The 115343-nt window shown below is 75.3% G+C and carries 106 protein-coding genes (1 of these 106 running past the window's edge); 39 read left to right on the forward strand and 67 right to left on the reverse strand.

Features of this window, described 5'->3' with window-relative positions:
• Positions 1–163: 163 nt before the first annotated feature.
• The 7 genes from U5M74_RS04560 to U5M74_RS04590 all read right to left on the reverse strand — a co-directional run bounded on the left by U5M74_RS04560 (position 164) and on the right by U5M74_RS04590 (position 4949).
• A complete protein-coding gene (locus U5M74_RS04560) occupies positions 164–628 on the reverse strand; it encodes a hypothetical protein (protein WP_410906559.1) in 465 nt (154 codons plus the stop codon).
• Positions 625–1203, reverse strand: coding sequence for a pilus assembly protein (locus U5M74_RS04565; protein ID WP_410906561.1), 579 nt, complete (start codon positions 1201–1203; stop codon positions 625–627). Before U5M74_RS04565 ends, U5M74_RS04560 begins: the two co-directional genes overlap by 4 nt.
• Entirely contained in the window at positions 1203–1598 is a 396-nt protein-coding gene (locus U5M74_RS04570; RefSeq protein WP_290438889.1) for a TadE family protein, read from the reverse strand. The genes U5M74_RS04565 and U5M74_RS04570 overlap by 1 nt, the downstream gene beginning before the upstream one ends.
• Entirely contained in the window at positions 1595–1816 is a 222-nt protein-coding gene (locus tag U5M74_RS04575) for a hypothetical protein (RefSeq protein WP_410906563.1), read from the reverse strand. Before U5M74_RS04575 ends, U5M74_RS04570 begins: the two co-directional genes overlap by 4 nt.
• 76 nt (positions 1817–1892) lie before the next feature.
• Entirely contained in the window at positions 1893–2831 is a 939-nt protein-coding gene (locus U5M74_RS04580; protein WP_410906565.1) for a type II secretion system F family protein, read from the reverse strand.
• Positions 2828–3685: a type II secretion system F family protein gene (locus U5M74_RS04585; RefSeq protein WP_410906567.1), complete on the reverse strand. Its 858-nt coding sequence runs from the start codon at positions 3683–3685 to the stop codon at positions 2828–2830. Before U5M74_RS04585 ends, U5M74_RS04580 begins: the two co-directional genes overlap by 4 nt.
• A 1-nt stretch (position 3686) precedes the next feature.
• Positions 3687–4949 (reverse strand): CpaF family protein, encoded by a 1263-nt coding sequence (locus U5M74_RS04590; RefSeq protein WP_410906569.1) that lies wholly within the window; start codon positions 4947–4949, stop codon positions 3687–3689.
• Positions 4950–5177: 228 nt separating this feature from the next.
• Between U5M74_RS04590 and U5M74_RS04595 the strand changes: the two genes are divergently transcribed.
• Together U5M74_RS04595 and U5M74_RS04600 are read left to right on the forward strand one after the other, a co-directional pair.
• Positions 5178–6443 (forward strand): class I SAM-dependent methyltransferase, encoded by a 1266-nt coding sequence (locus tag U5M74_RS04595; protein ID WP_410906571.1) that lies wholly within the window; start codon positions 5178–5180, stop codon positions 6441–6443.
• 64 nt (positions 6444–6507) lie between these two features.
• Positions 6508–7758 carry a pyridoxal phosphate-dependent aminotransferase gene (locus tag U5M74_RS04600; RefSeq protein ID WP_410906573.1) on the forward strand — a complete coding sequence of 417 codons (1251 nt, stop codon included), beginning with the start codon at positions 6508–6510 and terminating at the stop codon, positions 7756–7758.
• Between the two features lie 49 nt (positions 7759–7807).
• On the opposite strand, the gene U5M74_RS04605 is transcribed toward U5M74_RS04600, so the two are convergent.
• The 3 genes from U5M74_RS04605 to U5M74_RS04615 are packed head-to-tail and all read right to left on the reverse strand — an operon-like array spanning position 7808 to position 11710.
• Entirely contained in the window at positions 7808–9112 is a 1305-nt protein-coding gene (locus U5M74_RS04605) for an LCP family protein (protein ID WP_410906575.1), read from the reverse strand.
• Between the two features lie 53 nt (positions 9113–9165).
• Positions 9166–10434 (reverse strand): glycerophosphodiester phosphodiesterase, encoded by a 1269-nt coding sequence (locus U5M74_RS04610; protein WP_410906577.1) that lies wholly within the window; start codon positions 10432–10434, stop codon positions 9166–9168.
• A gap of 43 nt (positions 10435–10477) precedes the next feature.
• Positions 10478–11710: a multidrug effflux MFS transporter gene (locus U5M74_RS04615; protein WP_410906579.1), complete on the reverse strand. Its 1233-nt coding sequence runs from the start codon at positions 11708–11710 to the stop codon at positions 10478–10480.
• A 184-nt stretch (positions 11711–11894) separates the two neighbouring features.
• Here U5M74_RS04615 and U5M74_RS04620 point away from each other — a divergent pair, with 184 nt between their 5' ends.
• Positions 11895–12686: an SOS response-associated peptidase gene (locus U5M74_RS04620; RefSeq protein ID WP_410906581.1), complete on the forward strand. Its 792-nt coding sequence runs from the start codon at positions 11895–11897 to the stop codon at positions 12684–12686.
• 35 nt (positions 12687–12721) lie between these two features.
• Here U5M74_RS04620 and U5M74_RS04625 read toward each other — a convergent pair whose 3' ends face one another.
• Entirely contained in the window at positions 12722–13774 is a 1053-nt protein-coding gene (locus U5M74_RS04625; RefSeq protein ID WP_410906583.1) for an adenylate/guanylate cyclase domain-containing protein, read from the reverse strand.
• Positions 13775–13883: 109 nt separating this feature from the next.
• On the reverse strand, positions 13884–14903 hold the full coding sequence (locus U5M74_RS04630) for a biotin--[acetyl-CoA-carboxylase] ligase (protein ID WP_410906585.1): 1020 nt from the start codon (positions 14901–14903) through the stop codon (positions 13884–13886).
• A gap of 158 nt (positions 14904–15061) precedes the next feature.
• Here U5M74_RS04630 and U5M74_RS04635 point away from each other — a divergent pair, with 158 nt between their 5' ends.
• From U5M74_RS04635 to U5M74_RS04665, 7 genes are all read left to right on the forward strand, one after another.
• Positions 15062–16678 carry an acyl-CoA carboxylase subunit beta gene (locus tag U5M74_RS04635; RefSeq protein WP_410906587.1) on the forward strand — a complete coding sequence of 539 codons (1617 nt, stop codon included), beginning with the start codon at positions 15062–15064 and terminating at the stop codon, positions 16676–16678.
• Positions 16679–16712: 34 nt separating this feature from the next.
• Entirely contained in the window at positions 16713–17246 is a 534-nt protein-coding gene (locus tag U5M74_RS04640) for a hypothetical protein (protein WP_410906589.1), read from the forward strand.
• Positions 17243–17521, forward strand: coding sequence for an acyl-CoA carboxylase subunit epsilon (locus U5M74_RS04645; RefSeq protein WP_410906591.1), 279 nt, complete (start codon positions 17243–17245; stop codon positions 17519–17521). Before U5M74_RS04640 ends, U5M74_RS04645 begins: the two co-directional genes overlap by 4 nt.
• A 64-nt stretch (positions 17522–17585) precedes the next feature.
• Positions 17586–19316, forward strand: coding sequence for a DUF885 domain-containing protein (locus tag U5M74_RS04650; protein WP_410906592.1), 1731 nt, complete (start codon positions 17586–17588; stop codon positions 19314–19316).
• Between the two features lie 15 nt (positions 19317–19331).
• Positions 19332–20252, forward strand: a complete 921-nt coding sequence (locus tag U5M74_RS04655) for an AEC family transporter (protein WP_410906594.1) — start codon at positions 19332–19334, stop codon at positions 20250–20252.
• Between the two features lie 29 nt (positions 20253–20281).
• Positions 20282–20965 (forward strand): Maf family protein, encoded by a 684-nt coding sequence (locus U5M74_RS04660; protein WP_410906596.1) that lies wholly within the window; start codon positions 20282–20284, stop codon positions 20963–20965.
• A gap of 204 nt (positions 20966–21169) precedes the next feature.
• Positions 21170–22966, forward strand: a complete 1797-nt coding sequence (locus U5M74_RS04665; protein WP_410906598.1) for an acetyl/propionyl/methylcrotonyl-CoA carboxylase subunit alpha — start codon at positions 21170–21172, stop codon at positions 22964–22966.
• A 75-nt stretch (positions 22967–23041) separates the two neighbouring features.
• On the opposite strand, the gene U5M74_RS04670 is transcribed toward U5M74_RS04665, so the two are convergent.
• Complete coding sequence (locus U5M74_RS04670; protein ID WP_410906864.1) at positions 23042–24355, reverse strand: MFS transporter; 1314 nt, start codon at positions 24353–24355, stop codon at positions 23042–23044.
• A 291-nt stretch (positions 24356–24646) separates the two neighbouring features.
• On the opposite strand from U5M74_RS04670, the gene U5M74_RS04675 reads away from it, so the two are divergent.
• Positions 24647–25231, forward strand: a complete 585-nt coding sequence (locus U5M74_RS04675; RefSeq protein WP_410906600.1) for an NUDIX domain-containing protein — start codon at positions 24647–24649, stop codon at positions 25229–25231.
• Here U5M74_RS04675 and U5M74_RS04680 read toward each other — a convergent pair.
• Positions 25228–25695: a hypothetical protein gene (locus U5M74_RS04680; RefSeq protein WP_410906602.1), complete on the reverse strand. Its 468-nt coding sequence runs from the start codon at positions 25693–25695 to the stop codon at positions 25228–25230. The genes U5M74_RS04675 and U5M74_RS04680 overlap by 4 nt on opposite strands.
• Positions 25696–25762: 67 nt before the next feature.
• Positions 25763–27148 carry an NAD(P)H-quinone dehydrogenase gene (locus tag U5M74_RS04685; protein WP_410906866.1) on the reverse strand — a complete coding sequence of 462 codons (1386 nt, stop codon included), beginning with the start codon at positions 27146–27148 and terminating at the stop codon, positions 25763–25765.
• Between the two features lie 178 nt (positions 27149–27326).
• Between U5M74_RS04685 and U5M74_RS04690 the strand changes: the two genes are divergently transcribed.
• The gene (locus tag U5M74_RS04690; RefSeq protein ID WP_410906604.1) at positions 27327–28187 is read left to right on the forward strand and encodes a purine-nucleoside phosphorylase; all 861 of its coding nucleotides are present in this window, start codon (positions 27327–27329) and stop codon (positions 28185–28187) included.
• A gap of 55 nt (positions 28188–28242) precedes the next feature.
• Positions 28243–30024: a phospho-sugar mutase gene (locus tag U5M74_RS04695; protein ID WP_410906868.1), complete on the forward strand. Its 1782-nt coding sequence runs from the start codon at positions 28243–28245 to the stop codon at positions 30022–30024.
• Positions 30025–30029: 5 nt separating this feature from the next.
• On the opposite strand, the gene U5M74_RS04700 is transcribed toward U5M74_RS04695, so the two are convergent.
• From U5M74_RS04700 to U5M74_RS04770, 15 genes are all read right to left on the reverse strand, one after another.
• Positions 30030–30881 carry a siderophore-interacting protein gene (locus U5M74_RS04700; protein ID WP_410906606.1) on the reverse strand — a complete coding sequence of 284 codons (852 nt, stop codon included), beginning with the start codon at positions 30879–30881 and terminating at the stop codon, positions 30030–30032.
• Between the two features lie 50 nt (positions 30882–30931).
• A complete protein-coding gene (locus U5M74_RS04705) occupies positions 30932–32515 on the reverse strand; it encodes a hypothetical protein (RefSeq protein WP_410906608.1) in 1584 nt (527 codons plus the stop codon).
• A gap of 5 nt (positions 32516–32520) precedes the next feature.
• A complete protein-coding gene (locus U5M74_RS04710) occupies positions 32521–33234 on the reverse strand; it encodes an ATP-binding cassette domain-containing protein (RefSeq protein ID WP_410906610.1) in 714 nt (237 codons plus the stop codon).
• A 60-nt stretch (positions 33235–33294) separates the two neighbouring features.
• Positions 33295–34050 carry a deoxyribose-phosphate aldolase gene (deoC, locus tag U5M74_RS04715; protein WP_410906870.1) on the reverse strand — a complete coding sequence of 252 codons (756 nt, stop codon included), beginning with the start codon at positions 34048–34050 and terminating at the stop codon, positions 33295–33297.
• Positions 34051–34055: 5 nt separating this feature from the next.
• Complete coding sequence (locus tag U5M74_RS04720) at positions 34056–35216, reverse strand: adenosine deaminase (RefSeq protein WP_410906612.1); 1161 nt, start codon at positions 35214–35216, stop codon at positions 34056–34058.
• Between the two features lie 94 nt (positions 35217–35310).
• Positions 35311–35658 (reverse strand): hypothetical protein, encoded by a 348-nt coding sequence (locus tag U5M74_RS04725; RefSeq protein WP_410906614.1) that lies wholly within the window; start codon positions 35656–35658, stop codon positions 35311–35313.
• A gap of 254 nt (positions 35659–35912) precedes the next feature.
• Positions 35913–36881: a hypothetical protein gene (locus U5M74_RS04730; protein ID WP_410906615.1), complete on the reverse strand. Its 969-nt coding sequence runs from the start codon at positions 36879–36881 to the stop codon at positions 35913–35915.
• A gap of 23 nt (positions 36882–36904) precedes the next feature.
• Complete coding sequence (locus tag U5M74_RS04735; protein ID WP_410906617.1) at positions 36905–38248, reverse strand: thymidine phosphorylase; 1344 nt, start codon at positions 38246–38248, stop codon at positions 36905–36907.
• Positions 38245–38757 (reverse strand): cytidine deaminase, encoded by a 513-nt coding sequence (locus U5M74_RS04740; RefSeq protein ID WP_410906619.1) that lies wholly within the window; start codon positions 38755–38757, stop codon positions 38245–38247. The genes U5M74_RS04735 and U5M74_RS04740 overlap by 4 nt, the downstream gene beginning before the upstream one ends.
• Before the next feature lie 2 nt (positions 38758–38759).
• Complete coding sequence (locus U5M74_RS04745) at positions 38760–40058, reverse strand: ABC transporter permease (protein ID WP_410906621.1); 1299 nt, start codon at positions 40056–40058, stop codon at positions 38760–38762.
• A complete protein-coding gene (locus tag U5M74_RS04750; protein ID WP_410906623.1) occupies positions 40055–41416 on the reverse strand; it encodes an ABC transporter permease in 1362 nt (453 codons plus the stop codon). The genes U5M74_RS04745 and U5M74_RS04750 overlap by 4 nt, the downstream gene beginning before the upstream one ends.
• Entirely contained in the window at positions 41413–42936 is a 1524-nt protein-coding gene (locus U5M74_RS04755) for an ABC transporter ATP-binding protein (RefSeq protein WP_410906625.1), read from the reverse strand. Before U5M74_RS04755 ends, U5M74_RS04750 begins: the two co-directional genes overlap by 4 nt.
• 120 nt (positions 42937–43056) lie before the next feature.
• Positions 43057–44154 carry a BMP family lipoprotein gene (locus U5M74_RS04760; RefSeq protein WP_410906627.1) on the reverse strand — a complete coding sequence of 366 codons (1098 nt, stop codon included), beginning with the start codon at positions 44152–44154 and terminating at the stop codon, positions 43057–43059.
• A 141-nt stretch (positions 44155–44295) separates the two neighbouring features.
• Positions 44296–45552, reverse strand: a complete 1257-nt coding sequence (locus U5M74_RS04765) for an amidohydrolase (protein WP_410906629.1) — start codon at positions 45550–45552, stop codon at positions 44296–44298.
• The gene (locus U5M74_RS04770) at positions 45549–46712 is read right to left on the reverse strand and encodes a mannose-1-phosphate guanylyltransferase (protein ID WP_410906631.1); all 1164 of its coding nucleotides are present in this window, start codon (positions 46710–46712) and stop codon (positions 45549–45551) included. The genes U5M74_RS04765 and U5M74_RS04770 overlap by 4 nt, the downstream gene beginning before the upstream one ends.
• Before the next feature lie 311 nt (positions 46713–47023).
• Here U5M74_RS04770 and sdhC point away from each other — a divergent pair, with 311 nt between their 5' ends.
• The 4 genes from sdhC to U5M74_RS04790 are packed head-to-tail and all read left to right on the forward strand — an operon-like array spanning position 47024 to position 50473.
• Positions 47024–47407 carry a succinate dehydrogenase, cytochrome b556 subunit gene (gene sdhC / locus U5M74_RS04775; RefSeq protein WP_084817969.1) on the forward strand — a complete coding sequence of 128 codons (384 nt, stop codon included), beginning with the start codon at positions 47024–47026 and terminating at the stop codon, positions 47405–47407.
• A complete protein-coding gene (locus tag U5M74_RS04780) occupies positions 47407–47853 on the forward strand; it encodes a succinate dehydrogenase hydrophobic membrane anchor subunit (protein WP_410906633.1) in 447 nt (148 codons plus the stop codon). Before sdhC ends, U5M74_RS04780 begins: the two co-directional genes overlap by 1 nt.
• Positions 47854–47873: 20 nt before the next feature.
• Complete coding sequence (sdhA, locus tag U5M74_RS04785) at positions 47874–49706, forward strand: succinate dehydrogenase flavoprotein subunit (protein ID WP_410906635.1); 1833 nt, start codon at positions 47874–47876, stop codon at positions 49704–49706.
• On the forward strand, positions 49706–50473 hold the full coding sequence (locus tag U5M74_RS04790) for a succinate dehydrogenase iron-sulfur subunit (RefSeq protein WP_069983199.1): 768 nt from the start codon (positions 49706–49708) through the stop codon (positions 50471–50473). Before sdhA ends, U5M74_RS04790 begins: the two co-directional genes overlap by 1 nt.
• Positions 50474–50606: 133 nt before the next feature.
• Here the strand turns inward: U5M74_RS04790 and U5M74_RS04795 are convergent, their stop codons facing one another.
• From U5M74_RS04795 to sigE, 7 genes are all read right to left on the reverse strand, one after another.
• Positions 50607–51656, reverse strand: coding sequence for a YihY/virulence factor BrkB family protein (locus U5M74_RS04795; protein ID WP_410906637.1), 1050 nt, complete (start codon positions 51654–51656; stop codon positions 50607–50609).
• Positions 51657–51704: 48 nt separating this feature from the next.
• The gene (locus tag U5M74_RS04800; RefSeq protein WP_410906639.1) at positions 51705–52244 is read right to left on the reverse strand and encodes a 2'-5' RNA ligase family protein; all 540 of its coding nucleotides are present in this window, start codon (positions 52242–52244) and stop codon (positions 51705–51707) included.
• On the reverse strand, positions 52241–53311 hold the full coding sequence (trpS, locus tag U5M74_RS04805; protein ID WP_410906641.1) for a tryptophan--tRNA ligase: 1071 nt from the start codon (positions 53309–53311) through the stop codon (positions 52241–52243). The genes U5M74_RS04800 and trpS overlap by 4 nt, the downstream gene beginning before the upstream one ends.
• Before the next feature lie 100 nt (positions 53312–53411).
• Positions 53412–53801 (reverse strand): Sec-independent protein translocase TatB, encoded by a 390-nt coding sequence (locus tag U5M74_RS04810; RefSeq protein ID WP_410906643.1) that lies wholly within the window; start codon positions 53799–53801, stop codon positions 53412–53414.
• Between the two features lie 122 nt (positions 53802–53923).
• Positions 53924–55423, reverse strand: coding sequence for a S1C family serine protease (locus U5M74_RS04815; protein WP_410906645.1), 1500 nt, complete (start codon positions 55421–55423; stop codon positions 53924–53926).
• The gene (locus U5M74_RS04820) at positions 55420–56376 is read right to left on the reverse strand and encodes a zf-HC2 domain-containing protein (RefSeq protein ID WP_410906647.1); all 957 of its coding nucleotides are present in this window, start codon (positions 56374–56376) and stop codon (positions 55420–55422) included. The genes U5M74_RS04815 and U5M74_RS04820 overlap by 4 nt, the downstream gene beginning before the upstream one ends.
• A gap of 25 nt (positions 56377–56401) precedes the next feature.
• The gene (gene sigE / locus U5M74_RS04825) at positions 56402–57046 is read right to left on the reverse strand and encodes an RNA polymerase sigma factor SigE (RefSeq protein WP_410906649.1); all 645 of its coding nucleotides are present in this window, start codon (positions 57044–57046) and stop codon (positions 56402–56404) included.
• A gap of 108 nt (positions 57047–57154) precedes the next feature.
• Between sigE and U5M74_RS04830 the strand changes: the two genes are divergently transcribed.
• Positions 57155–57838, forward strand: coding sequence for an O-methyltransferase (locus U5M74_RS04830; protein WP_410906651.1), 684 nt, complete (start codon positions 57155–57157; stop codon positions 57836–57838).
• 135 nt (positions 57839–57973) lie between these two features.
• Here the strand turns inward: U5M74_RS04830 and U5M74_RS04835 are convergent, their stop codons facing one another.
• From U5M74_RS04835 to dapE, 4 genes are all read right to left on the reverse strand, one after another.
• Entirely contained in the window at positions 57974–58141 is a 168-nt protein-coding gene (locus U5M74_RS04835) for a DUF3117 domain-containing protein (protein ID WP_069984704.1), read from the reverse strand.
• A gap of 211 nt (positions 58142–58352) precedes the next feature.
• On the reverse strand, positions 58353–59318 hold the full coding sequence (gene folP / locus U5M74_RS04840; protein ID WP_410906653.1) for a dihydropteroate synthase: 966 nt from the start codon (positions 59316–59318) through the stop codon (positions 58353–58355).
• Positions 59315–60148, reverse strand: a complete 834-nt coding sequence (locus tag U5M74_RS04845) for a TIGR00730 family Rossman fold protein (RefSeq protein ID WP_410906655.1) — start codon at positions 60146–60148, stop codon at positions 59315–59317. Before U5M74_RS04845 ends, folP begins: the two co-directional genes overlap by 4 nt.
• A gap of 24 nt (positions 60149–60172) precedes the next feature.
• Entirely contained in the window at positions 60173–61372 is a 1200-nt protein-coding gene (gene dapE, locus U5M74_RS04850) for a succinyl-diaminopimelate desuccinylase (protein WP_410906657.1), read from the reverse strand.
• 37 nt (positions 61373–61409) lie between these two features.
• On the opposite strand from dapE, the gene dapD reads away from it, so the two are divergent.
• Both dapD and U5M74_RS04860 read left to right on the forward strand, forming a co-directional pair.
• Complete coding sequence (gene dapD, locus U5M74_RS04855) at positions 61410–62366, forward strand: 2,3,4,5-tetrahydropyridine-2,6-dicarboxylate N-succinyltransferase (RefSeq protein ID WP_410906659.1); 957 nt, start codon at positions 61410–61412, stop codon at positions 62364–62366.
• Positions 62367–62418: 52 nt separating this feature from the next.
• A complete protein-coding gene (locus U5M74_RS04860; protein ID WP_410906661.1) occupies positions 62419–63423 on the forward strand; it encodes a hypothetical protein in 1005 nt (334 codons plus the stop codon).
• Between the two features lie 76 nt (positions 63424–63499).
• Here the strand turns inward: U5M74_RS04860 and U5M74_RS04865 are convergent, their stop codons facing one another.
• From U5M74_RS04865 to fdxA, 3 genes are all read right to left on the reverse strand, one after another.
• Positions 63500–64807, reverse strand: a complete 1308-nt coding sequence (locus tag U5M74_RS04865; RefSeq protein ID WP_410906663.1) for a citrate synthase — start codon at positions 64805–64807, stop codon at positions 63500–63502.
• 323 nt (positions 64808–65130) lie between these two features.
• Positions 65131–66276 (reverse strand): succinyldiaminopimelate transaminase, encoded by a 1146-nt coding sequence (gene dapC / locus U5M74_RS04870; protein WP_410906665.1) that lies wholly within the window; start codon positions 66274–66276, stop codon positions 65131–65133.
• Positions 66277–66286: 10 nt separating this feature from the next.
• The gene (gene fdxA, locus U5M74_RS04875) at positions 66287–66604 is read right to left on the reverse strand and encodes a ferredoxin (RefSeq protein WP_069984641.1); all 318 of its coding nucleotides are present in this window, start codon (positions 66602–66604) and stop codon (positions 66287–66289) included.
• A gap of 164 nt (positions 66605–66768) precedes the next feature.
• Here fdxA and U5M74_RS04880 point away from each other — a divergent pair, with 164 nt between their 5' ends.
• The gene (locus U5M74_RS04880) at positions 66769–67059 is read left to right on the forward strand and encodes a hypothetical protein (RefSeq protein ID WP_410906668.1); all 291 of its coding nucleotides are present in this window, start codon (positions 66769–66771) and stop codon (positions 67057–67059) included.
• Positions 67060–67077: 18 nt separating this feature from the next.
• Here U5M74_RS04880 and U5M74_RS04885 read toward each other — a convergent pair whose 3' ends face one another.
• The 12 genes from U5M74_RS04885 to U5M74_RS04940 all read right to left on the reverse strand — a co-directional run bounded on the left by U5M74_RS04885 (position 67078) and on the right by U5M74_RS04940 (position 84029).
• Positions 67078–68202, reverse strand: a complete 1125-nt coding sequence (locus U5M74_RS04885; RefSeq protein WP_410906670.1) for a prephenate dehydrogenase — start codon at positions 68200–68202, stop codon at positions 67078–67080.
• Entirely contained in the window at positions 68199–69128 is a 930-nt protein-coding gene (locus tag U5M74_RS04890; RefSeq protein ID WP_410906672.1) for a prephenate dehydratase, read from the reverse strand. The genes U5M74_RS04885 and U5M74_RS04890 overlap by 4 nt, the downstream gene beginning before the upstream one ends.
• Entirely contained in the window at positions 69125–70015 is an 891-nt protein-coding gene (locus tag U5M74_RS04895; protein WP_410906674.1) for a hypothetical protein, read from the reverse strand. The genes U5M74_RS04890 and U5M74_RS04895 overlap by 4 nt, the downstream gene beginning before the upstream one ends.
• On the reverse strand, positions 70015–72414 hold the full coding sequence (locus U5M74_RS04900) for a VanW family protein (protein WP_410906676.1): 2400 nt from the start codon (positions 72412–72414) through the stop codon (positions 70015–70017). Before U5M74_RS04900 ends, U5M74_RS04895 begins: the two co-directional genes overlap by 1 nt.
• 228 nt (positions 72415–72642) lie before the next feature.
• On the reverse strand, positions 72643–73086 hold the full coding sequence (locus U5M74_RS04905) for a DUF6113 family protein (RefSeq protein WP_410906678.1): 444 nt from the start codon (positions 73084–73086) through the stop codon (positions 72643–72645).
• Positions 73083–74069, reverse strand: coding sequence for a PIG-L family deacetylase (locus tag U5M74_RS04910; RefSeq protein WP_410906680.1), 987 nt, complete (start codon positions 74067–74069; stop codon positions 73083–73085). Before U5M74_RS04910 ends, U5M74_RS04905 begins: the two co-directional genes overlap by 4 nt.
• Positions 74070–74196: 127 nt before the next feature.
• Complete coding sequence (gene typA / locus U5M74_RS04915) at positions 74197–76137, reverse strand: translational GTPase TypA (protein WP_410906682.1); 1941 nt, start codon at positions 76135–76137, stop codon at positions 74197–74199.
• 199 nt (positions 76138–76336) lie between these two features.
• Positions 76337–78094: a dipeptide ABC transporter ATP-binding protein gene (locus U5M74_RS04920; RefSeq protein WP_410906684.1), complete on the reverse strand. Its 1758-nt coding sequence runs from the start codon at positions 78092–78094 to the stop codon at positions 76337–76339.
• Positions 78091–79047, reverse strand: coding sequence for an ABC transporter permease (locus U5M74_RS04925; RefSeq protein ID WP_410906686.1), 957 nt, complete (start codon positions 79045–79047; stop codon positions 78091–78093). The genes U5M74_RS04920 and U5M74_RS04925 overlap by 4 nt, the downstream gene beginning before the upstream one ends.
• Positions 79040–79966, reverse strand: a complete 927-nt coding sequence (locus U5M74_RS04930) for an ABC transporter permease (RefSeq protein WP_069982685.1) — start codon at positions 79964–79966, stop codon at positions 79040–79042. The genes U5M74_RS04925 and U5M74_RS04930 overlap by 8 nt, the downstream gene beginning before the upstream one ends.
• Before the next feature lie 139 nt (positions 79967–80105).
• Complete coding sequence (locus U5M74_RS04935; RefSeq protein ID WP_410906688.1) at positions 80106–81737, reverse strand: ABC transporter substrate-binding protein; 1632 nt, start codon at positions 81735–81737, stop codon at positions 80106–80108.
• Between the two features lie 408 nt (positions 81738–82145).
• Entirely contained in the window at positions 82146–84029 is a 1884-nt protein-coding gene (locus tag U5M74_RS04940) for a BCCT family transporter (protein WP_410906690.1), read from the reverse strand.
• A gap of 266 nt (positions 84030–84295) precedes the next feature.
• On the opposite strand from U5M74_RS04940, the gene U5M74_RS04945 reads away from it, so the two are divergent.
• Positions 84296–84997 (forward strand): M23 family metallopeptidase, encoded by a 702-nt coding sequence (locus U5M74_RS04945; protein ID WP_410906692.1) that lies wholly within the window; start codon positions 84296–84298, stop codon positions 84995–84997.
• Between the two features lie 12 nt (positions 84998–85009).
• Here the strand turns inward: U5M74_RS04945 and U5M74_RS04950 are convergent, their stop codons facing one another.
• Positions 85010–86440: an MFS transporter gene (locus U5M74_RS04950; RefSeq protein ID WP_410906694.1), complete on the reverse strand. Its 1431-nt coding sequence runs from the start codon at positions 86438–86440 to the stop codon at positions 85010–85012.
• Positions 86441–86526: 86 nt separating this feature from the next.
• Here U5M74_RS04950 and U5M74_RS04955 point away from each other — a divergent pair, with 86 nt between their 5' ends.
• Positions 86527–88362, forward strand: coding sequence for a glycoside hydrolase family 15 protein (locus tag U5M74_RS04955; RefSeq protein ID WP_410906696.1), 1836 nt, complete (start codon positions 86527–86529; stop codon positions 88360–88362).
• A gap of 459 nt (positions 88363–88821) precedes the next feature.
• Entirely contained in the window at positions 88822–89343 is a 522-nt protein-coding gene (locus U5M74_RS04960; RefSeq protein ID WP_410906698.1) for a hypothetical protein, read from the forward strand.
• A 100-nt stretch (positions 89344–89443) separates the two neighbouring features.
• On the opposite strand, the gene ychF is transcribed toward U5M74_RS04960, so the two are convergent.
• The 3 genes from ychF to U5M74_RS04975 are packed head-to-tail and all read right to left on the reverse strand — an operon-like array spanning position 89444 to position 92981.
• Positions 89444–90529, reverse strand: a complete 1086-nt coding sequence (gene ychF, locus U5M74_RS04965; protein WP_410906700.1) for a redox-regulated ATPase YchF — start codon at positions 90527–90529, stop codon at positions 89444–89446.
• Between the two features lie 35 nt (positions 90530–90564).
• Positions 90565–92166, reverse strand: a complete 1602-nt coding sequence (locus U5M74_RS04970) for a hypothetical protein (protein ID WP_410906702.1) — start codon at positions 92164–92166, stop codon at positions 90565–90567.
• On the reverse strand, positions 92136–92981 hold the full coding sequence (locus U5M74_RS04975) for an ABC transporter ATP-binding protein (protein ID WP_410906872.1): 846 nt from the start codon (positions 92979–92981) through the stop codon (positions 92136–92138). Before U5M74_RS04975 ends, U5M74_RS04970 begins: the two co-directional genes overlap by 31 nt.
• A gap of 113 nt (positions 92982–93094) precedes the next feature.
• Between U5M74_RS04975 and rmuC the strand changes: the two genes are divergently transcribed.
• Positions 93095–94639, forward strand: a complete 1545-nt coding sequence (gene rmuC, locus U5M74_RS04980) for a DNA recombination protein RmuC (RefSeq protein ID WP_410906704.1) — start codon at positions 93095–93097, stop codon at positions 94637–94639.
• Between the two features lie 76 nt (positions 94640–94715).
• On the opposite strand, the gene U5M74_RS04985 is transcribed toward rmuC, so the two are convergent.
• The gene (locus U5M74_RS04985; RefSeq protein ID WP_410906706.1) at positions 94716–95765 is read right to left on the reverse strand and encodes a 4-hydroxy-3-methylbut-2-enyl diphosphate reductase; all 1050 of its coding nucleotides are present in this window, start codon (positions 95763–95765) and stop codon (positions 94716–94718) included.
• 64 nt (positions 95766–95829) lie between these two features.
• Here U5M74_RS04985 and xseA point away from each other — a divergent pair, with 64 nt between their 5' ends.
• Positions 95830–97131, forward strand: coding sequence for an exodeoxyribonuclease VII large subunit (gene xseA, locus U5M74_RS04990; RefSeq protein ID WP_410906708.1), 1302 nt, complete (start codon positions 95830–95832; stop codon positions 97129–97131).
• A 42-nt stretch (positions 97132–97173) separates the two neighbouring features.
• Positions 97174–97464, forward strand: coding sequence for a DUF1905 domain-containing protein (locus U5M74_RS04995; protein WP_410906710.1), 291 nt, complete (start codon positions 97174–97176; stop codon positions 97462–97464).
• A gap of 24 nt (positions 97465–97488) precedes the next feature.
• On the opposite strand, the gene U5M74_RS05000 is transcribed toward U5M74_RS04995, so the two are convergent.
• On the reverse strand, positions 97489–99108 hold the full coding sequence (locus tag U5M74_RS05000) for an ABC-F family ATP-binding cassette domain-containing protein (RefSeq protein ID WP_410906711.1): 1620 nt from the start codon (positions 99106–99108) through the stop codon (positions 97489–97491).
• Positions 99109–99286: 178 nt separating this feature from the next.
• On the opposite strand from U5M74_RS05000, the gene U5M74_RS05005 reads away from it, so the two are divergent.
• The 4 genes from U5M74_RS05005 (at position 99287) to U5M74_RS05020 (ending at position 103298) form a co-directional block, all read left to right on the forward strand.
• Positions 99287–99583 (forward strand): exodeoxyribonuclease VII small subunit, encoded by a 297-nt coding sequence (locus U5M74_RS05005; protein ID WP_410906713.1) that lies wholly within the window; start codon positions 99287–99289, stop codon positions 99581–99583.
• 8 nt (positions 99584–99591) lie between these two features.
• Entirely contained in the window at positions 99592–100275 is a 684-nt protein-coding gene (locus U5M74_RS05010; protein WP_410906874.1) for a carbonic anhydrase, read from the forward strand.
• 93 nt (positions 100276–100368) lie between these two features.
• On the forward strand, positions 100369–101802 hold the full coding sequence (locus U5M74_RS05015; protein ID WP_410906715.1) for a class II fumarate hydratase: 1434 nt from the start codon (positions 100369–100371) through the stop codon (positions 101800–101802).
• A gap of 161 nt (positions 101803–101963) precedes the next feature.
• Positions 101964–103298, forward strand: a complete 1335-nt coding sequence (locus U5M74_RS05020) for an FUSC family protein (RefSeq protein ID WP_410906717.1) — start codon at positions 101964–101966, stop codon at positions 103296–103298.
• 87 nt (positions 103299–103385) lie between these two features.
• Here U5M74_RS05020 and U5M74_RS05025 read toward each other — a convergent pair whose 3' ends face one another.
• Positions 103386–104669, reverse strand: a complete 1284-nt coding sequence (locus U5M74_RS05025) for a PhoH family protein (RefSeq protein WP_410906876.1) — start codon at positions 104667–104669, stop codon at positions 103386–103388.
• A gap of 445 nt (positions 104670–105114) precedes the next feature.
• On the opposite strand from U5M74_RS05025, the gene U5M74_RS05030 reads away from it, so the two are divergent.
• The 3 genes from U5M74_RS05030 (at position 105115) to U5M74_RS05040 (ending at position 107817) form a co-directional block, all read left to right on the forward strand.
• Entirely contained in the window at positions 105115–105690 is a 576-nt protein-coding gene (locus U5M74_RS05030; RefSeq protein WP_410906719.1) for a DUF1697 domain-containing protein, read from the forward strand.
• Positions 105691–105865: 175 nt separating this feature from the next.
• The gene (nhaA, locus tag U5M74_RS05035) at positions 105866–107161 is read left to right on the forward strand and encodes a Na+/H+ antiporter NhaA (protein ID WP_410906721.1); all 1296 of its coding nucleotides are present in this window, start codon (positions 105866–105868) and stop codon (positions 107159–107161) included.
• Between the two features lie 227 nt (positions 107162–107388).
• On the forward strand, positions 107389–107817 hold the full coding sequence (locus U5M74_RS05040) for a hypothetical protein (RefSeq protein ID WP_410906723.1): 429 nt from the start codon (positions 107389–107391) through the stop codon (positions 107815–107817).
• A 58-nt stretch (positions 107818–107875) separates the two neighbouring features.
• Here the strand turns inward: U5M74_RS05040 and U5M74_RS05045 are convergent, their stop codons facing one another.
• Positions 107876–108694 carry an ABC transporter permease gene (locus tag U5M74_RS05045; RefSeq protein WP_410906725.1) on the reverse strand — a complete coding sequence of 273 codons (819 nt, stop codon included), beginning with the start codon at positions 108692–108694 and terminating at the stop codon, positions 107876–107878.
• Positions 108691–109653 (reverse strand): ATP-binding cassette domain-containing protein, encoded by a 963-nt coding sequence (locus tag U5M74_RS05050; protein ID WP_410906727.1) that lies wholly within the window; start codon positions 109651–109653, stop codon positions 108691–108693. The genes U5M74_RS05045 and U5M74_RS05050 overlap by 4 nt, the downstream gene beginning before the upstream one ends.
• A gap of 282 nt (positions 109654–109935) precedes the next feature.
• Between U5M74_RS05050 and U5M74_RS05055 the strand changes: the two genes are divergently transcribed.
• The 5 genes from U5M74_RS05055 to U5M74_RS05075 all read left to right on the forward strand — a co-directional run bounded on the left by U5M74_RS05055 (position 109936) and on the right by U5M74_RS05075 (position 113649).
• Positions 109936–110820: a DUF4397 domain-containing protein gene (locus U5M74_RS05055; protein ID WP_410906729.1), complete on the forward strand. Its 885-nt coding sequence runs from the start codon at positions 109936–109938 to the stop codon at positions 110818–110820.
• A 269-nt stretch (positions 110821–111089) separates the two neighbouring features.
• Positions 111090–111530, forward strand: a complete 441-nt coding sequence (locus U5M74_RS05060) for a class F sortase (protein WP_410906730.1) — start codon at positions 111090–111092, stop codon at positions 111528–111530.
• Between the two features lie 59 nt (positions 111531–111589).
• The gene (locus tag U5M74_RS05065; RefSeq protein ID WP_410906878.1) at positions 111590–112168 is read left to right on the forward strand and encodes an RNA polymerase sigma factor; all 579 of its coding nucleotides are present in this window, start codon (positions 111590–111592) and stop codon (positions 112166–112168) included.
• A complete protein-coding gene (locus tag U5M74_RS05070; protein ID WP_410906732.1) occupies positions 112152–112967 on the forward strand; it encodes an anti-sigma factor in 816 nt (271 codons plus the stop codon). Before U5M74_RS05065 ends, U5M74_RS05070 begins: the two co-directional genes overlap by 17 nt.
• Before the next feature lie 64 nt (positions 112968–113031).
• The gene (locus U5M74_RS05075; RefSeq protein ID WP_410906733.1) at positions 113032–113649 is read left to right on the forward strand and encodes a hypothetical protein; all 618 of its coding nucleotides are present in this window, start codon (positions 113032–113034) and stop codon (positions 113647–113649) included.
• Between the two features lie 25 nt (positions 113650–113674).
• On the opposite strand, the gene U5M74_RS05080 is transcribed toward U5M74_RS05075, so the two are convergent.
• Both U5M74_RS05080 and adh read right to left on the reverse strand, forming a co-directional pair.
• A complete protein-coding gene (locus U5M74_RS05080; protein ID WP_410906735.1) occupies positions 113675–114112 on the reverse strand; it encodes a DUF779 domain-containing protein in 438 nt (145 codons plus the stop codon).
• A gap of 119 nt (positions 114113–114231) precedes the next feature.
• A protein-coding gene (gene adh, locus U5M74_RS05085; protein ID WP_410906737.1) for an aldehyde dehydrogenase crosses the window boundary here: on the reverse strand, positions 114232–115343 show its 3' portion. Its footprint extends 412 nt past the window's final position; the window shows 1112 of its 1524 coding nt (coding positions 413–1524); its start codon lies off the right edge, out of view; it ends in the stop codon at positions 114232–114234.

Below are 115343 nucleotides of genomic sequence, written 5' to 3' on the forward strand. Positions count from 1 at the left end.
CTCGTCCGGACGGTGCCGGCGCGTCCGGGCGCCGCCGCCGCCTCTCCTGCGGCGCCTCCTGCCGGCCGCTGCGCGGGCATGCTCCGGACGCTACCCGCCGTGCGGCTCACGCTGAGGGCGAAGTTCGGCCGGGGCGAAGCTCGTCTGGGGCGAGGTCCGCCCGTCAGCCGGCCCGCGCCGACGAGACCGCCTGGACGGTGAACCCGCCGCCGAACGTGTCGGTGAACCAACGCAGCAGCGGCGGGTGCGATTCGGCGGCCAGGCCGACGCGGGCGGTGCGCCCGTCCGGGGTCGACGCCTCCACGACCCGCAGCCCGTCGAGCCCGGCCGCGGCGGCAGGATGCTCCTCGAGGCGCTCGATGACCGACCGCCGCACGTCCGCGTCCGTCAGCGTGACCACCGCGACGCCGCCCTGGCCGGCGTCGGCGCCGTACAGCCGCTCGGGTGGCATGGCGTCGGCGGCGCCGGCCGCGAGGACGTCGGCGAGGTCGAACAGCGCCTTGCGGTCGAGGTGCACCGCCGTGGCCGAGGCGACCATGCCGACCAGCATCAGGCCGATCGTCACGAAGCCGAGCGTCAGCAGCAGGATCCGGCCCGACTCGCGGTCCGGCGTCTCCGCCGGCGTCATCCCCGCACCTCGGCATAGCGGTCGACCTCGGTCACGTGGCTCGCCTCGACCGGCACGGCCAGCGGCAGCCAGCCGCGCAGCGCCGACGGGACGAAGGGCAGCGGCACGTCGAGCCGCACCCGCACGCCGACCGTCGCGTCCGGGGAGAGGCAGGGGTCGTGGGAGCACTCCACGCTCAGCACGTCGCCCGCGGCAGCGTCCACGCCGGCGAAGCCCTGGTCGGCCAGCGCGAGCTCGACCGACGCCTGGGCGCGCGCGACACCCTCCGCCGAGGACTCCGCGGTGACGACGGCGCGGGCGGCGTCGCGGGCCGCTCCCTCGACCGCGAACGCCCCGGCCTGCACGCGCCCGACCGTGATCACGAGGTAGACCAGCGGGACGAGCAGGAGCACGGCGGCGCCGACGAACTCCACCAGGGCGCTGCCGGTGTCGTCGGCGGCTGCTTCGCGGACCCGGCGCAGGCGTCGGGTGAGCGCCGTCGGGAGGGCCGTCCCGGGTCTCGCCGCGGGCACGGCCCGTCCCCGGGCGCGGCCCGGTGGTGCGGGGACGTGCCCCATCGGCTCCCTGTCGCGCATCAGCCCTCCTCCAGCGCGTGGCCGCGGACGGTGAGCGCCCCGGTGGGGCCGACGAGGCCGACGACGGGCAGCGGCGCGCGCACGACGACCTCCACCACGGGCAGGCCGTCGTGCACCGTCCGCCCGACGCTCACGTCGGTGGCGTAGCGCGGTGACAGCGACGCCGCGAGGAGCTCGCGCGTCCGCGCGGCGCCGTCGTCGGGCGCGCGGTCGGCACGGGCCGCGACGCGGGCGCCCTCGGCGGCGGCGTCGACGGCCAGCGCCCGCACGTGCAGCGCGAGCGCGAGCTGGACGACGCCGAGGAAGAGCGCGAGCACGAGCGCCGCCACCATGGCGAACTCGGCGACGGCCGACCCGCGCTCCCCCGCGGCACCGCCGCGGGGACCGGGCGTCACCGGCCGGTGACGCTCGAGATCGCCTGGGTGAAGGCGTTCTCGAGCAGCGGGCCGGCGATCGCCCACAGCGCGACGACGAGGCCGGCGGTCATGAGGGTGACGAGGACCCAGCCCGGGACGTCGCCGCGCTCGGGGTCGTCCGCGTCCGGGCGATCGGGCGGGGTCGGAAGGTGCTGCGGCACGCGGGGCGTGCGCTCGTCGGAGCCGTGGGGGGACATGGCGTTTCCTTCCTGTTGGCGGCTCTGGGGTGGTGCGGATCGGGGTGGTGCTGGTCTCGGGTGTGCGGGCGGGGAGTCACAGCCCGATCCGGAGGGTGGCGAGGGACGGGAAGACGGCGAACACCACGGTGATCGGCAGGATGAGGAAGACGACGGGCACGAGCATCGCGACCTCCTTCTTGCCCGCCGACTCCATGAGCGCCCGCCGGCCCGACTCGCGGACGTCCTGCGCCTGCGCCCGCAGCACCTCGGCCAGCGGGGTGCCGCGCTCCAGCGCCACCGCGACGCCCTCGGCGAACCGGGTCACCGAGGGCAGGCCCGTGCGGTCGGCCATGTCGGTGAGCGCCTGCGCGACCGGGGCGCCGGCACGGACGTCGGCGAGCGTGCGCGAGATCTCGCCGGACAGCTCGCCGCGCGCCGTCGTGGCGACGCGCTCGAGGGCGGCGACGGGCGCCTCGCCCGCGGTGACCGCGAGCGCCAGGAGCTCCGCGACGGTCGGGAACTCGGTGACCATGCGCTCCTCGCGCCGCGCGATCCGGCGGGACAGCACGTGGTCGCAGGCGACGAAGCCGCACGCCCCGGCGACCGCCACGAGGAGCACGAGCGGCACCGGCGAGAAGCCCCGGGCAGCGCCGATGAGCAGCGAGAGCGCCAGGCCGGCCGCGAGCCCCAGCACGGTCCAGACGACCTGCCGGGCTCGGTACTGGTCGACGGTCTCGGTTGACCCGGCGCGCTGCAGGCGGCGGCGCACCTCGTCGCGGGTCGAGCCGAGGCGCTCGAACCAGCGCGCGGCGTCCGCCCCCCACGGCGCGAGCAGGCGCTCGACGACCGGGAACGGGCCGCGGGCCGGCTGGTCGCGCAGCAGCCGGGAGGTGGCGTCCCGCGGGCGCAGCACCGGGGCGAGCCGGTCCTCGAGCGTGATGCGCCGGCCCCGCAGCCCCGCGGCGACCAGGAGAAGACCGATGCCGCCGAGCAGGCCGATGAGAGCGCCGGTCGCGCTGAACCACGCGGTCATCGCAGCACCCGGCCTTCCTCGGGCAGCCGGCCGAGCCGCACCATGAGCCGGTAGGCGACCAGCGAGCACGCGGCACCGCCGAGGAGGACGGCGACCCCGGCGGCCGAGTCGTAGGCGCGGGCGGTCTCGGGCCGGGTGGCGAGGAACGCCAGCACCACCCACGGACCGGCCGCCGCGAGACGGGCACCGTTGACGGTCCACGACTGCCGCGCCTCGAGCTCGCCGCGGGTGCGGGCGTCCTCGCGCAGGAACGCCGAGAGCGCCCGCAGGAGCCGGCCGAGGTCGGTGCCGCCCACCTCCCGCGTGAGCCGCAGCGCCTCGACGATGCGGTCGGCGACCGGGTCGGCGAGGCGCGCCTTGAGCAGGTCGAGGCTCTCCGCGAAGCGGCCCGTGGCCCGGTAGTCGGCGGCGAAGCGGGCGAACGGCTCACGCAGCTCCGCCGGGCCGCGCTCCCCGAGCTGGCCGACGGCCTCCGGCAACGAGAGGCCGGCACGGACGCCGGACGCCAGGTGGTCGACCACCTCCGGCCACACGTCGCGAAGGTCCCGGCGGCGCTTGCGGGCGCGGGCCCGCACCATCCCCGCGGGGGCCAGCCCCGCCATCGTCCCGAAGCACAGCGCCAGCACCGGCGAGAGCGTCAGCGCGGCGACGGTGAGGGCGACGACGGCGGCGACCGCCACGCTCGCGCCCACGAGGGCGCCGGGCGTGACGGACCCGGCACCCGCCTGCACCAGCAGGTCCTGGGTACGGGCGGACCACGCCGAGCGTCGCGGCCCCCGCGCCGGCGCCTCCCAGCACGACCACCAGACGCAGAACAGGCCCAGCCCCAGCAGGAGGCCGACGAGCACGCCCACGTCAGCGCTCCCCCGCCAGCAGCGCCCGCACGTCGATGCCCGCGCGGGCGAAGCGGTCGTCGGCGGCCGGGAACCCGTCACCGCGCACGAGCCGGCCGCCCTGCGCCGCCGGCTCGCGGTGGAACAGCCCTGCGGTCTCGACGCGCCCCTCCTCGACGCGCCCGGTCACGGCGACGATCTCGCGGACCTGCCGCTCGCCGTCGGGCGTGACGCCGAGGTGGACCACGACGTCCACCGCCGAGGCGACCGTGGGGACGACGAAGTGGTGGGTCACGTTCTCGCCCGCGAGCAGCGGAAGGGTGCAGACCTTCGCGATCGCCTCGCGCGCCGAGTTGGCGTGGATCGTGCACATGCCCGGCACCCCGGCGTTGAGCGCCACCAGCAGGTCGAAGCTCTCGGCCTCGCGGACCTCGCCGATCACGATCCGGTCCGGCCGCATGCGCAGGGCCTCCTTGACCAGGCGGCGCAGCGGGATCTCGCCGGTGCCCTCGAGGCTCGGCTGGCGGCACTGCATGGCCACGATGTCGCGGACGTCGAGCTGCAGCTCGAAGACCTCCTCGCAGGTGATCACCCGCTGCCCCGAGGGGATGGAGCCGGCCAGGGCGTTGAGCATCGTCGTCTTGCCGGCCTGCGTGGCGCCCGAGACGAGGATGTTCAGGCCGGCGCGGACCGCGGCGTCGAGGAAGGCCGCGGCGTGCGTGCTGAGCGACCCGAGGCGGACCAGGTGCTCCAGCCGCCGCGCCCGCACCACGTGCTTGCGGATGTTGACCGCGAAGTGGTGCCGCGTGACGTCCGGGATCACCACGTGGAGGCGCTCGCCGCCGGGCAGGGCGGCGTCGACGAACGGGCTGGACAGGTCCAGGCGGCGGCCGCTGGACTTCAGCATCCGCTCGACCAGGTCGCGCACCTGCGCGCTGGTGAGGATGGTGGTGGTGAGCTCCGGCGTCCCGTCGCGGGCCACGAAGACCTGTGCCGGGCTGTTGATCCAGATCTCCTCGATCGCCGGGTCGTCGAGGTACTGCTGCAACGGCCCGAGGCCGGCGACCGCATCCACGACGGCGCGGGTGGCGGCCTCGACGTCGGCGAGCGGCGGCAGGAGCCCGCGCGTGGCCCGCTCGGCGTAGTCGCCGACGGCCTCGGCGACGAGCCGGTCCAGCGCGCCCCGCTCGCGCACGGGGTCGAGACCCCGCCGGCGCACGAGCTCGCGCACCTCCTGCTCGAGGATCGTGACGCCCTCGACGTCGACTCCGACGACAGCTGCCATGCATGCCCCCTGCGGCGTGCCTCGTGGCGTGCCGCCCCCTGCGGCACCGTCGGCAACCCACCATAGGTGACGTGCGCCACGTCCGGGGAGGGCCCTGTGGACAGCCCGCGTCACGTCCCGCCACCAGGTCGGGGCAGGTCGCCGACCTCATCCTCGACCGCGGGGCCCGGCGCGACTACGGTCGAGGATGACGACGTCGTCGCCACTGTCCCCGGACGGGAGACCGCCATGAGTGACGGAGCGGGCAGCAAAGGCAGGACCGGCAAGGGCTCCAGGGCCTCCGGCGGGGCAGGCAGAGCGGGCACGGCCCCCAAGGGCGCCGCGGCGCGCGCGGACGCGGCGGCCGGCGCCGCGGCGGCCACGGCACCCACCACGCAGCCCGACGTGCAGCAGGCCACGGCGGCGAGCGCGTCGCCCCCCACGGCCGAGGCGTTCGCCGAGCGGCTGCTGGCGGCCGCGCTCGGCGCCGTGGAGGTCCTCAGCGTCTACCTCGGCGACCGGCTCGGCTGGTACCAGGCGCTGGCGCAGGCCGACACGCTCACCGCCGAGGAGCTCGCCGGCGTCACCGACACCCAGGAGCGGTACGCCCGCGAGTGGCTCGAGCAGCAGGCGGCTGTCGGCATCCTCGAGCTGGTCCGCCCGGCCGGGCAGGACGCGGACGGCACGCCGGCCGTGTTCCGGCTGCCGCCGGCGCACGCCGAGGTGCTCACCGACGAGCACTCGCTGGCCTTCCTCGCGCCGCTCGCCCGGTTCTTCGGGGCGATCGGCCCCGAGCTGCCCCGCCTGCTGGAGGTCTACCGGCACGGCGGCGGCGTGTCGTGGGCGGAGCTCGGCGACGACGCGCGCGAGTCGCAGTCCGCGGGCAACCGGCCCTGGTTCGAGCGCCGGCTCGGGCCCGCGCTCGCGTCCGTGCCTGCCGTCCACGACATCCTGGCCGCGCCGGGCGCCCGCATCCTCGACGTCGGGTGCGGCATGGGGTGGTCCACGATCTCTCTCGCGCGCGCCTACCCGCAGGCGCGCCTGGTCGGCATCGACGTCGACGCGCCGTCGATCACCGCGGCACGCGCCAACGCCCGCGCCGAGGGCGTCGAGGAGCGGGTCGAGTTCCGCGCCGCCGACGCGGCCGAGCTCGCCGGCGCCGAGCCGTTCGACGCGGCGTTCGCCTTCGAGTGCATCCACGACATGCCGCGGCCGGTGGAGGTGCTCGGCGCGGTGCGCGGGGTGGTGCGCATCGACGGCGCCGTCGTCGTCATGGACGAGGCCGTGGCCGACGAGCTCACCGCGCCGGCCGACCAGGTCGACCGCCTGATGTACGGCTACAGCCTGTTCGTGTGCCTGCCGGACTCGATGTCGTCGCCGCCCTCGGTGGCCACCGGCACCGTGATGCGCCCCGCGACGCTGCGGCGCTACGCCCAGCAGGCCGGCTTCGCCGACGTCGAGGTGCTGCCGATCCAGGACTTCTCGTTCTTCCGGTTCTACCGGCTGCTGTCCTGACCGGCCGGCCGCGCCACCGTGGGCGGCGGGGCCGTGCACGGACGGGTGTCGGTAGCCTCCGTGCATGACGTCGCTCCCCCGCGGCGCGTGGCAGGACGTCGCGCGCGCCACCGGCCTGCTGTCCCCCACCGGCACGTCCACCGCCGACGTCGCCTCGACGATCTTCGCCGAGATGTCCGCGCTGGCCGCCGCCACCGGGGCGATCAACCTCGGCCAGGGCTTCCCCGACGTCGACGGGCCGGACTACGTCAAGCAGGCCGCCGTCGCGGCCATCCAGGGCGACTTCAACCAGTACCCGCCCGGCCCCGGCGTGCCCGAGCTGCGCCGCGCCGTGGCGGCGCACCAGGCGCGCCACTACGGGCTCGACGTGGACCCGGACACCGAGGTGCTGGTCACCACCGGCGCCACCGAGGCGCTCGCCGCGACCGTGCTGGCGCTGGCCGGCCCGGGCGACGAGGTGATCACGCTCGAGCCGTTCTACGACTCCTACGCCGCCGTGGTCGCGCTGGCCGGCGCCACGCACGTGCCGGTCGCGCTCGCCCCCACCGGCGGCGGGTTCCGGCTCGACGTCGACGCCCTGCGGGCCGCCGCGAGCGACCGCACCCGCCTCATCCTCGTCAACACCCCGCACAACCCCACCGGCACCGTGCTCACCCGCGCCGAGCTGGAGGCCGTGGCCGCCGTCGCCCGCGAGCGCGACGCCGTCGTCGTCACCGACGAGGTCTACGAGCACCTGACGTTCGACGGCGCCGTGCACGTGCCGGTCGCCACGCTGCCCGGCATGGCCGAGCGGACCCTGACCATCTCCTCCAGCGGCAAGACGTTCTCCCTCACCGGCTGGAAGATCGGCTGGGTGCACGGCCCCGCGGCGCTGGTCACCGCGGTGCGCACGGTCAAGCAGTTCCTCACCTACGTCTCCGGCGCGCCGTTCCAGCCGGCCATCGCCCGCGCGCTGGCCGACGACGAGACGCCACGCCGGCTCGCCGCCTCGCTCGCGGCGCGGCGCGACCTGCTGTGCGAGGGACTCGAGGCGGCCGGGTTCGACGTCGTCGTGCCGCGCGGCACGTACTTCGTCGTGGCCGACGGCGCCCGCGTGATCGAGCGGGTCGCCGGCCTGCCGGACGACGCCGACGGCGCCGAGCTGTGCCGCCGCCTGCCGGAGCTGGCCGGCGTCGCGGGCATCCCGCTCACCGCGTTCTGCCGGGACGGCTCGCCCACGCACGCGGCGCTGCGCACCAGCGTGCGGTTCACGTTCGTCAAGCGCGAGGACGTGCTGCGCGAGGCCGTCGCGCGGCTCGGGGCGCTCGGGTCCTGACGGCGGCGCCCCGCGGCCGCTCCGGCGACGGCGCCGGCCCGCGGCCGGCTCAGGCGCAGACGCCGGGCAGCACCGACGGCGTCGGCGACGGCTCGGCGTCGCCCCCGTCGGCGTCGCCCCCGCTCCCCTCGCCGGCGTCCGGGGAGGCCGCACCGGTCGGCGACGGGCTCCCGCCCGCGGGTCCGTCGGGCTCCGTCGCGCCGTCCGACGGCGTGCTCGGGTCGCCCGACGGCGTGGCGGTCGGCGCCGGGTCCGGCAGCCCGGGCGGCGGCTCGTCGGCGCGGAGCCGCTCCCAGATCGCGTCGGCCTCGTCGGTCCACACGACGCGGTTGGGGTTGCTCGGCGCGTCGGTCACCGGCACGGCGGTGAACACCACGCGGCTGGGGTCGATGTCGCGCACGCTCCACGCCAGGCCGGCCAGCGCGCGCGGGCTGGCGAGGTCGGGGTCGGTGGAGATCGACTGCAGCACGGCCTGCACCACGCGGTACAGCTGCGGGGAGTCGGTGATGAGGTTCTTCGAGAGGATCTCGCGCACCATCGCCGAGACGAACGCCTGCTGGCGCTCGATGCGGCGCAGGTCGGAGCCCTGCTCGAGCCCCATGCCCGTGCCGTGGCGCACCCGCAGGAACTGGATCGCCGTGTCGCCGTCGAGCCGCTGCTCGCCCGCGGGCAGCGCGAGGTCGCCGTAGCGCTCGCTCTCCTCGACCGGCTCGGGCAGGCACATGGTCACGCCGCCCACGGCGTCGACCACCCCGACGACGCCGGACATCTCGACGACGACGTGGTCGGTGATCGACAGTCCCGTGAGCTCCTGGACGGTGAGGATCGTGCACGCCGCCGCCCCGGTGACGTCCTTGTCGTCGCCGCCGCCGATCGTGAAGGCGCGGTTGAACATCGTGTCGCTGCGCGGGTCGCTCGTGCCGCCGCCGGGCCGCGGGCACGCGGGGATGTCCACGAGCGAGTCGCGCGGGATCGACACCACCTCGATGCGGCTGCGGTCCCCCGAGATGTGCACGATCAGCGTGGTGTCGGAGTGGAACTCGTCGCCCGCCCCGCCGATCGCGGCGTTGCCCTCGCCGCCGCGGAAGTCGGTGCCCATGACGAGGATGTCGAGGGCGCGGCCCGCGAACGGGTCGTCGGGGTCCGCCGCGGCGGGCGTGGGGCGTGCCCCCTCGACCTCGCCGAGCAGCGACTCGACGTCCGACACGTCGATCTGCGACTGAAGGTTCACGTACGCCGCCACCGCGCCGGTGCCGGCGAAGGCGACCAGCCCGGTGAGGACCAGGCCGACGAGCCGCAGCGCACGGTGTGCCTTGAGACTCGAGGCGTGCTGCGGCACCGCGGCGCGGGACATGGGCCGAGACTAGCCATGCCTCCGCGTCCTCGCAGGTGGGCGCGCCCGTCGGGTCAGCCGCCGGCCGCCTCGTGACGGTGCCCGGCGTCGTGCTTGCCGGCGTCGTGCTTGCCGGCGTCGTGCTTGCCGGCGTCGTGGTGCCCGGCGCGGTCCCGCTCGAAGTCCCGTGCCGCGGCCGCGCCGATGTCGGGGTTGTCGGTGAAGAAGCCGTCCATGCCGGCGTCGAGGAAGACCCGGATCTCCGCCGCCAGGTCGCCGATGCCGTTCGGGTCCGCCGACGAGCGCAGCTCGGCGGGCAGGAACTGGTTCTCGCGGCGGAACGTCCAGCCGTGCACCTCGAGCCCGGCGCGGTGCGCGTCCCGGATCACGGTGGTGGGCTCCCCGAGCGTGTCGTCCTCCTCGCGCGGGATCATCAGGTTCTTCTCCAGCCCGACGCCGTCCGCGTACCGCGCGACCTCGCGCAGCCCGGCCGGCGTGACCAGGTCGGCGTACGTGCGCTCGTCCCCGGCGGCGACGAGGTCGTACGGCGCCCCGGTGGCCGCGACCAGCTGCACCAGCCGCACGCGGGTCATCCGGTCGAGCTGGCGCAGGTTGGCGGTCTCGAAGGACTGGACGTAGACGGGCGCGCGCCGGTGGTCGAGCCCGTGGTCGCGCAGCGCGGCGACGAGCGGCTCCTCCAGCGAGAGCCCGACGGAGTCGAAGTAGGTGGGGTGCTTGGTCTCGGGGTAGACGCCCACCGGGCGGCCGTCGCACGTGCGGGACTCGCGCGCCAGGTCGAGCACCTCGTCCAGCGTCGGCACCCGGTACCGGCCGTCGAAGCGGGTGTTCTGCGGGCGGGTCTCGGGGATGCGCTCCTTCGCGCGCAGCGTGCGCAGCTCGGCGAGCGTGAAGTCCTCGGTGAACCAGCCGGTCACCTCGGCGCCGTCGATCACCTTGGTGGTCCGCCGGTCCGCGAACTCCGGGTGGTCGGCCACGTCCGTGGTGCCGCCGATCTCGTTCTCGTGGCGCGCCACCAGGACGCCGTCCTTGGTGGCCACGAGGTCCGGCTCGATGTAGTCGGCGCACTGCCGGATCGCCAGCGCGTACGCGGCCAGCGTGTGCTCGGGGCGGTAGCCGGAGGCGCCCCGGTGCCCGATCATCGTGACGTCGTCGTCGCGGCGGTCACGGGCGTCATGGTGCGACTGGGAGTGGGAGTGGGAGTGGGACGGACGGCCACCGTGGCCGTCGCCCCGACCGCCGGCGACCGCGGTCACCGGGAGCAGCAGCGTCGCCGCGAGCGCGAGCCCGGCGACGCGACGCAGGGTGCGGGTCCTCGTGCTCATGCTTCAGCGTAGGTCCGCCCTCCGGCGCCCGCGCGGCCGCGGCTCAGACCGGCATGTGCCAGCCGCCGCGGCGGAACGCCGGGGTGGCCACGGCCAGCACGAGCAGGGCGAGGGCCACCGCGCCGAGCATCACGACCGACATCGCGAACGCGTCGCCGCCCAGCACGCCGACCACCGGGCTGATGAGGCCGGAGACGCCGGACTGCACGGCGCCGATGACGGCGGCGGCGGTGCCGGCGATCTCGCCGTGGCGGGACATGGCCAGCGCCGAGGCGTTCGCCGGGACGAGGCCCTGGAAGGCCAGCACGAGCCACAGCACGGCGAGCAGCCCGTACAGCCCGCCGAGCTGCGTCGTCGCGACGACGAGCAGCACGACGGCGAGCGCGCCCTGCGCCACCAGGCCCGCGCGCAGCAGGCGCACCGGCGCCACCTTGCGCACCAGCGCCGCGTTGATCTGCGCCGAGATGACCAGGCCGATGCCGTTGAGCGCGAACAGCAGCGCGAACTGGCCCTTGGAGACCCCGTAGTGCTCCTGGAAGACGAACGGCGAGCCCACCACGTAGCTCATGAGCACCGCCTGCCCGAGGCCCGGCACCACCGCCAGGGCCATGAAGTGCCGGTCGCGCAGCAGCGTGCGGTACCCGGCGAGGGCGGCCTTGGGGCCGCCCGAGCGGCGTGCGACGGGGGGCAGCGTCTCCGGCATGAGCGTCATGACGACGACGGCCATGGCCGCGCCGAACAGGGCCAGCACGACGAACACCCACCGCCAGCTCGCCTGCGCCGTGACGGCCGAGCCGAGCGTCGGGGCGAGCATCGGCGCGACGCCGATGACGAGCATCAGCCGCGACAGGATGCGGGCGGCCTCGGCGCCGACGAACCGGTCGCGGACGATCGCGACGGCCGCGACGCCGCAGGAGGCGTTGAAGAAGCCCTGCAGCAGGCGCAGGGCGATGAGCAGCGTCATGTCGGTGGCGACGGCGCACAGGATGGAGGTGATCACCTGGAAAGCCAGGCCCACCAGGAGCGGCAGCCGGCGGCCGTACCGGTCGGACAGCGGCCCGATCACCAGCTGGCCCAGGCCGCCGCCGACGAGCATCGCCGAGATGGTCAGCTGCGCCATGGCGTCGGTGGAGCCGAGCTCGCGCGCGACGTCGGGCAGCGACGGCAGGTACATGTCGACGGTGAACGCCGGGAGCGCCGAGAGCGCCCCGAGCATGAGCACCCACTTGGCCGTGCTGCGGCCACGCATGCGGGCGGCCAAGGTTCTGTCGGGCATGGGCGCCATCGTAGTCGAAACGTTACGACCCGCCGGGTCACGCGGCCGGTGACGGCGCTCACGCCGGCGCTCGGGTCGGGGCTCGGGTCGGCCGACCGGCGGGCGGCGGGGTGTCGGCGGGGCGCGTGCGGAGTGCCGGCGGGATGCCGGCGGGATGTCGGCGGGCCGCGGGAGGATAGGCCGCATGTGCGGCCGATTCGCCTCCTTCCGCAGCGCCCAGGACGTGGCCGACGACCTCGCCGTCGCGGAGCTCGCCGAGGACGCGCGCGCGCTCGCGCCGTCGTGGAACGTGGCACCCACCGACGGCGTGCGGATCGTCGTCGAGCGCCCGGCACGGCTCCCGGACGGCGGGCACGGCGAGATCACCCGCTCGATGCGGCTGGCGCGCTGGGGGCTCGTGCCGTCGTGGGCCAAGGACCCGGGCGTCGGGGCGCGGATGATCAACGCCCGCTCCGAGACGCTGCTCGACAAGCCGGCCTTCGCCCGGCCGCTGGCCGCGCGGCGCTGCCTGGTGCCCGCCGAGGGCTACTACGAGTGGCGCCGGCTCCCGCCGCCCGCCGGCGCCGCGGCCGGCGGGAAGGGCGCGGCGAAGGTGCCGAAGCAGCCGTACTGGATCCACCCCGCCGAGGGCGGGGTCGCGTTCGCCGGGCTCTACGAGTTCTGGCGCGACCCGGCGCGCGCGGCGGACGACCCGGACCGCTGGCTCGTGTCGACCACGATCATCACCACCGCCGCGGCGCCGCACCTCGCACACGTCCACGACCGGATGCCCGTGGCGCTGCCGGCCGCGGCGTGGGACGCCTGGCTCGACCCCGCCGTCGGCGCCGAGGAGGCGGCCCGCATCGCCACGGGGCCCGTGCACGACCTCGCGCTCACGCCGGTCACCACGCGGGTCAACGCGGTGCGCAACGACGGGCCGAGCCTGCTCGAGCCCGACCCGGCGCCGATCGACGCGGGCGTGCCCGCGACGGCCTGACCCGTCCCGGCACGCCTACACCGCCGGCCGGGCCGTCAGCCGCCGGTGTAGGCGTGCTGCAGGCGCACGGGCCGGATCGCCCCGAGGCCCTGCACCTCCTGCTCGGGCTGCTGGGTGAGCGCGAAGCGCGACGACGTGGCCAGCAGCGCCGCCGTCGGCGGGTCGACCAGCACGGTGCTCGGCTCGGCGATCTCGGTGAGGCGCGAGGCGAGGTTGACGCTCGGGCCGAACACGTCGCCGAAGCGCGAGAGCACGCGGCCCCAGACGAACCCGACGCGCACCGGGATCTCCTCGCCCGACGGCGGCGGGCTCGCCAGACCGAGCGCCACCTCGGCGCCGGTCTGCACGTCGTCGGCGATGAACAGCACGGCGTCGCCGATGGTCTTGACCACGCGGCCGCCGGCCTCGGTCACGACGTCGCGCGCCCGCGTCTCGAAGTGCTGCACGAACTCGCTGAGCTCCTCGGACCCCAGCCCGGCGGTGCGCTTGGTGAAGCTGACGATGTCGGCGAAGCCGACCGCGCGGCGCAGCGGGAGCTGGTGCTCGTCGGTGACGTTCTCGCCGCGGGCGCCGCCGAACTCCGTGGCCAGCCGGCCGGCGAGGGCCGCCAGCTGGCGCCGCCAGGCGTGCTCGAGCTGGCGCGCGAGGCGGTCGGCCAGCTGCGGCACCCGGTCGATGACCGCCAGGCGGGCGCTGACGTCGTCGAGCTGGTGGTCGCGGGCGACGTGCTCGACGAACGCCTCGACCTGCCACAGCGCGAGGCGGTCGGTGGTGTGCCCGACGGACCGGATGAGGGTGCGCAGCGCCTGCTCGTCGAGGTGCTCGTCCTCGCTCAGCTCGGCGATCTCCCGCAGCGCGTCCATGTCGCTCTCGGTGAACCACGGGTCCGTGGGGTGCGTGACGGGCAGGCCCATCCAGCGCCAGTAGCTCTCGATGAACTCGTGCGACAGCCCGGTGCCGACCACGAGGTCCTCGAGGGTGTACCGGCGCGGGCCGCCGAGGATCTCCTCGTCGATCCGGCCGGCGATGTCCGTGCCGGGTGTGCCCGTCGGCTGGGCGTCGGACTCGGTCGAGGTGTCGCTCGTCACGTCGCCACTCTACTGGCGCCCGCCTGGCAGGAACCTGGACGCCCGCGCCGCCGGCCCGCGTCCCGTCCCGTGTCGTGTCCCGTGTCGTGTCCCGTCGGCCGACCGCGGGTCAGCCCCGGCGCAGGTGGTGGACGTCGCCGGCCGCGACGACGTGCTCGACGGCCGGCCCCGCGGCGTCCGGGACCGCGACGACGAGGGACCCGTCGGCCGCGAGCCGGACGGCGGTGCCCTCGAGCACGCGGCCGGAGCCGGCGAGCTCGGCGCGCACGGGGGCGCCGAGCGTGGCCGACGCCGCCGCGTACTGCGCCGCGAGCGAGGGGGCCTCGCCGTCCGCGGCGTGCGGGTCGCCGCCGTCGGCCTCCCAGCGGGCGACGACGGCGGCGAGCTCGCGCAGCACGGCCACCAGCAGCCCGGTGCGGTCGGCGGCGGCGCGCGCCCCGGCCGGGCCGGCGAGCGCGAGCGACGTGGCGGTGGGCACGGGCAGCTCGCCGGTCGCCTGGCTCACGTTGAGCCCCACGCCGAGGACGACGGCGGCCGGCGCCCCGCCGTCCCGCGCCCTCCCGCCGGAGCCCGCGACGCCCTGCCCCGCGGCGCCCTGCCCCGCCACGCCCGGCACCACCTCGGCGAGCAGCCCCGCCACCTTGCGCCACGCGCCGTACCCGGCCACGGGCTCCTCCGCGGGCAGCAGCACGTCGTTCGGCCACTTCACGGCCGCCGGCACGCCGGCGGCGCGCAGCGCCCGCACCACCGCCAGCCCGCCGAGCAGCGGCAGCCAGCCCAGCACCTCGGCCGGCACCCGCGGGCGCAGCAGCGCCGAGACGGTCAGCGCCGCGCCCGGCGGCGTCTGCCACCCCCGGCCGGCGCGCCCGCGGCCGGCGGTCTGGTGCTCGGCCGCGAGCGCCGCCGGCGCCCGCCAGGAGCCCGGGTCGCGCGCCAGGCCGGCCAGCGCGGCGTTGGTGGACGGCGAGGTGGCGACGACGTCGAGGCGCTCCCACGCGCCCGCGGGCCGCAGCAGCGCCGCCCGCAGGCGCGGCACGTCGAGCGGGGCGCGCGCCGCGGCCGGCACGGTGGGCCCCGCAGACTCCGCGGGCGCGGCGGCGGGCTCTGCGGGCGCGGGGCTCTCGGTCACCCGACCATCCTCGCGCAGGCCCGCGGCGGGCGAGTCCCCGACCCCGCCCCACCCCGCCCGCGCCCGCCCGGGCGTTGTGGGGACCCACCAAAGAACACCCGCGCCACGCGTCCGGCCGCGCATCGAACTGTGCAGGTGCTCCAACTAGGCTCGCCTGCGTGAACGACGCCACCACCGACACCCTCGCCGCCCAGCCCCGGACCACCGGGACGGCGGCGAAGCTGGCCGACCTGGAGCGCCGCCGCGCCGCGGCCGTCACCGAGCCGGAGGCCGCCGCGCAGGCCAAGCAGCACGCGCGCGGCAAGAAGACGGCGCGCGAGCGCATCGAGGCGCTGCTGGACCCGGGCTCGTTCGTGGAGCTCGACGCGCTGGCGGTGCACCGCAGCCGCAACTTCGGGCTCGACGCCAAGAAGGTGGCGGGCGACGGCGTCGTCACCGGCTACGGCACCGTCGACGGCCGCCAGGTGTGCGTGTTCAGCCAGGACTTCACCGTCTTCGGCGGCTCGCTGGGCGAGGTGCACGGCCAGAAGATCGCCAAGGTGCAGGACCTCGCGCTGCGCACCGGCGTGCCGATCATCGGCATCTCCGACGGCGGCGGCGCGCGCATCCAGGAGGGCGTGGCCGCCCTCACCCAGTTCGCCGAGATGTTCCGCCGCAACGTCGCCGCCTCCGGCGTCGTGCCGCAGATCTCCCTCATCCTCGGCCCCAGCGCCGGCGGCGCCGTCTACTCCCCCGCGCTGACCGACTTCATCGTGATGGCCGACGGCACCGCGAACATGTTCATCACCGGCCCGGACGTCATCCGCGCGGTCACCGGCGAGGACGTCGACTTCGAGACCCTCGGCGGGGCGCGCACCCACAACGAGCGGTCCGGCGTCGCGCACTACATGGCCGCCGACGAGGACGACGCCATCGACTACGTGCGCCAGCTGCTGGGCTACCTGCCGCAGAACAACCTGTCCGACGCGCCGGCGTTCCCGCCCGAGGACACCCCGCTCGAGGTGACCGCGGACGACGAGGCGCTCGACACGCTGGTCCCGGACTCCGACAACCAGCCGTACGACATGCGCACCGTGGTCGAGACGGTGCTGGACCCCGAGTCGTTCCTCGAGGTGCAGCCGCTGTTCGCCACCAACGTGCTGGTCGGCTTCGGGCACGTCGAGGGCCAGGCGGTGGGCATCGTCGCCAACCAGCCCATGGCGATGGCCGGCACGCTGGACATCGACGCGGCCGAGAAGGCCGCGCGGTTCGTGCGCACCTGCGACGCGTTCAACGTCCCCGTGCTGACCTTCGTCGACGTGCCCGGCTTCCTGCCCGGCGTCGGCCAGGAGCACCAGGGCATCATCCGCCGCGGCGCCAAGCTCATCTACGCCTACGCCGAGGCCACGGTGCCGCTGGTCACGGTGATCACCCGCAAGGCCTACGGCGGCGCGTACATCGTCATGGGCTCCAAGCAGCTCGGCGCGGACGTCAACCTCGCCTGGCCGACGGCGCAGGTCGCCGTCATGGGCGCCGGCGGCGCGGTGAACATCCTGCAGCGCCGGGCGCTGGCCGAGGTCGACAAGGCCGGCGGTGACGTCGAGGCGGAGCGCGCGCGGCTGACGGCCGAGTACGAGGAGGCGATCGTCAACCCGTGGGACGCCGCCGAGCGCGGGTACGTCGACGCCGTCATCCGGCCGTCGGAGACCCGCATGCAGGTGGTGCGCGCGCTGCGGGCGCTGCGCACCAAGCGCGCCAGCCTGCCGCCCAAGAAGCACGGCAACATCCCGCTGTGAGCCCCGAGAACCACGCTGAGGGACAATCGCCCGCATGAGCCACGAGGACGCCACGCACGGCCCGGCCCCGCTCGGCGCCGTCGACCCGGAGCCGATGCACCGCGCGGTCGACGCGCTCGCGGCGGCGCTGCACGAGTACGTGGGCACCGCCGTCGGGGTCCGCGCCGAGTTCGGCGCGGCGGAGGCCGACGAGGACCCGCGCGTCCTCGCGCTGGAGAACCGCATCGGCCACCTCAACGCGTCGCTGTTCGACGCGCTGCACGACGTGCTCGGCATGCACCCCGACCTCACCAGCTCGGTGTGGGAGCCGGAGGAGGACGAGGAGCACGAGCACGTGCACGAGCTCCCGGAGGGCGCCGAGCCCGCCGAGGCGTTCTACCTCGGCTTCGTGGTGGCCGTGCCGCCGGGCGGTGCGGACATGACCATCGACGGGGTCATCGACCTGCTCGACGAGGCCGGCGAGCAGGCCACGAACCGGCTCGCCGAGGGCGGGTACGAGGTCGTGGAGTGGGCCGCCTCCCGCGGCGGCGCGCCGGCCTTCGGGGACGACGACGAGGACGACGAGTGAGCGAGCAGCAGACCGGCCCGGGCACCCCCGAGGCGCCGCACGCGGTGCGCATCGTGCGCGGCCAGCCCGACGAGCTCGAGGTCGCCGCGCTGGTCGCCGGCCTCGCCACCGTCGTCGGCGCCACCGGCCTGCCCGACGACGTCGCCCCGATCGACGAGTGGACCAACCACGCCCGCACCGTGCGCGGCAACGGCGCCGGGGCGACGGCGAGGAGCTTCGGCGGCCGCTCGGGCCGGCACCACGCCGACGCCTGGCGCTGGAGCCTGCGCAGCTGAGCCCGCGCAGCCGGGCCCGCGGAGGCGCCCGCCGGCCGCGAGGCGACGGGGCTAGGCTCACGCCGTGACGACTCCCGGTTCCGCGCCCCGCACCCCCACGCCCGTCGACGCCGTCGCCGACCGGCACGTCCGGCGCATCGCCGCGCTCGACCCGCTCGGCGCCACCGCGATGGGCCTGCCGGGGTTCGACCACCTCATGACGGACCTGTCGCCCGAGGGGCACGCGGCGCGGGCCGACGCCGACCGGGCCACGCTGCGCGAGCTCGACGGCCTCACGCCGGCCGACGACGTCGACCGCGTCACCCTGGCCGCCATGCGCGAGCGCCTGGGGCTCGCCGTCGAGCTGTACGAGGCGGGCGAGCCGCTGGCCAGCCTCAACAACATCGCCTCCCCCGTGCAGGAGCTGCGCGACGTCTTCGACATCATGCCCACCGGCACGGTCGAGGCCTGGGAGAACGTCGCCGCCCGCCTGGGCGCGCTGCCGGACGCGGTCGAGGGCTACGTCGCCTCGCTCACCGAGGCCGCCCGCCGCGGCCGGGTGGCGCCCCTGCGCCAGGTGCGCGAGGCCATGGCCCAGGCGCGCGAGCTCGCCGGGCCGGACTCGTTCTTCACCGCCCTGGTGGGCGGCAAGGAGGCCGCCGCGGTGCTCGACGAGTCCGCCGCGTGCAGCCTCGTGCGCAAGGAGCTCGAGCACGGCGCCACTGCCGCGCGGGAGGCCTACGGCCGCCTCACCGCGTTCCTCGAGACGGAGCTGGCGCCGAGGGCGCCGCACGCCGACGCCGCCGGCCGCGAGCGCTACGCCCTGTTCTCCCGCCAGTTCCTCGGCGCCGCCGTCGACCTCGACGAGACCTACGCCTGGGGCCTGGAGGAGCTCGACCGCGTCGTCGCCGAGCAGACCGCGGTGGCCCGCGAGATCGCCGGCCCGGGCGCCACGGTGGAGGACGCCGTCGCCGCGCTCGACGCCGACCCGCGCTACCAGCTGCACGGCACCGACGCGCTGCGCGCCTGGATGCAGGAGACCGCCGACCGGGCGATCGAGGACCTGGACGGCGTGCACTTCGACATCACCGGCCCGGTGCGCACCATCGAGTGCATGATCGCCCCGACCCAGACGGGCGGCATCTACTACACCCCGCCGAGCGACGACTTCTCCCGGCCGGGCCGCATGTGGTGGTCGGTGCCGCCGGAGGTCACCCGCTTCAGCACCTGGCGCGAGCGCACGACCGTCTACCACGAGGGCGTGCCGGGCCACCACCTGCAGTGCGCCGAGGCCGTCGTCGCCCGCGACACCCTCAACTCGTGGCGCCGCCTGGCCTGCTGGGTGTCCGGCCACGGCGAGGGCTGGGCGCTGTACGCCGAGCGGCTCATGGACGACCTGGGCTACCTCGACGACCCGGGCGACCGGCTCGGCATGCTCGACGCCCAGCGCATGCGCGCCGCCCGCGTCGTGTTCGACATCGGCGTGCACCTGGGCCTGCCCGCGCCCGAGCGCTGGGGCGGCGGCACCTGGGACGCCGACAAGGCCTGGCCGTTCCTCAAGGCGAACGTCAACATGGCCGAGGGCTTCGTGCGGTTCGAGTACAACCGCTACCTCGGCTGGCCGGGTCAGGCGCCGTCGTACAAGGTGGGCCAGCGGCTGTGGGAGCAGGTGCGCGACGACGCGCGGGCCGCCGCCGCGGCGCGCGGCGAGGCGTTCGACGCCAAGGCGTTCCACGCCCGGGCGCTGGCGCTCGGCTCGGTGGGCCTGGACGTGCTGCGCGAGGCGCTCGCCGACGCGCCGGCCGCCCGCGGCTGACCGCGCCGGCGACCGATGGAGGGCATCCTCACCGGGTTCGCGATCATCGCGGTGGTCATCGCGGCCGGGTACGTCTCCGGCCGCCTGCGCCTCGGCGGCGACGGCGCGCAGCTCGCGCTCAACCGCATCGCGTTCTTCGTGGCCAGCCCCGCGCTGCTGTTCACCGTGGTGGCCGACGCGGACCTCGCCGAGCTGTTCCACGCGCCCCTGCTGGTCCAGGGCGCCGCGGCGGTCGTCGCCGCGGGGCTGTTCGTCGTCGCCAACGCGGTGCGCCTGCGGCTCTCGGCGTCCGAGGCGACGGTGGGGGCGGTGTCGGCCGGGTACGTCAACGCCAACAACATCGGCCTGCCCGTGGCGGTGTACGTGCTGGACGACCCGGGCGCCGTGGTGCCGCTGCTCCTGCTGCAGCTGCTGGTCTTCGCCCCGCTGACGCTGCTGCTGCTCGACGCGCAGACGTCCGGCCGGCTGTCGGTGCGCCTCGTGCTGACCCAGCCCGTGCGCAACCCGATCATCCTCGGGTCGGTGGCCGGCGCGGTGGTCTCCGCGCTCGGCTGGAGCGTGCCGGCCCCGGTGCTCGCCCCGCTGGAGATCCTCGGCGGGGCGGCGATCCCCATGATGCTCATGGCGTTCGGCATGTCGCTGCACGGGTCGCGGCCGCTGCGGCGCGGGTCGTCCCGCGCCGCCGCCGGCGTCGCCACCGCGATCAAGGCCGTCGTGATGCCGGCCGTGGCGTTCGCGCTCGCCCGGTACGCCTTCCGGCTCGACGACGACGAGGTGCTCGCCGCCGTCGTGCTCGCGGGCCTGCCCACCGCGCAGAACGTCTTCAACTACGCCTCGCGGTTCCACCGCGGCGAGGTCCTGTCCCGGGACACCATCCTCGTGACCACGCTCCTGTCCCCCGCCGTCCTCTTCGCGGCCGCCCTGCTGCTGGGGTGACGCGCCGGGGCGACGGGTAGGGTTCCCTCGTGCCCGAGCCCCAGGTCCACGTGGTCCTCGCCTCCCAGTCCCCCGCCCGTCTGGCGACGTTGCGCGCCGCCGGGGTGGAGCCCACCGTGGTCGTCTCCCGCGTGGACGAGCCGGCCGTGCTGGCCGACGCCGCCGAGCGGCACGGCGAGCTCGAGGCGGCCGACCAGGTGCTCGTGCTCGCCCAGGCCAAGGCCGAGGACGTCGCGCGGCGCCTGGAGGACGAGGAGGCCGTCGCCGACATGATCGGCGCGCAGGTGGCCGACGCCGTGGTCGTCGGCTGCGACTCGATGCTCGAGCTCGACGGCGAGGTCGTGGGCAAGCCCGCCGACGCCGACGAGGCGCGGGCCCGCTGGCGCGCCATGCGCGGGCGCGCCGCGGTGCTGCACACCGGGCACTGGCTGGTGGACCTGCGCGACACCGACGGCGACGGCACGGGCGCCACCCTGGGCGCCACGTCGTCGACCACCGTGCACTTCGCCGACGTCGACGACGCCGAGATCGAGGCCTACGTCGCCACCGGCGAGCCGCTGCACGTGGCCGGCGCCTTCACGATCGACGGCCTCGGCGGCCCGTACGTCGAGCGGATCGAGGGCGACCACCACGGCGTCGTCGGGCTGAGCCTGCCGCTGCTGCGCGAGCTGCTGGGCGAGATCGGCGTGCCCTTCCACGCGCTGCGCGGCTGACCTCCCGGCGCCGCGGGCGCCCCGCCGCAGGGCGACCGGCTCTGTGGGAACCCGCAACGCACGTGGCACCGGGGCCCGCCCGGACACGCTCGCCATGTGGGATCCCTACAGACGGCCCGGAGCACGCTTGGCACCCGCTACAGACTTCCCCGCGGCCCGCCGACACCTGCCCTGAGCAACGCTCGGCCCGCGTTACGGTGAGCCGTGCCCATCACCAAGGTCCTCATCGCCAACCGCGGCGAGATCGCGGTCCGGGTCGCGCGCGCGTGCGCCGACGCCGGCATCGCGTCGGTCGCGGTCTACGCCGACCCCGACCGCGAGGCGCTGCACGTCCGCCTGGCCGACGAGGCGTTCGCCCTCGGCGGCGCCCGGGCGCAGGACACCTACCTCGACATCGACAAGCTGCTCGACGTCGCGCGCCGCTCCGGCGCCGACGCGGTGCACCCCGGGTACGGCTTCCTGTCCGAGAACGCGCAGTTCGCCCAGGCCGTCATCGACGCCGGCCTGGTGTGGGTCGGCCCGCCCCCGGCGGCCATCGAGGCGCTCGGCGACAAGGTGAGCGCCCGGCACATCGCCCAGCGCGCCGGCGCCCCGCTGGTGCCTGGCACCGCCGACCCCGTCCAGGACGCCGCCGAGGTGCGCGCGTTCGCGGCCGAGCACGGCCTGCCCATCGCCATCAAGGCGGCGTTCGGCGGCGGCGGCCGCGGCCTCAAGGTCGCCCGCACCGCCGACGAGATCGACGAGCTGTACGAGTCCGCGGTGCGCGAGGCGACGGCCGCGTTCGGCCGCGGCGAGTGCTTCGTCGAGCGCTACCTCGACCGCCCGCGGCACGTGGAGACCCAGTGCCTCGCCGACGCGCACGGCACCGTCGTCGTGGTCTCCACCCGCGACTGCTCGCTGCAGCGGCGCCACCAGAAGCTCGTCGAGGAGGCGCCCGCGCCGTTCCTCACCCCCGAGCAGGAGGAGGCGCTCGACCGCGCCTCGCGCGCCATCCTCGCCGAGGCCGGCTACGTCGGCGCCGGCACGTGCGAGTTCCTCGTGGGCGAGGACGGCACCATCTCGTTCCTGGAGGTCAACACGCGCCTGCAGGTCGAGCACCCGGTGAGCGAGGAGGTCACCGGCATCGACCTGGTGCGCGAGCAGCTGCGGATCGCCGACGGCGAGAAGCTCGGCTACGACGCCACCACCGTGCGCGGGCACTCCCTGGAGTTCCGCATCAACGGCGAGGACCCGGCCGCCGGGTTCCTGCCCTCCCCCGGCCGGATCACCACGCTGCGCTGGCCGTCCGGCCCCGGCGTGCGCGTCGACACCGGCGTGGTCGAGGGCGACACGGTCTCCGGCGCGTTCGACTCGATGATCGCCAAGCTGGTGGTCACCGGCGCCACGCGCCAGCAGGCCGTGGAGCGCGCCCGGCGCGCGCTGCGCGAGCTCGAGGTGCAGGGCATCCCCACCGTGGTGCCGTTCCACCGCGCCGTGCTCGAGGCCGAGGACTTCGTCCCGGCGGGCGGCGACGCCTTCCGGGTGCACACCCGGTGGATCGAGACCGACTTCGCCGACACCCTCGCCACGCTCGCGCCGGCCGCCCCGCCGGCCGCCGAGCCGGAGGCCGAGGAGCTGCAGCCGCAGGCCGAGCGCGTCGTCGTCGAGGTGGGCGGGCGCCGCCTCGAGGTGGTGCTGCCCGCCGGCCTCGGCGTGGCCGCGGGCCGCGCCCGCCAGGCCAACGCCCGCGGCGGCAACGGCCGCCGTCCGGGCCGGCGGGCCGCCGCCCGCGCAGCCGGCGGCAACGGGACGACGCTCACCTCGCCCATGCAGGGCACGATCGTCAAGGTGGCCGTCGAGGACGGCGCCCAGGTGGCCGAGGGCGACCTCGTCGTCGTGCTCGAGGCCATGAAGATGGAGCAGCCGCTGGTGGCCCACCGGGCCGGCACGGTGCGGGCCCTGGCCCTCGCCCCGGGCGACGGCGTCACGGCCGGCGCGCCGATCTGCGACATCGTCGACTGACGCCTCCGCCGGTCGCGGCACCCGCCGCGCCGGCAGCCGCCCGTCGGGACCGGTCCGGGCGCCGGGGCGCGCGGCTCAGGCGCCGGCCGCGTCCCGGACGGCCGGCTCGCCCGCCGCCGTCCGCGCGTCGTCGGCCCCGGCGGCGCCGTCGACCCCCTCGCCCTCCGGCGGTGCGGCGGGCCGCGCGACCTGCGCCAGCGACCGTCGCGCGGACGGCACGGCGAGCAGCCCGGCGACGAAGGCCATGAGCAGCACCCCGGCGACCACGAGCAGCGACTCGACCGAGAACCGGTCGGCCAGCGGGCCGAACACCACCATGCTCAGCGGCATCGCGACCGTCATGACGATGCCCACGAACCCGAAGACGCGGCCCTGCTTCTCCGGCTCCACGGTCTCCTGCAGGATCGCCATGCTCGGCGCCGACATCAGCGAGAAGGTCGCGCCGATGAGCAGGCCCAGCGTGAAGAACACCCACATGTTGGTCGCGACGCCGAGGCCGGCGGTGAGCACGCCCGCGGCGAGCACAGTGCCCACGATCAGCGCGATCCGGTTGGTGATGCGGCTGCCGAGAGCGGCGACCACGATGCCGCCGGCGAGCATGCCGACCGCCCAGAAGATCTCGTTGGCGGTGAGCTTCCAGACCTCCGGACCGAACGTGCGGGTCACCATGAGCGGCGTGAGGTAGGACGGGGCGCCGACCAGCACCATGGTCACGGCGAAGAGCGTCATCAGCCACTTCACCGGGCCGTGGCCGGCGATGTACCGGACGCCCGCGGCGAGGTCGCCGAAGTAGCTCACCGGCGCGTCGTCGGCCCGCACGAGCCGCGGCACCGCGACGAGCAGCAGCAGCCCCACCCCGATCAGCGCGGTGACGACGTCGACGAAGAACACCGCGACGATGTCGAAGCTGGCGTAGATGGCGGCGGCCACGACCGGCGCGAGCAGCATCATCCCGGACTGGATCGACTGGAAGATGCCGTTGATCCGCATGAGCTGGTCGGTCGGGACGATCTGCGGGATCATCGCGCTCACCGCGGGGGTCTGGATGCCGGCGAACGTGGAGCGCACGGCCAGCGCGGCGAAGATGACCCACAGGTCGTCGACGCCGGACACCATGAGCAGGGCCAGCCCCAGCGTGATGGCCGCGATGGCGGTGTCCGAGCCCATGATCAGCAGCTTGCGGGAGTGCCGGTCGGCCCAGACACCGCCGAAGATCGAGACGAACGCCTGCGGCAGCATCCCGAACACGATGCTCAGCATCAGCACCGAGCCGGACCGCGTCTCGATCGTCAGGTGCCACATCACGGCGTACTGGACGATCATCGAGCCGAGCAGGGAGATGGTCTGGCCGCTGAGGAAGACGGCGGCGTTCCGCTTCCAGCCCGGCATCGCGGCGTCGGTGGTGCCGGCGGGGGCTCCGTCCGCGGCGCCCGCTGGGGCCCCGTGCGCGGCTCGGTCCGCGGCGCCGTTCGTGGCGCCGTCGGGGGTGGTGGCGTCGGTGACGTCCTGCTCGCGGTCCATCGGTGTCCCCTCGGGATGGGTCGGCGTGGTGCCGGTCCGTGGTCGGTGTCGTGTCGGTCGACCCCGGACGACGGGCGGACTCATCGGTCCGCCCGCCGGGCGCGGGCACGTCGGTCGCTGCGGCGCCCGCCCGTCCATCCTCGGCGGTAGCCTGGCCGGGTGCCCAGCCCTTTTCCGCCCCGCGACGGCCTCCACCGCCACGCCGGGGACGGCTGGGTCGCGTGCGGCGACCACCGGCACTGGGGCCTGTACGGCGCCGCCGGCCTGCTGCTGGCCCGCCGCGACGCCGCGACGGGCGCCGTGACCGACGTGGTCCTGCAGCACCGGGCCCTCTGGTCCGACCAGGGCGGCACCTGGGGCGTGCCGGGCGGGGCGCTCGACCCGTCCGAGGACGCCGTCACCGGCGCGCTGCGCGAGACCCAGGAGGAGGCCGGGGTCGACCCGACCGCCGTGGCGGTGCGCGGCACGCACGTGCTGGACCACGGCCCGTGGGCGTACACGACGGTGGTGGGCGAGGTCGCGCCGGGCGCGGCCGTCGAGCCCGCCGCCACCGACCCGGAGAGCCTCGAGGTGCGCTGGGTGCCGCTCGGCGAGCTGGGGACGCTCCCGCTGCTGCCCGCGTTCGCCGCGGCCCTGCCGCGGCTGCTGACGATGCTGGACGGCACCGCAAGAGACGGCACCGCGAGAGACGGCACCGCGCGGGGCGGCGGGGCGGAGACCTCCGCCGACGCGGAGAGCGCCTAGGCCAGCGTCGCGTCGACGACGACGTGCTCGCCGTCGATCGCCAGGCGCGTCACGTCGACGCCGGGCGCCTTCTCGGCCAGCAGCCGCTCCACGTCGACGACGACGGTCGCGTCGGACCGCACGTCCACCGCGCCGGGGGGCAGCCCCTGCTTGACGAGCTGGTGCTCGATCGGCTCGGCGAGCAGACCCATGAGCCGGTGCGCGGGCAGCCGCGCGGCGTTCACCTCGACCCCGAGCGTCGCCTTGCCGCCGGCGTAGGACAGGATCCGCACCTCGGCGCGCACGATCGGCGCGACCTTGACGGCGAGCTTGAGCGCGGACGGCAGCTCGTCGACCCGGCGCAGGTCCGCCACGAGGCGCACCACGCCGTCCTCGGCCGTCACGGAGGTGACGGCCGGCGGGGTCTCCACGCCGGCGATGCGGGCCATGACCATCCCCTCGGCGGGGGTCAGACGTACGTGCACGGTCCGACACTAAGCCCGCCCGCCGCGGCTCGCGGCCCCACGCCCGCCTCGCGCGGGGCGGGGGGTCTCAGACCACCCGCTCGCGGTCGCGCGCGTGCAGCACGCGCGCGCCCTCGGCGATCGACCCCGACAGCGACGGGTAGACGGTGAACGAGTCGGCGACGTCGTCGACCGTGAGGCGGTGCGCCACCGCGAGCGTGATCGGGAAGACCAGCTCGCTGGCCCGCGGCGCCACCACCACGCCGCCGAGCACCACGCCGGCCTCCGGGTGCGCGAAGAGCTTCACGAACCCGTCGCGCATGCCGAGCATCTTGGCGCGCGGGTTGCGCGCCAGCGGCAGCGTCGTGGTCACGTAGCGCGAGCCCTGCTCCTGCAGGCGGCGCTCGCTGTAGCCCACGGTGGCGATCTCCGGGGCGGTGAAGATGTTCGCCGCGACGGTGCCCAGCTGCAGCGGCGCGACGGCGTCGCCCAGGGCGTGCGCCATGGCGGTGCGGCCCTGCGTCGCGGCCACCGACGCCAGCGGCAGCACGCCGGTGCAGTCGCCGGCCGCGTACACGCCGCGGGCCGTGGTGCGCGAGACCCGGTCGACCTGCACGTGGCCGCTCTCGCTCAGGGCGACGCCGGCCTCCTCGAGGCCGATGCCCCGGGTGCTCGGCACCGCGCCGACGGCGATGAGCACGTGGGTGCCCTCCACCACGCGCCCGTCGGCGAGCGTGACGGCGACGCCGTCGGCGGTCCGCTCGGCGGACTGCGCCCGCGAGCGCGACATCACCGTCATGCCGCGGGCGCGGAACACGCCCTCCAGGAGCTCCGCGGCGTCCTCGTCCTCCCCCGGCAGCACCCGGTCGCGGGAGGACACCAGGACGACGTCGGAGCCGAGCGCCTGGTACGCCCCGGCGAACTCCGCGCCGGTGACGCCGGAGCCGACCACGACGAGGCGCTCGGGCAGCGCGTCGAGCTGGTACAGCTGCGTCCAGGTGAGGATGCGCTCGCCGTCGGGCCGCGCCGTCGGCAGTGTCCGCGGCGTGGCGCCGGTGGCCACGAGCACCGTGTCGGCGTCGAGCACCACCTCGCGCGCGCCGCCCTCGGGCGCCACGACCACCCGCGACGGCCCGTCCAGGCGCCCGGTGCCGGCGACGAGCTCGACGCCCTCGCGCTCGAGGCGGCCACGGATGTCGGCGGACTGGGCCGCGGCGAGCGCCAGCACGCGGGCGTTGACGGCGGACAGGTCCACTGCGGGGCGGTCGCCGCCGGTGCGGATGCCGAGCTCCGGCGCCCGCTCGGCGATCGTCAGCCACTCCGCGGTGGCGATGAGCGTCTTGGACGGCACGACGTCGGTGAGCACCGCGGCGCCGCCCAGGCCCTGGCGCTCGACCACCGTGACGTCGGCGCCGAGTCGGCGCGCGACGAGCGCGGCCTCGTAGCCGCCGGGGCCGCCCCCGAGGACGACCACGCGCTGCCCCCGGCGGGCGCTGCGGACGGCGGCCTCCCCCGCGGTGGCCGGGGTGCTCGCCGCACCGGACGACGGGGCGGGGGACGGGACGGGGGACGGGACGGACGAGGCGGCTTCGGCGACGGTTCTCTCGTTCGGCACGGCGCCATTCTCCCAGGCTGTCGGCTAGCCTCGGACCATGGCCACGAGCAGCACCGTCACGGGTCTGGCACCCGACATCGACGACCCCTCGACCGACCCCTTCGACGTCGCCCGCGCGGCGGCGGACCACATCGCCGAGGCGACGGGGGTGGCCGGCCACGACATCGCGCTGGTGCTCGGCTCCGGCTGGGGCGGCGCGGCCGAGCTGCTCGGCGAGGTGGTGGCGGAGATCCCCACCGAGGAGATCCCGGGCTTCTCGAAGCCGGCCGTGGCGGGCCACGTGGCCACCACCCGCTCGATCCGCGTGGAGCGCGCCGACGGCTCGACGCGCCAGGTCCTGGTGCTCGGCTCGCGCACCCACCTGTACGAGGGCCGCGGCGTGCGCCGCGTCGCCCACGGCGTGCGCACCGCCGCCGCCACCGGCTGCCAGACCGTCGTGCTCACCAACGGCTGCGGCGGCCTGCACGTGTCCTGGCGCCCCGGCCAGGTCGTGCTCATCAAGGACCACATCAGCTTCACGGCCACGTCGCCGCTCGAGGGCCCCACGTTCGTCGACCTCACGGACCTGTACACCCCGCGCCTGCGCGACGTGGCCCGCCAGGTGGACCCGACGCTCCCCGAGGGCGTGTACGCCCAGTTCTGCGGGCCGCACTACGAGACGCCCGCCGAGGTGCGCATGGCGGGCGTCATGGGCGCCGACCTGGTCGGCATGTCGACGGGCCTCGAGGCGATCGCGGCCCGGCACTGCGGCATGGAGGTGCTGGGCATGTCGCTGGTGACGAACCTCGCCGCCGGCATCAGCCCCGAGCCCCTGTCGCACGCGGAGGTGCTGGAGGCGGGCACCAAGGCCGGCCCCGTCATCAGCGACCTGCTCGCCCGCGTCGTCAAGCTCGTCTGAGCCCCGGCACCGCCCACACCTGGAGGTCCCCGTGTCGCACGACCCCTCGGCCGACGTGCCGTACGACGACTCCGACGAGTTCTGGGGCCCCGGCCTGCGCACGCTGCTGGCGCAGGCCGAGGACTGGGTCCGGCACGACGTCGACGAGGAGGACCGGGCGGAGCTGCGGGCGCTGATCGCCCGCGCGCAGGCCGGCGGGCAGGAGTCCGCGTACGACGTCGCCGAGCTGCGCGACCGGTTCGCCGGCTCGCTGCAGTTCGGCACCGCCGGCCTGCGCGGCGCGATGGCCGCGGGCCCCAACCGGATGAACCGCGCCGTCGTGACGACGGCGGCGGCCGGCCTGGGCCGCTACCTGCTCGACGCGCTCGGGCGGAGCGCGACGCCCCGCGTCGTGGTCGGCTACGACGCCCGCCACCGCTCGGCGGACTTCGCCCGGGACACCGCCGAGGTGCTGACGGCCCAGGGCGTCGAGGTGCTGGTGCTCCCGGCGCCGCTGCCGACGCCGGTGCTGGCCTACGCGGTGCGCCACCTCGAGGCGGACGCCGGCGTCATGGTCACCGCGTCGCACAACCCGGCGCAGGACAACGGCTACAAGGTGTACCTGGGCGGCCGCGTGGTCACCGACGCCGGCCGGGGCGCGCAGATCGTCCCTCCGTACGACGCCCGGATCGCCGAGCAGATCGCCGCCGTGGGCCCGGCCTCCGGCGTGCCGCGCGCCACGGACGGCTGGACGGTGCTGGGCCGCGAGGTCCTCGACGACTACCTCGCCGCCGTGGCCACCCTCAACGACGGCGCGCCGCGCCGCATCCGCATCGTCACGACGTCGCTGCACGGCGTCGGCGGGCGCGTGCTGGCCCGCGTGCTGCGCGACGCCGGGTTCACCGACGTCGTGCCCGTCGAGGAGCAGCTGCACCCCGACCCGAACTTCCCCACGGTGACGTTCCCCAACCCCGAGGAGAAGGGCGCGATCGACATGGCGATCGCGCTGGCCCAGGAGGCGAACGCCGACCTGGTGCTCGCCAACGACCCCGACGCGGACCGGTGCGCCGTCGCCGTGCTGGACCGGCGGCTGGGCACCTACCAGGGCGTGGAGTCGGCCAGCTCGCAGGGCTGGCGCATGCTGCACGGCGACGAGGTCGGCGCCCTGCTCGGCCAGGAGGCCGCGGCGGCCGCCGAGGGCCACCGTCGGGCCGTGCTCGCCAGCAGCGTCGTCAGCTCCCGGCTGCTGTCGGCCATCGCCGCGCGGCACGGCATCGAGCACGCCACCACGCTGACCGGGTTCAAGTGGATCGCCCGCACGCCGCACCTCGTGTTCGGCTACGAGGAGGCCCTGGGCTACTGCGTCGACCCCGCGCACGTGCGCGACAAGGACGGCCTGGCCGCCGCGCTGGCGATCGCGCAGCTGGCCAACCGGCTCAAGCGCGAGGGCCGCTCGCTGGTGGACCAGCTCGACGACATCGCCCGCGACAACGGCCTGTTCCTCACCGACCAGCTCTCCGCGCGCTTCGAGGACCTCGACCAGATCGCCGCGACGATGAAGCGGCTGCGGATGTCCCCGCCGCGCACGCTGGCCGGCAGCGGCGTGGCCCGGGTCGTCGACCTGTCGGCGGGCGTCGACAGCCTGCCGCCCACCGACGGCGTCGTGCTGCTCACCGCGGACGACACCCGCGTGGTGGTGCGCCCGTCGGGCACCGAGCCGAAGGTGAAGTGCTACCTCGAGGTGGTGCGGCCCGTGGGGCCGCGCGCCTCGTACGAGACGGTCGGCGAGGTGCGGGCCGAGGCGCGCGCCGCCCTGGAGCGCATCAAGAAGGACCTGACGGCCGCGCTGGGGCTCTGACGGGGTCAGGCGCCGGCGAGCGCGGCGTCGTCCTGCGCGACGGCGGCGACCCACGCGCGCTTCTCGACCCGCCAGCGCTCGTCGTCGGCGCCGCGGCGCCAGTAGCCGGACGCCGAGAGCTGCTCGGGCGTGACGCCGAGCTCGGCGCGGGCCCAGCGGCGCAGCACCCGCACGCAGCCGGCCTCGCCGTGCAGGAAGGCGTGCGGCGCGCCCGCCGGCAGCTCGCCGCGGGCGTGGGCGTCGATGACGGCGTCCTCCAGGCTCCCGGTGCCGCGCACCACCCAGGTGATGCGGGTGTCGGCCGTCGTCGCGAGGTCCTGGCGGTCGGCGTCGCCGGCGACCTCGACGAAGGCGCGGACCACCGCGTCGGCCGGCATGGCCTCGAGCGCGGCGGCCACCGCCGGCAGCGCGGAGTCGTCGCCCACCAGCAGGTGCCAGGCCGCGGCCGGGTCGGGCGCGTACCCGCCGCCCGGGCCGAGGAACGTCACGCTCTCCCCCGGCCGCACGCCGGCGGCCCACGGGCCGCCGTACCCCTCGTCGCCGTGCACGACGACGTCCACGTCCCACTCGCCGTCGCGCACCGCGCGCACCGTGTACGTGCGCAGCACGGGGCGGCCCTCCGGCTCGGTCGGCTCGGCCATGACGAGCTTGACGTAGCGGTCGGTGTACGGCGTGGGGTCGAGCGTGCGCAGCTCCTCCCCGGCGAGCGTCACCCGCACCACGTGCGGCGTGAGCCGCCGCTTCGCCGCGACGGTCACGGTGTGCGGCACGCCCCTGCGCCGCGGCGGCCCCGCGGGGCCCGCCTGCGGGAGGACGTGCTGGTCGGGGGCGGAGGGGCGCGCTGCGGTCTCGGTCATGGTGAGGTGAGCCTAACCTGCCGTCCTGGGCGCCCCCGACGGCGCCCCCCTCAGACCCGGTCGGCCCGCTCCGCCGCGACGAGCGCCAGGACCGCGGCGGCCCCGGCCGGCACGAGCACGGCCGCGGCCCCGTCGAGCAGCCCGCCGACCCAGCCCGCCGTGGCGAGCAGCAGCCACCCCCGGACGTACCAGGACGCCACCACGAGCATCGAGGCGTCGCCCATCGGCGTCACCACGGGCACGAACAGCCCCGCCGGCACCTGGGTGCGGCCGGCCACCCACGCGCGCGTCGCGAGCACCAGCGCGAGCCAGGCGACGGCGGCGGGCAGGGCACCGGGCAGGGCACCGGGCAGGGCACCGGGCAGGGCGCCGGGGCCGCCGGCGACCCCGGGCACGCCGGCCGCCAGCACCACGGCGAGCACGCCGGCCGCCACGACCACGACGAGCACGCCCGCGGCGGCGGGCACGACGGCGTGCCGGGCCAGGACGGCGCGGGCGCTGCCCGGCAGCAGCGCGCCCGGCACCGGCTGGGCGCCGAACGCCCGCAGGCCGCCGGCCCACGTGCCCGACGCCGCGTAGAGCAGCAGGAGGCCGACCACGAGCCGCCCGGTCGCCGGGGTCACGATCCCCGGTCCCGCCGCAGGTCCCGTCGCAGGCCCCGTCGCAGTGCCGCTCGTCGCGAGCGCGACGAGCACGAGGCCGGCGCCGAGCGTCCCGAGCGCGAGGGAGGCCGCGGTGCGGACCGGCCGGCGGGCCAGGCCGGCGAGGTCGCGCGCCGGCACCGGCCACCGCCGCGACGGCCCGCCGCTCAGGAGGCGGCCGCCGCGTCGCCGGGCCCTGGGCGAGGCGAGCGGCCGGCGCCCCCGCCCGACGGCGAGGGCGTCGCCGGTCGCGAGGCCCGCGCCGACGCCGACGGACCGCTCGCGCCCCGCGGCGGCGGCGTCCACGTCCACGCGCGCCGGGAGCACCTGCGCCGCGACCACGACGCACCCGGTCGCGGCGACGAGCACCGCGGCCCACGCGAGCGGGCCGGCCGGCGCGGGGACGGGGCCGCCGAGCCACCAGAGGGCCGCCACCGTGCCGGCCAGCGCGCAGGCCACGCCGCCCGCGGCCGGACGCAGGCGCGGGGCCTGCGCCGCGACGCCCAGCGCGACCGGCACCTGGGCGGCGAGCGCGGCCAGCGCCGTCGCGCGGGCCACCTCGCCGGGAGCCGCCCCGCCGCCGAGCACGACCGCCGCGGTCGCCGCGGCGGCCACGAGCGCCGCACCGAGCGCGACGGCGAGCGCCCGGGGGCGCAGCACCGCCGTCGGCCGGAACTGCCCGCCGAGCACGTGCACCGCCTCGCGGCGCGACGTCCACAGCGGCCCGCCGGCCCGGGCGAGCGCGACCGCGCCGAGGCACGCCCCGGCGAACGCCGCCGCGCCCAGGCCCGCGGCCGTGCGTCCCGCGTCCTCACCCGCCCCGACGTGGTGCAGCAGCGAGCCCAGCATCGAGCCGTACATCGCCGTGACGAGCACGGTCGCGTAGGCGGCGTACGCCACTGACCCGGCGGAGGCCGCCGCGCGGCGGCGCAGCACGGCGCGGCGCCAGCTGCGGTACGCCCGGGCGCCGTCGGGCCGGCTCGGGGGCCGCACGCCGCTCACCGGTCCGGGGCCGCGAGCGCGACCTCGACGCCGCGCGGCGCCCCGTCCGGGCCGGGGGCCGTCAGGGCCGCGCGCAGCCCGGGGTCGTGCGTGGCGGCGACGACGCTCCGGCCGGCGTCCAGCGCGGCCACGAGGAGAGACCGGGCCAGCTCGCGCCACCGGGCGTCGAGCCGCTGCTCGGGCTCGTCGAGCAGCACGAGCCGCGCGGGCCGGTACAGCGTGCACGCGAGGGCGAACATCTGTCCCTCGCCGGAGGAGAGCTCGGCCGGGAGCTGGTCGCGCACGCGCGCCAGCCCGGCGCGCCCGAGCCAGGCGTCGACGCCGGGCCCGGGGTGCCGCGGCCCCCACGCCGCGGCGACGAGCGCGAGGTGCTCCGCCACCGTGAGGTCGGGGTAGGTGGGCAACCCGTCGAGCAGCAGGGCGAGGTCCTCGCGGCGGCGCTGGCGCGAGACGTTGGCGGGCGCGCCGAACGTCGCGACGCTTCCGGTGGTCGGCAGGTCCGCCCCGGCCACGAGCCGCAGCAGCGTGGTCTTGCCCGAGCCGTTGGGTCCCACGACCGCGGCGGCCCGCCCGGGCGCGAGGCTCCAGTTGGTCGGCGCCAGGACCTGGACCGTGCCGTGGGTGCGGGTGGCGCCGCGCACCTCGGCGACCGGGGCCGGGGTGGTCGTCGGTCCGGGGTCGGCCTGCGGGGCGCGGTGGTCGTCCGTCACGCCCCGCAGGCTATCGGCCCTGGTCCGGGTGGCCGGCGCGGTGGCCGGCGCGGCGGCGGGTCAGTACCCGCCGGCCTCCGGCGCCGCGCCGGCGGCGCCCTGCGCGGCGTCGGGCTCGAACCCGCCGAGCACGACGGCGGTGCCCGACAGGCCCAGCCGCGTGGCGCCGGCCGCGACCATCGCCAAAGCGTCCGGCAGCGTGCGGATGCCGCCGGAGGCCTTGACGCCGAGGCGGCCGCCGACGGTGTCCGCCATGAGGCGCACGGCGTGCACCGTGGCGCCGCCGGTCGCGTGGAACCCGGTGGACGTCTTGACGTAGTCGGCGCCGGCCGCCTCGGCGGCCCGGCACGCGGCCACGACCTGCTCGTCCGTCAGGGCGGCGGACTCGATGATCACCTTGAGCAGGCGGTCGGCGGGCACCGCGGCGCGCACGGCGGCGATGTCGGCCTGCACGGCGGCCAGCTCGCCGGCGCGCACGGCGCCGACGTCGAGCACCATGTCGACCTCGTCGGCGCCGTCGGCCACGGAGCGGGCCGCCTCGGCGGCCTTGACCTCGCTGACGTGCTTGCCGGACGGGAAGCCGCACACCGTGGCGACCCTGAGCCGGCCGGCCGCGACGGCGACGGCGTGCGCCACGAACGTGGGCGAGACGCACACGGAGAACACCCCGAGCCGGGCGCCCTCCTCCACCAGCGCCGTGACGTCGGCCGTGGTGGCCTCCGGCTTCAGGAGCGTGTGGTCGACGAAGGAGGCGAGCTCGGCCGGCGTGGACGGCACCTCTGCGGGCGCCTCGGCCGGGGTGCGGGGGGTGGGCAGGTCGGTCACCGGAGCGCTCCTTCGATGGTCTGGTAGCCGGGCAGCACGAGGTCGTCGACGATGGCGCGGCGCTCGTCGTGGTGCACGAACGCGCCCCACGCGGCCGTGACGGTGACGTCGGCGAGGTCGTCGATCGTCCAGCCCGCCTCGGTCACCAGGCGGGTCATCTCGTGCGTCATCGACGTGCGGGACATCAGCCGGTTGTCGGTGTTGAGCGTGACGGCGAAGTCCAGCTCCTTGAGCCGGGTGATCGGGTGCTCGGCGATCGTGCGCGCGGCGGTGGCGCCGGTCTGCAGGTTGGACACCGGGCACACCTCGAGCGGGATCTGGTGGTCGCGCACCCAGTGCGCGAGCGACCCGAGCGTGGCCAGCGGCGAGCCGTCGCTGTCCGTGCCGAACGCGATGTCCTCGACGATGCGCACGCCGTGGCCGATGCGGTCGGCCTGGCCCAGGTGCACGGCCTGCGCGATGGAGGGCACGCCGGCGGCCTCGCCCGCGTGGATGGTCACCGGGAAGTCGTTGTCGGCGAGGAACCGCCACACCTCGGCGTGCCGGTCCGGCGGGAAGCCGTCCTCGGCGCCGGCGATGTCGAAGCCGACGACGCCCGCGCCGCGGTAGGCGACGGCGAGCTCGGCGATCTCGCGCCAGCGGTCGGCGTGCCGCATCGCGGTGACGAGCTGGCCGACGCGGATCACCTGGCCGCGCGCGGCGGCCTCGGCGATGCCCGCGTCGATGCCGGCCTGCACGGCCTCGACCGTCTCCGGCAGGCTCATGCCGCGCTGCAGGTGCTGCTCGGGCGCCCAGCGCTGCTCGGCGTACACCACGCCGTCGGCCGCGAGGTCGAGGACGGCCTCCCGGGCCACCCGGGCGAGCGCCTCGGGCGTCTGCATCACGGCGATCGTGTGGTCGAAGGTCTCCAGGTAGCGCACCAGCGAGCCGGAGTCGGCCGCCTGCTGGAACCAGTCGGCCAGGGCGGCGGCGTCCTGCGCGGGCAGCGGGTGGCCGACGGCGTCGGCGAGCTCGAGCACGGTCTGCGGGCGCAGGCCACCGTCGAGGTGGTCGTGCAGCACGACCTTCGGCAGGGACGGGATCAGGTCGACGAGGGCGGAGCCCGAGGTGGCGGTGCCGGCCAGGCGCGTGCCGGCGGTCGGGGCGGGGTCGGTCATGCCCCCAACCTACTGGGCCGGGCCGCCGCCGGGGGCACGGCGAGGGTGGCCGCGGCGACGTCCGCCGGGGTCGCTGCCGGGACGGCTGCGGTGGTCACTGCTCGACGTCCTCGGGCCCGACCTCGTCGCCCGCGAAGCCCTGGTCGAAGCCCGCCGGCTCCCACACCCCCTCGTCCTCCACCACCTCGACCTCCTCCGACTGCTCGACGACGTCGGCCTCGTTGGCCTCGCCGGCCAGGTCGGGGCGTGCCGTGCGGGGGCGGTAGTCCTCCGGGGAGGCCTCGGGGTGGCGCGGCGGCTCGTTCGGGGTCTGGACCTCCTCGACGAGGCTCGCGGCCTCGGGGCCCAGGTCGTCCGGGTCGATCTCGCGGTGCTCCGGCTCCCGGAGGGCGTCGTCGAGACCGGCGTCGCGCCAGCTGTCGTGGCCGGGCAGGGTGCTCATGGGCTTCCTCCTTGGGTCACGGTGAGGCCCCTCGCGGGGCCCACGGGGTCCTCCCCGCCCCACCGGCCGCGGGCGCGGCCGCGCCGCGGTCGGCGGGTCCGGGTACCCCATCGTGACGCCGCCCCGGCACGCCCGCCACCGGCTCGTGGTGCGTCCCGGCCCGGTCGCGGTCCGGTCGCGGCCCGGTCGCGGTCCGGTCTCAGACAGGCCTCGGAGCAGCCTCGGAGCAGCCTCGGCGCGGTCCCGGAGAGGGCTCAGCGCGTCCGCGGCAGCAGCGCCCACGCGACGTGCGGCCAGCCGCCGAGGGCGGCCGTGAGCGCGGCGCGCTCGTGCGGCGCGGCGTCGCCCGGGCGCCGCAGCGCCGCCAGCGGCACGGTGTGCACGGTGGCGGACGACGGCTCGTACAGCCGGGCGGTGGCCGCCTCGTCCGCGCCGTGCGCCCCGCCGTCGGGGCCGGGCGCCGCGTCGACCGCGACGAGCAGCACGACGTGCCGCGGCACCGCCGCCCGCCAGCCGCCGCGCAGGTCGCCGCCGGTGAACAGCGGCACGGGCACTCCCGCGCGCGCCGCGGCGAGGGCCGCGTCGAGCACCGGGTCGGGCGCGGCGCAGGGGACGTCGGCGACGTCGACGACCGCGTGGGTGTAGCGCACCGCCCCGCAGCGCGCGACGCGCGCCGCCGCCCAGGGCGGGGTGCCGAGCGCCTGCGGCCAGGGCACCGCTCCCCCGCGGCTGGTGGCCCGGTGCGCCCGCAGCTGCAGGGCGCCGAACGCCCGCGCCGGCGCGCCGCGCGCGACGCGCAGCGCCAGGGCGGGGTCGCCGGCCATGGCCAGCAGCGCGAGGACGGCGGAGCCGCACGTGGTCTCGTCGACCTGCCGCGCCGGGGCCGGCCGGGCGTCGCCGGCGGGGTCGAGCGACGGCAGCGCCAGGCGGCGCGGCGCCCCGACGACGCCCGGTCCGCCGCCCCGGCCGAGCGGGTCCAGGACGGCGCGGCGGGCGACCTCGCGCCGGTCCGCCGGCAGCCGCGCGACGGCCTCGGCCAGCGCCGCGGCGACGGGGGCCGCGTCGGGTGCCGGCAGGACGCCCGGCGGGCCCCCGGCACCGGTGCGGCCGCCGGCGAGCACGCGCGCGCACCGCAGCAGCGTCGTCAGCCGCAGGTCCGGCCGGCCACGGCGCGCGGCGAGCGCCGCCACCCGGGCGGCCGAGCCGCGCGCCACCGTCCGCACGGGCGCCCCGTCGACCCGGCCGCTCAGTGGATGCGGTCGAGCACCACGGACCGCTGCCGCACCACGCTGCCGCGCGGGGCGACCCGCCACGCGCCCTCGAGCGCCTGGCGGGCCCGGGCGAAGCGCTCGGGGGTGTCCGTGTGCAGCGTCATGAGCGGCTGGCCCGCCGTGACGACGTCGCCAGGCTTGGCGTGCAGCTCCACGCCCGCCGCAGCCTGCACCGGGTCCTCCCGGCGGGCGCGGCCGGCGCCGAGGCGCCACGCGGCCACGCCGACGGCGTACGCGTCGAGGGACGCCAGCACGCCGTCCTCGCCGGCGAGGACCTGCTCGCTCTCCCGGGCCGTGGGCAGCGTCGCGTCGGGGTCGCCCCCCTGCGCGGCGATCATCCGGCGCCACACGTCCATGGCGCGCCCGTCGGCGAGCGCGGCGCGCACCTCGTCGGCCGGCTGCGGGCGACCGGCCGCGGCGAGCATCTCCACCGCCAGGGCCACCGTGAGGTCGACGACGTCGGCCGGGCCGCCGCCGGCGAGCACCTCGACCGCCTCGCGCACCTCGAGCGCGTTGCCGGCGGTGAGGCCCAGCGGCGTCGCCATGTCGGTCAGCAGCGCCACCGTGCGCACGCCGGCGTCGCTGCCCAGGTCCACCATCGTGCGGGCCAGCTCCTTGGCGTCCGCCAGGTCCTTCATGAACGCGCCGGAGCCGACCTTGACGTCGAGCACCAGGGCCCCGGTGCCCTCCGCGATCTTCTTGCTCATGATCGAGCTGGCGATGAGCGGGATCGACTCCACGGTGCCCGTGACGTCGCGCAGCGCGTAGAGCTTCTTGTCCGCCGGCGCCAGGCCAGGGCCGGCCGCGCAGACGACGGCGCCGACCTCGTCGAGCTGGCGCAGCACCTCCTCGTTGCTCAGCGCGGCCCGCCAGCCGGGGATCGACTCGAGCTTGTCGAGCGTGCCGCCGGTGTGGCCGAGGCCGCGGCCGGACAGCTGCGGCACCGCGACGTCGAACGCCGCGACCAGCGGCGCGAGCATCAGCGTGATCTTGTCGCCGACGCCGCCGGTGGAGTGCTTGTCCGCGGTGGGCCGGCGCAGGGACGAGTAGTCCATGCGCTCGCCGGAGGCGAGCATCGCGCGCGTCCAGCGCACCACCTCGCCGCGGCTCATGCCGTTGAGGTAGATAGCCATGGCGAGCGCCGCCATCTGCTCCTCGGCCACCACGCCGCGCGTGTACGCGTCGATGACCCAGTCGATCTGGGCGCTCGACAGGTGCTGGCGGTCGCGCTTGGTGCGGATGACGTCGACGGCGTCGAACAGCTCGGTGGGGACCGGCCGGATGCCGACGAAGCGCCCGGTGCTCGAAGGGCTGCTCACGGGTTCTCCTCCTGCGGGTGCGGGGCCGGGGGCTGGGCCGGGTGCTGGGCCGGTTGCTGGGCCGGGTGCTGGACGACCTCGAGGTCGTGCGCGTCGAACGCCTGCGGCAGCACCTCGGTCATCGGGACCACGCCGCGCGGGGTGTCGACGAGCAGCTCGGCGCCGCCGTGCTCCCACAGCAGCTGGCGGCAGCGGCCGCACGGCATGACGGTGCGCCCGTCGCCGCCGACGCAGGCGAACGCCACCAGGCGCCCGCCGCCGCCCGCGACCAGGTCGGACACCAGGCCGCACTCCGCGCACAGCGTCACGCCGTAGCCGGCGTTCTCGACGTTGCAGCCGCGCACGACGCGCCCGTCGTCGACGAGCGCCGCGGCGCCGACCGGGTAGTGCGAGTACGGCACGTACGCCCGCGCCTGGATCTCCCGGGCGCCGGCGCGCAGGGCCTCCCAGTCGACGTCCGCGGCCGCCGTCCCGGCAGCCGCGGCGGCCGGGGTGGTCTCGGTCGGCACGCTCACTCCTTCACGTAGGGCTCGCCGGACGCCGCGGGCGCCCGCGACTTCCCGACCAGGCCCGCCACGGCGAAGATCGTCACGAGGTACGGCAGCATCAGCATGAACTGGCTGGGCACCGGGGCGCCGACCACGTTGAGGATGTTCTGCAGGTTGGTCGCGAAGCCGAACAGCAGGCCGGCCAGCGCCGCGCGCAGCGGATCCCACTTGCCGAAGATCACGGCGGCCAGGGCGATGAAGCCGGCGCCCGCCGTCATCTCCTTGCCGAACTGGCCGATCGACACCACGGTGTAGAACGCGCCGCCGACGCCGGCGACGCCGCCGGCGATCATCAGCGCCCGGTAGCGCGTGGCCTCGACCTTGATGCCGACGGTGTCGGCGGCCTTGGGGTGCTCGCCGACGGAGCGCAGGCGCAGGCCCCACCGGGTGCGGTACAGGCCGAACCAGACGGCGGCCGTCGCCAGGAACATCAGGTAGACGACGACGGTCTGGTTGAACAGCGCCTGGCCGACGATCGGGATCCGCTCGAGCAGCGGGATTCCGATGCGCTCGAAGCGGGGGGTGTTGTTGAGGGTCTGGGCGTTGGGCACCAGCAGCTGCGAGTACAGGAAGCTGGTCAGGCCGATGACCAGCACGTTGAGCACCACGCCGACGATCACCTGGTTGACCCGGTAGGTGATCGCGAAGACGCCGAGCACCAGCGCCACGAGCACGCCCGCCACGACGGCGGCCAGCAGGCCGGCCCACGGGCTGCCGGTGATCGAGCCGGCCAGCGCCGAGGTGAACGCGCCCGCGAGGAGCTGGCCCTCGATCGCGATGTTCACCACGCCGGCCCGCTCGCCGATCACGCCGCCCAGGGCGCCGTAGACGATGGGGATCGACAGGGCGATGGCGCCGGAGATGAGGCCGACGACGGACAGGTCGCGCGGGCTGCCGGCGGCGGCCCAGGCGAGGAACGCCAGCAGGCCGAGCACGGCGAACAGGGCGGTGACCCAGCCGGGGACCTTGCGCCGGGCCCGCGCCCGCAGGAACGCGAGGGCCGTGAGCACGGCCATGAGCGCCACGCACACCCACGCGGTGGCCATGGCCGGGACCACGAGGACCGGGATCTGGAAGAAGTCCGCGCCCGACGACAGCGCGAACCGCGCGTCGCCGGCGTGCGGCTGGACCAGCAGCAGGACCGCCAGCAGCCCGGTGACGACCGCGAGGATCGTCGGCGTCTTGTACGACGTCGTCGCGACCGTGCGCGGCTGGACCGGCGCGTCGGGGGCCGGCCGGACGTCGGTGGTGACGGCGGTCATGCGGACACCTTCTTCCTCGCACCCGGCTGCGGGAGCCGGAAGATCGCGCGCACGAGCGGCGGCGCGGCGATGAACAGCACGATCAGCGACTGGACGACCAGCACGATCTCGATCGGGATGCCCTCGCCGGCCTGCATGGCCGAGCCGCCCGCCTTGAACGCGCCGAACAGCAGGCCGGCCCACAGCACGCCCACCGGCGAGGAGCCGCCGAGCAGCGCCACGGTGATGGCGTCGAAGCCGATGCCCGCGTCGATGTCGCTGGAGAAGCCCGTGGTCACCGACCCGAGCACCTGGGTGGCGCCGGCGAGGCCCACGAGGGCGCCCGACATGAGCATGGCCGTGACGGTGGCGCGGGGGACGTCGATGCCCGCCACGCGCGCGGCGCGCGGGTTCTCGCCCACCGTCCGCAGCGCGAAGCCGGTGCTGGACCGGTTGAGCAGCCACCAGGAGACCAGCACGGCCAGCAGCGCCAGCACGAAGCCCAGGTGGAGGTTGTACGACCCGCCGAGCAGGCGCGGCAGGATCGCGGTCTCGAGCATCGGCGGCGTCTTCGGGTTGGCCGACCCGGGCGCCTGGAGCAGGCCGGGCGTCGCCAGCAGGTAGGACAGCAGGTAGAGCGCGACGTAGTTGAGCATGATCGTGACGATCACGACGTGCGCCCCGGTGCGGGCGTTGAGCACGCCCGCGATGCCGGCCCACAGCGCGCCGGCGGCGAGGCCGGCGACCAGCGCCAGCGGCAGGTGCAGCCACAGCGGCAGGCCGCTGACGCCGAAGCCCACCCAGCCGGCGGCCGCGGCGGACATGAGCATCTGCCCCTGGCCGCCGATGTTGAACAGGCCGGAGCGGAACGCCACCGCGACGCCGAGGCCGGCGGCGATCAGCGGCGTGGCGTAGTTGAGCGTCTCCGTCAGCGGGCGGATGCCGCGGGCGAAGCCGTCCGCGCGGAAGTTGTAGACCGCGCCCTGGAACAGCGCGGAGTAGGCCCCGCCGATCGCCTGGCCGAGCGCGGCGAACGTGTCGCCGGGCCGGGCGAAGAAGTAGGCGCTGGCCTCCTGCACGCCCTCGTCCGTGAACGCGATCATGATCGACCCGACGAGCACGGCGAGGATCACGGCGCCGACGGCGACGGCCGGGCGGCCCGCGAAGATCTCCCGCGCGGCGTCGCGCCAGCGGTTGTCCTCGGCGGGCGGCGCCAGCGCCTCCGGCTGCTGGCGCGCGAGCTCCTGCTCGAGCTCCTCGGTCAGGCCCGGGTCGCTCCCGGGCGCGGTGTGCCCGAGGGCCTCCGTCAGCGACTCCGGCTCGTGCCGCGTGCCGGTCGTGCGCTGCTCGGCGGACCCCTGCGACGGGGTGCTGCTCATGCCGCGTCTCCTTCGGTGTTCTCCGGCGCGATGCCGGCCATCATGAGCCCGAGCACGTCGCGCGGCGTCGTGCTGGGCACGATGCCGACGACGCGGCCGCGGTACATGACCATGATGCGGTCGGCCAGGGCGACGGCCTCGTCCAGCTCGGTCGAGACGACGACCACCGGCACGCCCGCGTCGCGCGTCTCCACGACGCGCTTGTGGATGAACTCGATCGAGCCGACGTCCACGCCGCGCGTCGGCTGCGCGGCGACGAACAGCCGCAGCTCGCGGGACAGCTCGCGGGCCAGCACGACCTTCTGCTGGTTGCCGCCGGACAGGCGGCCGACCTTGGTCTCGATGCCCTGGGTGCGCACGTCGAACTCGGCGACCTTCTCGCGCGCGAACGCGTCGCGGGTCGCCAGCTGCAGCGCACCGCCGCGGACGAACGGCGCCCCGTCGGCGCGGTCGAGCATGAGGTTCTCGGCGATGGTGAACTCGCCGACCAGGCCGTCGGTGTTGCGGTCCTCCGGCACGAACCCGACGCCCGCGTCGAGCACCTGGCGCACGGAGCGGCCGACGAGCTCGCGGCCGTCGAGGCGGATCGAGCCGCTGACGTTCTCCTGCAGCCCCACCAGCGCCTCGGTGAGCTCGGTCTGGCCGTTGCCCTGCACACCGGCCACCACGAGCACCTCGCCGCCGCGCACCGTGAACGACACGTCGTCGACGAGCACCTGCCCGTCGGGCGCGGTCACCTGCAGGTGCTCGACCTCCAGGCCGTTGTCGCGCAGCGCGGGCGCGCCCTTGCTGACGGTGAGCTCCACGGCGCGGCCCACCATGAGCGAGGCGAGCTCGGTGTCGGACGCCGTGGGCGAGGCCTCGCCGACGACCTTGCCGTGCCGGATGACGGTGATGCGGTCGGCGACCTCGCGCACCTCGCGCAGCTTGTGGGTGATGAAGACGATGGCGGCGCCCTCGTCCCGCAGCTGGCGCATGATCGCCATGAGCTCGTCGGTCTCCTGCGGGGTGAGCACCGCGGTCGGCTCGTCGAACACCAGGACGTCGGCGTCGCGGGCCAGCGCCTTGATGATCTCGACGCGCTGCTGCACACCCACGGGCAGGTCCTCGACGACGGCGTCGGGGTCCACGTGGAAGCCGAACCGGGCGGAGATCTCGCGCACCTGCGTGCGGGCCGCCTCGAGGTCGAGCCGGCCACCGCCGCGGGTGTGCTCGTGGCCGAGCATGACGTTCTCGGCGACGGTGAAGACCGGCACGAGCATGAAGTGCTGGTGCACCATGCCGATGCCCGCCGCCATGGCGTCGCCCGGCCCCGCGAACCGCTGGACCGCGCCGTCGAGCAGGATCTCGCCCTCGTCGGCCGTGTAGAGGCCGTACAGGACGTTCATCAGCGTGGACTTGCCCGCGCCGTTCTCGCCCAGCAGGCAGTGGATCTCTCCGGGCTCGACGACCAGGTCGATGTGGTCGTTGGCCACGAGGGCTCCGAAGCGCTTGGTGATGCCCTTCAGCTCGAGCCTCATGCGTTGCTCCCGATGCGGTGATGGGTTCTGCGGGGTGGTGCGCCGCACGCGAACGGTCCCGGGCGGCGCGAGGCCGCCCGGGACCATTCATGCACGGCTGGGGTCAGCGTGCCCGCCCGGTCACTGGGCGAGGTACGAGGTGACCTCCAGCTCGCCGGAGACGATCTGCTCGCGCAGCGCGTCGACCTCCTCCACGAGGGCCGGGTCGACCTTGTCCTCGAAGTTGTGCAGCGGGGCGATGTCCACACCGCCGTTCTCGAGCGTGCCGACGTAGGTCTCGGCCGAGAACTCGCCGTTGCCGGACGCCGTCACGGCCTCCTCCGTCGAGACGTCCATGCGCTTCTCGATCGAGGTCAGCACGTAGTCCTGCGTGGACGGGTCGGTCTCGTAGAAGTCCGCGTCGACGCCGACGAGCGCGACGTCGCGGCCGGAGTCCTGGATCGCGGCGATCGCCGACTGGTAGACCGGGCCGCCGACCGGGAGGATCACGTCGACGCCCTGGTCGATGATGTTGCGGGCCGTCGTCTTGGCCGTCTCGTTGGCCTCGAAGCCGCCGGTGAAGGAGCCCTGGTCGCCGCCCTCGTAGCCGATGACCTCGACGTTGGTGCCCTTGACCTCGTTGTAGTGCTCGACGCCCTGCTTGAAGCCGTCCATGAAGATGGTCACGGTCGGGAAGGGCTGGCCGCCGAACGTGCCGACCTTGGACGACTTGTCGGCCGAGTAGCCCGCGGCGAGGTAGCCGGCCAGGAACGCCGCCTGCGACGTGTCGTACAGCAGCGGCTTGATGTTCTCGGCGTCGGTCTGGCCGTCCATGTCGGCGTCGGCCGCGTCGTCGATGATGATGTAGTGCACGTCGGGGTTGGCCGTGGCCGACTCGACGGTGGTCGCCGACAGGGCGAAGCCCACGGTGACGATGGTGTTGCAGCCCTGGTCCACGAGCGACTGGACGTTGCCCTTGTAGTCGCTCTCCGACTGGGACTCGACCTGCTTCACCTCGGACCCGAGGGTCTCGGCCGCGGCCTGCACGCCCTCGTAGCTGAGCTGGTTGAAGCTCTTGTCGTCGAAGCCGCCGGCGTCCGAGACGATGCAGGGCAGGAAGTCCGACCCGGCGGCACCGCCGGTCGCCTCGCTGCCGCTGTCCTCCGGCGCCTGACCGCACGCCGCGAGGGCGAGCGCCGCCGCGCCGGCGAGCGCGGCGAACCGCGTAGTCCTCTTCACTGTTGCTCCTGTCGAAGAAACGGAACGGGCCCGGCCGGTGCGGCCACGCCACCATCAAGGCCGGAGCCTAGTCACCGGCGCGTCACCGCAGTGTTACCGGGAGGTCACGCGGGCGCTTCGTTACCTCATCGCAACGCCGTCTCAGACAGCCGTCTCGTCATCCGGGAGCGGCGTCCCGTCGACCGGCTCGGCGGGCCGCTCGGCGCTCAGCGCGAGCGTCGCCAGCAGCCGCACGCCGACGCCGATCGCGCGCTCGTCGACCACGAGGTCGCCCTGGTGCAGGTCGTACCGCCGCTCGCCCGGCGTGGCCGTGCCGAGCCGGGCCATGGCCCCGGGCAGCTTGGTGAGGTACCAGGCGAAGTCCTCCCCGCCGAGCGACTGCTCGGTGAGGACGACGCCCTGCGGCCCGAGCACGGCGCGGGCCGCGGCCTCGAGCTCGGCGTTGACCAGCTCGTCGTTGTCGACCGGCGGCACGCCGCGGGTGTGGTGCAGGGTCACGTCGACCTCGTACGGCGCCACGACCTGCTCGACGGCGTCGTTGAGGACCTGGCCGGCCTTCTCCCACGCGCGCACGTCGAGGCAGCGCAGCGTGCCGGTGACGGTGCCGCTGGCGGGGATGGCGTTGTGCACGTTGCCGGCGTGCACGGACCCCCAGGTGAGGTTGACCCCCGAGCGGGGGTCGAGCCGGCGGCCCAGCACGCCCGGCACCTGGGTGATGACCTGGCCGAGCGCGTACACGACGTCGCCGGTCAGGTGCGGCCGGGAGGTGTGCCCGCCGCCGGAGGAGACGGTCACCGAGATGGCGTCCGACGCCGAGGTGATCGGCCCGATGCGGGTGCCCACCTGGCCGACGTCGAGCTTCGGCTCGCAGTGCAGCGCCACGGCCCGGTCGAGGCCGTCGAGCACGCCCTGGGCCAGCACGTCGTGCGCCCCGCCCGGCATGACCTCCTCGGCGGGCTGGAAGATGAGCCGCACGCCGTTGGGCAGCAGGCCGTCGGCGTCGAGCGCGGCCAGCACGAGGCCGGCGCCGAGCACCGCGGTGGTGTGCACGTCGTGCCCGCACGCGTGGGCGACGCCGGGCACGGTGGACTCCCAGGGGCAGCCGCAGCGGTCCTGCACGGGCAGCGCGTCGAGGTCGGCGCGCAGCCCCAGGCGCCCCGCGGGGCCGTCGGGCCCGATGTCGCACACCAGGCCGGTGCCCTCGAGGGGGCGCGGGTCCAGCCCCGCGGCGCGCAGCCGCTCCAGCAGCTTCTGCGTGGTGCGCACCTCCGCCCGCGCGATCTCCGGGTGGGCGTGCAGGTCGCGGCGGAAGGCGATGAGCTCCTCGCGCAGCCCGGCGGTCAGGGTGCGCACCAGCCCCGCGGCCTGGGCCGCGTCGAATCCTGCGGGCGCGCTCACAGCAGCTCCTCGAGTCCGTTCTCCCGCACCGCGTCGACCACGGCCTTCACCTGCTGCGCCCGGGCACGCGTCGTCACGAGCAGCGCGTCGACGGTGTCCACGACCACGAGGTCGTCGACGCCCAGCAGCGTGATCGTGCGCCCCGAGCCGGGCACGACGACGTTCCCGCCGGTCTCGATGCGCAGCACGTCCGACGCGGCCCCCAGCACCTTGTCGCCCGACTCGCCGACGCTCGGCAGCAGCGCGGCGAGCGAGTTGAAGTCGCCGACGTCGTCCCAGCCGAACGTGCCGGGCACGACCGCGACGCCCCCGGTCGCGGCGACCGGCTCGGCGACGGCGTGGTCGATGGCGATCTTCTCCAGGCCCGGCCACACGCGCGCCAGCACCGCCGCCCGGTCGGGGGTGTCCCACGCCGCGGCGATCTCGCGCAGGCCGGCGTGCAGGGCGGGGCGCTGCTCGGCCAGGTGCCCGAGCAGCACGGAGGTGCGGGCGACGAAGATGCCGGCGTTCCACCGGTACTCCCCCGACGCGAGGTACTCGCGCGCCGTGGCGGCGTCCGGCTTCTCCGTGAAGCCGGCCGCGTGCAGCGCCGACGGCGCCTCGTCGAGCCCGAGCGGCGCGCCGCTGCGCACGTACCCGAACGCGACCGACGGGCGCGACGCCGCGATGCCGATGGTCGCCACGTACCCGGCGCGGGCGGCGACCACGGCCTCGCGCACGGCCTGGGCGAACGCGGCCTGCCCGGAGACCACCTGGTCGGCGGCGAACGAGCCCACGACGACGTCGCCGTGGCGCTGCTCGAGGACGGCGGCGGCGAGGCCGATCGCGGCCATGGAGTCGCGCGGCGACGGCTCGGCCAGCACGGCGTCGTCGCCGAGGCCGGGCAGCTGTGCGCGGGCGGCGGCGACGTGCCGCTCCCCCGTCACCAGCACGACGCCGTCGACGCCGGCGAGCGGCTCGAGCCGGTCGACGGTGGCCTGCAGCAGCGTGCGGCCGGTGGCGGTGAGGTCGTGCAGGAACTTCGGCTCGCCCGCCCGCGACAGCGGCCAGAGGCGGGTGCCGGCGCCGCCCGCCGGGACGATCGCGTAGAAGTCGTCGATCGGCGCCGCCGTCGGGGTGGGGACACGGTCAGGGGCGCGGCCGGGCACGGGCAGGCTCATGCAGGCAGGATAGGCACGCCGGCGGGCACCGGGCGGCGGGGCCGCCCAGCGGACGCCCGGAGACCCACCACCCCGCGGGGAGGTGACGCGTCCCACGGCAGCGACAGCAAACGCTGTGGAATCAGTCACAAACCCAGCGAACGGCCAGGTCGGCGCGGGTCCGGGGGCATCTCTTCGCGACCCGATGTCATTACAGTGGCCCGAGACGGTCAGCGCGTGACGTCGCCGCAGACGCTCGTCCGCCGCTGCCGCCGAGACGACGACCAGACCGGCGCAACCCCGGCCGGAACTCAGCCACTGGAGGCTCCACCGTGCCTGACGCACCTGGCGGCACGCTCTACCGCGGCCGCGAAGGCATGTGGTCGTGGGTCGCGCACCGCGTGACCGGCGTCCTGATCTTCTTCTTCCTGCTCGTGCACGTCCTCGACACGGCGCTGGTGCGGGTGGACCCCGAGGCCTACAACGCCGTCATCGGCGCCTACAAGACCCCGGTCATGGGCCTGGGCGAGGCCGGGCTCGTCGCCGCGATCGTCTTCCACGCGTTCAACGGCATCCGCATCGTGCTGGTCGACTACTGGGCCAAGGGCCCGAAGTACCAGCGGACCATGCTCTACGTGGTGCTCGGCCTCTTCGTCGTCACGATGGCCGGCTTCCTGCCCCGTCACCTCATCAACGTCCTCGGAGGTGGGCACTGATGACCGCTCCCGTCGTCGAGTCGCCCCGCAGCCCGTACTCCCGCCGCCGCACCACGCGCAGCAACTTCGAGCTGTACGGCTGGGTCTTCATGCGCGCCTCGGGCGTGCTGCTGCTCGTGCTCATCTTCGGCCACCTGTTCGTCAACCTCATGGTCGGCGAGGGCGTCCACGCCATCGACTTCGCGTTCGTGGGCGGCAAGTGGTCCAACCCGCTGTGGCAGGTGTGGGACCTGCTGATGCTCTGGCTGGCGATGCTCCACGGCACCAACGGCGTGCGCACCGTCATCAACGACTACGCGTCGAAGGACACCACGCGAGGGATCCTCAAGTCCCTGCTGTACGTGGCGTGCACCGTGACGGTCCTGCTCGGCACGCTGGTCATCTTCACCTTCGACCCGTGCCCCGCGAACTCGCCCGCGGAACTCCTGCCGTCGATCTGCTCCTGAAGCAAGGACTGAGCCCCACCATGCAGACTCACCAGTACGACGTCGTCATCGTCGGCGCGGGCGGCGCGGGCATGCGCGCGGCCCTCGAGGCCTCCAAGGGCGCCCGCACCGCCGTCATCTCCAAGCTCTACCCCACCCGCTCCCACACCGGCGCCGCCCAGGGCGGCATGTGCGCCGCCCTCGCGAACGTCGAGGAGGACAACTGGGAGTGGCACACGTTCGACACCATCAAGGGCGGCGACTACCTCGTCGACCAGGACGCCGCGGAGGTCATGGCCAAGGAGGCCATCGACGCGGTGCTCGACCTCGAGCGCATGGGCCTGCCGTTCAACCGCACGCCCGAGGGCAAGATCGACCAGCGCCGGTTCGGTGGCCACACCCGCAACCACGGCGAGGCCGCGGTGCGCCGCGCCTGCTACGCCGCGGACCGCACCGGCCACATGATCCTGCAGACGCTCTACCAGAACTGCGTCAAGCAGGAGGTGGAGTTCTTCAACGAGTTCTACGTCCTGGACCTGCTCACGGACCACGACCTCACCAACGAGGTGCTCAGCGACGAGGACGAGGTCAACGCGACCGGCGTCGTCGCCTACGACCTCGCCACGGGCGAGATCCACGTCTTCCAGGCCAAGGCGATCGTGTTCGCCACCGGCGGCGCGGGCAAGATCTTCAAGACCACGTCGAACGCCCACACCCTCACCGGTGACGGCATGGCGCTGGCCTACCGCCGCGGCCTGCCGCTGGAGGACATGGAGTTCTTCCAGTTCCACCCCACGGGCCTGGCCGGCCTCGGCATCCTGCTGTCGGAGGCCGCCCGCGGCGAGGGCGGCATCCTGCGCAACAGCGAGGGCGAGCGCTTCATGGAGCGCTACGCCCCCACCATCAAGGACCTGGCCCCGCGCGACATCGTCGCCCGGTCCATGGCCAACGAGGTGCGCGAGGGCCGCGGCGCCGGCCCCAACAAGGACTACGTGCTGCTCGACCTGACGCACCTGGAGCCGGCGCACATCGACGCCAAGCTCCCGGACATCACCGAGTTCGCGCGGACCTACCTCGGCGTCGAGCCGTACACCGAGCCGGTGCCGGTCTACCCGACCGCGCACTACGCGATGGGCGGCGTGCCCACCAACATCGACGGCCAGGTGCTGCGCGACGCCCGCAACGTGGTGCGCGGCCTCTACGCGGCCGGCGAGGTCGCCTGCGTGTCCGTGCACGGGTCGAACCGCCTGGGCACCAACTCGCTGCTCGACATCAACGTGTTCGGCAAGCGTGCCGGCCGGGCCGCCGCGGCGTACGCGCAGACGGTCCAGTACCAGCCGCTGCCCGAGAACCCGGCCGAGCGCGTCGTGGCCCAGCTCGAGGAGATGCGCGAGCGGCCCGACGGCGAGCGCGTCGCCGACGTGCGCCGCGCCCTGCAGGAGACGATGGACGCCAACGCCCAGGTCTTCCGCACCGGCGAGTCGCTCACGCAGGCCCTGGACGACATCCGCGGCCTGCAGAAGCGGTACCGGAACGTCTCCGTGCAGGACAAGGGCCGGCTGTTCAACACCGACCTCCTCGAGGCCATCGAGCTCGGGTTCCTGCTCGACATCGCGGAGGTGACCGTGCTCGCGGCGCTCAACCGCAAGGAGTCGCGCGGCGGCCACTACCGCGAGGACTTCCCGCAGCGTGACGACGCCAACTACATGCTGCACACCATGGCGTACCGCCGCCCGACGTCGGCCTCCGACGTCGCCGACGGTCACGTCGAGGGCTTCTTCGACCACGTCGAGGAGTTCGGCGACTACAAGGTCGTCCTGGGCTCCAAGCCCGTCGTCCAGACCCGGTACGAGCCGATGGAGCGGAAGTACTGATGACTGCTGTACTCGACAACCCCGCCCAGGACACCACGCCGGCCGAGGTCGCCACGTTCCAGGTGACGCTCAAGGTCCGGCGCTACAACCCGGAGTCGGAGCACGGCGACGCCGCGTACTGGGACACATTCACGGTCGAGGCCCACGCCACCGACCGCGTCCTGGACGCGCTGCACAAGATCAAGTGGGAGCACGACGGCTCGCTGACGTTCCGCCGCTCGTGCGCCCACGGCGTGTGCGGCTCGGACGCCATGCGCATCAACGGCCGCAACCGCCTGGCCTGCAAGACGCTCCTCAAGGACGTCAACCCGGACAAGCCGATCCTCGTCGAGCCCATCAAGGGCCTGCCGGTGGTCAAGGACCTGATCGTCGACATGGAGCCGTTCTTCGCCTCCTACCGCGAGATCATGCCGTTCCTCGTGACGTCCGGGAACGAGCCGAGCCGCGAGCGGATCCAGTCCCCCGAGGACCGGGCCCGCTTCGACGACACCACCAAGTGCATCCTGTGCGCCGCGTGCACGTCGTCCTGCCCGGTGTTCTGGACCGACGGCCAGTACTTCGGCCCGGCCGCCATCGTCAACGCGCACCGCTTCATCTTCGACAGCCGTGACGAGGGCGCCGCCCAGCGCCTGGAGATCCTCAACGACAAGGAGGGCGTGTGGCGCTGCCGCACGACCTTCAACTGCACCGAGGCCTGCCCGCGCGGCATCCAGGTCACGAAGGCGATCCAGGAGGTCAAGCGGGCGATGATCACCCGCGCCTTCTGAGCACCAGCCTTCACGGCGGGGGCCGAGCCGTGGTCCGCAGCAGCGTTCACGCGCCTCAGGGGGCGCTCCACTTCGGGACTGCCACTGCTGCGGACCACGGCTCGGCCCCCGCCTCACGTCTGTCCGCGGGCGCTCAGCGCAGGACCGCGCGGCGGTAGCCGCGCACGACGGGGCTCCACGGGAGCCCGTGGCCGGCGCCCTGGTGGACCAGACGCTCCAGCTCGGCCGCGTGCCGGCGCGCGGCGAGCTCCAGCTCGGCCCGGTGCAGCTCGTCCACGCGCGGCGGGTCGTGCATCCACGCGCACACCAGCAGCAGCACCCGCGCCACGAAGTTGACCAGCACCAGCACGGTCACCAGCGCCGCGAACGACGTCAGCAGAGGGTTGCGGCCGGAGGCGCCCACGACGACGCTCGCGCCCAGCCAGCGCAGCAGGCCTGCCACCACCCCGGCGGCCAGGCAGCCGGCCACGAGGTCGCGCCGCCGGTCGGGCCGCACTCCCCCGACGACGACAACCACGCCGGCCACGATGAGGGCGTCCACGGCGACGCCGGCCAGGGCCGACCCCACGGAGATCGCCAGCGCGACGAGGCGGCTGCCGCCGAGCAGGTCGACCACGACGGCGCCCACGAGGCGCGAGGCGACGGACGTGGCCGCCGACAGCACGATCCCGGCACCCAGCACCACGAAGCCCGTGAGCTGCCACAGGCGCGCCAGCACGGCGTTGTCGTCGGTGGCCGGGACGCCGAACATGGAGCGCACCGAGTTGCGCAGGGCGCCCATGACCCCCGTGCCGGAGACGAGGAGCACGACGACCGAGACCACGCTCGGCACGGTGAGGGCGGTCCGGAGCACCAGAGCGTCCGGGCTCAGCACGTACCGGTCCCCGTACCCGACAAGGCCGGGGATCCAGACATCCATCTGCGCCAGCACGGCGTCGCGCAGGTCGCCGCGCACGCCGAGCACCGAGCTGAAGACGGTCCAGCCGATCGTCAGCAGGGCGAAGAGGGAGAAGAGGGCGCTGTAGGCGATGCCGCCGCTGAGCTGCCCGCCGCGCCGTGCGCCGTACCAGCCGACCGCCCGCCCCGGGCGGGAGTCCTGCCACCGGTCGAACAGGCCCGTGACCCGGCCGCGTGCCCGGGCCAGCGCGGAGGGCCGCACCGGGGCGCTCTGGGTCGACGTCACGCGGTCGAGGCTAGGGACTGGGGCACGTCCCCGCAGGCGGAAAGCCCGTCAGCCGCGCAGGGCGAACTCGTGCTGCTTGCGCCAGACGCCGTCGTCGCCGTGCTCGTACTGCCACAGCGCCGTGACGTCGAACGCGGCCTCGAAGCCGGCCAGCCCGTCGAAGGCCCGGTCCAGCTCGGCCTCGGGGACCTCGTGGGCCACCGTGACGTGCGGGTGGTAGTTGAACCGCAGGTCCTGCGCCAGGACGCCGGAGCGGGCGGCCTGCTCGAGCTGCTCGCACTCGGCGATGCCCTGCACCACCGTGATGAACACCACCGGCGAGATCGGCCGGAAGGTGCCCGTGCCGCGCAGGTGCACGCGGAACGGCGGGATGTCCGCCGTCACCTTGTCCAGGTGCTCCCAGACCGCCGGCAGCACCGCCTCGTCGACGACGGTGGGCCCCACGATGGTGATGTGCGGCGGGATGAGCCCGGCCTGCGGGTCGCCGAAGTCCCGGCGCGCGGCCTGCAGCTCGGCGCGCCACGGGTCCGGGACGTCGATCGAGATGCCGATGCGGGCCTGGGCCGGCCCGCGGTCGGGGAGGTTCACCGCGCGCCCCGCGGCAGCAGCCCGAACCGGTCGTAGACGCGGTCCAGCACCGGGCCGGCGACGGCGCGGGCGCGCTCCGCGCCGTCGGCCAGCACCTTGTCCAGCTGGGCCGGGTCGGCCAGGTAGGTCCGGGCCCGCTCCTGGAACGGCGCGAGGAACTCGACGACGGCGTCGGCGAGTGCGACCTTGAGGTGGCCGTAGCCCTTGCCGTCGTACTCGGCGGCGATCGCGTCGACCTCGCGGCCCGTGACGGCCGAGAAGATCGTCAGCAGGTTCGAGATGCCCGGCTTGCCCTCGGGGTCGAAGCGGACGCCGTAGGTCTCGTCGGCGTCCGTCACGGCGCCCTTGATCGCCTTGGCGGCCTTCTTCGGGTCCTCGAGCAGCCAGACCACGCCCTTGCCGCCGCTGTTGGACTTGCTCATCTTGGCGAGCGGGTTCTGCAGGTCCTGGATCTTGGCGCCGCCCTTGACGATGTGGGCGTCCGGCACCACGGCCGTGCCCGCGCCGAAGCGCGCGTTGAGGCGCTCGGCCAGGTCACGGGTGAGCTCCAGGTGCTGGCGCTGGTCCTCACCGACCGGCACGAGCGCCGAGTCGTACAGGAGGATGTCGGCCGCCATGAGCATCGGGTAGGCGAAGAGACCCACGGTGGTGCCCTCGGTGCCCTGCTTGGCGGACTTGTCCTTGAACTGCGTCATGCGGCTGGCCTCGCCGAACCCGGTCTGGCACTGCAGCAGCCAGCCCAGCTCGGCGTGCTCCGGCACGTGCGACTGCACGAAGAGGATCGACCGCTCGGGGTCCACGCCGGCTGCCAGGTACTGGGCGGCGGTGGCGCGGGTGCGCTCGCGCAGCGCCTGCGGGTCCGGGTTGACCGTCAGGGAGTGCAGGTCGGCGACGAAGTACAGCGCGTCGAAGTCGTCCTGCAGGGCCACCCACTGGCGCAGCGCCCCGATGTAGTTGCCCAGGTGCAGCGAGCCGTCGGTGGGCTGCATGCCGGACAGGATGCGGGGTCGGTGGCTGGACGGGGCAGCGCCGGGCGCGGCGGCCCCGCTGGGCACGGGCTGGGACATGCTTCTCATTCTGGCAGGTTCGCCCCGGACGGCCGAACCGGGAGCGCCGTCGGGCGTCCCGTGGTCACGACGGCGCGAGCCGTGCCGGGCGTCGGGTCGCTCAGGTCGCCTCGTCGTCGTACGGCGCCGGCGCGGCCGGCGCGGCCGAGGCCGCTCCCGCCGCGGTGGCCGCGGCGGCGCCCGAGCGGGCCGTCGCGGCGCGGGCGGCGCGCTCCCCCGGGCCGGGCAGGATCGGGCCGTCCTCCAGCAGCGCCTCGCGCACGATGCGGCGCGGGTCGTACTGCCGCGGGTCGAGCTTGGACCAGTCGACGTCGTCGAACTCGGGGCCGAGCTCGTCGCTCACGCGCGTGCGGGCGTCCTGGACGAACGCCTTGCCGCGGCGCACGAGGCGCGCGAGCTGCGCCGCGTACTGCGGCAGCCGCTCCGGGCCGATGAGCACCACCGCGAGCACGATGATGATCAGCAGCTCGCCGCCGTTGATGTCGAACACGTCCGTCAGCCTAGCCCGCCCAGGAGCACGGATCGCCGCCGGACGGCGACCGGCGGGTGTCCTGCCGGTGACGCGCGGGTGACGTCTGCGACGCGCCGCCCGACCGGGGCGGCCCGGCCGGGCTACTCGCTGGTCGCCTCGGAGAGCACGACGCGCACGTCCCGCTCCTGCTCGCCGGAGCGCACGCGCAGCGTCACGGCGTCGCCCGGCGCCTTCGCCCGGATCGCCACGATGAGCTCGTCGCTGCGCGACACCGGGCGCCCGTCGATCGACAGGATCACGTCGCCGGCCCGCACCCCTGCCGCGTCGGCCGGCCCGTCCGGGGTCACCGGCGCGGCCCCGCCCTGCGGCTCGGTGGCCACCTGCACGCCCTCGCCCTCGTAGGTCGAGTCGAGCAGGACGCCGATCACCGGGTAGGTGGCGCGGCCCGTGGCGATGAGCTGCTCGGCGGTGTGCCGCGCCTGGTTGGCCGGGATGGCGAAGCCGAGGCCGATGCTGCCGGTGGCCTGCATCGCCCCAGGCGGCTGCGCGATGGCGGAGTTGATGCCGACCACCCGGCCGGCCGCGTCGACGAGCGGCCCGCCGGAGTTGCCCGGGTTGATGGCGGCGTCGGTCTGGATGGCGTCGATGAACGCCGCCTGCGCGGAGTCACCGGCCTGCACCGGCCGGTGCAGCGCGCTGACGATGCCCGTGGTGACCGTGGCGTCCAGCCCGAGCGGCGAGCCGACCGCCAGCACGGCGTCGCCGACCGCGACGTCGTCGGAGTCGCCGAGCGCCAGCGGCGTCAGCCCCGACTCGTCCACCTTGAGCACCGCGAGGTCGTAGTCGGTCGTGGCGCCGACCAGCTCCGCCGCGGCCTCGTGGCCGTCGGCGAACGTGACCGTCACCGGGGCGCCGGACGCGGCGTCCGCCACGACGTGGTTGTTGGTCAGCAGGTACCCGTCGGCCCGCAGCACGAACCCCGACCCGGTCGCGACGCCCTCGGCGCCGCGCACCTCGATGGAGACGACGCTCGGCAGCACCGTGGCGGCCAGCTCGGCCACGGAGCCGGCCGGGCGCGACGCCGCCTGCCCGGTGCCCCCGGCCGGCGCCGGCAGCGCGGCGTCCGCGGTACGGCCGCCGTCGAGGGCGTCGGAGAGGCGGTCGCCCGCGACGCCGCCGACGAGCCCGAGGACGAGCGCGAGCGCGGCGACGCCCACCACGGCCCGCCCGCGCCGGGCCGGGCGCCGGCGGGCGTCCGGCCCGGCGGGGGCGTCAGCGTCGGACGGCGCGGCCGGGGCGGACGGCGCGGCCACGGCGGCCGGGGTGTCCGCGGGGCGACCGGGGGCGGCACCGTCGCCGGCACCGTCGCCGGCACCGTCGCCGGCACCGTCGCCGGGCGCGGCGACGGCGCCGTCACCCGGGCCGGCCGGCGCGCCCGCGCCCGCCCCGACCGGGGCCCACGGGGCGTCGGACGCCGCCGTCGCGCCTCCGGCGGGAGCCGCGGCCGACGTGGCGTGGTGCGCCGGTGCCGGGCCCGCGGGCTCGGCGCGGGCCACCGCCTGCGCGGGCGGGGGCGGCACGGGGCGCCGGGCGGGCTCCGGAGGGGCGAAGAGGCCGTCGGCCCGCTCGTCGTCGGTCATCGCTGCGGCAACGCTCCCGTCACGGTGGACCACCCGCGGGCGACGCGGGCCAGGACGCCGGAATCGTAGCCGTCGGCCGGGAAGGCGGCCACGACCTGGGCCATCACCTCCGGGGGCACGTCCGCGACCACGTCGACCACGACGTCGTCGGCCTGCCACGCCACGTGCCACGGCTCGGTGGAGAGCACGACGACGTCCCGCCCGCCGACCGTCCCGCGCTCGCCGGTGCTCGCGTCGAGGCGCCCCACCTGCTCGCGCACGACCACGTGCCCGACGCTGCCGGCCAGGTCGAGCTCGACGACCTCGGCCTCGGGACCGACCAGCCGCAGCGCGCTGACGTCGAGCCCGTCGGGCAACCGGTCCGGACGGACCCAGCCCTCGTCGTCCATCCAGGCGAGCGCGGCGCTGTCGCGCGAGTCGGCGCCGGCGTAGGTCGCGGCCGGCGCGACCGTGCCCAGCACGTCCTGGCCCGCCGCGATCTCGTCCGGCTCGGCGCGCGCGAGGAGCGTGAGCACCTGCTCGGCCGACGGGTCCGGCGCGACGACCGGGACGTCGCCCACCGCGAAAAGGGCCGCGGCGGCCACCCCGACGCCGCCCACGCCCGCCGCGGCGAGCCGGCGCACGCGCCGGCGGCGGTCGGCGGCGACCAGGTCGTTGGTCAGCGGCGCCGTCCACGGTGCGGGCTCCCACGAGCCGGGCTGCGGGCGCTCGCGCAGCGGGTCGCCCTCGCTGGGCGGCACCGACGCGGACAGCGCGAGCAGGCGGGACGCGAGGTCCGGCGCCACGGGCACGTCCGCGGCCGCGGCCAGGGCGCGCCGCGCCTCGCGCGCCGCCTCCAGCTCGGCGGCGCAGCGGCGGCAGGCGGCGACGTGGGCGAGGGCCCGCTCCGCCTGGTCGGGCGGCAGCTGGCCGTCGGCCAGCGCGCTGACCCAGGACCCCAGGTGCCCGCTCACCGCGCCACCTCCGTCGGCCGCGGCGTCACGCCCCCACCCTCCGGTGCTCGAGCTCCTTGCGGAGCTGGGCGCGGGCGCGGTGGATCCGCGAGCGGACGGTGCCGAGCTTGATGCCCAGCGTCACCGCGATCTCCTCGTAGCTGAGGCCCTCGATGTCGCACAGCACGACGGCGGCGCGGTACTCGGGGCGCAGCGCGTCGAGGGCCCGCTGCACGTCGTGGTCGAGGTTCGCGTGCTCGAACCCGCGCTCCGGGCGGCCGAGCTCGGCGTCGTCGGCCACGCGGGCGGCGTCGTCGCCCATGGACTCCATCCGCACGCGCCTGCCGCGGCGCACGGAGTCGAGGAAGAGGTTCGTGGTGATGCGGTGCAGCCAGCCCTCGAACGTGCCGGGCGTGTAGCCGGACAGCGAGCGGAACACGCGCAGGAACGTCTCCTGCACCAGGTCCTCCGCGTCGTGCCGGTTGCCCGTGAGGCGGTACGCGAGGCGGTAGACCCGCGCGGAGTGCTCGCGCACGATCTCGTCCCACGTGGGCGGCGTCCAGGGCTCCTTCGCCGCGAGGCCGGACGCGGGCGCGCCGCCGGCGCCCGCGCGCCCGTCGGTGCCGTTGTCGGCCCCGGCGTCCGTGGACGCGGAGGGCGCGACGCGAGTGACCTGATCCACCGTGCTCATCAGGGTCCATCGTGCCACGGGGCGCTAGCATCGCAGCGGGTCGGCGCCTCGCCGGGCCCGGGTCGGCCCAGGGCCGACGCCATCCCTTCACCAGACGTCCCCGACCAGGTGACGACGCACGACCCGGAGGTCGCCATCAGCCCCGACGCCGACTCGAGCCTCGCCCGCGCGCGGACCGCGGGCTGGGCGTACGCCGAGGGCTTCGTGCCCGAGGACGAGGTGCTGCTGCGGGCCCGCGAGCGCGCCGCCGAGCTCGGCTGCCACGCCGTGCTCCCGGGGGCCGGCGCCCTGCTGCGCGTCCTGGCGGCGTCGCTGGCCGCCCGCGCGGTGGTCGAGGTCGGCACCGGCACCGGCGTGGCCGCGCTGTGGCTGCTGCGCGGCATGCCGGCGGACGGCGTGCTGACGACGATCGACGCCGAGCTGGAGCACCTGCGCGCCGCGAAGCGGGCGTTCGCCGAGGAGGGCCTGGCGCCGTCGCGCACGCGCGCCATCCCCGGCCGGCCCCGCGACGTGCTCCCCCGGCTGACCGACGGCGCCTACGACATGGTGCTCGTCGGCGCGGACCCCCACGCGTACCCGGACCACGTCACCGAGGCGCTGCGGCTGCTGCGGCCCGGGGGCGTGCTCGCCGTCGACGGCGCCCTGCACGGCGGCCGGGTGGCCGACCCGGCGCGGCGCGACGAGGTCACGACGCTGGTGCGCGAGCTGGGCCGGTCGCTGCGCGCCGACGAGCGGGTGGTGCCGGCGCTGGTGCCGGCGGGCGACGGCCTGCTGCTCGCCGTGCGCCGCTGAGCCGGCCGCCTGCCCCGGGCGGCAGCCGGGGGCGCCGACCCCGCGCGGGGTGCCGGGCGGGGACGCCGGACCCCGGACAGACGACGAGCGGGGAACAGCGAACCTGTTCCCCGCTCGGGCTTCGTGCGTGGCGTGTCAGGCGACGACGGCCTGGAGCGCCTCGCCGAGCTCGCTCGCCTCGGTGGCGTTGAGCTCCACGACCAGACGGCCACCGCCCTCCAGCGGGACCCGCATGACGATGCCACGTCCCTCCTTGGTGACCTCCAGCGGCCCGTCACCCGTCCGCGGCTTCATCGCAGCCATCTGTGGCACTCCATTCCGTTGTCCGGTCTCGACGGCCAGTACCCCGACCGCGCGCCCCGCCGATGCTGGTCCTGCAGCGCTGTTCCCTGCAGCGCGGCGCACCGGGGCGCGGAAACCATTCTAGTTCACACCACCCCCACGTCCGGAAGCCGAGACGTGCGTGGGCCGTGCGCGAGACGGTGCGACGTCCCGCCAGGTGGGGCGCGCGGGCCTAGGCGAGCCCGCGCAGGGCCGCCCGCGGCGGCGCCTCGTCCCGCACCGCCGCGACCATGTCGAGCACCCGCCGGGTGGCGCGCACGTCGTGCGCGCGGAACACCCGGGCGCCCATCCAGGCGGCGAGCGCCGTGGCGGCGAGCGTGCCCTCGAGCCGCTCCGCGGGCGGCAGCCCGAGCGTCTCGCCCACGAAGTCCTTGCGGCTCAGCGCCACGAGCAGCGGGTGGCCGAGTCCCGCGAGCGCCTGCGTGCGTCGCAGCAGGTGCAGGGAGTGCCAGGTGTTCTTGCCGAAGTCGTGCGTGGGGTCGACCAGGACGCTGGCGGCCGGCACGCCGCACGCGACGGCGCGCTGCGCCGCCCGCCGCAGCGTGGCCACGGCGTCGTCGAGCACGCCGTCGCGGGGGTCGCGCCCCTCGCCGGCGGCGTCCGCCGCGGGGTACTCGACCCGGTAGGGGTCGGTGCGCGGGGCGGCACCGCCGGTGTGGGAGCACACGACGCCGACGCCCGCCGTGCCCGCCACCTCGACGAGCTCGGGGTCGTGCCCGGCCCACGTGTCGTTGACCAGGTCCGCTCCGGCGGCGATCGCCTCGCGCGCGACGCCGGAGCGCCAGGTGTCGACCGACAGCACCAGGTCGGGCAGCGCGGACCGTACGCGGGCGACGAACGGCACCACGCGGCGGACCTCCTCCGCCTCGTCGACCTCGGGCCCCACCCCGGCCCGCACGCCGCCGACGTCGAGGATCTCGGCGCCCTCCTCCCACGCGCGGTGCGCCGCCTCGAGCGCCGCGGCGTCGTCGGTCAGCCGCGCCGGCGCGTAGAACGAGTCGGTGGTGCGGTTGACGATCGCCATCACCACGCCGCGCACCGACCCGTCCGCGCCGCGGCCCAGCTCCCGGCCGCGCAGCACGAGCGGGGCGCCGGCGGCCGGGACCCCGGGGGCCTCCGGCCCCGCGCCGGGCGTCACGCCCGCGGCGAGGTCGCCGCGGCGGCCTGGGCCTGCTCGAGCTCCTCGGCGGCCTCGGCCTCCTCGGCCCGCAGGGCCTCCGAGCGCTCGCGCACGTACTCCACGGCCTCCGCCGGGTCGTCGGTGAGGTGGAGCAGGTCGGGGTCGGCCTCGCTCACCATGCCCCGGTCGACGACGGTCGAGCGGATCCAGTCCAGGAGGCCGCCCCAGTACTCGCGCCCCACGAGCGCGAGCGGGAAGCCGGTGACCTTGTGCGTCTGGACCAGCGTGAGCGCCTCGAAGAGCTCGTCGAACGTGCCGAAGCCGCCGGGCATGACCACGAAGCCCTGGGCGTACTTGACGAACATCGTCTTGCGGGCGAAGAAGTACCGGAAGTTGATCCCGAGGTTGACGTACTCGTTCATGCCCTGCTCGAACGGCAGCTCGATGCCGAGCCCGATCGACAGGCCGCCGGCCTCGACCGCGCCCTTGTTGGCCGCCTCCATGATGCCCGGGCCGCCGCCGGTGATGACGGCGTAGCCGGCCTCGGCCAGCAGCCGGCCCACCTTCACGGCGCGGTCGTAGTCGTCGTGGTCGCGCGGGGTGCGGGCCGAGCCGAACACGGAGACGGCCGGCCCGATCTCCGCGAGCGCGCCGAACCCCTCGACGAACTCCGACTGGATGCGCATGACGCGCCACGGGTCGGTGTGCACCCAGTCGGCGCCCTCGGTGCCGGTGAGCAGGTGCTGGTCGGTGGTCTGCTTCGGGATCTGCCGGCCGCGCAGCAGCACCGGGCCCTTGTGGTACCCGGCGCCGCGCTGTGCCACGCCCTCGTCGCTCGCGTTGCTCATGCGCCGAGCCTAGGACCCGCGCGATCAGGCCGCCGGGCCGACGGGGCCGAGGAGCCACGCCCGCAGCGCGTCGCGGCACAGCGCCAGCTGCCCCACCGGCACGCGCTCGTCGTCCTTGTGCGCCAGCAGCGGGTCGCCCGGCCCGAAGTTCACGGCCGGGATCCCGAGCTCGGCGAACCGGGCCACGTCGGTCCAGCCGTACTTGGGCTTGGGCCGGCCGCCGGTGACGGCCAGCACGGCCCCGGCGAACTCCAGCGCGAGCGGGTCGTCGAGCCCGGGGCGGGCGCCGCCGGCGGCGTCGGTGATCTCGACGTCGAACCCGTCGAGCACCTCGCGCACGTGCGCCTCGGCCTGCGCCACCGTCAGCGACGGGGCGAACCGGTAGTTCACCGTCACCGTGCACCGGTCGGGGATGACGTTGGCGGCCACCCCGCCGTCGACGAGGACGGCGTTGAGGCTCTCGCGGTAGACCAGGCCGTCGACCTCCACCTCGCGGGGGACGTAGTCCGCCAGCCGCTGCAGCACCGGCGCGGCGGCGTGGATGGCGTTCACGCCGGTCCAGGCGCGCGCCGAGTGCGCCGCGACGCCGCGCGTGGTGACCCGGGCCCGCATCGTGCCGTTGCAGCCGCCCTCGATGCCGGCCGCCGTCGGCTCGCCGAGGATGGCGAGGTCGCCGTGCAGCAGCTCCGGGGCGTTGCGGGACAGGCGGCCCAGCCCGTTGCGCTCGGCCTCCACCTCCTCGTGGTCGTAGAAGACCCAGGTGAGGTCGCTCGCCGGCTCGCGCCCCGGCGCGCCGAGCTCGACGGCGAGCGCCAGCATGACCGCCACGCCGCCCTTCATGTCCACGGTGCCGCGTCCCCACAGCTCGGCGTCCGGGCCCTCGCCCACCAGCCGCGTGGGCAGGTTCGGCGGGTCGGCGAGCGGCACGGTGTCGATGTGCCCGGCGAGCACCACGCGCCGCGACCGGCCCAGGTCGGTGCGCGCGACGACGCAGTCGCCGTCACGGTGCACCGCCAGGTGCGGCTGCGCCCGCAGCACGGCCTCGATCGCGTCGGCCAGCGCCGTCTCGCCGCCGCTGACGGACTCCGCGTCGCACAGCGCCGCGAGCAGGCCGACCAGGTCCGACGCGGGGTCGGCGGCGAGGGCGAGCAGGGCGTCGCCGGTGACGGGCCCTGTCCCGGGACCGGCGGCAGGGACGGGGGCGGGAGCGGGCGTGGACGTCACGCTCACGACCCTATCCGCCGTCGATAGGCTTGCCCGCATGAGCGACACCCGTACCGCCTGGGGCTTCGGCCTGGCCACCGTGACCGACGACGGCACCACCCTCGACACGTGGTACCCGGCGCCCGCCCTCGGCGCCCCGGGCGAGGACGTCCAGGTGCCGGCGGAGCTCGAGCGCCTCGCGGGCCGGGACGCCGTGCGCGACGTCGACGTGCGTGTGGTGCGCACCGTCGTCGACCTCGACGCCGCCCCGGCCGACGCCGCCGACGCCTACCTGCGGCTGCACCTGCTGTCCCACCGCCTGGTCCAGCCCAACAGCGTCAGCCTCGAGGGCATCTTCGGCGTGCTGGCCAACGTCGTGTGGACCGACCACGGCGCGTGCGCCGTCGAGGGGTTCGAGGCCACGCGGCTGCGGCTGCGCGCCGCCACCGGCCGCCCCGTCACCGTCTACGGCGTCGACAAGTTCCCCCGCATGGTCGACTACGTGCTGCCCGCGGGCGTGCGCGTCGCCGACGCCGACCGCGTGCGCCTGGGCGCCCACCTCGCGCCGGGCACCACCGTGATGCACGAGGGGTTCGTCAACTACAACGCCGGCACGCTCGGCGCCTCGATGGTCGAGGGGCGCATCTCGCAGGGCGTCGTGATCGGGGACGGCTCCGACGTCGGCGGCGGCGCCTCGATCATGGGCACGCTCTCGGGCGGCGGCACGGTGATCGTCTCCGTCGGCCGCCGGTCCCTCCTGGGCGCGAACTCCGGCCTCGGCATCCCGCTGGGCGACGACTGCGTCGTCGAGGCGGGCCTGTACCTCACCGCCGGCACCAAGGTCACCGTGCTCGGCTCGGCGACCGACGGCGGCGTCCCGCAGGTGGTCAAGGCCCGCGAGCTCGCCGGCCGCGACGGCCTGCTGTTCCGCCGCAACTCCACCAGCGGCGCGGTCGAGGTCCTGTCGCGCACGGGCGTCGGCGTGGAGCTCAACGCCGCGCTGCACGCGCACTGAGCCCGGTCCCTCGACGCCCCCGAGGACGACCCCCAGCACGCCCGAGGACGCGGTGACCCATCCCCTGCCCGCCCGGAAGCCGGCCCGCCCGGCGCCGGCCCGCACGGCGTCCGCCCGCGCGTCCGCCCGCCGCCGGCGACGCCGGCGGCGGGTGGTGGCCACGGTGGCCACGGTGGCCGTCGCCGCGTTCCTCGGCGCGGTCGGCGCCGGGGTGTGGGTGACGACGCAGCGGCTCGACCTGCTCCCGGCGGCGGAGCGCTGCACCGCGGTGCTGGACGGCACGGACTGGTACCTCTCCCCCGCCCAGGCGGACAACGCCGCGCTGGTGGCCGGGACGGCGGTGCGCCGGGGGCTGCCCGCCCGGGCGGCGACCGTCGGGCTGGCGACGGCGCTGCAGGAGTCCAGGCTCATCAACGTCGCCTACGGCGACCGGGACTCCCTCGGGCTGTTCCAGCAGCGCCCGTCGCAGGGCTGGGGCACCGCCGAGCAGGTCCAGGACCCGGTGCACGCCACGGGCGCGTTCTACGACGCCCTGGTCGAGGTCCCGGGCTACCTCGACCTGCCGGTCACCGAGGCCGCCCAGGCCGTCCAGCGCTCGGCGTTCCCCGACGCGTACGCGCAGCACGAGACGCGCTCGCGCGCCTGGGCCAGCGCGCTGGCCGGGTTCTCCCCCGCGGCGCTGTCGTGCGAGCTGGGCCCGGTCGACACCGCGCGGGCGGCGGACGCCGTGGCGCAGGGCTTCGCCGACCGGGCCGCGCGGGACCTGGGGCTGGCCGCCGGCGACGCCGTGACGCTCGACGTCGCGGGGCCCACCGCCGTCGTGCGCGCCGACGGGCTGCCCGGCGGCGACCCGGGCCGTGCGGCCTGGGCGGTCGCGCACTGGGCGGTCGCCACGGCCGCGGCCACCGACGCCGTGGAGGTGCGGGTGGGCGACCAGATGTGGACGCGGCGCAGCGGGCTCGACGCCGGCCGCGGCGACGGCGCGGCGTGGCGCCCGGTCGACCGGGCCGCGCTCGCGCCCGGCGTCGTGGAGGTGGACCTGCACGCCGCGGGCTGAGCCCCCGACGACGACGGCCCCGCCCCTCCGTGCGGAGGGTCGGGGCCGTCGTCGTCGGTCGTCCGGGGCGGGCGGCTCAGCGCTCCGCGACGGGCACGTAGGACCGCTCGGTGGCCCCGGTGTAGATCTGGCGCGGGCGGCCGATCTTCGTCTTCGGGTCCTTCATCATCTCGCGCCACTGGGCGATCCAGCCGGGCATGCGGCCCAGCGCGAACAGCGGCGTGAACATGCTCGGCGAGAAGCCGATCGCCTTGTAGATCAGGCCCGTGTAGAAGTCGACGTTCGGGTAGAGCTTGCGCTCGACGAAGTAGTCGTCGTTGAGGGCGATCTCCTCGAGCCCGCGGGCGATGTCGAGCAGCTCGTCCTTGGCGCCGAGCTCCTCGAGCACCGCGTCGGCGTGCGTCTTCACGATCGCGGCCCGCGGGTCGTAGGACTTGTAGACCCGGTGGCCGAAGCCCATGAGGCGGACGCCGTCCTCCTTGTTCTTGACCTTCTTCATGAAGGTCTCGACGGAGTCGCCGCCGGAGCGGATGCGCTCGAGCATGGCCAGCACGGCCTCGTTGGCGCCGCCGTGCGACGGGCCGGACAGGGCGTTGACGCCCGCCGAGACCGACGCGTAGAGGTTGGCGTTCGACGACCCGACGATGCGCACCGTGGAGGTCGAGCAGTTCTGCTCGTGGTCGGCGTGCAGGATGAGCAGCTTGTCCATCGCCGCGGAGACCACGGGGTTCGGCTCCCACTGCTCGTAGGGCCGCGAGAACGACATCCGCAGGAAGTCCTCGACGTAGCCGCGCGAGTAGTCCGGGTACAGCAGCGGCTCGTCGTGCTGCGCGCGGTGGACGTACGAGGTGATGGTGCGGACCTTGGCCAGCAGCAGCACGGTCGCGAGGTCGACGGCGTCGTCGTCGTGCGGGTCCAGCGACTCCGGGTAGAACGACGCCAGCGCGTTGACCGCCGAGGCCATGATCGACATCGGGTGCCCGCCGCGCGGGAACGCCGACAGGAACGCGCGGAACTGCTCCGGCACGAGGGTGTGGCGGTTGACGCGGTCCGTGAACGCCTCGAGGGCGGCGGCGTCCGGCAGCGCGCCGTAGATGAGCAGGTAGGCGACCTCGAGGAAGGTCGACTGCTCGGCGAGCTGGTCGATCGGGTAGCCGCGGTAGCGCAGGATGCCCTGGTCGCCGTCGATGTAGGTGATGGACGACTCGCAGGCCGCCGTGTTCATGAAGCCGGGGTCGTAGGTGACGAGGCCCGTCTCCTTGAGCAGGGACGACACGACGATCCCGTCGTTCCCCTCGGTGGCCCCCACGACGGGCAGCGGCCGGGCGGCACCGTCGACGGTGAGCTCGACCCGGGTGTCCGGGGACTGGGAAGTGGTCGTCATGGTGTCCTTCCTGACGGGCGGCGGGCCCGGGTCTGCGCGACCCGCCGCTCTGGTCGTGGCGCACGCCGTCGTCGCGTGCTCGGCCTCGGTGCCGTGGGTTCCTCGGCGTCGGGCGCCGTGGCGTCCGTCGGGGCTGGTGCGCCAGGGCAGCGTCGGCCTGAGGTGAACCTACCCCCGCGGAGCCTCATCGTTCCAATCCGGGTTGTACACCGGACGCTCACATCGTCCCGCCGCACCCGCGGCCACGGCAAGACCTCGGCAGGCGCGGGCCAAGGCTCCACCTGGGGCCGGCCAGCGACGGGTCAGCGGCGGGTCAGCGGCGGTCAGGCGGCGCGGAGCCGGCGGGCCGCCTCGGCGATCGCGTCGTCGGAGGCGGTCAGCGCGATGCGCACGTGACCCGCGCCGGCGTCGCCGTAGAACTCGCCCGGCCCGGCGAGGATGCCCAGGCGCGCGAGGCGCGCGACGAGCTCCCGCGACGTCGGGGTGTCGGCGGGGTCGGCCGGGCGCGCCCAGAGGTACAGCCCCGCCTCGGAGTGGTCCACCGCCCAGCCGGCCTCGACCAGCGCCGCCAGCAGCGCGGCGCGCCGGCGCCCGTAGACCGCGCGCTGGGCCGCCACGTGGCCGTCGTCGTCGAGGGCGGCCCGCATGGCCTCCTGCACCGGCCGCGGCACGATCATGCCCAGGTGCTTGCGCGTGGCCAGCAGGTCGGCGACCAGCGCCGGGTCCCCCGCCACGAACGCCGCGCGGTACCCGGCGAGGTTCGACTGCTTGGACAGCGAGTACGCCACGAGCAGGCCCTCGTGCGAGCCGCCGGTCACCGCGGGGTCCAGGACGCTCGGCACCCGCGGGGAGCCGTCGGGCCCGACCCACCGCTCGGCCCACGGCAGCTGGGCGTAGCACTCGTCGGAGACCACGACGGCGCCGGCGGCGCGCGCCGCCTCGACCACGCGGCGCAGCCGGTCGGCGTCGAGCACCTCACCCGTCGGGTTCGAGGGCGAGTTCACCCACACCAGGCGCACGTCGCCGCGCCCGGCCCACGCCTCCACGTCGTCGGTGGCCAGCGCGGTGGCGCCGGCCAGCCGAGCGCCCACCGCGTACGTCGGGTAGGCCACCGCGGGGTGCACGACGACGTCGCCGGGCCCCAGGCGCAGCAGCGACGGCAGCAGCCCCACGAGCTCCTTGGAGCCGACCGTGGGCACCACCCCGGCCGGGTCCAGGTCGGGCACGCCGCGCCGGCGGGCGAACCAGGCGGCCACTGACTCCCGCAGCGCCGGCGTGCCGTACGTGGCCGGGTAGGCGTGCGCGTCGGACGCCGCGGCGAGCGCGGCGCGCACGACGTCGGGCGTCGGGTCGACGGGCGTGCCGATCGACAGGTCCACCAGGCCGCCGGGGTGGCTGCGGGCGGTGGCGGTGACGTCGGTCAGGGTGTCCCAGGGGTAGGGCAGGTCGCGGAGGTCGGCGAGTCCCATGGACGGCGGCTCAGGCCTGCTGCGGCAGGGCCTCGACCACCGCATGGTCCTTCTCGATCAGGCCCATCTTGGCGGCGCCGCCGGGCGAGCCCAGGTCGTCGAAGAACTCGACGTTCGCGGTGTAGAAGTCCTTCCACTGCTCGGGCACGTCGTCCTCGTAGTAGATGGCCTCCACCGGGCACACCGGCTCGCAGGCGCCGCAGTCGACGCACTCGTCCGGGTGGATGTACAGGGAGCGCTGGCCCTCGTAGATGCAGTCGACCGGACACTCCTCGATGCACGCCTTGTCCTTGACGTCGACGCAGGGCTGGGCGATCACGTAGGTCACGAGGAGAACCTTCCAGTTCACGAGGCTGCACCCGCACGCCGCGTGGGCGTCCGCCCGCGTGAGGCGGCAGGGTCTTGCTGCTCAGAACTCTAGTATCGCCCCGGGCGCGGTGACGGCCGGGCCGCCCCGCCGCGCCCCGGAACCCGCCCCGGAAGGAGCCCGCTGTGAGCGACGACACTGCGCCGTGGCGCCGGCTCGAGCCGGGCGCGCGCGTCGTCGTGCGCCGCCGCCTCGACGCCGCCGAGGCCGCCGCGGCGCGGGCCGCCGGCCGCGGCGCGGTGTGGACCGACGTCATCGGCGTCGTGCTGGCGGTCGACGACGCCGGGCTGCTGCTGCGCACCGACGCCGCCTCCGCGCGCGACAGCACGCAGGTGCAGGTGGCCGGCGCGGCGATCGAGGCGGTCCGGCGGATCCCGCCGCGCCCGCCGCGGCGGGCGGCGCGGGCCCGGGACTGAGCCCGCGGCCCCTCCGGCTCAGGCGAGGTGCACGCCGTCGGCGTCCACGCGGGTGACGACGGCCCCGGCGGCGCAGCGGTCGAGCACCGCGCGCGGCCAGTCCCCGTCGAGGGGCACGAGGTCGTCGGCCGCGCCGGCACTGCTGGTGCCGGGGGCGGTGCCGGGGGCGGAGCCGGTGTCGCTGCCGCCGGCGCGCCGGTCGGAGCGGCGCGGCGCCCCCGCGGCGCGCACCTGGTCGGCCTCGTGGAAGAAGCCGTGCAGGGACGCGTTGGTCTCCAGCGCGGCGACGACGGCCTCGAGGTCGCGCACGGCCTTGCGCAGCGCCGGCGCCACCCAGGCCGCGTTCTCCGTGACCATCGCCTGGGTGCGCGCCGGGTCGGTGAACGCCACCCGCGTGCCGTCCCGGAAGCTGCCCGCCGCCAGGCCCAGGGCGACGTCCCGCACCGGCGCGCCGGCGACCGCGTTGAGCAGCTGCGTGGCCAGCACGTGCGGGACGTGGCTGATCAGCGCCGCCGCCTCGTCGTGCAGCTCGTCGGTGAGCACCGCCGCCGTGCCGCCCAGCCGGCCGGTGACCAGCCGCAGCACGGCGGCGAGGCGGGCCGGGTCCGGCGGCGCGCCGGCCGGCGCGCCGCCGGGTGCTCCCGGTCCGGCCGCGACGGTGACCGCCCACGGCGCGCCGTCCAGCAGCGCCGCGCTCGACGCGTCGAACCCGCTGTGCTCGGTGCCCGCCATGGGGTGCGCCCCGACGTACCGCTCCCCCAGCCCCGCGGCGGCGACCGCCTGGCGCACCGGCCCCTTGACGCTGCCGACGTCGGTGACCGTGACGCCGTGCGGCGCGGCCGCCGCGACCTCCGCCGCCACGGCGCCCATCGCCCGGAGCGGTACGGCCAGCACCACGACGTCGGCCTCGGCCACCGCGCCCGCGACGTCGTCGGCGACCCGCAGGCCGGCGGCCGCGGCGGCGGCCCGGGTGGCGGGGTCGGCGTCGTAGCCGACGACGTCGGCGCCGCGGGCGTGCAGCAGCCGGGCGAGCGAGCCGCCCACCAGGCCCAGGCCCAGCACGGCCACCCGCCCGTCCGGCGACCCCGCCGGGACGTCGTCCCGCCGGTCGCCCCGCCCGGCGCCCGGGTCGCCGGCGGTCACCACAGCAGCCCCGCGGCGCGCGCGCCCGCGTCGTCGGCCGCGCTCACGCTGCCCGAGGGCACGTGGTCGGGCAGCACGCCGTCCAGCCCGCCCTCGCCGGGCTGGGCCGGGTAGGCGCCGAGCGTCTTGAGCGAGTCGCCGGCCGCGAGCAGGTCCGCGAGCAGGCCGCGCGCCTCGGGCGCCCACGGGGCGACGTCGAACGTCACCACGAAGACGTACTGCTGCGCGCGCGCCTTGAGCGGGCGGCTGATGAGGCTGGACATGTTGACGCCGCGCGCGCCGAACGCCGTCGTGATCCGCGCGAGCACCCCCGGGCCGGTGACGACGGGCGTGATCGCCAGCATCGTGCGCCAGTCGCCCGCGTCGCGCGCGAAGCGCGCCTCGCCGCGCCGGGCCAGCACCAGGAACCGCGTGCGCGCGCCCGGCACGTCCTCCACCGCGGTGGCGAGCGTCTCCAGGCCGTAGAGGCGGCCGCACAGGCGCGGCCCGAACGCCACCTGGTGCGCCGTCGCGTCGCGGCACGCGGCGGCGTTCGACGGCGCCGGCACCGGGCGCAGCCCGCGCTCGGTCACGAACCGCGTCACCTGCGCCAGGCCGTGCGGGTGCGCGGTGGCCTCCGTGAGCTCGCCGTGGCCGGGCCGCACGAACGCGTCGAACGAGACGCCGAGCACCACCTCGTCGACGGCCACCACGTCGGGGCTGCCGACGAGCGCGTCCAGCGACGGCACGACGTAGCCCTCGACGGAGCTCTCGATCGCGACGACCCCGCGGTCCACCTCCCCGGACGCGACGGCGTCGTGCACCTGCCCGACGGACTCGCGCGGGACGACGGCGCTGGGCCCGTACCCGGCGCGCTCCGCCCACTCGAGCGCGGCCTGGTGGGTGAAGGTCCCCTCGGGGCCGAGGTAGGCGACGGACCCCGTCATGCGCCCGCCCACCGCGGCGACAGCGCCTGCGGCCCGGGCACGAGGTCGTGGCCGGGCAGCACGGCGAGCGTGCGGTGGGCGATGCCGCGCGCGTCGAGCTCGGCCACCAGCGCGTCCAGCACCTCGACGCGTGGGCAGGAGAAGGACGTGAAGAACACGTGCGGCCCGAGGTCGGACGGGTGCGAGCGCAGGTGCTGCAGGTCGATGCCGGCGTCGGCGATGACGGCGAGCGTGGGCTGCAGGGAGCCGCGGTGGTCGTCGTACGGGCCGAACGCGAGCCACACCTGCGCGGGCCGGTCGAACCGCGGCCAGTCCGGGCGGGACTCCAGCAGGCCGTACCAGACGGGCCGGCGGCCGGCGAGGTGCTCCGAGCCCGGCAGCTCCACCAGGCCGGCCGGCACCCGGTCGCGCTCGACCACGAGCGAGCCGGCCGGCCCGGCGATGGCGACGCGCTCCTCGACCGGCGTGCGCGTGGGCACCAGCCGCGGGCTCACGCCCATGGTGCGCAGCACGTCGCGGCAGTCGCGCAGCCCCGGCTCGTCGATGACGACGGCGCCTCCCGTGGCGTCCGGGCGGCCCACCCACACCCACTGCTGCGGCACGGCGACGGCCGCGGTGAGGATGAGGGACGGGTCGCCCGCGAGCAGCGACTCCTCGAGCCGGGTGGCGGGCTGCTCGGGGTGCCCCAGGTGCACGACGGCGGCCAGGTCGGCGATGCTCGCGACGGTGGCCAGCGTGTCGGTGGCGGTGCCCAGGTCGAGCAGCTCGACGTCGTCGGCGAGGCTCGGCACACTGCCGGCGGAGTGGCCGGCCACGCCCGACCACTCCCCCAGCCGCGCGGCGAGCGCGGCGTGGGCGGAGGACTCGCTCTCGGTGCGTCCCAGCATCAGCCGTCCCCCTCGCAGGTGATGCCGTTGTCCGGCTTGTACGTCCAGGCGAACGACTCGTCCTTGACCATCTCGCCGTCGCGGAACACCTGGCGGAAGTTGGTGATGCGGAACCCGTCGTTGCCCTGCGGGTAGCTCTCGCACTGCGCGCCGCTCTTGGTGACCACGGTGGCGGGCACGACGTTCGTCCTGCCGCTCGCCCAGGTCTTGACCTGGTCGTAGTACTTGGTGCTCCAGACGCGCACGTGCAGCTGCCCGCCGCCCACCCAGGACTGCATGACGGCGCCGTACGGGGTGTCGTTCTTGAACTGCATGTCGATGGAGCCGACGTAGATCGTGGCCTCGCGCCCCGCCGGGTAGCGGGAGAACCAGTAGGAGTGCGGGCGGTGGGTGACGTCCTCGAACCCGGCGAAGAAGCCGGCGTTGTAGGTGGTGGTGGCCATCTGGGACAGGCCGCCGCCGACCGCGTCGGTGTGCACGCCGTTGCTCACCACGCCCGCGGAGTAGTACCCGTTGGACGCGTCGATCGGCGAGAGCGTGTCCAGCAGGGAGAAGGTCTCGCCGGGCTTGACCAGCGTGCCGGTGACGAGCTGGGCCCCGCGCACGAGGTTGCGGGTGCGGACCGGCTCCGACGTCAACGGGGTGGAGAACTCGCTGACCACCTCGGTGACGCCGAGCTTCTCGAGCGCCTCGGCGGTGTTCTCCGGGTCCTGCTGCACGAGCTCCACGGTGGCGTCCCGCTCGTCGCCGAGCGCCGCCTCCTGCACCGCCGCGGCGACGGCCTCGGGCTCGAGCGTGGTGCCCGGCTCGCCGCCGACCACCGTGGGGCGGCCGCCGACGAACTCGAAGTGCGCCTCGTCCGGTGCCGAGAGCAGGTCATCGGTCCGCTCGACGACGGCGTCGACCAGCGCCTCGCCGTCGAACGTCGGCGTGAGCGCGCCGTCGGCGGGCTGGAACGACGCCACGCCCGCGAGCACGTCCGGCGCGAGCTCGGCCTGCTGGTCGCCCGCGTGCACGACGACGGGCCCCGACAGCACGGTCCGCGCCTGCTCGAGCGCCGCGTCGGTCTCCTCCTGGGTGATCTCCGGCGCGACCGCCTCCGTGGGCAGCTCGAACGGGCCGTCCTCGACGAGCCAGCCGTCCGTCAGCACGTCGGCCGCCTCGTCGGTGCGCAGCGCCGCGCCGTCCTGCGCGGGCGTGGCCACCGCCTCGCCGTCCGCGAAGCCCACGGTGCCGTCGACCGGGTCGGTCCGCAGCGCGTCGGCCACGCGCGCGACCGCCGCGTCCAGCTTCGCCTCGTCGACGTCGACGACCGGGTCGCCCTCGTCGGCCCCGGTGAGGTGCGCCCACAGCCGCAGCGGGTCGAGCGAGAACCCGGTCAGGCCGTCGACGGTGGCCTGAGGGTCGAACGACAGGCCCGCGTCCGTGGGGTCCAGGGTGGTCGAGGCGTCGGCCGCGGTGAGCTCGACCGGTTCGGCCGCGCGCGGCCCGAGCTCGTCGGCGAGCAGGGTCTTCGCCTCCGCCGCGGGCAGCCCGCCGACGTCGACGCCCGCCACCTGGGTGCCGCGCGGCACCCGGTCGGAGAACATCCACTGCGCGCCGGCGTAGACGCCCGCGAGCACCACGAGCACCACGGCGGTCCACAGCAGCGCCCGGGGCGCGCGGCTCGGCTGGCCGTCGCCCGCCAGGCCGTCGAGCGGGCTGCCCGGGTCCTGGGGCGGCGTCGAGGACGGGCCCTCGCCCGCGGCGGGGCCGGTCGGCGAGGGCTGCGCGGCGCCGGCGTCGGCGGCGTCGGCGGGCGCGGCGTCGGCGGGGCCCTCGGCGGGGTCCTGACCCGGCTCGCCGGGCCCGGCTCCCCCGGCGGGCTGCGTGGCGACGGGCACCGCGCCCAGCACCGACGTGCGCTGCACGGCCGGGGCCTCGGCCGGCGCCGCGCCCGTGGGGGCGTCGGCGTCCGGCGTCGGGGCGTCGGACGTCGGGGCGTCCGCGCCCACCGCCGGCTCCGCTGCCGGGTCGCCGGCGCCGGTCGCGGGGGTCGCGGCGGCAGCGGCGGCGGGCGCGGGCACGGTGCCGAGGACCACGGGGAGCGCCTGCGTCGGCGCGGCGGTCACCGACGACGTCCGCGGGGCGGACCGGGGCACCTCCGGACGCTCGTAGGCCTTGACCGGCGGCACGTACGGGGTGTCGTCGTCGGCGCCGCCGTCCGCACCGGCGTCCTCGGCACCGTCGTGCGGCGCGGGCGCGCCCACGACGCCCGGGGCAGCGTCGCCGCGCGGGCCGTCGCCGTCCGCCGCCTCGCCCAGCACAGCCTGCCCGTCCGCGGACACGGCGGCGGCCGGCCCCTCGACGTCCGGAGAGGTCGGCGCGGACGCGCTGTCGCGCTCGGTCGGTCTGCCCATGAACTGGCTCCGTGCGGGTTGCGGTGACACCGCGGATGAACTGCGGTTTCGGTCCGGGACGGGCGGGCCGCGCGGCCCACGACGCCCAGCGGCGATCCTACGCGGGCGACCGGCGGGACCGCGGTGGGGCCCGCCGAGGCCCCGTGGAGGTTCGGCGGAGGTCCGGCCCGGCGCGCGGCCCACGCGAGGCGACCCACGCGAGGCGGCCCGGCGACCGGACCTGCCGGCTCAGCGGTCGGCGAACCAGCGACGCGGCAGGAAGGCCGCCACGCCCCACAGGAGGAGGCCGCCGTAGGTCCACACGAGGCCCTCGACCGTCGCGGGCACGAGCACGTCGCCCCCGGGCCCCTCGACGGAGAGCGCCTGCACCGCCACGAGCCAGCCGACCGCGGCCGCGAGCAGGGTCCCGTAGCCCGCCCACGCGCGGGCGAGCACCGCCGTCGACGCGGTGAGCGCCAGCGCGAGCACGAGCCCGGCCGGCAGGCCCTCCCACGCGGTGAGGTGGGAGACGGTGCCGAGCGCGCCGAGCACGGCGCCCAGCACGAGCGCCAGCAGGGTGCGGGCGAGGACGCCGAGCACGTCGGCCGCGCCGCGCGGACGGCGGGCGCCCGACGCGTCGCCGTGCGCGGCCGCCGCCTCGTGCCGGGTGCCGGGGTGCTGGTCGCCGCTCATCGCGCCGAGCCTACCGAGCGCCGCGGGGCCGGGCCGACGGTGTACGTCTCGCGGGCGCGCAGCGGCGCCAGGACGCCGTTGGACAGCGCGTACCAGCCCAGCACGCCCGCCGTGCGCAGGGCGTCCGAGCCGGCCGCCTGGGCGTGCTGCACCTGCGTGGCGTGCGCCCGCAGCGCGGCCAGCACGCGCCCGAGCACCGGCGCGGTCTCGACGGCGACGACGTCACCGAGCGCGGCGGCGGGCCGGGCCACCGGCGGCAGCGCCTCGTCGGGGTCGGCGAACGTGAGACCGGCGCGGGCGGCGAGGGACCGGGCGGCCTCGTCGGCGGCCAGGGCGCGGCGCGCCGCACGCACGTGGGCCTCGGGGGCGACCGCCTGCCACAGGGCCGCGGTCCACGGCTCGCCGGGCAGGGGCCGCCCGGCCACCCGTGCGGCGGGGTCGGCGGCGAGCTCGAGGGCCCGCACGGTGACCTCGTGCGCCCGCACGTGGTCCGGGTGGCCGTAGCCGCCGCCGGGCTCGTAGGTGGCGACGACGGCGGGCCGCCGCTCGCGCACGACGACGGCGAGACGGGCGGCGGCGTCGTCGAGCGGCACGCGTGCGAACCCGGACGTCGCCGCCGGGTCGGGCCCCGCGATGCCGGGCGCCACCCACGCCATGCCGGAGTCCTCGAAGAGGACGTCGCCCCCGGGCGCCGCAAGACCGGGGACCGCGACGCGGTCAAGGTACACGTGGGCGACCGCCGCGGCGTCCCCGCCGCCCAGCGCGGCCAGCGCCGCGGCGAGCTCGCCCTCCCGGTGGGTGGCCAGCTTCGGCCCGTCGCCCTCGAGGTGCCCCAGGCCCTCCGACGTCGTGCCGGGCAGGGCGATCACCTCGCCGCGCTCGCCGCGCGTGCAGGTCACCACGGTGACCGGCAGGCCGGCCGCCGCCCACGTCGCGAGCAGCGCGCCGCTCGTCAGCGTCTCGTCGTCGGGGTGGGCGTGCACGGCGAGCAGCCCGCCCGCGGGCTCCAGGCTGTGCGCCGGGGCGGAGACGCCGGGACCCGGGTTCCCGGGCGTACCGGCGTGCGGATACGCCCGGGCACCCGGGTCTCGGCGGGACGTCACCTGCGGGTCAGCCGCGGCGGGCGCGCGAGGCGGCGCGGGCGCGCTCGGAGGCGTCCAGCACCACCTTGCGGATGCGCACGAACTCCGGCGTCACCTCGACGCACTCGTCCTCCTGCGCGAACTCGAGGGACTCCTCGAGCGTGAGCTTGCGCGGCGGGACGAGGTTCTCGAACGTGTCGGCCGTCGAGGACCGCATGTTCGTGAGCTTCTTCTCCTTGGTGATGTTGACGTCCATGTCCTCGTTGCGGGAGTTCTCGCCGACGATCATGCCCTCGTAGACCTCCTGGGTGGGGTCGACGAAGAACGAGCCGCGCTCCTGCAGGTTGATCATGGCGTACGGCGTCACCACGCCGGCGCGGTCCGCGACCAGCGAGCCGGTGTTGCGGGACTCGATCGGGCCCGCCCACGGCTCGTAGCCCTCGGAGATCGACGACGCGATGCCGGTGCCGCGGGTCTCGGTGAGGAACCGGGTGCGGAAGCCGATGAGGCCGCGCGCCGGGACCATGAACTCCATGCGCACCCAGCCGGTGCCGTGGTTGCTCATGGTCTCCATGCGGCCCTTGCGCTGGGCGAGCAGCTGCGTGACCGCGCCGAGGTACTCCTCCGGCACGTCGATCGTCATGCGCTCCATCGGCTCCATGACCTTGCCGTCGACCGTCTTGGTGACGACCTGCGGCTTGCCGACGGTGAGCTCGAAGCCCTCGCGGCGCATCTGCTCGACGAGGATCGCCAGCGCGAGCTCGCCGCGGCCCTGGACCTCCCACGCGTCGGGGCGCTCGGTCGGGAGCACCTTGAGCGACACGTTGCCGATGAGCTCGGCGTCGAGGCGGTCCTTGACCTGGCGGGCGGTGACCTTGTGGCCCTTGCCGCCCTTGCCGGCCAGCGGCGAGGTGTTGATGCCGATCGTCATCGAGATCGCCGGGTCGTCGACCGTGATGAGCGGCAGCGGGCGCGGGTCGTTCAGGTCGGTGAGCGTCTCGCCGATCATGATGTCGGCGATGCCGGCGACGGCCACGATGTCGCCCGGGCCGGCGGACTCGGCGGGCACGCGGTCCAGCGCCTTGGTCTCGAGCAGCTCGGTGATCTTCACCGTCGTCAGCGTGCCGTCGTGGCGGGCCCACGCGACCTGCTGGCCCTTGTGCAGGGTGCCGTTGAAGATGCGCAGCAGCGCGAGGCGGCCGAGGAACGGCGAGGCGTCGAGGTTGGTGACGTGCGCCTGCAGCGGCATCGACTCGTCGTAGGTCGGCGCCGGGATCTTCTCGAGGATCGTCGCGAACAGCGGCTCGAGGTTGTCGTTGTCCGGCAGGCCGCCGTCCGCGGGCTGGTTCGTCGAGGCGGCACCCACCTTGGCGGCGGCGTACACGACCGGCACGTCGAGGATGGCGTCGAGGTCGAGGTCCGGCACCTCGTCGGCCAGGTCGGAGGCCAGGCCGAGCAGCAGGTCGGTGGTCTCGCCGACGACCTCGGTGATGCGCGAGTCGGGGCGGTCGACCTTGTTCACGACGACGATGACCGGCAGCTTCGCGGCCAGCGCCTTGCGCAGCACGAAGCGGGTCTGCGGCAGCGGGCCCTCGGAGGCGTCCACGAGCAGCACGACGCCGTCGACCATCGACAGGCCGCGCTCGACCTCGCCGCCGAAGTCGGCGTGGCCCGGGGTGTCGATGACGTTGATCGTGATGCCGTCGGGCTCGCCGTGCGCCGCCGCCGACGGGCCGGTGTACCGGACCGCCGTGTTCTTGGCGAGGATCGTGATGCCCTTCTCGCGCTCGAGGTCGCCGGAGTCCATGACCCGGTCCTCGACGTGCTGGTGGGCGCCGAACGCGCCGGCCTGCTTGAGCATCGCGTCGACGAGCGTCGTCTTGCCGTGGTCGACGTGCGCCACGATCGCCACGTTGCGCAGGTCGGAGCGGACGGCGCGGGCCGTGGCGGTGTCGGTGGACACGGTCATGGAAGGACTTCTCGATTCGAGTCGGAGGCGGGGAGCCGTCGCGAGCGGTGCCGATCGGGTCGGGTCGCTACGTCGCAGCCCTCCCATCTTACCGGGTCCTGCCCGGACGGGTCCCGTAGACCTCGTCACACGACGACGGCGGCCGCCCCCCGGAGGGGACGGCCGCCGTCGCGGCGTGCGCAGCGTGCTCGGACCGGCGTCAGGCCGCCGGCGGCGCGACCCCCAGGTCGAGGTCGCGACCCGGGATCGCGGCGAGCAGGTCCTGGGTGTACTGCTCCTTGGGGTGCTCGAACACCTCGTCCGTCGAGGCGTGCTCGACGACCCGGCCGTCCTGCATCACGACGACGGTGTCGGCGATCTGCCGCACCACCGCCAGGTCGTGGGTGATGAACAGGTAGGACAGGCCCAGGTCCCGCTGCAGCTCGCCGAGCAGCTCGAGGATCTGCGCCTGGACCAGCACGTCGAGCGCGGAGACCGCCTCGTCGAGCACGATCACCTCGGGGTTGAGCGCCAGGGCGCGCGCGATCGCGATGCGCTGGCGCTGGCCGCCCGAGAGCTCGTTCGGGAAGCGCCGCATGGCCGACGCCGGCAGCGCCACCATGTCGAGGAGCTCGCGCACCCGCGCCTCGCGCTCGGTCTTCGAGCCGACCTTGTGCAGGCGCAGCGGCTCCTCGATCGACCGGAAGATCGACATCATCGGGTCCAGGGACCCGTACGGGTTCTGGAACACCGGCTGCACGCGGCGCCGGAAGGCGAACTGCTCCTTCGGCGACAGCTTCGCGACGTCGACGCCGTCGAACTCCACCGTGCCGGACGTGGGCTCGAGCAGGCCGAGGACCATGTTGGCCGCGGTGGACTTGCCGGAGCCCGACTCCCCCACCAGCGCCAGCGTGCGCCCGCGCCCGAGCGTGAAGCTCACGTCGTCGACGGCCTTGAAGTCGGTGGACGCGCCGGGGCGCGACCCGCGGATCTTGAAGACCTTGGTGAGGTTCTTCGCGACCACGACGGCGTCCTCGCCCGGCACCTTCTCGGCGTCGGCGTGCTGGGCGAGCAGCTCGACCGCCTCCACGCCCGCCTCGCGCGCCTCCTCGATGCGCCGCGCGCTCAGCGACGGCGCCGAGGCGACCAGCCGCTGGGTGTACGGGTGCTGCGGGGAGGTGAGGATCTGGCGCGCCGGGCCGGACTCGACGACCCGGCCCTTGTACATCACCACGAGGTGCTCGGCGCGCTCGGCGGCCAGGCCCAGGTCGTGCGTGATGAACAGGACGGCGGTGCCGAGGTCGGCGGTCAGGGTCTCGAGGTGGTCGAGGATCTGCCGCTGCACGGTGACGTCGAGGGCCGAGGTCGGCTCGTCCGCGATGAGCAGCTTCGGGCGGGCGGCCAGGCCGATCGCGATGAGCGAGCGCTGGCGCATGCCGCCCGAGAACTCGTGCGGGTACTGCCGCGCCCGGCGCTCGGTGTCCTTGAGACCCGCCTCGGCGAGGAGGCCGGCGACGCGCTCGCGGCGCTCCGCCTTGGTGCCCTCGAAGCCGTTGGCCTTGAGGGCCTCCTCGACCTGGGTGCCGATCCGCCACACGGGGTTGAGGTTGGACATCGGGTCCTGCGGCACCATGCCGATCTCGCGGCCGCGCAGGTCCTCCATCGCCTTGCGGTCGACGCCGACGAGCTCGCGCCCGTCGAAGACGATCGAGCCACCGGTGATCGTGCCGGTGCCCGGCAGCAGGTCGATGATCGCGTGCGCGGTGGTGGACTTGCCCGAGCCGGACTCGCCCACGATGGCGACGGACTGGCCGGGGTACACCGTGAGGTTCGCGCCGCGGACGGCCTTCACCTCGCCGGCACCCGTGGTGAACGCGACCTCGAGGTCGCGGATCTCCAGCAGCGGCTGGTCGGTGGCGCGGGAGGCCGCGCCCTGCGTCTCCGGCTCCTGGCCGGTCAGGGGGATCTGCGTCGTCATCGCTTGCGAGCCTTCGGGTCGAGGGCGTCGCGCACCACGTCGCCCATCATGATGAAGCCGAGCACGGTGATCGCCAGGGCCCCGGCCGGGTAGAACAGGACGTCGGCGTTGGTGCGGATCGAGCCCTGACCCTTCGAGATGTCACCGCCCCAGGACACGACCGACGGGGGCAGGCCGATGCCGAGGAAGCTCAGCGTGGCCTCGGCGACGATGAACGTGCCGAGCGCCACCGTGGCGTAGACGATGATCGGCGCGGCCGAGTTGAGCAGCACGTGGCGGAACAGGATCCCCGCCTTGCTCATGCCGAGCGCCCGCGCGGCCGTGACGAACTCGTTGTTCTTCACGCTCATGACCGCGCCGCGGGTGATGCGGGCGATCTGCGTCCAGCCGAACGACGCGAGCACGATGGCGACGGTCAGCGCCGTGCGGTTCGTGGTGACGCTCATGATCACGATGGCGGCGAGCACCAGCGGGATGGCGAAGAAGATGTCCGTGATGCGCGACAGGATCGAGTCGAGCAGGCCGCCGTAGTAGCCGGCGAGCGCGCCGAGCAGACCGCCGACCACGACGACGATGACCGTCGTCAGGACGCCGACCAGGACCGAGGCGCGGGCGCCGTACATGACGCGCGAGTAGATGTCGCAGCCCTGGCGGTCGTAACCGAACCAGTGCCCGGGCTGCGGGCCGTCGAACGAGCTCGCCAGCACGCAGTACTTGGGGTCCACGCTGGTGAACAGGCCCGGGAACGCCGCCACGGTCACCACGAGCAGGATGACGGCGGCGGAGATCCAGAACAGCGGGCGACGGCGCATGTCGCGCCAGGCGTCGCGCCAGAGGCTCGAGGGGCGCTCGTCGGTGTCCACGGCGTCGACGGCGGCGACGGTGACGACGTCGGGCGCGGCGACGAAGTGCTCCTGGCCGCGGCGCGGGGTGTAGGGGCGGTTCTCAGGCATAGCGGATCCTCGGGTCCAGGGCTGCGTACAGCAGGTCGACCAGCAGGTTGGCGACGATGTACACGAGCACCAGCACGGTGGTCATGGACACCACGGTGACGTTCTCACCGCGGAGGATGGCGTCGTAGAGCGTGCCGCCGACACCGTGGATGTTGAAGATGCCCTCCGTGACGATGGCGCCGCCCATGAGCGCGCCGAGGTCGCCGCCGAGGAAGGTCACCACCGGGATCAGGGAGTTGCGCAGCACGTGGCGGCCGGTGACCTGGCCGCGGCTCAGGCCGCGGGCACGGGCGGTCCGCACGTAGTCGGCGCTGAGGTTCTCCGCCACCGACGTGCGCGTCAGGCGCAGCACGTACGCGAACGACGTCGCGCCGAGCACGATCGCCGGCAGCAGCAGGGAGACGAAGTCGGGGTCTCGTCCCGCGGTGACGGGCAGCCACCCGAGCTTGATGCCCACGACGAACTGCAGCACGAAGCCGAGCACGAAGATCGGCACCGCGATGACGACGAGGCTGACCACCAGGGCGGTGGCGTCGAACCACTTGCCCTTGCGCAGGCCGGCGATCAGGCCGACGCCGACGCCCAGCACGGCCTCGAAGACCAGCGCCATGACGGCCAGCTGGAAGGTGACGGGGATCGCCTCGGCGATGACGTCGGTCACCTCGCGGCCCGTGAAGGTCACGCCGAGGTTCAGGGTGAAGATGCCCTTGAGGAACAGCAGGTACTGGACGAGGAACGGCTCGTCCAGGTTGTAGCGGGCCCGGATCGCCTCCTGGACCGACTCCGCGAGGCCCCGTTCGCCGCCGAGCGCGGCCACGGGGTCACCGGGGCGCAGGAACACGAGGGCGTACAGGAGCAGGGTGGCCCCCAGGAACACAGGGATCACCTGCAGGAACCTGCGGCCGATGTACCACAGCATTGATTCGTTCTCCTCGCTCGGTCCGGTCGGCGACCGGACGCGGGGAGGCGGGGTGCGCGCACGGCACACCCCGCCTCACCTTGCGGCAGATCCTAGGCCTCCCGTCGGGGGCGGGCGAACCGCATCCCGACGGCGGGCGTCACTCGGCCTTGGTGACCTGGTACAGGATCGGGTCCGAGTCCCAGCCGAACTCGACGTTGTCGACGTTCTCGCTCCAGCCGCCGGTGGCGTTGGAGTACCACAGCGGGATGCCGGGCAGGGTCTGGAAGAGGATCTCCTCGGCCTGCTTGTACAGCTCCGTGGCCTCCTCCGGGGTGCTGGCGCCGTTCGCCTCGGAGAGCTTGGCGTCGAAGTCGGCGTTCGACCACTGGCCGTCGTTCGAGCCGGCACCCGTGCCGTAGATCGGGCCGAGGAAGTTGCTCATGGCCGGGTAGTCGGCCTGCCAGCCGGCGCGGAACATGCCGGGCACCTCGCCGTTGTCACGAGCGTCGAGGAACTCGTCGAACGTCGGGTACGGGTAGAACTCGCAGTCGATGCCAAGCACGTTCTTGATGCTGTTGCACGTGGCGTCGACCCAGGTCTGGTGGTCCGAGTCGGCGTTCGACGCGATCTGCAGCTTGTAGTCCGCGGGGACCGGCGAGATCTCCTCGGCCTGCGCCCACAGCTCCTTGGCCTTGGCCTCGTCGAACTCGAGCACCTCGTTGCCCGGGATCTCCTCGGTCCAGCCGTCGATCACCGGCGAGGTGAAGTCGGTGGCCGGGGTGCGCGAGCCGGCGAACACCGTCTCGGTGATCTCCTCGCGGTTGATCGCGTGGGAGATCGCCTGGCGGCGCAGCAGGCCGGCCTCGCCCTGGAACTCCTCGAGCCACTCCGGCACGGTCATCGTCTGGATGACGGCGGACGGCTGGTTGACGGCGCGGCCCGCGAGGTCGTCCTCGAAGGTCTGGAAGGCCGACGAGGGGACGTTCTTGATGATGTCGAGGTTGCCGTCCAGGAGGTCGTTGTACGCCGTGTCCTCCTGCGTGTAGGCGATCAGCTCGAGGCCGCCGTTCTGCGGCGTGCGCTCACCGGCGTAGTCCTCGTTCGGGACCAGCGTGATGGCCTCGTTGTGAGCCCACTCCTCGAGCTTGTACGGGCCGTTGCCGACCGGGTTCTCGCCGAAGGCCTCGGTGTCCTCGTAGAAGGACTCGGGCAGCGGGAAGAACGCCGCGTAGCCCAGGCGGGTCGGGAAGTCCGACTCCGGCTGCGTGAGCTTGACGACCAGGGTGGTCTCGTCCTCGGCGGTCAGGCCGCCGGCCTCGATGAGCGAGGAGTCCTCGTCGTACGAGAAGCCCTGGATCGGCTCGAAGAAGTACGAGAGGTTCTGGGCGTTCGACAGGGTCGCGCCCCAGTCCCAGGCCTTCGCGAAGCTCTCGGCGGTGACCGGCGTGCCGTCGGTGAACGTCCAGCCGTCCTTGAGCTTGATCGTCCACGTCTGGTTGTCGTCCGACTCGATCGACTCGGCGACCTCGTTGTGGACCGAGCCGTCGGCGCCGTAGTACACCAGGCCGGCGAAGAGGTTCTGGATGGCCGTCGAGCCGTTGGTCTCGTTGGTCATCGTGGGGATGAGCGGGTTCTGCGGCTCACCGTTGGAGACGGTGATCACGCCCGTGCTCGCGCCGCCGGCGCTGGACTCGTCCGAGCCCTCGCCGGAGCCCGACGAGCAGGCCGTGAGTGCGAGCGCGCCGGCGACGATGAACGTCGTCACGCCGGCATAACGCCTGATCTTCATGTGTGTCCTCCGAGAAGGGGCAGCGGCACGCTGCTGCCGTCGTCCGGGCGTCCCGCACCGTGGACGGTACGAGGCCGCTCTTGGTCCGCCATGCGGACTGCCCGAGCGTATGCCCAGCCGAGAGACAAGTGTCCGGTTCCTGCCGATTTCCGTACCGACCGTTATCGACTCGGTATGCGGAAGTAACAGGCTCTTCACGACGCCGAGCGGCGTCGCAAGGCCAGAAGCGTAGCCGTCGCGGCCAGAAACGCTAAACGCCCCGGTCAGTGGCCTGTCGCACACCTCGGTCGGCACCTTCCCGCGGCGCCGGCCCCTCCCCCGGACGCGCCGACCTGCACGCGACGACCCGGACGCGACGAGGGGCGGCGGGATCGCTCCCGCCGCCCCTCGCCCGCACCGGTCGGACCGTCAGGCCTTGGTGTCGACCTCGTCGGCCTCCGCGCCGGCGCCCGTGGCGCTGGCGCCGCCCGCCGCACCGTTCGTCGCGCCGTCCGGCGTCGCGCCGCCCGGGACCCCGTCCTCGGGCTCGGGCTCGGCCACCGGCTCGGGGTCGGGCGCCGGCACGGTGCGCAGCTCGAACGGCTCACCGTCGTGCCGGTCGACGGCGCTCGCCACGCTCTCGACCAGCACCTGGCGCGCGAGCTGGCCCTGGATCATCATCGGGTCGCGCGAGAGGTCGCGCCAGAGCGCGGCGCACAGCACGAGCATCACGACGACGAACGGCAGCGCCGACACGATCGTGATGTTCTTCAGGCCGTTGAGCGCCGCCGCCGGGTCGTCGCCGCCGGCGAGCAGCATGACGGCCGCCACCGCGCCGGTGGCCACGCCCCAGAAGACGACGGACCTGCGCGACGGCTCGGCGGCGCCGTGCTCCGAGAGCCCGCCCATGACGATCGAGGCCGAGTCGGCGCCCGTGACGAAGAAGATCGCCACGAGCAGCACCGCCAGCACCATGAGCACCACGGTCACCCAGGACGGGACGGACAGCGCGCCCAGGGTGGTGAACAGGATCGTGTCGAAGTTGATGTCCGGCACGCCCTCGACGACCTGCGCCAGCGCAGCCCCGCGGTCCCCCTGCTCCTGCGCCCGCTCCTGGATCCCGATGGCACCGCCGCCGAAGATCGCGAACCAGATCGTGGAGACGACGGACGGGACGAGCAGCACGCCCGTGACGAACTGACGGATCGTGCGGCCCCGCGAGATGCGGGCGATGAACAGGCCGACGAACGGCGTCCACGAGATCCACCACGCCCAGTAGAAGATCGTCCAGCTGGACATCCAGGCGGCGAGGGACTCGTCGCCGGCGGCGGCCGTGCGCGAGGCCATCTGCGGCAGGTCGCCGATGAAGGCGCCGATCGCGTCGGGCAGCACGTTGAGGATGAACAGCGTCGGGCCGCCGACGAACACGATGAGGGCCAGCAGCAGGGCCAGCACCATGTTGATGTTGGACAGCCACTGGATGCCGCGCTCGATGCCCGACGCCGCCGAGATGACGAACAGCGCCGTGAGCACGGCGATGACGACGACCAGCACCGACGTGCCGACCGTCTCCATGACGCCGGTCTCCTGCAGACCACCGCCGATCTGCAGCGCGCCGAGGCCCAGCGAGCACGCGGAGCCGAACAGCGTCGCGAGGATGGCGAGCACGTTGATGACGCGCCCGCCCCAGCCGTTGACGACCCGCTCGCCGAACAGCGACGTGAACATCGAGGAGAACAGCTGCGTGCGGCCGAGACGGTACGTGCCGTACGCCATGCCGAGACCGACGATCGCGTACATCGCCCACGGGTACAGCGTCCAGTGGAACAGCGTGGTGCCCATGGCCGTGGCGAGCGCCTCGGGCGTCTGCCCCTCGACGGTCCCGGGCGGGGGCGACATGTAGAAGTACAGCGGCTCCCCGACGCCGTAGAAGATCAGGCCGATGCCCATGCCCGTCGCGAACATCATCGCGATCCACGACGAGGTGCGGAACTGCGGCGACTCGTCGTCCTTGCCGAGCGGGATGCGCCCGAACCGGCTGGCGGCCACCACGATGACGAAGATCGTGAACGCCGTGGCGGCGATGACGAACAGCCAGCCGAAGTTGGTGATGGTGCCGTCGAGGGCCGACGTCGCGACCGCGCCGAGGCCGTCGGGGCTCACGAAGCCCCACACGACGAAGGCGACGGCGGCCGCGGCGGCCACCCCGAAGACGATCCAGTCGGTGCCGGTGGACCGCGGGGCGCGCGGCCTGCGGGCGGTCGACTTCTTGAGGGTCTCGATCAGCGATCTGGTCGTTTCTGGATTGCTCATGATCCCCGGCAGCCACGGTGATTCTCTGGTGGTGCAGCCGCCTCTAGCGTCCTTTCCCTGACGATCACGTGAATTACCGGTGGAGAACCGTAGCACGGGGTAAAGAACGGCGGCGGAATGTGGCAAGGATCGCGCTCGGCGGCGGGATCGATGCGGTCGTCGCGACCTGGGCCGGCTCGGCGGGCGGCGCCACGGTCCACGCTGCCACGCTCCGGCCCCGTCCGCGCCCCGGAGGACCCGTGCGTGGCCCTGCTACCGTCGTCACGATGAGCCCGGCACCGCCGCCGACCGACGCCGCCGTCGTGCTGCTGCTGCCCTTCGCGGGCCGCTGGCTCGTGGAGAACAGCCCCGCCCGCCGGGTCCCGAGCCACGGCACCGACCTCATGGGCACGCGCTGGGCGATCGACTTCGTCGGCGTCGACGAGCGGCACCGCACCGCTCCGGCCGGCGGCTGGCGCGCCGCCCTCGCCACCGAGCCGCCCGAGCGCTTCGTCGGGTGGGGCCGGCCCGTGCTGGCGCCCGCCGACGGCGTGGTCGTCCGCACGCACGACGGCGAGCCCGACCACGAGGCGCGACGCTCGGCGCTCACCCTGGTGCCCTACGCCCTGGGCCAGGGCGCACGGCTGCGGCGAGGGCCGGCGGCGCTCGCGGGCAACTACGTCACCCTCGCCGCGGCCGGCGCGTACGTCACGCTCGTCCACCTGCAGCGCGGGTCGCTGCAGGTGCGGCCGGGTGAGGCCGTCGTCGCCGGGCAGCCGCTCGGCCGGTGCGGGAACTCGGGCAGCTCGACCCAGCCGCACGTGCACGTCCAGGTCAACGACGGCCCCGACGCCTCCGTCGCGCGGGCGCTGCCGCTCGCGTTCCGCGGGTACGCCGAGTGGCTCCGCGGGCACCCCGAGCCGCACGAGCGCGCCGTCGGCGTGCCGGCCGAGGGCGCCGTCGTCGCGCCCCTGCCGCAGCGGCGGTGACCGCCCCGCCGGTCACTGCCCCGCGGCCACCCGGGTGGCGACGGGGACGCCCGACGACCGCGGCAGGGCCAGCGCGGCGGCGAGGCCGACGCAGCCGATGACGGCGAGGGCGGCCACCGCGAGGCCGTAGGCCCGCTGCGGGGTGGCGGCGATGCCGGCGACGAGGATCGTCCCCGCGACGGCCGTGCCGAGCGACGAGCCGAGGTTGGACACGCTGCGCGAGAGGCCCGAGATCTCGCCCTGCTCGTGCTCCGGGAAGGCGGACTGCACGATGTTGACGGACGGCGTCAGCATGGTGCCCAGGCCCACGCCGACGAGGAAGAGCCCCGGCACGACCGCCCACGCCGACGCGGCGCCGGGCGCCATCAGCAGGAGCAGCACCACGCCGGCGACGGTGACGACGAACCCGGCGACGATGAGGGTGCGCTGGGGCGAGCGCCGCGCGAGGCGTTCCGCGGCCAGGGAGGCGCCCAGGAGCCCGACCGTGGTGGCCGAGAAGATGACGCCGGTCTCGATCGCTCCGTAGCCACGAACCACCTGGAGGTAGGCCGCGACGGTGAAGGACAGCCCGCTGAGCAGCAGCCACTGGGCGTTCTGCGTGATCATCCCGAGGTTCGAGGTGCGGTTGCGGAACAGGCTCAGCGAGAGCAGCGGCTCCCTGCCGGCCCGCTCCTTGGCGCGTGTGGCGAGCAGGAACCACGCGAGCACGAGGGCGCCCGCCGCGATCAGCGCGAGGCACAGCCAGAGGTTGTCGTCGGCCGCCATGATGCCCATGACCAGCAGCACCAGGCCGACGGCGGACAGGACGGCGCCGCCGAGGTCGAACGGCCGCTGCGGCTCGGCGGGCAGCGGGTCCTCGATGCGCCGGCCGAGCAGCACGATGACGACGATGACGAGCGCCTGGAACACGAAGGCCGCCCGCCAGCTGACGGCCGAGGTGATCACGCCGCCGATGAGCGGCCCGGCCGCACCGCCGACGCCGCCGGCGGCGCTGACGATGCCGAAGGCCTTCGCGCGGGACACCGTCGTCGTGAACAGCAGGGTGACCAGCACGTACACCGGTGGGATGAGCAGCGCCGTGCCCACGCCCTCCAGCAGCGAGTTGCCGAGGATCAGGACCGGCAGCCCGGGCGAGACCGCGCTGATCACCGCCCCGACGCCGTACACGCTCAGCCCGACGAGGAAGCACCGCTTGCGGCCGTAGCGGTCGGTGAGCTTCCCGCCGGGGATCATGAGGGCGGCCATGACCAGCAGGAAGAGCGTGATCGACAGCTGCACGCCCTGCACGGTGGTGTCCAGGTCGCGGCTGATGTCGTTGATCATCACCGTCATGTTCGAGCCGGCGAAGCTGCAGATGAACTGCGCGAGCGCGAGCGGCACGAGCGCCCGGCGCAGCGCGGACGACGTCGCCTGCCCGGTCCCGGGACCCACCTGAGCGTCCATGGGTCCCAGCCTCCCGACGGTGCCTCGCGGGGGATCACCCGCCGGGGGTGATCCCCCGGTGCGGGGCCGACCGGAGCGTGTGGGCTATGGACTATCCCCTCATCGCCGACCACGGGCTGATCGGTGACCTGCAGACCTCCGCCCTCGTCGCCACCGACGGCACCGTCGACTGGTTCTGCGCGCCACGGTTCGACTCGCCTAGCGTCTTCGGCGCGCTCCTCGACCACCAGCGCGGTGGTCACCTCAGCACCCGTCCCACCGTCGGGGCGGTCACCCGCACCCAGGCCTACTTCCCGGACACCGCGGTGCTGGTCACGCGCTTCATGACCGAGGCGGGGGTCGGCGAGGTCGTCGACTTCATGCCGGTCGACCACCCGGAGGTCGCCACCGACGCGCACCGGCTGGTGCGGATCGTGCGGTGCGTCCGCGGCGAGATCACCTTCGCCGTCGAGATCGCCCCGCGGTTCGACTACGGCCGCGCCGCGCACCGCACCTCCCTGACCGAGACCGGCGCCGTGTTCGAGAGCGACGGGGCGTCCCTGACCGCGCACCTGGTCCGCGAGGAGGGCGACGGCGCCCGGGCCCAGGTGGACGCCGGCGACGGCGTCGTGCGCGCGGAGCTCACCCTGCGGGCGGGCGAGGTGCGCGGGCTGGTGCTGGAGGCCGGCACGGCTCCCCGGCCCGCGCGGCTGGTGCGGCCTGCCGAGGTCCAGCAGATGTTCGACGAGACCGTCGCGTTCTGGACGCGGTGGCTGGGCCGGTCGACGTACCGCGGTCGCTGGCGGGAGATGCTGCACCGGTCCGCGATCACGCTGAAGCTCATGACCTACGCGCCCACCGGGGCGCTCGTCGCCGCCCCGACGGCGGGCCTGCCGGAGCAGATCGGCGGCGAGCGGAACTGGGACTACCGCTACACGTGGATCCGCGACGCGTCGTTCTCCGTGTACTCGCTGCTCGGCCTGGGCTTCACCGAGGAGGCCGCCGCGCTCGGGGGCTGGCTGCGCGACCGCGTCAAGGAGCAGCAGGGCGGCAAGACCGGTCCGCTGAACATCATGTACCGCATCGACGGCTCGCCCGACCTCACCGAGGAGGTGCTCGAGCACTGGGAGGGCTACCGCGGGTCCGCGCCGGTGCGCATCGGCAACGGCGCGGCCGACCAGCTGCAGCTCGACATCTACGGCGAGGCGCTGGACAGCGTGTACTTCGCCGCCCAGCACGGGCTCGCGGGCGGGTACGAGGGGTGGCTCGCGGTGTGCGAGCTGCTGGACTGGCTCACCGACAACTGGGACCGGCCCGAGGAGGGCATCTGGGAGACCCGGGGCGGGCGGCAGAACTTCACCTACGGCCGGGTGATGAGCTGGGTCGCGCTCGACCGGGGCATCCGCCTCGCCACCGACCACGGCCGCCCGGCGCCGCTGGACCGCTGGCGCACCCAGCGGGACGCGATCTACGCGCAGGTGATGGAGCGCGGCTGGCACCCGGGGCGCGGCGCGTTCGTGCAGCACTACGACACCGACGTCCTCGACTCGGCGCTCCTGCGGATGTCGACCACGGGCTTCATCGCGCCGACCGACCCGCGCTGGGTCTCGACGCTGGCCGCGATGGACGGCGAGCTGGTCACCGACAGCCTGGTCTACCGGTACGACCCGGCGGCCTCCCCGGACGGGCTGCGCGGCAGCGAGGGCACGTTCTCCCTGTGCACCTTCGCCTACGTCGACTCCCTGGCCCGCAGCGGCCAGCTCGGCAAGGCGCGCGTCATCTTCGAGAAGATGCTCACCTACGCCAACCACCTGGGGCTGTACTCCGAGGAGATCGCCCTGACCGGCGAGCAGATCGGCAACTTCCCGCAGGCGTTCACGCACCTGGCCCTGATCGACGCGGCGCTCACCCTCGACCGGCTGCTCGAGAAGCAGGCGCCGTGAGGCGACGGCCGCGCACCGGTGCCCCGGCTCGCGGCCACCGCTGAGGACCCGGGGCGCGCCCCGCACCCGTCGGCGTGAAAAGTCCTGCCGCGGGCAGGTGTGGCGCGGCTCCGGCCGGAGTAGTGTCGGAATTGCTCCGGCCACGGACCGCCTCAGGACACCGCGGTCCCCCGACGAGCACACGCGATGTCGCGAGCCGCTCCGCGCCCGCCCCCGCCGAGGTCCCACGACGCGCCATCCTGCCCGCCGGCATGACGCGAAGCGGCCGCACCGACCTCGAGCGCTCGACCTACTGGGAACGCACTCCGCGACGTCTACTGGGAACGCACTCCGCGACGTCGCCTCAAGCCACCCCCGGCTGACCTGCGACAACGCCTCGCAGGTTCGAGTGGCGAGTCACCTGGCTGGATGCGAGCGTGACGCCCGCTGAGGTTCTGCCGCACACGAACGGAGCACTCCATGGCTACATCTGGCACGCGGGGTACGCCCGGCCGCAACGTCGAGCACGACACCCGTCGGGCGAAGATGACCGGGCTGGCGGTCGCCGCCGTCGGCATCGTCATCTTCAACGTCGCGCCGTTCTTCAACTGGGTGAACCCCGAGGAGGACGCCGACCCCCGCACCGGGTACGAGACCGACTCGCTCGTCCCCTTCATCGCCTACCTGGGCCTGGGCCTGCTGATCGCCCTGGTCTACGCGGCCCGGCGCGCGCGCCGCGGGCAGCACCGCGGTCTGACGCTCGTGACGATGGCCGTCGGCATCGCCGCGACCCTGCAGTGCCTGGCCTTCGGGATCAACCCGATGGGCGGCCTCGAGCGCGGCGACAACCTCGGCGTCGACATCGGCGTCTGGATCGGCCTGATCGGCGCCCTGCTGTGGGCCGTCGGCGCCTTCCTGCTCGCCAAGGAGATCGAGGGCGACGACGAGCGCCGCGACGCCTACGGCTACGACCGCTCCGACCGCGGCACCGCCGGCCTCTGACAGGTCCCGGCAACGCGAGGAGGGGGCGGCCGCCGGCCGCCCCCTCCTCGTGCGACGCGCAGGACGGCCCCCGGGGGAGGCGCCGGCCGGCACGGCCGCCTCACACGTTGAAGCGGAACTCCACGACGTCGCCGTCCTGCATGACGTAGTCCTTGCCCTCGACGCGGGCCTTGCCGGCGGAGCGGGCCGCCGCGACGGAGCCGGCCTCGACGAGGTCGTCGAACGAGATGACCTCGGCCTTGATGAAGCCGCGCTCGAAGTCGGTGTGGATGACGCCGGCGGCCTGCGGGGCCGTCCAGCCCTGGTGGATCGTCCAGGCGCGCGACTCCTTGGGTCCCGCGGTGAGGAAGGTCTGCAGTCCCAGGGTGTCGAAGCCGACGCGGGCGAGCTGGTCGAGCCCGGACTCCTCCTGCCCCGTGGACTCGAGCATCTCCCGCGCCTCGTCCGGCTCGAGCTCGACGAGCTCGGCCTCGAACTTGGCGTCCAGGAAGATCGCCTGGGCGGGCGCGACGAGCTCGCGCAGGGCGGCCTGCCGCTCCGCGTCGGCCAGCCCGGCGTCGTCGGTGTTGAAGACGTAGATGAACGGCTTGGCCGTCATGAGCTGCAGCGACGCGACGTCGGCGAGGTCGAGGCCCTCGGCCGCCGCGCCCTGGAACAGGGTGGTGCCCGCCTCCAGGATGCGCTGCGCCGTGCGCGCCGCCTCGAGGAACGCGGCGTCGCCCTTCTTGATCTTGACCTCCTTCTCGAGGCGCGGCAGCGCCTTCTCGAGGGTCTGGAGGTCGGCGAGGATCAGCTCGGTCGAGATCGTCTCGATGTCGCCCGGGGCGTCCACGGAGCCCTCGACGCGCACCACGTCGGGGTCGTCGAAGACGCGCGTCACCTGGCAGATCGCGTCCGCCTCGCGGATGTTCGCGAGGAACTTGTTGCCGAGGCCCTCGCCCTCGCTCGCGCCCTTGACGATGCCCGCGATGTCGACGAACGAGACCGTGGCCGGCAGCGTCCGCTCGCTGGCGAACAGCTCCGCCAGCCTGTCGAGCCGCGGGTCCGGCAGCGGCACCACCCCCACGTTGGGCTCGATGGTGGCGAACGGGTAGTTCGCCGCGAGCACCTGGTTGCGGGTCAGGGCGTTGAAGAGGGTGGACTTGCCGACGTTGGGCAGGCCGACGATGCCGATGGTGAGAGCCACGTCGCGACAGTCTACGGGTCGGGCGCCCGGCGTCGTCAGGCGTACGACAGCACGCGCTGCAGCAGCTCCGGCGCCCGCCGGTCGTAGGCGCGGGCGCCCCAGCGCACGCCGAGCACGAGCACGACGGCTCCCACGGCCGGGCCGACGACCAGCGTGACCCAGCCGAGCGCGGCGCTGGGCAGCAGGATCGTGAAGAGCGCCAGGGCGAACGCCGGCAGCGACAGCACGAACGTGGCCAGGCCGGCGACGCCCTGCGCGACCATCGTCGCGCCGACGGCGCCCTGGGGCTGCTTGAACGGGCTCTCCCCCGGCTTGGGCACCGGGTACAGCCAGTGGGCGGACACCGCGCTCGACACCCCGGTCGACAGCGCGAGCGTGCCCAGGCTGAGCCCCAGCAGCGCCGGCAGGTCGGTCCAGCGCCCGGACAGCCCGGCCGACAGGACCGCGAAGACCACCACGAGCGGCGTGCCGGCCACGAGCACCGGCAGCGCACGGCCCCAGCGGTCGGTGCGCCCGGTCGTGCCCGTGGCCACGTGCAGCGCGAAGGCGGTGTGGTCGTAGGCGATGTCGTTGGAGACGCTGAAGCCGAGCACCCAGGCGGTCAGCGGCGCGAGGATCAGCATCACCGCCATGCCCGGCCCCTCCCCGGCGGTCTGCCCGGCGAAGGCCAGCACCACCGGCAGCAGCGGGATGATCGCGATCGACGCGGAGTAGCGCGGGTCGCGCAGCCAGTAGGTCGCGGCGCGGGCGGCCACGGCGCCCGTCGGGGTGGCCGGGACGCGGTCGAACCAGCCCAGGCCCTTGCCGCGCGCACCCTTCGCGCCGCCCTCGGCCGGCGTCTCCAGCGTGCGGGCCAGCGCGCGGTCCCACACCCACCACGCCAGCGCCAGGGTGGCCAGGAGCACGGCGAGGCGGCCGGCGGCGGCGCCCCAGTCGCCGTCCTGGACGGCGGCCGGCACGCCCCAGGGCGCGCCGAGCGGCGTCCAGCCGACGACGTCGGCCAGGTCGGTGAGCAGCGCGCGCACGGCGTCGGCGTCGGTGGCGCCGTCGCCGAGGCGGCGGCTGAACCACCCGATCGCGGGCCCGGCGAGCATGATCGGGACGAAGGCCGCGACGGTGAGCACCTCGCGCGAGCGCCGCGACTCCAGCAGCGGCGCGAGCAGCGTGGTCAGCGCGCGCGAGCCGACGACGCACAGCGCCAGGGCGCCCACGGCGCCCACGGCGGCGGCCACCAGGGTCAGCGGCGAGCGCCACCACGCCAGCGTGACGCCGAGCACCGCGAGCGCCGTGGCGATGCCCGGCACGGAGACCACCCCGCCGGCGGCGAGGCCGGCCAGCAGGCGCCGGCGCGGGATCGGGTAGGTGACGAAGCGGTGCGGGTCGAGCGTCGCGTCCACGCCGTAGGCGAAGACGGGCACCACGAGCCAGCCCAGCACCAGCACGGCGCCGCCGAGGACCAGCGCCGGGGCCACCAGCCCCGGGTCGGTCGTGCCGAGCGCCACGGCACCCACCACGACGAGCGCGACGAGCGACAGCGCGTACAGCGAGCCGAGGACGACGCCGACCGTCTGCCAGACGCTGCGCCGGTACCCGTTGACCAGGAGGGTCAGCTTGAGGCGGACGAGCTGCGCAACCACGCCAGGCCCTCTCCCTCGATCCGACCGCCGACGAGCGCGACGAACCGGTCCTCCAGGCTCTGCCCGCCGCGCACCTCGTCGACCGTGCCGGAGGCGAGCACGTGCCCGCCGGCGATGACGGCCACGTGCGAGCACATCCGCTGGACGAGGTCCATGACGTGGCTGGAGACGACCACGGTGCCGCCGTCGCCGACGTAGGCGTGCAGGATGTCGCGGATGTTGGCGGCGCTGACCGGGTCGACGGCCTCGAACGGCTCGTCGAGCACGAGCACCCGCGGCGCGTGGATCAGCGCCGTGGCGAGGGCGACCTTCTTGGTCATGCCGGCGGAGTAGTCGACGACGAACGTGTCGCGGTCGCCGAGCAGGTCCATCGCGCGCAGCAGGTCCTCGGTGCGCTCGGCCACCGTGGCGCGGTCCATCCCCCGCAGCAGGCCGGCGTAGGTGATGAGCTGGGCGCCGGTGAGCCGGTCGAAGAGGCGCACGCCGTCCGGCAGCACCCCGAGCCGGGCCTTGGCCGCCACCGTGTCCGCCCACATGTCCGTACCGAGCACGGTCGCGACGCCGAAGTCCGGCCGCAGCAGGCCCGTGGCCATGGACAGGGTGGTGGTCTTGCCGGCGCCGTTGGGCCCGACGAGGCCGTAGAAGGAGCCGGCGGGGACGTCGAGGTCGACGCCGGCGACGGCGATCTTCTGCCCGAAGCGCTTCCACAGGCCGCGCAGCGACAGGGCGGCGGCGGGGTCGGGCGGCGTGGGCTGCTGGGGGCCGGCCAGGGTCGCGGGGTGCGGTGGTCCGGGCGGCGGCGTGGGGGCGGTCAGGGGGATCACCTTCTCGTCGTGGGGCCGTCTCGACCCTATCGAGGCGGCTCGCCGCCCTGGTGGCGGGCGCGCCGGAGGATCGCGCTGTCGGTGGGCCGTGCCACCCTGGCCGCATGACGACGACCTGGATCTTGCTGCTGCTGGGCGCCCTCGCGGTGGGCGTCCTGGTCGGCTGGCTCGTGGCCGCCAACCGCGCGTCGGCCGAGCGCCGCTCGGCCGACATCGAGCTGGCGCGCGGGCACGCCGACCTGGAGGCCGCCCGCCGTGAGACGGCGGGCCTGCGCGAGCAGCTCGACCTGGCGCGCGACGACGCCCAGCGCCGGCTGGCGGAGGCGCAGGCCCAGGCGGAGCGCCGGGTCGCCGAGGTGCGCGAGGAGGCCGAGCGCCAGGTGCGCGAGGCCAAGGAGGACGCCGAGGCCACCGCGCGCCGCTTCAAGGCCGTGGCGGGCGACGTGCTGCAGGCCAGCCAGCAGCAGTTCCTCGAGCTGGCCGACCAGCGGCTGCGCGCCAGCACCGTCAAGAACGAGGAGGTGCTCGCCCAGCGCGAGCAGGCCTTCCGCGCGCTGGTGGACCCGCTGAGCAAGGCCGTCGAGAAGGTCCGCGCCGAGGTGGCCGAGGCCGAGAAGGCCCGGGTCGAGGGGCAGTCCACGCTCGGCGAGCACCTGCGCCAGCTCGCCACCGCGAACGAGCAGCTGCGCACCGGCACCAGCGAGCTGGTCACCGCCCTGCGCTCCTCGCAGACGCGCGGCGCGTGGGGCGAGCTGCAGCTGCGCCGCGTGGTCGAGGCCGCGGGCATGCTGAGCCGGGTCGACTTCACCGAGCAGGCGCAGGTGTCCACCGACGACGGCCTGCTGCGCCCGGACATGGTGGTCCACCTGGCCGGCGGCAAGCACGTGGTGGTCGACTCCAAGGTCGCGTTCCTCGGCTACCTGGAGGCGCAGCAGACCGGGGACGCCGACTACCGCGAGCAGCGCCTGGACGCGCACGTGCGGCACATGAAGAAGCACGTCGACGACCTGGCGAGCAAGAGGTACTGGGACCAGTTCTCCCCCGCGCCCGAGTTCGTGGTCATGTTCGTGCCGGCCGAGGCGTTCCTGTCGGCCGCCGTGGAGCGCGAGCCGGACCTGCTCGAGTACGCCGTGAGCAAGAACGTGGTCGTGGCCACCCCGATGACGATGGTCGCGCTGCTGCGCACGGTCGCCTACGCGTGGCGGCAGGAGGCGCTGGCGGAGAACGCCCAGAAGGTGCTCACCGTCGGCAAGGAGCTCTACTCCCGCCTGGTGACGATGACCGGCCACATCACCAAGACGGGCCGCGCGCTGGAGACGGCGACCAAGAGCTACAACTCGATGATCGGCTCGCTCGAGCGCAACGTGCTCACCTCGGCCCGCCGGATGGTCGAGCTCGACGTCGTCGACGAGAAGGACCTGGTCGAGGAGGTCCGCGGGATCGAGGAGGTGCCACGGCCCATCACCAAGCCCGAGCTGCTGGCGGCCGAGGACGAGCGCGTCGTCGCCATCGACACGGTGGCCGTGAGCGAGCGCCGCGTCACCGTCGCGGGCGGCGCCTCCGCCGAGGTCGAGGCCCTCGCCGCCGCCGACCAGCGGGCGCTGGAGGCGCAGGGCGAGCGGTCCGACGGCGAGGCCGCCGCGGGCTGACGCCCGCCCCCCAGGACACCAGAAGGCCCGGCCCTCGAGAAGAGGAGGCCGGGCCTTCTGGTGTGCCGCCGGCGGCTCAGACCGGCGTGACCGGCAGCGCGGTGCGCTGCTCGCGGCGGGGGCGCTTGTCGCCCTGGCCGGCGGCCTTGAGGCCGGCGCGCAGCTCGCGGGGCAGCGAGAACATGAGGTCCTCGGTCGCGGTGCGCACCTCCTCCACGTCGCCGAAGCCGCGCGCGGCGAGGTGCTCGATCACGTCCCGCACCAGGATCTCCGGCACCGAGGCGCCCGAGGTCACGCCCACCGTGGCCGCGCCGTCGAGCCACTCCTCGCGGATCTCCGCCGCGCGGTCCACGCGGTAGGACGTGCGGGCGCCGGACTGCAGGGCGACCTCCACCAGGCGCACGGAGTTCGACGAGTTCGCCGAGCCGACCACGATGACGACGTCGCACTCGGGCGCGAGCTTCTTCACCGCGACCTGGCGGTTCTGCGTGGCGTAGCAGATGTCGTCGCTCGGCGGGTCCTGCAGCGACGGGAACTTCTCGCGCAGGCGGCGGACCGTCTCCATCGTCTCGTCGACGGACAGGGTGGTCTGGGAGATCCACACGACCTTCGCCGGGTCGCGCACGACGACCTGGTCGACCTCCTCCGGGGAGTTGACGACCTGCACGTGGTCGGGCGCCTCGCCGGCCGTCCCCTCGACCTCCTCGTGGCCCGTGTGGCCGATGAGCAGGATGTCGTAGTCGTCCTTGGCGAACCGCACGGCCTCCTTGTGCACCTTGGTGACCAGGGGGCACGTGGCGTCGATCGTGGCCAGGCTGCGCGCCGCGGCGGCCTCGCGGACCGCGGGCGAGACGCCGTGGGCGGAGAACACCAGGCGGGCGCCCTCGGGCACCTCGTCGGTGTCGTTGACGAAGATCGCGCCCCGCTCGCGCAGCGTCTCCACGACGTGCTTGTTGTGCACGATCTCCTTGCGCACGTAGACCGGGGCGCCGTAGGTCTCGAGGGCCTTCTCGACGGCGACGACGGCACGGTCGACGCCGGCGCAGTAGCCGCGCGGGGCGGCGAGCAGCACCCGCTTGGTGCGGGTCGGCGTTCCGGTCGCGGTGGCGGTGCTCGTGGCTGTCACCCGGCCAGTCTAGGTGGGCGGGTGTGGACACCCTGTGTGGGCGGGGTGCGGCATGCTGGGGCGCGTGACCGACGAGCCCGCCGAGACCCCGCCCGCGCCCCAGCCGCTGCCGGAGAAGGCGGCCGACACCAGCGCGCAGCGGCCCTGGCCGGTGCGGCTGCTGGCGGACAAGATCCGCTGGTACGTGGACCGGATGTCGCCGGTGTGGGTCGAGGGGCAGATCGTCGAGCACACCTTCCGCCCGACCTCGGGTATGCAGTTCCTCACGCTGCGCGACACCGACGCCGAGGCGTCCCTGCCGGTGCACATGCTCACCCGGGTGATGCACGGCCTGGACCGGCGGCCCGAGAAGGGCGACCAGGTCGTCGTGCACGCCAAGCCGGAGTTCTGGGTCAAGACCGGCCGGCTGTCGATGCGCGCGGCCGACGTGCGGATGGTCGGCGTCGGCGAGCTGCTGGCACGCATCGAGCAGCTCAAGCGCGTGCTCGCCGCCGAGGGGCTCTTCGACGCCGACCGCAAGCGGCCGCTGCCGTTCCTGCCCGCCGTGGTGGGCCTGGTGTGCGGGCGCGAGTCGAAGGCCGAGCACGACGTCGTGGTCAACGCCCGCGCCCGCTGGCCGCAGGTGCGCTTCGAGATCCGCGAGGTCGCCGTGCAGGGGGTCAACGCCGTGCGCGAGGTCGGCGCGGCCATCGCCGAGCTGGACGCGATGCCCGAGGTCGAGGTCATCGTCGTCGCCCGCGGCGGCGGCGCCGTCGAGGACCTGCTGCCGTTCAGCAACGAGGCGCTCGTGCGGGCCGCCGCGGCCGCCCGCACCCCGCTGGTGTCCGCCATCGGGCACGAGACCGACACCCCGCTGCTGGACCTCGTCGCCGACTACCGCGCCTCCACGCCCACCGACGCCGCCAAGCGCGTCGTGCCCGACGTCGCCGAGGAGCGGCTGCGGCTCGACCGTGCCCGGCGCGCCATGCGGACGGCGGTCACCGCCCTGGTGGACCGCGAGCAGCACGGGCTCGACGGCGTCCGCTCCCGCCCGGTGCTCGCCCGGCCGGAGACGATGGTCGAGGCGCGCGAGCGCGACGTGGAGCACGCGCTGCGGCACGCCCGGCACCTGCTGGACGCCCTGCTGCTGCGCGCCTCCGGCGAGGTCGGCCGGCTCGAGGCGCAGGTGCGGGCGCTGTCCCCCGCCTCGACGCTCGAGCGCGGCTACGCCGTCGTGCAGCGGCCGGACGGGCACGTGGTGCGCGAGCCCGACGACGCCCCGGCCGGCTCCGGCGTGCGGCTGCGGCTCGCGCGGGGCGAGCTGGGCGCGACGGTCACGCCTGACCTGGTCGCCCCCGGGGCGTCGACGGCGGCCGGGGCCGCCTGAGACGGCGACGGGACGAGTCGGGACGGACGCGAGGGAGCGGGCGTGGAGCTGCGGTTCGAGGGCGAGGTCGTCCACTGGCGCGGGCCCGCGCCGTACCTCTTCGTCCCGCTGCCGCCGCCCGAGGCCGCGCAGGTGCGCGCCGTCGCGCGGCAGGTCACCTACGGCTGGGGCGTGATCCCGGTGACGGCCCGCATCGGCGGCACCGAGTTCGACACGTCGCTCTTCCCGCGGGACGGCGGCTACCTGCTGCCGGTCAAGGTCGCGGTGCAGCGCGCCGAGGGCGTCGAGCTCGGCGACCGCGTCGCGGTGACGATGGCCGTCGTCGGGACGTGACGCCCCGCAGGACACGCGGCGGGCTCAGCGCGCCCGCTCGACCCGCCGCTCGTCCCACACCGGCTCGGCGGTCTCGCGCACCACGCCGTCCGAGCCGAACACGAGGAACCGGTCGAACCCGCGCGCGAACCACCGGTCGTGCGTCACCGCCAGGACGGTGCCCTCGAACGCCTCCAGCCCCTCCTGGAGCGCCTCGGCGGACTCGAGGTCGAGGTTGTCGGTGGGCTCGTCGAGCAGCAGCGCGGTGCAGCCGCTCAGCTCCAGCTGCAGGATCTGGAACCGCGCCTGCTGGCCGCCGGAGAGCCGGTCGAACGGCCGCTCGGCCGCCGCCGTCAGCTCGTAGCGGCGCAGCGCGGCCATCGCCGGTCCGAGCTGCAGCGCGTGGTCGGTCCACAGGACGTCCACGAGGGTGCGGCCGACCAGCTCCGGGTGCGCGTGGGTCTGCGCGAAGTGCCCCGGCACCACGCGCGCCCCGAGCTTCCAGGTGCCGCCGTGCGCGACGTCCTCGCCCGCGAGCAGGCGCAGGAAATGCGACTTGCCCGAGCCGTTCGAGCCGAGCACGGCCACGCGCTCGCCGTAGAAGACCTCGAGGTCGAACGGCTTCATCAGCCCGGTCAGCTCGAGCCGCTCGCAGGTGACCGCGCGCAGGCCGGTGCGCCCGCCGCGCAGGCGCATGGTGATGTCCTGCTCGCGCGGCGGCTCGGGCGGCGGCCCGGCCTCCTCGAACTTCGCCAGGCGCGTCTGGGCGGCGCGGTAGCGGGAGGCCATCTCGTGGCTGACGGCGGCGGCCTGGCGGAGCGTGAGCACGAGCTTCTTCAGCTGGGCGTGCTTCTCGTCCCAGCGGCGGCGCAGCTCCTCGAACCGGGCGAACCGCTCGCGGCGGGCGTCGTGGAACGTGGCGAAGCCGCCGCCGTGCACCCAGGCGTCCGCGCCGGAGGGGCCGGGCTCGAGCGCCACGATCCGGTCGGCGGCCCGGGCCAGCAGCTCGCGGTCGTGGCTGACGAAGAGCACCGTCTTGCGCGTGGCGCGCAGCTGCTCCTCGAGCCAGCGCTTGCCCGGCACGTCGAGGTAGTTGTCCGGCTCGTCGAGCAGCAGCACCTCGTCCGGGCCGCGCAGCAGCGCCTCGAGCACCAGCCGCTTCTGCTCGCCGCCGGACAGCGTGCGCACCTGCCGGAGCTGCGCGCGGTCGTACGGGACGCCGAGGGCGGCCATGGTGCACTCGTCCCACAGCGTCTCGGCCTCGTACCCGCGCACGTCGGCCCAGTCGGCGAGCGCCTGGGCGTACGCCATCTGGGCCGCCTCGTCGTCCACCTCGATCATGGCCGTCTCGGCGGCGTCGACGGCTCGGGCGGCCTCGCGCAGCTGCCGCGGCGCGACGGCGACGAGCAGGTCGCGCACCGTCGACCCGTCGCGCACGGACCCCACGAACTGCGGCATGACGCCGAGCCCGCCGCCGACCACGACGGAGCCGGCCTCGGGCACGAGCTCGCCGGTGATGAGCCGCAGCAGCGTCGTCTTGCCCGCGCCGTTGGGCCCGACCAGCGCGGTGGCGCTGCCCTCGGGGACGCGGAAGGAGACGTCGTCGAGGAGCGTGCGGCCGTCGGGCAGCACGTGCTCGACGTGCGCCACCTCCAGGTGTCCCATACCGCGCATCGTCCCGGTGCCGGGCGGCCGCGGGCAAGCCGACATCGGCCGCCCCGGGCCGGCCGACGTCGACTCGTCCGAGACTCCCCCGGGGCGGTGGCGTCGCCCGTGGGACCGCTGCGGCCGCGTCGTGGACCGCCGCCGGAGGATGTCGGCCAGGTGTTGTTGACTGTCTCCCGTGACCGACCCCACCGACCTCAGCACCCTCCCGGACCCCTCCGCCCTCGGCTACGAGCAGGCGCGCGACGAGCTGGTGCGCGTCGTGCAGCGCCTCGAGGCCGGCGGCGAGCCCCTCGAGGTCTCGCTCGCGCTGTGGGAGCGCGGCGAGGCGCTGGCCGCGCGCTGCCAGGAGTGGCTCGACGGCGCCCGCGATCGGCTCGCGGCCGCGCAGGCCGGCGACGGCGCGCCGGCCGGCGTGCGCGTCACGGTCGAGGAGGTCGAGCAGACCACCGTCGTCGTCGAGGAGGAGCAGTGAGCACGGACATGACCAGCACGACGGACGCCGCCCCGGCGCGGCCGACCCCCGCGGAGGCCTGGGCCGCGCTGCGCGCGGGCAACGAGCGCTTCGTGCGCGACGCGCCGGAGCACCCGTCGCAGGGAGCGGCGCGGCGCCGCGAGCTGCGCGCCGCGCAGCACCCGCACACGGTGATCTTCGGCTGCTCGGACTCGCGCGTGGCCGCCGAGATCATCTTCGACCAGGGCCTGGGCGACGTCTTCGTCGTCCGGACGGCCGGGCACGTCGTGGACACGACCGTGCTGGGCTCGATCGAGTACGGCACCGAGGTGCTGGGCGCGTCCCTGGTCGTGGTGCTCGGTCACGACTCGTGCGGGGCCGTCGCGGCCACGGCCCACACCCTCGCCACCGGGGAGCAGCCGCCCGGGTTCGTGCGCGCCGTGGTGGACCGGGTGATGCCCTCGGTCGCGGCCATCACCGCCCGGGCCGGCGACGGCGCGCGGGACGCGCTGTTCGACCCGGACACCCTGCGCACCGAGCACGTGCGGCACACCGTGGCGATGCTGCGCGGCTACTCCGCCGCGCTCGAGCGTGCCGTGGGCGAGGGCCGCGTCGCGATCGTCGGCGTGGAGTACGACCTCGAGGACGGCAGCGCGCGCCTGGTGGAGGTCGCCGGTGACGTCGGCGAGCCCGCGCGGGCCGCCACGGCCTGAGCCCACCACCCCGCGCCACCGCACGCCCCCGGGCGGCCGGCCGTGACCCGCGTCACGAACCGGCCACCCGGGGGCGTGCGGCACGATAGGGGCATGACTTCTGACGCCGCCGTCAACGGTGCCCCGGGCACCGAGATCGAGTACCGCATCGAGCACGACACGATGGGCGAGGTCCGCGTCCCGGCGCAGGCCCTGTACCGCGCGCAGACGCAGCGCGCCGTGGAGAACTTCCCGATCTCCGGCACGCCGCTCGAGCGGGGCCACATCGAGGCCCTGGCGCGGATCAAGAAGGCCGCCGCCCGCGCCAACGCCGAGCTGGGCGTGCTGGACCAGGCCGTCGCGGACGCCGTCGTCGCCGCCGCCGACGAGGTCGCCTCCGGCGCGCACGACGCGCACTTCCCTGTCGACGTCTACCAGACCGGCTCGGGCACGTCGTCGAACATGAACACCAACGAGGTGCTCGCCACGCTCGCCACCCGCGCCCTCGGCGCGGACGTGCACCCCAACGACCACGTCAACGCCTCGCAGTCCTCCAACGACGTCTTCCCGACGTCGGTGCACGTGGCCGCCACCGCCGGCGTCATCAACGACCTGGTGCCGGCGCTGACGCACCTGGCCGACGCGCTGCAGGCCAAGGCCGACGAGTTCGCCACCGTGGTGAAGTCCGGCCGCACGCACCTCATGGACGCCACGCCCGTCACGCTCGGCCAGGAGTTCGGCGGGTACGCCGCCGCCGTCCGGTACGGGATCGAGCGGCTCGAGGCGGCCCTGCCCCGCGTCGCCGAGGTGCCGCTCGGCGGCACCGCCGTCGGCACCGGCATCAACACGCCCGCCGGGTTCCCGCAGCGGGTCATCGCCCTGCTGCGCGAGGACACCGGCCTGCCGCTGACCGAGGCGCGCGACCACTTCGAGGCGCAGTCGGCCCGCGACGGCCTCGTGGAGCTGTCCGGCGCGCTGAGGACCATCGCCGTGTCGCTCACCAAGGTCTGCAACGACCTGCGCTGGATGGGCTCCGGCCCCAACACCGGCCTCGGCGAGATCTTCATCCCCGACCTGCAGCCCGGCTCCTCGATCATGCCGGGCAAGGTCAACCCCGTGGTGCCGGAGGCCGTGCTCATGGTCGCCGCCCGCGTCATCGGCAACGACGCCACCGTGGCCTGGGCCGGCGCGTCGGGCTCCTTCGAGCTCAACGTGCAGATCCCGGTCATCGCCCAGGGCGTGCTCGAGTCGGTCCGCCTGCTCGCGAACGCCTCGCGCGTGCTCGCCGACCGCACCGTCGCCGGCATCACCGCGAACGTCGAGAAGGCGCGCGCCTACGCGGAGTCCTCCCCGTCGATCGTCACGCCGCTCAACCGCGTCATCGGTTACGAGTCCGCCGCCAAGGTGGCCAAGCACGCCGTCGCCGAGGGCGTCACCGTGCGCGAGGCCGTGATCGCGCTCGGGTTCGTCGAGCGGGGCGAGATCACCGAGGAGCAGCTCGACGCCGCCCTCGACGTGCTCAAGATGACGACGCCGCCGCGAGCCTGACGTCCCGCCGACGGCCCCCCGCCGTCTCCCCGCGGCCCGTCGCCGGCACCACCGGCGGCGGGCCGCGGCGCGTCCGGGGATGCTGGAGGCCCGGGCCGACCGCCTCGGGTGGCCTGCCTGCGCGCTGCCCCGGTCCGACGGATCGGTAGACTGAGGCAAGCATGTCGACTCATCCCCTCGCCCCCGTCACGTCCACCGCCCGCGAGCTCCTCGACCCCTCCGTGCTCCGGGAGTCCCTCCAGGTGGGCCGGGTGGACGCCGCGGTCGCGCCCGCCGTCCGCGTGGGCGTCGCGGGGGCGCTGGCCCTCGTCGGCTTCGGCCTCGCGGGCCACCAGGAGCTCGCCGGCTTCGCAGCGCTCGGCGCGCTGACCTCGCTGTACGGCCGCTTCGACACCTACCGGCGCCGCGGAGCGCTCCTCGCCCTGGTCGGCGCGCTCATGGCCGGCGCCATCGGGCTCTTCACGCTCGTCACCGCGCTCGGCGCGCCGACGCCCGTGACGTGGGCGCTGATGGCGCTCCTGGCGGGCGGCACGACGGCGTTCGTGCTGCTGCTGCGCACCGGCGCGCCGGGCGCCACGATCGTCGTGTTCTGCGCCGGCGCGGGCGTGGCCGGCAGCCCCGCGCTGGCCGACGTGCTGCCCCGCGCGGGCGCCGCGCTCGCCGGCGCGGCGCTCGCCTGGGTCCTCTGCATGGCCGGTGCGCTGGTCCGCCCGACGGCACCCGCCCGCCTCGCGGTCCGGCGCGCCGCCGAGGCCGTCCGGCGCGCCCAGGCCTCCGGCTCGCCCCAGGACCGCGCCGCCGCCGAGGGCGCGATCGCCGCGGCCCGCGGGGCGCTCGCCGACGACGCGTCGTGGCGCCGCACCCGGCCGGTCGCGCTCGTGCTGGCCGGCGAGCTGCACGACGTCGAGCGCTCGCTGCACGGGGAGCACGTGGTGCCGCACCGCGCCCCGGACGACACCGCCGCCCCGGCCGCGCCGCTGCCCGCCCGGCAGGGCCTGCGGCTGACCGCCCGCGCCGAGCGCCGCCGCCCCGGCTGGGTGCTCAGCACCGTGCGGGTCACCGTCGCGGGCGTCCTGGCGTCGGCGGCGTCCGCCGCCGCGGGCCTGGGCCACGCCGCGTGGGCGGTGATGGGGTCGACCGCCACGCTGCAGGGCGCCACCGCCCGCCACATGGCGGTGCGGGCGCTGCAGCGCGCGGCGGGCACCGTGGTCGGCGCGCTGTGCGTCGCGTGGCCGCTGCTGGCCGCGGACCTGTCGTTCTGGCAGACGGCGGCGCTCGTCTTCGTGCTGCAGGTCGCCACCGAGGTGGTGATCGCGGTGAACTACGGCCTGGCGCAGGTGCTCATCGCGCCGATGGCGCTGCTCATGACGGCGCTCGGCGCGCCGACGGACCCCTCGGCCCTGGCGGTCGACCGCGCGCTGGACACCGCGATCGGCGCGCTCGTCGGCGTCGTCGCCGTGCTGCTGATCCACCCGCGGGCCCGGTCCGGGCGCTGAGCGCAGCGCCGACGCAGCGGTGCCGCAGCGGTGCCGCAGCGGTGCCGCGGGGCGCAGGCGCGCCCCGCGGCACCGGAACCGGCCGGGTCAGAGCTCGAGGTTCTCCAGCATGTCGGTGACGAGCGCCGCGATCTGCGAGCGCTCGGACCGGGTCAGGGTCACGTGCGCGAACAGCGGGTGACCCTTGAGCTTCTCGATCACCGCGGCCACGCCGTCGTGCCGCCCCACCCGCAGGTTGTCGCGCTGGGCGACGTCGTGGGTGAGCACCACCCGGGAGTTCTGCCCCATCCGCGAGAGCACGGTGAGCAGCACGTTGCGCTCCAGCGACTGCGCCTCGTCGACGATGACGAACGCGTCGTGCAGCGACCGGCCGCGGATGTGCGTCAGCGGCAGCACCTCGAGCATGTCGCGGGCGATGACCTCGTCGACCACCTCCGGCGAGACCAGCGCGCCGAGGGTGTCGAAGACCGCCTGCGCCCAGGGGTTCATCTTCTCCGACTCGCTGCCCGGCAGGTAGCCGAGCTCCTGGCCGCCGACGGCGTACAGGGGTCGGAAGACGATGATCTTGCGGTGCTTGCGCCGCTCGAGCACCGCCTCGAGGCCGGCGCACAGCGCGAGCGCGGACTTGCCGGTGCCGGCGCGGCCGCCCAGGGACACGATGCCGACGGACTCGTCGAGCAGCACGTCGATGGCCATGCGCTGCTCGGCCGAGCGCCCGTGCACGCCGAACAGCTCCTGGTCGCCGCGCACCACGCGCACCTTCTTGTCGGCGGTGACCCGCCCGAGCGCGGACCCGCGCGGCGAGTGGATCACCAGGCCGGTGTGCACCAGCAGCGGCGAGGCCGCCGCGACGACGGCGGGGTCGAGGTCGGCGACGTCGACCTCGTCGTGCTCCCACAGCGCGGCCATCTGCTCGTCGGACAGGTCGATCGTGGCCATCCCGGTCCACCCGGAGTCGACGGCGAGCTCGGCGCGGTACTCCTCCGCCTCGAGGCCCACGGCGGAGGCCTTGATGCGCATCGGCAGGTCCTTGGACACCACGGTGACCCGGTGCCCCTCGGCGGCGAGGTTGGCCGCCACCGCGAGGATGCGCGAGTCGTTGTCCCCGAGCCGGAACCCGGCCGGCAGCACCTGCGGGTCGATGTGGTTGAGCTCCACGCGCAGGGTGCCGCCGGCGTCGCCGACGGGTACCGGGGCGTCGAGCCGCCCGTGCTGGACCCGCAGCTCGTCGAGCAGGCGCAGCGCCGACCGCGCGAAGTACCCGAGCTCCGAGTGGTGCCGCTTGGCCTCCAGCTCGGTGATCACGACGACGGGCAGGACCACGTCGTGCTCGGCGAACCGGTACAGGGCCCGCGGGTCCGACAGCAGCACCGAGGTGTCGACGACGAACGTGCGCCGGTCGCCGCCGTCGGCGGGAACGTCGACCGCGACGTCGGTGGCGGTGGCTGCGGGGGTGTGGGCGGAACGGTCCACGGGGTTCTCCCTCCGGCGCGTCAGCGCCGTCGCCGCCCGCGCTGCCGGCCTGTGCGTGCCGGTCCCGAGGGGCCGGCGGCCGAGCGGCACGGACGAGTGGGTGAGGCGGGCACCCGGCCCCTGGAGCGGCTCCCGCGCCGCAGGGCCGGTGCCGGCCCTCCCGCACGGAGCGTGAACTCCATCGGCTGGCCTCCCGGAGGACGGCGGGGATCGCCGTCCCTGTCGCCAAACTACGGCCGTGTGATTCAGGACACCACCCCCGGAGCGGACGTGTCGCCGAGAAATAACCCGCCGTTCACCTGCGGCGTCGCGCGCCGTCCCGGCCGCGCGGCACCATGGCCGCATGACCGCCTCGACGTACGTCGTGCTGCTGCGCGGGGTCAACCTCGGCCCGCACCGCCGCGTGCCCGCCGTGGACCTGCGCGCTGCCGCCGCCGACGCCGGCCTCGCGCCGGCGCGGACGGTGCTGAGCAGCGGCAACGTCGTCGGGCGGGCCCCGGCCCCGGGTGGCTCGGGCCCGGCGACGGAGGCGGAGGTGGCGGCGCGCGTCGCGGCCGGGCTCGAGGAGCGCCTCGGCCAGGTGGTCCCGGCCGTCGCCGTCCGGGCGGACCGGCTCGCCGAGGTCGTGGCGGCGAACCCGTTCCCGGACGCGGCCCGCGACGACCCGTCGCACCTCCTGGCGTACGTGCCGGCCGGCCCGGTCGACCCGGACGGGATCGCCCGGCTCGCGCAGGAGCACGCCGGGCCGGAGCGCCTCGCGCTCGCCGCCGGCGCCCTCGTCGTCGAGTACCCGGCCGGGCTGGCCTCCTCGCGGCTGACCTCGGCGCGGATCGACCGGGCGGCCGGGACGTGGCTCACGGGGCGCAGCTGGAACACCGTGACCCGGCTGCTCGCGCTGGCCCGGGAGCTCGAGGGCTGACGCACCCGCCGCACCGCTGGGTGCCGCGCCCGCCACGTGCCCACGAGCCGGACCGCCCGGCGAGCGGCGCCGGCGCCCGTATATCCTGGAGCGCAGGTGAGCCGGGAAGTCTGGTCGGCGGCGCCGGTGGAAGCGCCGGCACGTCCACCGACCCCCGAGACCGCAGAGGACTCCTGTGTCCCTCACGCCCGAACCCCCCACCGCCACGCCCGCGCGTCCGACCGTCCCCGCCCGCCTGCGGGCCTGGGTCGGCCGGGAGACCACCGGCGGGCTCCTGCTCATCACCGCCGCCGCCCTGGCCCTCGTGTGGGCGAACTCGCCCTGGCGCGAGGGCTACGAGGCGCTGTCCAGCACCGTGGTGGGGCCCCACGCGCTGCACCTCGACCTCACCGTCTCCGAGTGGGCCGCGGACGGGCTGCTCGCGATCTTCTTCTTCGTCGTCGGCCTGGAGCTCAAGCACGAGTTCGTGGCCGGGTCGCTGCGCAACCCCCGGGAGGCGGGCGTCCCGATGCTCGCCGCCGTGGGCGGCATGGTGGTGCCCGCCGTCATCTTCACGGTCGTGGTGGTCGCGCTCGGCGAGCCCTCCGCGCTGCACGGCTGGGCCATCCCGACGGCCACCGACATCGCCTTCGCCGTCGGCGTGCTCGCCGTCTTCGGCAAGGGTCTGCCCCTGGCCATCCGCACGTTCCTGCTCACGCTCGCCGTCGTGGACGACCTGCTCGCGATCGTGGTCATCGCGATCTTCTACTCCGACGACCTGAACCTGCTCTTCCTCGCGGGCGCGGTGGCCGTGATCGCGCTCGGCGCCTGGTACGTGCGCACCCGCCGGCCGCGCTGGTGGCTGCTGCTGCCGCTCGGCGCCGTCGCGTGGGGGCTCATGCACGCCTCGGGCGTGCACGCCACGGTGGCGGGCGTGCTGCTCGGCTTCACGGTCCCGGCGATCGCCATGCACGGCGAGCCCGGCCCGCGCACCCTGCGCTACGCCCACGCCATGGAGCCGTGGTCGCAGGGCTTCGCCCTGCCGGTGTTCGCCTTCCTCGCCGCGGGCGTCAACGTCGTCGACGGCGGCGGCCCGGCCGAGATCCTGGGCCAGCCGGTCGTGCCGGCCATCGCGCTGGGGCTCGTGGTGGGCAAGGTCGTCGGCGTGCTCGGCACGACGGCTCTGGTCACGCGCCTGACGCCGCTACGGCTCGCGCAGGGCATCGGCGTGCGCGACCTGCTGCCGGTGGGCCTGCTGGCAGGCATCGGGTTCACCGTCGCGCTGCTGGTCGCCGAGCTGTCGTTCGGCCACGGGTCCGAGCACACCGAGGGCGCCAAGGCCGCGATCCTGCTCGCCTCGGTCGCCGCCGCCGCCCTCGGCGCGCTGTGCCTGCGCTGGGACGCCCGCAAGGCGCGCAGCGCGGACATGAACCTCGACGGCGTGGCCGACGACGTGCGCGAGTACATCGGGGACGCCAAGCCCCGCGGCTGAACCGTCGTTGTGGGTACAGAACACGCCGTGCGATCCGTGAATCACACGGCGTGTTCTGTACCCACAACGTTCCTGGGCGCTGTTCCTGGGGCGCCCCGCTCCGGGGTGGGCGCCGGGACGCCGCCGGCGGTCGTGGTCGCCGCGGCCCCTCGCACGGAGCGCGCCCCCAGGAACCGAGGCTGTGGACGACGGCGACGGAGGGAGGCCGGCGCGGGCAGCGTCGGGCCATGGACACCTTCGGCGCACCCCTGCTCCCCGGCGACCTCGTCGAGGACGACGACCAGCTGCTCGAGCTCGCCGCCTTCCTGGCCGGCGACGCCCGACCACGCCGCCGCTGCCTGCTGCTCACCTGGCTCGACGCGGACGACCGCGTGCCCGGCGTGCTGCTGCCGCTGCACGGCATCCCCGACCTGCCCGACGCCGAGCGCTCCGGCCGGTTCGGCCGGCTCGCCGCCGGGGTCGTGACCGAGCACCTGCCCGGCGGCAGCGTGGTCGCCGTGCTGGAGCGGCCCGGCGGCGCGGCGATCGCGGAGTCCGACCGCGCGTGGAACGCGATGCTGCGCACCCAGGCGCGCGAGCGCGGGTTCCGGGTGCGCGGCTTCTTCGTCGCGGCGGGCGGCCAGGTGCGCCCGCTCACGCTCGACGACGCCGGGTGACGCCGGGTGACGCCGGGGGCGACGCGGGGGCGACGCGGGGGCGCGCCGTCGCCGGAGGTCAGCGCCGGGACGTGCGCGAGCGCAGCGACCGGAACGCCAGCACGAAGCTCACCAGCCCCACCCCGGCGATCGCGGCCAGGCCCTGCGCCAGCGGCACGATCTCCCAGCCGTCGGTGATCAGCGACCGCAGCGCCGCCAGCAGATAGGTGACGGGGTTGAACCGCGCGGCGGTCTCCAGCCAGCCGCTCAGGGCCTCGAGGGGCAGGAACGTCGTGGTGAGGAAGGCGAACGGGAAGAACAGCAGGAAGCTCGAGTTCACGGCCGCCGGGCTGCCGGTGCGCAGCGCGATGGCGTACGGGAACCCGGTGAAGGCCAGCCCCCACAGGCCGGCCAGGAGCAGGAAGACGCCGATGCCCGCGAAGCCCGTGACGAACTGGACCCCGAGCAGGTAGCCCAGCAGCACCACCGGCACCGACAGCGCGATCACCAGCACCAGGTCGGCCAGCATCAGGCCGAGCAGCAGCGAGGTGCGGTGCATCGGGGTGACCAGCAGCCGGTCGAAGTAGCCGCCGGTGATGTCGACGACCAGGGCGTTCGCGCGGGAGATGCCCGTGACGGCGAAGACGATCGCGACGGGGATCTGGAACGCCTTGAAGTCGCCGACCCCGGCGAACGACGCGACGTCGGACAGCGTGCCGACGTTGACCGCGAAGAAGAACAGCGGGATGACCAGCGCCGGGTAGATGGCCTCCGGCTCGCGCGGGATCTGCCGCAGCGCGCGGATCGCCACCGAGGTCAGGTCGCGCCAGAACCCGGCGGGCCGGCCCGCGGTGACCGCGCGGGCGGGCGGGACGGCGGGGACCGTGCCGGCGGTCATCCGACGGCCGTCCTGTCCTCGTCGGCGATGCGCTCGCCGGTGACGCTGAAGAACACGTCGTCCAGCGTCGGGCGCCGCAGGGCGAGCTCGCGGACCTCGACGCCGTCGTGCGCGAGCGCGAGCGCCAGGGGGCTGATCGCCTTGGCGCCGTCCTCCACGGACGCCACGAGGCTGTGGCCGTCGCGGCCGACGTCGAGCACGCCCGGCACCCGGCTCAGGGTGGACCGCGCCCGGTCGAGCTCGCCGTCGACGTCGACCACGACGAGGTCGGTGCCGATCGTGCGCTTGAGCTCGGCCGGCGTCCCCTCGGCGACGATCGCGCCGCGGTTGATGATGCCCACCCGCCCGGCGAGCTCGTCCGCCTCCTCCAGGTACTGGGTCGTGAGGAACACGGTCACGCCGAGGTCGCGGTTGAGGCGCCGCACCTCGGCCCACACGCTGGCGCGGCTGACCGGGTCCAGGCCGGTCGTCGGCTCGTCGAGGAACAGCACCTGCGGGTCGTGCACGAGCGCCAGCGCCAGGTCCAGGCGCCGCTTCATGCCGCCGGAGTAGGTGGCGACCCGGTCGCCGAGGGCGTCGCCGATGTCGATGAGCTCGCGCAGCTCGGCGACGCGCGCCGCCGTGCGGCGCTTGTCCATCCCGTAGAAGCGGCCCTGCAGGCGCAGCATCTCCTCGCCCGTCTGCTTGTCGTCCAGCGCCGCCTCCTGCAGGGCGACGCCGATGCGCAGGCGCACGGCGGTCGGCTCCGTCAGCACGTCGTGGCCGGCCACCCGGGCGCTGCCGGACGTCGGGGCCAGCAGCGTGCACAGCACCCGGGTCAGCGTCGACTTCCCGGCGCCGTTGGGGCCGAGGAACCCGTAGATCTCGCGCTCCCCCACCTCCAGGTCCACCCCGGCCACGGCGAGGTTGCTGCCGAACCGCTTCTCGATGGCGCGCGCGGTGATCGCGGGCTCTGCCACGTGTCCTCCCGACTGGCGGCGGGCCACGGTCCGCCGGCCGCCCCGCTGCGTCGCGGTCGCGTCCCGGACGCGCCGCCCGCCCCGCCTCGCACCGCAGGGACGCCGGACGTCCACGCCCCAGTCTCGACGGTCCGGCGCGCGCAGGGGAAGACCCACCGCGGGCAGAGTCCCGCCGAGAAAAAGTTCCGGCGCCGGTGCATCCGGACGGCGCCGGGCGGCGAAGTACAGGTGTCAGCGGTCCGCGCGACCGGCACGGGCCCCGTCCGACGCCTGGAGGACAGCATGAACAGCACCGCACGACGCAGCGCCGCACTCGCCGGCGCCGCCGGGCTCGTCGCCCTCGGCGCGCTCGCCGCGCCCGCCTCGGCCGACACCGCGGAGAACGCCTCGCTCTCCGTGCTGCACGGCGTCCCCGACACGCCCGTCGACGTCTGGGTGAACGACGAGCGCACGCTCGACGACTTCCAGCCGGGCGACCTCGCCGGCCCGCTCGACCTGCCGACCGGCACCTACACCGTCGCGATCACGGCGACGGACGCCAGCGACGCCAGCCAGCCGGTGATCGGCCCGGTCGACCTGTCCCTCGAGGCGGGCGGCAGCTACACCGCCGTCGCGCACCTCGACGCCGAGGGCCAGCCCACCGCGACGCTCTTCACGAACTCGACGGAGCAGACGGCCGCCGGCGAGGGCCGGCTCACCGTGCGGCACGTCGCGGCGGCGCCCGCGGTGGACGTCCTCGCGGGCGACCAGGCCGTGATCACGGGCCTGGAGAACCCGGACGAGCAGGTGCTCGACCTGCCGGCGGGCACCGTCTCGGCGGCGGTCGCCGCCGCCGGCACCACCGAGCCGGTGCTCGGCCCGGCCGACGTCACCGTCGCCGAGGGCGTCAACACCATCGCGTACGCGTGGGGCAGCCTCGAGGACGGCAACCTCGCGCTCGCCACGCAGACCGTGGAGGGCCTGCACTCCTCCCCCGACGGCGTCGCGGCCGGCCTGTCCGGCGCGGCCGCCGAGCCCTCGACCGGCAGCACCGTGGCGACCGTGGCGATCTCCGTCGCCGTGAGCGTCGTCGGCATGGCCCTGGTGGCCGCGGGCCTGCTCGCGGTTCGCCGGCGCGTGCCCGAGGCGGTCGGCGTCCGCCACGACGACGTCGACCGGCGGGCATGACACGGCCTCGTCCCGCGGCGCTCGCGGCCCTGCTGACCGGCCTGGCCGGCCTGGCCGCGAGCGCCGCCCTCCTCGTCGGCGGCGTCCCTCCCGTCGCCGACCGGCCCGCCGCCGGAGACGGTCCTCCGGCGGCGGGCGCCCCCGCCCGGACGTCCCCGCCGGGCGGGGAGCCCGGCGGGACGGACGGGGCGACACCGGGTGCAGCAGCGTCGCCCCGCGTCCCCGTCCGTCCCGCGCGGGACCGACCCGCACCGGCGCCCACGCCGCCGGTGCGGGTCGCCGTCGAGGAGCTCGGGATCGACGTCCCCGTCGTGCCCGTGGGCGTCGACGGCGGCGGCGCGATGGACCTGCCCAACGACGCCCGCACCGCCGGGTGGTACCGGCACGGGCCCGGCCCGACGAGCGCGGCCGGCACGACGGTGGTCGCGGCCCACGTGGACGACGAGGCGGGTGCCGGGCCCTTCGCCCGGCTGCGCAGCCTCGCCGCCGGGGCCGAGGTCGTCGTCACGGACGCCGACGGCACGCGCCACGCCTACGCGGTGACCGAGGTGCGGTCGGTGCCGAAGCCGGAGGTCCCGCTCGACGACGTGTTCGACCGCACGGGCGGGCCGCGGCTGGTCCTGGTCACCTGCGGCGGCGCGTGGGACGGCGAGCGGCGCTCGTACAGCGACAACGTGCTCGTCACCGCTCGGCGTGCCGACGCACCGTGACTGCCTACGATCGGCTCATAGCAGGCCGCCCCGTCGGCCTCGAGCAGGGAGGAGCGGCCCTGACCGCCACCGACGCCGCCGTCGACGACGCCGAGGTCTCCGACCTCGGCCGCCGGTTCGCGGACGGCGACGAGGCGGCGCTCGCGGAGGCCTACCGGCGGTGGGCGACGCTCGTGCACACCGTCGCCCTGCGCTCGCTCGGCGACCGCGCCGACGCCGAGGACGTGACCCAGCAGGTCTTCGTCGCGGCGTGGCGGGGCCGCCAGCGGTTCGACCCGGCACGGGCCCGGCTGCCCGCGTGGATCCTCGGCATCACCCGGCACGCCGTCGCCGACGCGCACGAGGCACGGTCCCGCCACCGGCGCTCGGAGCAGGCCGCGGCGGACCCGGCGGCCGAGCCGAGGACGACGGAGGACGACGTGCGCCAGGTCGCCGACCGGGTCGTGCTGGCCGACGAGCTGCGGCGCCTCGGCGACCCGGGGCGGACCATCCTGGAGCTGGCGTTCTTCCGGGACCTGACGCACGTGCAGATCGCCGAGGAGCTCGACCTGCCGCTCGGTACGGTCAAGAGCCACGTACGCCGGAGCCTGGCCCGGCTGCGCACGCGACTGGAGGTGGACGGTGCCGCACATCGATGAGGAGACGCTCGCGCTCCTCGCGCTCGGCGAGGACGTGCTCGACGACGACGCCCGCGCCCACCTCGCGGCGTGCCTCGTCTGCGCGGCCGCGGCCGCCGACCTCGGCCGCGTCGCCGAGCTGGCCCGCTCCGGCCTTGGGCCCGACGCCCTCGTCGCCCCGGACCCCCGGGTGTGGGGCCGGGTCCACGCCGAGCTCGGTCTCTCCCAGGTGCCCGCCGACCTCGGCGGGCCGTCGGGCCCTGCGGCGCCCGCCCCCGTCACACCCGCCCCCGCGGCGCCCGCCCCGAGCACACCCGCCTCGGGCGAGGCGCCCGGGCCCGGCGCCTCGTCGGGGGCGGACGTCGTCCCGCTCCGGCCGCGGCGCACCCGCACCTGGCTCGCCGCCGCCGCGGCGTGCCTGGCCCTCCTGCTCGGCGTCGCCGGCGGCGTGTGGTGGGAGCGGCGCCAGGCGCTGCCGCCCGAGACCGTCGTGGCGACCACGGACCTGGAGGCGCTGCCCGGCTGGGCCGGGGCGAGCGGCGCGGCGCGGGTCGAGGAGACGCCCGACGGCCGGCGCCAGGTCGTGGTGTCCCTCGACGCCCCGGTCCCGGCGGGGGCGTTCCGCGAGGTGTGGCTGCTCACCCCGGACGTCAGCGGGCTGGTGAGCCTCGGCGTGCTGGAGGGGGACGAGGGCCGGTTCGACGTGCCCGAGGGCCTCGACCTCGCCGCGTTCCCGGTGGTGGACGTCTCCGAGGAGCCACTCGACGGCGACCCCGCGCACTCCGGTGACTCGGTGGTCCGCGGCACGCTCGACGCCTGACCCGCCGAGACGCACGGGCTCCGGTGCCCCGGGACGACCCTCCCGGACCACTAGAGTCCGCGCCGTGAAGCTCTACGCCGACACCCCCGCGCGCCTCATCCGCCAGGTCGCCGGCGACCTCCTGCTGGTCGCCTGGGTCGCCGCCTGGGTGTGGGTCGGCCTGACCGTCCACGACGTGGTGCTCCGGCTGGCCGTGCCCGGCGAGCAGCTGGACGAGGCCGGCACGTCGCTCGCCGGATGGCTCACCGAGGCCTCGACCGGCGTCGACGACCTGCCGATCGTGGACGACGCCGTCGCCGCGCCGTTCCTCGGCGCGAGCTCGGCGGCCGGCCAGGTCGCCGCGGCCGGCCGGGCCCAGGTCGAGGCGGTGGAGACGATGGCGCTGTGGCTCGCGGTCGCGGTCGTGCTGGTGCCGGTGCTGCTGGCGCTGGTCGTCCACCTGCCGCTCCGGCTGCGGTTCGTCCGCCAGGCCACCGCCATGGCCAGGGCGCTCCGGCAGAGCACCGACCCGTCCCTCTTCGCGCTCCGCGCGCTGGCCCACCAGCCGCTGCGGGCGATCCAGAAGGTCTCGCCGGAACCCGTCGCCGCGTGGCGGGCGGGCGACCAGGACGTCATCGAGCGCCTCGCCGCCCTGGAGCTCGAGGGCTCGGGGCTCCGCCCGGGCCGCACCCGGCGCTCCTGACCCCTCCGGCCGGGTGCCGCCCGGGTCACCCGTCGCCGAGCGCCGCCCACTCGTCGTCGGTGAGCAGCCGCGAGCGGATGAGGAACCGCACGCCCTCGGGCGCCTCGACGCTGAACCCGGCACCGCGGCCGGGCACCACGTCGATGGTCAGGTGGGTGTGCTTCCAGTACTCGAACTGCGACCGGCTCATCCACACCGGCACCGTGAACGCCTCGCCGTCGACGCCGACCGGCAGGTCGCCCAGGTGCACGTCGGCGTCGGAGGTCAGGAAGTCGCCCTGCGGGTAGCACATCGGGCTGGAGCCGTCGCAGCACCCGCCGGACTGGTGGAACATCAGCTCGCCGTGCCGCGCGCGCAGCCGCGCCAGCAGCGCCGCGGCGTCGTCGGTCACGGCCACCCGGGCCGGCGCCGCCGGGGCCACCGTCCCGGGGTCCGTCGTCGGGTCCGTCGTCGGATCGGTCACGTTCCCTCCTCCCCCACCGGTGCGGGTCCCTGGCGGTCCGAGACAGCCCCCTCCGTCTCGGACCCCCAGGGACCCGGATCCGGTCGGTCAGCGTCGGTCACCGGCCGGTCAGCCGTCCGTCAGAAGAAGCCGAGCTTCTGCGGCGAGTAGCTCACCAGCAGGTTCTTGGTCTGCTGGTAGTGGTCGAGCATCATCTTGTGGTTCTCGCGCCCGACGCCGGAGCCCTTGTACCCGCCGAACGCGGCCGCGGCCGGGTAGGCGTGGTAGTTGTTCGTCCACACGCGCCCGGCCTCGATCTCCCGCCCGGCCCGGTACGCGGTCTCGATGTTGCGCGACCACACGCCGGCGCCCAGGCCGTACAAGGTGTCGTTGGCCGTCTTGATGGCGTCGTCGAAGTCGGAGAACTCGGTGACGGCCACGACCGGCCCGAAGATCTCCTCCTGGAAGATGCGCATCGAGTTCTTGCCCTCGAACACCGTGGGCGTCACGTAGAACCCGCCGGACAGCTCGCCGCCCAGGTCGGCCCGCTCGCCGCCGGTGAGCACCCGCGCCCCCTCGGCCTTGCCGATGTCGATGTAGCTGAGGATCTTCTCCAGCTGGTCGTTGGAGGCCTGCGCCCCGATCATCGTCTCGGTGTCCAGCGGGTTGCCCTGCCGCACGGCCTTGGTGCGCTCGAGCGCGTCGCCGAGGAACTGGTCGTAGATCGACGACTGGACCAGCGCGCGGGACGGGCACGTGCACACCTCCCCCTGGTTGAGCGCGAACATCGTGAAGCCCTCGAGCGCCTTGTCGTAGAAGTCGTCGCGGGTGGCGGCGACGTCCTCGAAGAAGATGTTCGGGCTCTTGCCGCCCAGCTCGAGCGTCACCGGGATGATGTTCTGGCTGGCGTACTGCATGATCAGCCGGCCCGTGGTGGTCTCGCCGGTGAACGCGATCTTGCGGATGCGCGGTGAGGACGCCAGCGGCTTGCCGGCCTCGACGCCGAACCCGTTGACCACGTTGACCACCCCCGGCGGCAGCAGGTCGCCGATCAGGTCCATGAGGAACAGGATCGACGCCGGCGTCTGCTCGGCCGGCTTGAGCACGACGGCGTTGCCCGCCGCGAGCGCCGGCGCGAGCTTCCACGTGGCCATGAGGATCGGGAAGTTCCACGGGATGATCTGCCCGACGACGCCGAGCGGCTCGTGGAAGTGGTAGGCGATCGTGGTCGCGTCGATCTCGCTGATCGACC

Origin of the sequence: Puerhibacterium sp. TATVAM-FAB25, from assembly GCF_046535855.1 — a bacterium.
Classification (GTDB): domain Bacteria; phylum Actinomycetota; class Actinomycetes; order Actinomycetales; family Cellulomonadaceae; genus Puerhibacterium; species Puerhibacterium variabilis_A.

What these genes read in the sequence shown, in the direction of transcription:
- U5M74_RS04720 (WP_410906612.1), bottom strand. Translation starts at nt 35,216, where the DNA reads ATGACCGACCCCGCCCCGACCGCCGGCACGCGCCTGGCCGGCACCGCC.
- U5M74_RS04620 (WP_410906581.1), top strand. Translation starts at nt 11,895, where the DNA reads ATGTGCGGCCGATTCGCCTCCTTCCGCAGCGCCCAGGACGTGGCCGAC.
- U5M74_RS04945 (WP_410906692.1), top strand. Translation starts at nt 84,296, where the DNA reads ATGAGCCCGGCACCGCCGCCGACCGACGCCGCCGTCGTGCTGCTGCTG.
- U5M74_RS04640 (WP_410906589.1), top strand. Translation starts at nt 16,713, where the DNA reads ATGAGCCACGAGGACGCCACGCACGGCCCGGCCCCGCTCGGCGCCGTC.
- U5M74_RS04935 (WP_410906688.1), bottom strand. Translation starts at nt 81,737, where the DNA reads ATGAAGATCAGGCGTTATGCCGGCGTGACGACGTTCATCGTCGCCGGC.
- U5M74_RS05045 (WP_410906725.1), bottom strand. Translation starts at nt 108,694, where the DNA reads ATGACCGCCGGCACGGTCCCCGCCGTCCCGCCCGCCCGCGCGGTCACC.
- U5M74_RS04560 (WP_410906559.1), bottom strand. Translation starts at nt 628, where the DNA reads ATGACGCCGGCGGAGACGCCGGACCGCGAGTCGGGCCGGATCCTGCTG.
- U5M74_RS04610 (WP_410906577.1), bottom strand. Translation starts at nt 10,434, where the DNA reads ATGAGCACGAGGACCCGCACCCTGCGTCGCGTCGCCGGGCTCGCGCTC.
- U5M74_RS04865 (WP_410906663.1), bottom strand. Translation starts at nt 64,807, where the DNA reads ATGACGACCACTTCCCAGTCCCCGGACACCCGGGTCGAGCTCACCGTC.
- U5M74_RS04670 (WP_410906864.1), bottom strand. Translation starts at nt 24,355, where the DNA reads ATGCCGGGCTGGAAGCGGAACGCCGCCGTCTTCCTCAGCGGCCAGACC.
- sigE (WP_410906649.1), bottom strand. Translation starts at nt 57,046, where the DNA reads ATGAGCACGGTGGATCAGGTCACTCGCGTCGCGCCCTCCGCGTCCACG.
- dapC (WP_410906665.1), bottom strand. Translation starts at nt 66,276, where the DNA reads ATGGGACTCGCCGACCTCCGCGACCTGCCCTACCCCTGGGACACCCTG.
- U5M74_RS04770 (WP_410906631.1), bottom strand. Translation starts at nt 46,712, where the DNA reads ATGAGCCTGCCCGTGCCCGGCCGCGCCCCTGACCGTGTCCCCACCCCG.
- U5M74_RS04655 (WP_410906594.1), top strand. Translation starts at nt 19,332, where the DNA reads ATGGAGGGCATCCTCACCGGGTTCGCGATCATCGCGGTGGTCATCGCG.
- trpS (WP_410906641.1), bottom strand. Translation starts at nt 53,311, where the DNA reads ATGTCCCAGCCCGTGCCCAGCGGGGCCGCCGCGCCCGGCGCTGCCCCG.
- U5M74_RS04790 (WP_069983199.1), top strand. Translation starts at nt 49,706, where the DNA reads ATGACTGCTGTACTCGACAACCCCGCCCAGGACACCACGCCGGCCGAG.
- U5M74_RS05030 (WP_410906719.1), top strand. Translation starts at nt 105,115, where the DNA reads ATGACCGCCTCGACGTACGTCGTGCTGCTGCGCGGGGTCAACCTCGGC.
- U5M74_RS04890 (WP_410906672.1), bottom strand. Translation starts at nt 69,128, where the DNA reads ATGACGGGGTCCGTCGCCTACCTCGGCCCCGAGGGGACCTTCACCCAC.
- typA (WP_410906682.1), bottom strand. Translation starts at nt 76,137, where the DNA reads ATGACCGTGTCCACCGACACCGCCACGGCCCGCGCCGTCCGCTCCGAC.
- U5M74_RS05055 (WP_410906729.1), top strand. Translation starts at nt 109,936, where the DNA reads ATGAACAGCACCGCACGACGCAGCGCCGCACTCGCCGGCGCCGCCGGG.
- U5M74_RS04615 (WP_410906579.1), bottom strand. Translation starts at nt 11,710, where the DNA reads ATGCCCGACAGAACCTTGGCCGCCCGCATGCGTGGCCGCAGCACGGCC.
- U5M74_RS04960 (WP_410906698.1), top strand. Translation starts at nt 88,822, where the DNA reads ATGGCTACATCTGGCACGCGGGGTACGCCCGGCCGCAACGTCGAGCAC.
- U5M74_RS05000 (WP_410906711.1), bottom strand. Translation starts at nt 99,108, where the DNA reads ATGGGACACCTGGAGGTGGCGCACGTCGAGCACGTGCTGCCCGACGGC.
- U5M74_RS04565 (WP_410906561.1), bottom strand. Translation starts at nt 1,203, where the DNA reads ATGCGCGACAGGGAGCCGATGGGGCACGTCCCCGCACCACCGGGCCGC.
- U5M74_RS04755 (WP_410906625.1), bottom strand. Translation starts at nt 42,936, where the DNA reads ATGAGGCTCGAGCTGAAGGGCATCACCAAGCGCTTCGGAGCCCTCGTG.
- U5M74_RS05015 (WP_410906715.1), top strand. Translation starts at nt 100,369, where the DNA reads ATGACTTCTGACGCCGCCGTCAACGGTGCCCCGGGCACCGAGATCGAG.
- U5M74_RS04895 (WP_410906674.1), bottom strand. Translation starts at nt 70,015, where the DNA reads ATGCTGGGACGCACCGAGAGCGAGTCCTCCGCCCACGCCGCGCTCGCC.
- U5M74_RS04940 (WP_410906690.1), bottom strand. Translation starts at nt 84,029, where the DNA reads ATGAGCAATCCAGAAACGACCAGATCGCTGATCGAGACCCTCAAGAAG.
- U5M74_RS04750 (WP_410906623.1), bottom strand. Translation starts at nt 41,416, where the DNA reads ATGAGCAGCACCCCGTCGCAGGGGTCCGCCGAGCAGCGCACGACCGGC.
- U5M74_RS05040 (WP_410906723.1), top strand. Translation starts at nt 107,389, where the DNA reads ATGGACACCTTCGGCGCACCCCTGCTCCCCGGCGACCTCGTCGAGGAC.
- sdhA (WP_410906635.1), top strand. Translation starts at nt 47,874, where the DNA reads ATGCAGACTCACCAGTACGACGTCGTCATCGTCGGCGCGGGCGGCGCG.
- U5M74_RS04920 (WP_410906684.1), bottom strand. Translation starts at nt 78,094, where the DNA reads ATGACGACGCAGATCCCCCTGACCGGCCAGGAGCCGGAGACGCAGGGC.
- U5M74_RS04580 (WP_410906565.1), bottom strand. Translation starts at nt 2,831, where the DNA reads ATGACCGCGTGGTTCAGCGCGACCGGCGCTCTCATCGGCCTGCTCGGC.
- U5M74_RS04600 (WP_410906573.1), top strand. Translation starts at nt 6,508, where the DNA reads ATGACGTCGCTCCCCCGCGGCGCGTGGCAGGACGTCGCGCGCGCCACC.
- U5M74_RS04845 (WP_410906655.1), bottom strand. Translation starts at nt 60,148, where the DNA reads ATGAGCAACGCGAGCGACGAGGGCGTGGCACAGCGCGGCGCCGGGTAC.
- rmuC (WP_410906704.1), top strand. Translation starts at nt 93,095, where the DNA reads ATGACGACGACCTGGATCTTGCTGCTGCTGGGCGCCCTCGCGGTGGGC.
- U5M74_RS04590 (WP_410906569.1), bottom strand. Translation starts at nt 4,949, where the DNA reads ATGGCAGCTGTCGTCGGAGTCGACGTCGAGGGCGTCACGATCCTCGAG.
- U5M74_RS04930 (WP_069982685.1), bottom strand. Translation starts at nt 79,966, where the DNA reads ATGCTGTGGTACATCGGCCGCAGGTTCCTGCAGGTGATCCCTGTGTTC.
- dapD (WP_410906659.1), top strand. Translation starts at nt 61,410, where the DNA reads ATGAGCGACACCCGTACCGCCTGGGGCTTCGGCCTGGCCACCGTGACC.
- U5M74_RS04925 (WP_410906686.1), bottom strand. Translation starts at nt 79,047, where the DNA reads ATGCCTGAGAACCGCCCCTACACCCCGCGCCGCGGCCAGGAGCACTTC.
- U5M74_RS04780 (WP_410906633.1), top strand. Translation starts at nt 47,407, where the DNA reads ATGACCGCTCCCGTCGTCGAGTCGCCCCGCAGCCCGTACTCCCGCCGC.
- U5M74_RS04905 (WP_410906678.1), bottom strand. Translation starts at nt 73,086, where the DNA reads ATGAGCGGCGACCAGCACCCCGGCACCCGGCACGAGGCGGCGGCCGCG.
- U5M74_RS04700 (WP_410906606.1), bottom strand. Translation starts at nt 30,881, where the DNA reads ATGACCGAGACCGCAGCGCGCCCCTCCGCCCCCGACCAGCACGTCCTC.
- U5M74_RS05020 (WP_410906717.1), top strand. Translation starts at nt 101,964, where the DNA reads ATGTCGACTCATCCCCTCGCCCCCGTCACGTCCACCGCCCGCGAGCTC.
- U5M74_RS04900 (WP_410906676.1), bottom strand. Translation starts at nt 72,414, where the DNA reads ATGGGCAGACCGACCGAGCGCGACAGCGCGTCCGCGCCGACCTCTCCG.
- U5M74_RS04725 (WP_410906614.1), bottom strand. Translation starts at nt 35,658, where the DNA reads ATGAGCACCCTGCCCGGCCACGACAGCTGGCGCGACGCCGGTCTCGAC.
- U5M74_RS04815 (WP_410906645.1), bottom strand. Translation starts at nt 55,423, where the DNA reads ATGACCGACGACGAGCGGGCCGACGGCCTCTTCGCCCCTCCGGAGCCC.
- U5M74_RS04835 (WP_069984704.1), bottom strand. Translation starts at nt 58,141, where the DNA reads ATGGCTGCGATGAAGCCGCGGACGGGTGACGGGCCGCTGGAGGTCACC.
- U5M74_RS04605 (WP_410906575.1), bottom strand. Translation starts at nt 9,112, where the DNA reads ATGTCCCGCGCCGCGGTGCCGCAGCACGCCTCGAGTCTCAAGGCACAC.
- U5M74_RS04575 (WP_410906563.1), bottom strand. Translation starts at nt 1,816, where the DNA reads ATGTCCCCCCACGGCTCCGACGAGCGCACGCCCCGCGTGCCGCAGCAC.
- U5M74_RS05010 (WP_410906874.1), top strand. Translation starts at nt 99,592, where the DNA reads ATGACCAGCACGACGGACGCCGCCCCGGCGCGGCCGACCCCCGCGGAG.
- U5M74_RS04950 (WP_410906694.1), bottom strand. Translation starts at nt 86,440, where the DNA reads ATGGACGCTCAGGTGGGTCCCGGGACCGGGCAGGCGACGTCGTCCGCG.
- U5M74_RS04690 (WP_410906604.1), top strand. Translation starts at nt 27,327, where the DNA reads ATGGCCACGAGCAGCACCGTCACGGGTCTGGCACCCGACATCGACGAC.
- U5M74_RS04595 (WP_410906571.1), top strand. Translation starts at nt 5,178, where the DNA reads ATGAGTGACGGAGCGGGCAGCAAAGGCAGGACCGGCAAGGGCTCCAGG.
- U5M74_RS04745 (WP_410906621.1), bottom strand. Translation starts at nt 40,058, where the DNA reads ATGACCGCCGTCACCACCGACGTCCGGCCGGCCCCCGACGCGCCGGTC.
- U5M74_RS04955 (WP_410906696.1), top strand. Translation starts at nt 86,527, where the DNA reads ATGGACTATCCCCTCATCGCCGACCACGGGCTGATCGGTGACCTGCAG.